Origin of the sequence: Aliiruegeria sabulilitoris (assembly GCF_001558155.1) — a bacterium.
GTDB classification, from domain to species: Bacteria; Pseudomonadota; Alphaproteobacteria; order Rhodobacterales; family Rhodobacteraceae; genus Tropicimonas; species Tropicimonas sabulilitoris.
In genome coordinates this window covers 115,344-225,769 of record NZ_LOAS01000001.1, presented here as the reverse complement: position 1 = coordinate 225,769, position 110,426 = coordinate 115,344, and the positions used below count along the sequence as shown (strand labels likewise).

General features: G+C 63.0%; 114 protein-coding genes and 1 tRNA gene (2 of these 115 cut by a window edge). 57 read left to right on the top strand and 58 right to left on the bottom strand.

The window, feature by feature from the left end:
* The 4 genes from AX756_RS01060 to AX756_RS01045 all read left to right on the top strand — a co-directional run.
* Window positions 1-194: the 3' portion of an HU family DNA-binding protein gene (locus tag AX756_RS01060; protein ID WP_068307548.1), read on the top strand. The gene continues 97 nt to the left of window position 1, outside the view; 194 of the gene's 291 nt are visible here — the last part of the coding sequence; its start codon lies off the left edge, out of view; the stop codon is at window positions 192-194.
* A gap of 185 nt (window positions 195-379) precedes the next feature.
* The gene (locus AX756_RS01055) at window positions 380-1,267 is read left to right on the top strand and encodes a DMT family transporter (RefSeq protein ID WP_068308133.1); all 888 of its coding nucleotides are present in this window, start codon (window positions 380-382) and stop codon (window positions 1,265-1,267) included.
* A 57-nt stretch (window positions 1,268-1,324) separates the two neighbouring features.
* Window positions 1,325-2,038, top strand: a complete 714-nt coding sequence (locus AX756_RS01050; RefSeq protein WP_068308130.1) for a cytochrome c biogenesis CcdA family protein — start codon at window positions 1,325-1,327, stop codon at window positions 2,036-2,038.
* Window positions 2,039-2,054: 16 nt separating this feature from the next.
* Complete coding sequence (locus AX756_RS01045) at window positions 2,055-2,471, top strand: thioredoxin family protein (protein ID WP_068307546.1); 417 nt, start codon at window positions 2,055-2,057, stop codon at window positions 2,469-2,471.
* 2 nt (window positions 2,472-2,473) lie between these two features.
* Here the strand turns inward: AX756_RS01045 and AX756_RS01040 are convergent, their stop codons facing one another.
* On the bottom strand, window positions 2,474-3,418 hold the full coding sequence (locus AX756_RS01040) for an AEC family transporter (protein WP_068307545.1): 945 nt from the start codon (window positions 3,416-3,418) through the stop codon (window positions 2,474-2,476).
* A 4-nt stretch (window positions 3,419-3,422) separates the two neighbouring features.
* Window positions 3,423-4,526: a chorismate synthase gene (gene aroC / locus AX756_RS01035; protein WP_068307544.1), complete on the bottom strand. Its 1,104-nt coding sequence runs from the start codon at window positions 4,524-4,526 to the stop codon at window positions 3,423-3,425.
* Between the two features lie 159 nt (window positions 4,527-4,685).
* Between aroC and AX756_RS01030 the strand changes: the two genes are divergently transcribed.
* On the top strand, window positions 4,686-5,270 hold the full coding sequence (locus tag AX756_RS01030; RefSeq protein WP_068307542.1) for a DUF1349 domain-containing protein: 585 nt from the start codon (window positions 4,686-4,688) through the stop codon (window positions 5,268-5,270).
* Between the two features lie 20 nt (window positions 5,271-5,290).
* On the opposite strand, the gene AX756_RS01025 is transcribed toward AX756_RS01030, so the two are convergent.
* The 5 genes from AX756_RS01025 to petA all read right to left on the bottom strand — a co-directional run bounded on the left by AX756_RS01025 (window position 5,291) and on the right by petA (window position 9,959).
* A complete protein-coding gene (locus AX756_RS01025; protein ID WP_068307540.1) occupies window positions 5,291-6,217 on the bottom strand; it encodes a DMT family transporter in 927 nt (308 codons plus the stop codon).
* Window positions 6,218-6,290: 73 nt separating this feature from the next.
* Window positions 6,291-7,040, bottom strand: a complete 750-nt coding sequence (locus tag AX756_RS01020) for a hypothetical protein (RefSeq protein ID WP_068307537.1) — start codon at window positions 7,038-7,040, stop codon at window positions 6,291-6,293.
* Window positions 7,041-7,223: 183 nt separating this feature from the next.
* The gene (locus AX756_RS01015; RefSeq protein WP_068307535.1) at window positions 7,224-8,015 is read right to left on the bottom strand and encodes a cytochrome c1; all 792 of its coding nucleotides are present in this window, start codon (window positions 8,013-8,015) and stop codon (window positions 7,224-7,226) included.
* A 19-nt stretch (window positions 8,016-8,034) separates the two neighbouring features.
* The gene (locus tag AX756_RS01010; protein ID WP_068307533.1) at window positions 8,035-9,372 is read right to left on the bottom strand and encodes a cytochrome b; all 1,338 of its coding nucleotides are present in this window, start codon (window positions 9,370-9,372) and stop codon (window positions 8,035-8,037) included.
* An 11-nt stretch (window positions 9,373-9,383) separates the two neighbouring features.
* Window positions 9,384-9,959 carry a ubiquinol-cytochrome c reductase iron-sulfur subunit gene (gene petA, locus AX756_RS01005; protein WP_068307531.1) on the bottom strand — a complete coding sequence of 192 codons (576 nt, stop codon included), beginning with the start codon at window positions 9,957-9,959 and terminating at the stop codon, window positions 9,384-9,386.
* A 279-nt stretch (window positions 9,960-10,238) separates the two neighbouring features.
* On the opposite strand from petA, the gene AX756_RS01000 reads away from it, so the two are divergent.
* On the top strand, window positions 10,239-10,895 hold the full coding sequence (locus tag AX756_RS01000) for an outer membrane protein (RefSeq protein WP_068307529.1): 657 nt from the start codon (window positions 10,239-10,241) through the stop codon (window positions 10,893-10,895).
* 48 nt (window positions 10,896-10,943) lie between these two features.
* Here the strand turns inward: AX756_RS01000 and AX756_RS00995 are convergent, their stop codons facing one another.
* From AX756_RS00995 to dapF, 3 genes are all read right to left on the bottom strand, one after another.
* The gene (locus tag AX756_RS00995; RefSeq protein WP_068308128.1) at window positions 10,944-11,546 is read right to left on the bottom strand and encodes a glutathione S-transferase; all 603 of its coding nucleotides are present in this window, start codon (window positions 11,544-11,546) and stop codon (window positions 10,944-10,946) included.
* Window positions 11,547-11,612: 66 nt separating this feature from the next.
* On the bottom strand, window positions 11,613-12,869 hold the full coding sequence (gene mtaB, locus AX756_RS00990) for a tRNA (N(6)-L-threonylcarbamoyladenosine(37)-C(2))-methylthiotransferase MtaB (RefSeq protein ID WP_068307527.1): 1,257 nt from the start codon (window positions 12,867-12,869) through the stop codon (window positions 11,613-11,615).
* 1 nt (window position 12,870) lies between these two features.
* Window positions 12,871-13,671, bottom strand: a complete 801-nt coding sequence (gene dapF, locus AX756_RS00985; RefSeq protein ID WP_321186419.1) for a diaminopimelate epimerase — start codon at window positions 13,669-13,671, stop codon at window positions 12,871-12,873.
* Window positions 13,672-13,806: 135 nt separating this feature from the next.
* Here dapF and AX756_RS00980 point away from each other — a divergent pair.
* A tRNA-Lys gene (locus AX756_RS00980) sits at window positions 13,807-13,882 on the top strand.
* A gap of 211 nt (window positions 13,883-14,093) precedes the next feature.
* Here AX756_RS00980 and AX756_RS00975 read toward each other — a convergent pair.
* A complete protein-coding gene (locus AX756_RS00975) occupies window positions 14,094-15,413 on the bottom strand; it encodes an OmpP1/FadL family transporter (protein ID WP_163887081.1) in 1,320 nt (439 codons plus the stop codon).
* 752 nt (window positions 15,414-16,165) lie between these two features.
* On the opposite strand from AX756_RS00975, the gene AX756_RS00970 reads away from it, so the two are divergent.
* The 13 genes from AX756_RS00970 to AX756_RS00910 are packed head-to-tail and all read left to right on the top strand — an operon-like array spanning window position 16,166 to window position 27,280.
* Window positions 16,166-16,663 carry a Na+/H+ antiporter subunit E gene (locus AX756_RS00970; protein ID WP_068307517.1) on the top strand — a complete coding sequence of 166 codons (498 nt, stop codon included), beginning with the start codon at window positions 16,166-16,168 and terminating at the stop codon, window positions 16,661-16,663.
* Window positions 16,656-16,916 (top strand): MrpF/PhaF family protein, encoded by a 261-nt coding sequence (locus tag AX756_RS00965; RefSeq protein ID WP_068307515.1) that lies wholly within the window; start codon window positions 16,656-16,658, stop codon window positions 16,914-16,916. Before AX756_RS00970 ends, AX756_RS00965 begins: the two co-directional genes overlap by 8 nt.
* The gene (gene mnhG / locus AX756_RS00960; protein ID WP_068307513.1) at window positions 16,913-17,248 is read left to right on the top strand and encodes a monovalent cation/H(+) antiporter subunit G; all 336 of its coding nucleotides are present in this window, start codon (window positions 16,913-16,915) and stop codon (window positions 17,246-17,248) included. Before AX756_RS00965 ends, mnhG begins: the two co-directional genes overlap by 4 nt.
* Window positions 17,245-17,499 carry a hydrogenase subunit MbhD domain-containing protein gene (locus tag AX756_RS00955; protein WP_068307510.1) on the top strand — a complete coding sequence of 85 codons (255 nt, stop codon included), beginning with the start codon at window positions 17,245-17,247 and terminating at the stop codon, window positions 17,497-17,499. Before mnhG ends, AX756_RS00955 begins: the two co-directional genes overlap by 4 nt.
* Window positions 17,496-18,197 carry a hydrogen gas-evolving membrane-bound hydrogenase subunit E gene (gene mbhE / locus AX756_RS00950; protein ID WP_068307508.1) on the top strand — a complete coding sequence of 234 codons (702 nt, stop codon included), beginning with the start codon at window positions 17,496-17,498 and terminating at the stop codon, window positions 18,195-18,197. Before AX756_RS00955 ends, mbhE begins: the two co-directional genes overlap by 4 nt.
* A complete protein-coding gene (locus tag AX756_RS00945; RefSeq protein WP_082738857.1) occupies window positions 18,197-18,553 on the top strand; it encodes a sodium:proton antiporter in 357 nt (118 codons plus the stop codon). The genes mbhE and AX756_RS00945 overlap by 1 nt, the downstream gene beginning before the upstream one ends.
* Window positions 18,547-21,675: a proton-conducting transporter transmembrane domain-containing protein gene (locus AX756_RS00940; protein ID WP_068307504.1), complete on the top strand. Its 3,129-nt coding sequence runs from the start codon at window positions 18,547-18,549 to the stop codon at window positions 21,673-21,675. Before AX756_RS00945 ends, AX756_RS00940 begins: the two co-directional genes overlap by 7 nt.
* Window positions 21,672-22,577 carry a respiratory chain complex I subunit 1 family protein gene (locus tag AX756_RS00935; protein WP_068307503.1) on the top strand — a complete coding sequence of 302 codons (906 nt, stop codon included), beginning with the start codon at window positions 21,672-21,674 and terminating at the stop codon, window positions 22,575-22,577. The genes AX756_RS00940 and AX756_RS00935 overlap by 4 nt, the downstream gene beginning before the upstream one ends.
* A gap of 3 nt (window positions 22,578-22,580) precedes the next feature.
* On the top strand, window positions 22,581-23,273 hold the full coding sequence (locus AX756_RS00930) for an NADH-quinone oxidoreductase subunit B (RefSeq protein WP_197431040.1): 693 nt from the start codon (window positions 22,581-22,583) through the stop codon (window positions 23,271-23,273).
* 5 nt (window positions 23,274-23,278) lie between these two features.
* Complete coding sequence (locus AX756_RS00925; protein ID WP_068307502.1) at window positions 23,279-23,809, top strand: NADH-quinone oxidoreductase subunit C; 531 nt, start codon at window positions 23,279-23,281, stop codon at window positions 23,807-23,809.
* 1 nt (window position 23,810) lies between these two features.
* The gene (locus tag AX756_RS00920; RefSeq protein ID WP_068307501.1) at window positions 23,811-24,989 is read left to right on the top strand and encodes an NADH-quinone oxidoreductase subunit D; all 1,179 of its coding nucleotides are present in this window, start codon (window positions 23,811-23,813) and stop codon (window positions 24,987-24,989) included.
* A gap of 3 nt (window positions 24,990-24,992) precedes the next feature.
* A complete protein-coding gene (locus tag AX756_RS00915; RefSeq protein ID WP_068307499.1) occupies window positions 24,993-26,789 on the top strand; it encodes an FAD-dependent oxidoreductase in 1,797 nt (598 codons plus the stop codon).
* Complete coding sequence (locus AX756_RS00910; protein ID WP_068307497.1) at window positions 26,786-27,280, top strand: ferritin family protein; 495 nt, start codon at window positions 26,786-26,788, stop codon at window positions 27,278-27,280. Before AX756_RS00915 ends, AX756_RS00910 begins: the two co-directional genes overlap by 4 nt.
* Before the next feature lie 256 nt (window positions 27,281-27,536).
* On the opposite strand, the gene AX756_RS00905 is transcribed toward AX756_RS00910, so the two are convergent.
* The 7 genes from AX756_RS00905 to AX756_RS00875 form a co-directional block, all read right to left on the bottom strand.
* A complete protein-coding gene (locus AX756_RS00905) occupies window positions 27,537-28,439 on the bottom strand; it encodes an N-carbamoyl-D-amino-acid hydrolase (protein ID WP_068307495.1) in 903 nt (300 codons plus the stop codon).
* Window positions 28,436-29,656: a diaminopropionate ammonia-lyase gene (locus AX756_RS00900; RefSeq protein WP_068307493.1), complete on the bottom strand. Its 1,221-nt coding sequence runs from the start codon at window positions 29,654-29,656 to the stop codon at window positions 28,436-28,438. Before AX756_RS00900 ends, AX756_RS00905 begins: the two co-directional genes overlap by 4 nt.
* A gap of 53 nt (window positions 29,657-29,709) precedes the next feature.
* The gene (locus AX756_RS00895; RefSeq protein ID WP_068307491.1) at window positions 29,710-30,747 is read right to left on the bottom strand and encodes a TRAP transporter substrate-binding protein; all 1,038 of its coding nucleotides are present in this window, start codon (window positions 30,745-30,747) and stop codon (window positions 29,710-29,712) included.
* A gap of 38 nt (window positions 30,748-30,785) precedes the next feature.
* The gene (locus AX756_RS00890; protein WP_231700949.1) at window positions 30,786-32,072 is read right to left on the bottom strand and encodes a TRAP transporter large permease; all 1,287 of its coding nucleotides are present in this window, start codon (window positions 32,070-32,072) and stop codon (window positions 30,786-30,788) included.
* Window positions 32,069-32,599, bottom strand: a complete 531-nt coding sequence (locus AX756_RS00885) for a TRAP transporter small permease (RefSeq protein WP_068307489.1) — start codon at window positions 32,597-32,599, stop codon at window positions 32,069-32,071. The genes AX756_RS00890 and AX756_RS00885 overlap by 4 nt, the downstream gene beginning before the upstream one ends.
* 256 nt (window positions 32,600-32,855) lie before the next feature.
* Window positions 32,856-33,683 (bottom strand): GNAT family N-acetyltransferase, encoded by an 828-nt coding sequence (locus AX756_RS00880; RefSeq protein ID WP_068307487.1) that lies wholly within the window; start codon window positions 33,681-33,683, stop codon window positions 32,856-32,858.
* Window positions 33,680-34,372: a GntR family transcriptional regulator gene (locus AX756_RS00875; RefSeq protein ID WP_068307486.1), complete on the bottom strand. Its 693-nt coding sequence runs from the start codon at window positions 34,370-34,372 to the stop codon at window positions 33,680-33,682. The genes AX756_RS00880 and AX756_RS00875 overlap by 4 nt, the downstream gene beginning before the upstream one ends.
* 242 nt (window positions 34,373-34,614) lie before the next feature.
* Between AX756_RS00875 and AX756_RS00870 the strand changes: the two genes are divergently transcribed.
* The 8 genes from AX756_RS00870 to AX756_RS00830 all read left to right on the top strand — a co-directional run bounded on the left by AX756_RS00870 (window position 34,615) and on the right by AX756_RS00830 (window position 42,741).
* Window positions 34,615-35,598 (top strand): ABC transporter ATP-binding protein, encoded by a 984-nt coding sequence (locus AX756_RS00870; RefSeq protein WP_068307484.1) that lies wholly within the window; start codon window positions 34,615-34,617, stop codon window positions 35,596-35,598.
* Window positions 35,599-35,637: 39 nt separating this feature from the next.
* Window positions 35,638-36,921 (top strand): ABC transporter substrate-binding protein, encoded by a 1,284-nt coding sequence (locus tag AX756_RS00865; RefSeq protein ID WP_068307482.1) that lies wholly within the window; start codon window positions 35,638-35,640, stop codon window positions 36,919-36,921.
* A 113-nt stretch (window positions 36,922-37,034) separates the two neighbouring features.
* A complete protein-coding gene (locus AX756_RS00860) occupies window positions 37,035-37,898 on the top strand; it encodes an ABC transporter permease (RefSeq protein WP_068307480.1) in 864 nt (287 codons plus the stop codon).
* 1 nt (window position 37,899) lies between these two features.
* Window positions 37,900-38,742, top strand: coding sequence for an ABC transporter permease (locus tag AX756_RS00855; RefSeq protein WP_068307478.1), 843 nt, complete (start codon window positions 37,900-37,902; stop codon window positions 38,740-38,742).
* Between the two features lie 3 nt (window positions 38,743-38,745).
* Window positions 38,746-39,390 carry an aspartate/glutamate racemase family protein gene (locus AX756_RS00850; protein WP_068307476.1) on the top strand — a complete coding sequence of 215 codons (645 nt, stop codon included), beginning with the start codon at window positions 38,746-38,748 and terminating at the stop codon, window positions 39,388-39,390.
* A gap of 332 nt (window positions 39,391-39,722) precedes the next feature.
* Window positions 39,723-40,748, top strand: a complete 1,026-nt coding sequence (locus AX756_RS00840) for a sugar ABC transporter substrate-binding protein (RefSeq protein WP_082738856.1) — start codon at window positions 39,723-39,725, stop codon at window positions 40,746-40,748.
* Window positions 40,749-40,948: 200 nt separating this feature from the next.
* On the top strand, window positions 40,949-41,962 hold the full coding sequence (locus tag AX756_RS00835; protein WP_197431043.1) for an ABC transporter permease: 1,014 nt from the start codon (window positions 40,949-40,951) through the stop codon (window positions 41,960-41,962).
* Window positions 41,959-42,741 (top strand): ATP-binding cassette domain-containing protein, encoded by a 783-nt coding sequence (locus tag AX756_RS00830; RefSeq protein ID WP_068307467.1) that lies wholly within the window; start codon window positions 41,959-41,961, stop codon window positions 42,739-42,741. The genes AX756_RS00835 and AX756_RS00830 overlap by 4 nt, the downstream gene beginning before the upstream one ends.
* A gap of 126 nt (window positions 42,742-42,867) precedes the next feature.
* Here AX756_RS00830 and AX756_RS00825 read toward each other — a convergent pair whose 3' ends face one another.
* Window positions 42,868-43,458: a hypothetical protein gene (locus tag AX756_RS00825; protein WP_068307465.1), complete on the bottom strand. Its 591-nt coding sequence runs from the start codon at window positions 43,456-43,458 to the stop codon at window positions 42,868-42,870.
* 503 nt (window positions 43,459-43,961) lie between these two features.
* Between AX756_RS00825 and AX756_RS00820 the strand changes: the two genes are divergently transcribed.
* The gene (locus tag AX756_RS00820) at window positions 43,962-44,930 is read left to right on the top strand and encodes a 2-hydroxyacid dehydrogenase (RefSeq protein ID WP_068307463.1); all 969 of its coding nucleotides are present in this window, start codon (window positions 43,962-43,964) and stop codon (window positions 44,928-44,930) included.
* A 49-nt stretch (window positions 44,931-44,979) separates the two neighbouring features.
* On the opposite strand, the gene AX756_RS00815 is transcribed toward AX756_RS00820, so the two are convergent.
* The 4 genes from AX756_RS00815 to rpsU form a co-directional block, all read right to left on the bottom strand.
* Window positions 44,980-45,723 carry a sulfite exporter TauE/SafE family protein gene (locus tag AX756_RS00815; protein WP_068307459.1) on the bottom strand — a complete coding sequence of 248 codons (744 nt, stop codon included), beginning with the start codon at window positions 45,721-45,723 and terminating at the stop codon, window positions 44,980-44,982.
* Between the two features lie 222 nt (window positions 45,724-45,945).
* Window positions 45,946-47,121 (bottom strand): matrixin family metalloprotease, encoded by a 1,176-nt coding sequence (locus tag AX756_RS00810; RefSeq protein WP_068307457.1) that lies wholly within the window; start codon window positions 47,119-47,121, stop codon window positions 45,946-45,948.
* A gap of 352 nt (window positions 47,122-47,473) precedes the next feature.
* Window positions 47,474-48,580, bottom strand: coding sequence for a matrixin family metalloprotease (locus tag AX756_RS00805; RefSeq protein WP_068307453.1), 1,107 nt, complete (start codon window positions 48,578-48,580; stop codon window positions 47,474-47,476).
* Window positions 48,581-48,884: 304 nt separating this feature from the next.
* Window positions 48,885-49,091 (bottom strand): 30S ribosomal protein S21, encoded by a 207-nt coding sequence (rpsU, locus tag AX756_RS00800; protein ID WP_005614280.1) that lies wholly within the window; start codon window positions 49,089-49,091, stop codon window positions 48,885-48,887.
* Between the two features lie 117 nt (window positions 49,092-49,208).
* Between rpsU and AX756_RS00795 the strand changes: the two genes are divergently transcribed.
* The 3 genes from AX756_RS00795 to aqpZ all read left to right on the top strand — a co-directional run bounded on the left by AX756_RS00795 (window position 49,209) and on the right by aqpZ (window position 51,786).
* Window positions 49,209-49,919, top strand: coding sequence for a COQ9 family protein (locus AX756_RS00795; protein ID WP_068307452.1), 711 nt, complete (start codon window positions 49,209-49,211; stop codon window positions 49,917-49,919).
* A gap of 63 nt (window positions 49,920-49,982) precedes the next feature.
* Entirely contained in the window at window positions 49,983-50,972 is a 990-nt protein-coding gene (locus tag AX756_RS00790) for an NAD(P)H-quinone oxidoreductase (RefSeq protein WP_068308116.1), read from the top strand.
* Window positions 50,973-51,081: 109 nt separating this feature from the next.
* The gene (gene aqpZ, locus AX756_RS00785; RefSeq protein WP_068307451.1) at window positions 51,082-51,786 is read left to right on the top strand and encodes an aquaporin Z; all 705 of its coding nucleotides are present in this window, start codon (window positions 51,082-51,084) and stop codon (window positions 51,784-51,786) included.
* Between the two features lie 96 nt (window positions 51,787-51,882).
* Here the strand turns inward: aqpZ and AX756_RS00780 are convergent, their stop codons facing one another.
* The gene (locus tag AX756_RS00780; protein WP_068307450.1) at window positions 51,883-52,512 is read right to left on the bottom strand and encodes a ribonuclease T2 family protein; all 630 of its coding nucleotides are present in this window, start codon (window positions 52,510-52,512) and stop codon (window positions 51,883-51,885) included.
* Between the two features lie 122 nt (window positions 52,513-52,634).
* Between AX756_RS00780 and AX756_RS00775 the strand changes: the two genes are divergently transcribed.
* Window positions 52,635-53,402, top strand: a complete 768-nt coding sequence (locus AX756_RS00775) for a DUF1013 domain-containing protein (RefSeq protein WP_068307448.1) — start codon at window positions 52,635-52,637, stop codon at window positions 53,400-53,402.
* 92 nt (window positions 53,403-53,494) lie between these two features.
* Window positions 53,495-54,985, top strand: a complete 1,491-nt coding sequence (locus AX756_RS00770) for a DUF6798 domain-containing protein (protein ID WP_068307445.1) — start codon at window positions 53,495-53,497, stop codon at window positions 54,983-54,985.
* Between the two features lie 8 nt (window positions 54,986-54,993).
* Here the strand turns inward: AX756_RS00770 and recR are convergent, their stop codons facing one another.
* The 4 genes from recR to pheT form a co-directional block, all read right to left on the bottom strand.
* Window positions 54,994-55,593, bottom strand: coding sequence for a recombination mediator RecR (gene recR, locus AX756_RS00765; RefSeq protein WP_068307443.1), 600 nt, complete (start codon window positions 55,591-55,593; stop codon window positions 54,994-54,996).
* On the bottom strand, window positions 55,593-55,940 hold the full coding sequence (locus AX756_RS00760) for a YbaB/EbfC family nucleoid-associated protein (protein ID WP_068307441.1): 348 nt from the start codon (window positions 55,938-55,940) through the stop codon (window positions 55,593-55,595). The genes recR and AX756_RS00760 overlap by 1 nt, the downstream gene beginning before the upstream one ends.
* 135 nt (window positions 55,941-56,075) lie before the next feature.
* Window positions 56,076-56,675 (bottom strand): protein-methionine-sulfoxide reductase heme-binding subunit MsrQ, encoded by a 600-nt coding sequence (locus AX756_RS00755; RefSeq protein WP_068308113.1) that lies wholly within the window; start codon window positions 56,673-56,675, stop codon window positions 56,076-56,078.
* A 204-nt stretch (window positions 56,676-56,879) separates the two neighbouring features.
* Window positions 56,880-59,288, bottom strand: a complete 2,409-nt coding sequence (pheT, locus tag AX756_RS00750) for a phenylalanine--tRNA ligase subunit beta (RefSeq protein ID WP_068307439.1) — start codon at window positions 59,286-59,288, stop codon at window positions 56,880-56,882.
* Between the two features lie 265 nt (window positions 59,289-59,553).
* On the opposite strand from pheT, the gene AX756_RS00745 reads away from it, so the two are divergent.
* Both AX756_RS00745 and AX756_RS00740 read left to right on the top strand, forming a co-directional pair.
* Complete coding sequence (locus AX756_RS00745; RefSeq protein ID WP_068307435.1) at window positions 59,554-59,823, top strand: hypothetical protein; 270 nt, start codon at window positions 59,554-59,556, stop codon at window positions 59,821-59,823.
* A gap of 236 nt (window positions 59,824-60,059) precedes the next feature.
* On the top strand, window positions 60,060-60,332 hold the full coding sequence (locus tag AX756_RS00740) for a hypothetical protein (RefSeq protein ID WP_197431039.1): 273 nt from the start codon (window positions 60,060-60,062) through the stop codon (window positions 60,330-60,332).
* Here AX756_RS00740 and pheS read toward each other — a convergent pair whose 3' ends face one another.
* The gene (gene pheS / locus AX756_RS00735; RefSeq protein ID WP_068307431.1) at window positions 60,333-61,406 is read right to left on the bottom strand and encodes a phenylalanine--tRNA ligase subunit alpha; all 1,074 of its coding nucleotides are present in this window, start codon (window positions 61,404-61,406) and stop codon (window positions 60,333-60,335) included.
* 203 nt (window positions 61,407-61,609) lie between these two features.
* Between pheS and AX756_RS00730 the strand changes: the two genes are divergently transcribed.
* Window positions 61,610-62,242, top strand: coding sequence for a hypothetical protein (locus AX756_RS00730; protein ID WP_068307429.1), 633 nt, complete (start codon window positions 61,610-61,612; stop codon window positions 62,240-62,242).
* Window positions 62,243-62,323: 81 nt separating this feature from the next.
* On the opposite strand, the gene rplT is transcribed toward AX756_RS00730, so the two are convergent.
* Both rplT and rpmI read right to left on the bottom strand, forming a co-directional pair.
* Window positions 62,324-62,686, bottom strand: a complete 363-nt coding sequence (rplT, locus tag AX756_RS00725) for a 50S ribosomal protein L20 (RefSeq protein WP_068307427.1) — start codon at window positions 62,684-62,686, stop codon at window positions 62,324-62,326.
* A gap of 12 nt (window positions 62,687-62,698) precedes the next feature.
* The gene (rpmI, locus tag AX756_RS00720; protein ID WP_068307425.1) at window positions 62,699-62,899 is read right to left on the bottom strand and encodes a 50S ribosomal protein L35; all 201 of its coding nucleotides are present in this window, start codon (window positions 62,897-62,899) and stop codon (window positions 62,699-62,701) included.
* Window positions 62,900-63,474: 575 nt separating this feature from the next.
* Here rpmI and AX756_RS24930 point away from each other — a divergent pair.
* Window positions 63,475-64,020: a GNAT family N-acetyltransferase gene (locus AX756_RS24930; RefSeq protein ID WP_163887087.1), complete on the top strand. Its 546-nt coding sequence runs from the start codon at window positions 63,475-63,477 to the stop codon at window positions 64,018-64,020.
* A 45-nt stretch (window positions 64,021-64,065) separates the two neighbouring features.
* Here the strand turns inward: AX756_RS24930 and AX756_RS00710 are convergent, their stop codons facing one another.
* Together AX756_RS00710 and pyk are read right to left on the bottom strand one after the other, a co-directional pair.
* Window positions 64,066-64,299: a hypothetical protein gene (locus AX756_RS00710; protein ID WP_231700947.1), complete on the bottom strand. Its 234-nt coding sequence runs from the start codon at window positions 64,297-64,299 to the stop codon at window positions 64,066-64,068.
* Window positions 64,300-64,351: 52 nt separating this feature from the next.
* Window positions 64,352-65,800, bottom strand: coding sequence for a pyruvate kinase (gene pyk, locus AX756_RS00705; protein WP_068307421.1), 1,449 nt, complete (start codon window positions 65,798-65,800; stop codon window positions 64,352-64,354).
* Between the two features lie 135 nt (window positions 65,801-65,935).
* Between pyk and AX756_RS00700 the strand changes: the two genes are divergently transcribed.
* The 3 genes from AX756_RS00700 (at window position 65,936) to AX756_RS00690 (ending at window position 67,594) form a co-directional block, all read left to right on the top strand.
* Entirely contained in the window at window positions 65,936-66,679 is a 744-nt protein-coding gene (locus tag AX756_RS00700) for an N-formylglutamate amidohydrolase (protein ID WP_068308107.1), read from the top strand.
* A 24-nt stretch (window positions 66,680-66,703) separates the two neighbouring features.
* The gene (locus tag AX756_RS00695; RefSeq protein WP_068307418.1) at window positions 66,704-67,024 is read left to right on the top strand and encodes a DUF1244 domain-containing protein; all 321 of its coding nucleotides are present in this window, start codon (window positions 66,704-66,706) and stop codon (window positions 67,022-67,024) included.
* Window positions 67,025-67,225: 201 nt separating this feature from the next.
* The gene (locus tag AX756_RS00690) at window positions 67,226-67,594 is read left to right on the top strand and encodes a hypothetical protein (RefSeq protein WP_068307416.1); all 369 of its coding nucleotides are present in this window, start codon (window positions 67,226-67,228) and stop codon (window positions 67,592-67,594) included.
* An 82-nt stretch (window positions 67,595-67,676) separates the two neighbouring features.
* Here AX756_RS00690 and AX756_RS00685 read toward each other — a convergent pair whose 3' ends face one another.
* The 6 genes from AX756_RS00685 to AX756_RS00660 form a co-directional block, all read right to left on the bottom strand.
* Entirely contained in the window at window positions 67,677-68,537 is an 861-nt protein-coding gene (locus tag AX756_RS00685; RefSeq protein ID WP_068307414.1) for a D-amino-acid transaminase, read from the bottom strand.
* An 82-nt stretch (window positions 68,538-68,619) separates the two neighbouring features.
* On the bottom strand, window positions 68,620-69,585 hold the full coding sequence (gene dgcA / locus AX756_RS00680; protein WP_068307412.1) for an N-acetyl-D-Glu racemase DgcA: 966 nt from the start codon (window positions 69,583-69,585) through the stop codon (window positions 68,620-68,622).
* A gap of 139 nt (window positions 69,586-69,724) precedes the next feature.
* Window positions 69,725-70,729, bottom strand: coding sequence for an N-acetyltransferase DgcN (gene dgcN, locus AX756_RS00675; protein ID WP_068307405.1), 1,005 nt, complete (start codon window positions 70,727-70,729; stop codon window positions 69,725-69,727).
* A 216-nt stretch (window positions 70,730-70,945) separates the two neighbouring features.
* Window positions 70,946-71,782, bottom strand: a complete 837-nt coding sequence (locus tag AX756_RS00670) for a 4-(cytidine 5'-diphospho)-2-C-methyl-D-erythritol kinase (RefSeq protein ID WP_068307404.1) — start codon at window positions 71,780-71,782, stop codon at window positions 70,946-70,948.
* A complete protein-coding gene (locus AX756_RS00665) occupies window positions 71,769-73,502 on the bottom strand; it encodes a tetratricopeptide repeat protein (protein WP_068307402.1) in 1,734 nt (577 codons plus the stop codon). The genes AX756_RS00670 and AX756_RS00665 overlap by 14 nt, the downstream gene beginning before the upstream one ends.
* A gap of 85 nt (window positions 73,503-73,587) precedes the next feature.
* Entirely contained in the window at window positions 73,588-75,240 is a 1,653-nt protein-coding gene (locus AX756_RS00660) for an electron transfer flavoprotein-ubiquinone oxidoreductase (RefSeq protein WP_068307400.1), read from the bottom strand.
* Window positions 75,241-75,615: 375 nt separating this feature from the next.
* On the opposite strand from AX756_RS00660, the gene ilvD reads away from it, so the two are divergent.
* The 3 genes from ilvD to AX756_RS00645 all read left to right on the top strand — a co-directional run bounded on the left by ilvD (window position 75,616) and on the right by AX756_RS00645 (window position 79,202).
* On the top strand, window positions 75,616-77,454 hold the full coding sequence (ilvD, locus tag AX756_RS00655; protein ID WP_068307399.1) for a dihydroxy-acid dehydratase: 1,839 nt from the start codon (window positions 75,616-75,618) through the stop codon (window positions 77,452-77,454).
* A 215-nt stretch (window positions 77,455-77,669) separates the two neighbouring features.
* Window positions 77,670-78,140, top strand: a complete 471-nt coding sequence (gene greA / locus AX756_RS00650) for a transcription elongation factor GreA (protein ID WP_068307398.1) — start codon at window positions 77,670-77,672, stop codon at window positions 78,138-78,140.
* Between the two features lie 18 nt (window positions 78,141-78,158).
* The gene (locus AX756_RS00645; protein ID WP_068307396.1) at window positions 78,159-79,202 is read left to right on the top strand and encodes a hypothetical protein; all 1,044 of its coding nucleotides are present in this window, start codon (window positions 78,159-78,161) and stop codon (window positions 79,200-79,202) included.
* Between the two features lie 2 nt (window positions 79,203-79,204).
* Here AX756_RS00645 and AX756_RS00640 read toward each other — a convergent pair whose 3' ends face one another.
* From AX756_RS00640 to AX756_RS00620, 6 genes are all read right to left on the bottom strand, one after another.
* Window positions 79,205-79,786 (bottom strand): GNAT family N-acetyltransferase, encoded by a 582-nt coding sequence (locus AX756_RS00640; RefSeq protein ID WP_068307394.1) that lies wholly within the window; start codon window positions 79,784-79,786, stop codon window positions 79,205-79,207.
* A gap of 135 nt (window positions 79,787-79,921) precedes the next feature.
* Window positions 79,922-80,599 carry a hypothetical protein gene (locus tag AX756_RS00635; protein ID WP_194247535.1) on the bottom strand — a complete coding sequence of 226 codons (678 nt, stop codon included), beginning with the start codon at window positions 80,597-80,599 and terminating at the stop codon, window positions 79,922-79,924.
* A 40-nt stretch (window positions 80,600-80,639) separates the two neighbouring features.
* The gene (locus AX756_RS24925; protein ID WP_082738854.1) at window positions 80,640-80,780 is read right to left on the bottom strand and encodes an aa3-type cytochrome c oxidase subunit IV; all 141 of its coding nucleotides are present in this window, start codon (window positions 80,778-80,780) and stop codon (window positions 80,640-80,642) included.
* Between the two features lie 140 nt (window positions 80,781-80,920).
* Window positions 80,921-81,352 carry a DUF6173 family protein gene (locus AX756_RS00630; protein ID WP_068307392.1) on the bottom strand — a complete coding sequence of 144 codons (432 nt, stop codon included), beginning with the start codon at window positions 81,350-81,352 and terminating at the stop codon, window positions 80,921-80,923.
* A gap of 27 nt (window positions 81,353-81,379) precedes the next feature.
* The gene (locus AX756_RS00625; protein ID WP_068307387.1) at window positions 81,380-82,423 is read right to left on the bottom strand and encodes an MBL fold metallo-hydrolase; all 1,044 of its coding nucleotides are present in this window, start codon (window positions 82,421-82,423) and stop codon (window positions 81,380-81,382) included.
* 3 nt (window positions 82,424-82,426) lie between these two features.
* Window positions 82,427-84,136 (bottom strand): acyl-CoA dehydrogenase, encoded by a 1,710-nt coding sequence (locus AX756_RS00620; RefSeq protein WP_068307385.1) that lies wholly within the window; start codon window positions 84,134-84,136, stop codon window positions 82,427-82,429.
* Between the two features lie 127 nt (window positions 84,137-84,263).
* Here AX756_RS00620 and AX756_RS00615 point away from each other — a divergent pair, with 127 nt between their 5' ends.
* Window positions 84,264-85,208, top strand: a complete 945-nt coding sequence (locus tag AX756_RS00615) for an L-threonylcarbamoyladenylate synthase (protein ID WP_438938392.1) — start codon at window positions 84,264-84,266, stop codon at window positions 85,206-85,208.
* A gap of 142 nt (window positions 85,209-85,350) precedes the next feature.
* Here AX756_RS00615 and AX756_RS00610 read toward each other — a convergent pair whose 3' ends face one another.
* Window positions 85,351-85,707 (bottom strand): hypothetical protein, encoded by a 357-nt coding sequence (locus tag AX756_RS00610; RefSeq protein ID WP_156461347.1) that lies wholly within the window; start codon window positions 85,705-85,707, stop codon window positions 85,351-85,353.
* 275 nt (window positions 85,708-85,982) lie between these two features.
* Complete coding sequence (locus tag AX756_RS00605; RefSeq protein ID WP_068307379.1) at window positions 85,983-86,543, bottom strand: TlpA disulfide reductase family protein; 561 nt, start codon at window positions 86,541-86,543, stop codon at window positions 85,983-85,985.
* A gap of 25 nt (window positions 86,544-86,568) precedes the next feature.
* On the opposite strand from AX756_RS00605, the gene argH reads away from it, so the two are divergent.
* Both argH and AX756_RS00595 read left to right on the top strand, forming a co-directional pair.
* Window positions 86,569-87,969, top strand: a complete 1,401-nt coding sequence (gene argH / locus AX756_RS00600; protein WP_068307377.1) for an argininosuccinate lyase — start codon at window positions 86,569-86,571, stop codon at window positions 87,967-87,969.
* Complete coding sequence (locus AX756_RS00595) at window positions 87,966-88,274, top strand: hypothetical protein (RefSeq protein WP_068307375.1); 309 nt, start codon at window positions 87,966-87,968, stop codon at window positions 88,272-88,274. The genes argH and AX756_RS00595 overlap by 4 nt, the downstream gene beginning before the upstream one ends.
* A 204-nt stretch (window positions 88,275-88,478) precedes the next feature.
* On the opposite strand, the gene AX756_RS00590 is transcribed toward AX756_RS00595, so the two are convergent.
* Complete coding sequence (locus AX756_RS00590) at window positions 88,479-89,198, bottom strand: lysophospholipid acyltransferase family protein (protein WP_068307374.1); 720 nt, start codon at window positions 89,196-89,198, stop codon at window positions 88,479-88,481.
* A 234-nt stretch (window positions 89,199-89,432) separates the two neighbouring features.
* Here AX756_RS00590 and lysA point away from each other — a divergent pair, with 234 nt between their 5' ends.
* The 3 genes from lysA to AX756_RS00575 all read left to right on the top strand — a co-directional run bounded on the left by lysA (window position 89,433) and on the right by AX756_RS00575 (window position 94,740).
* Window positions 89,433-90,701, top strand: coding sequence for a diaminopimelate decarboxylase (gene lysA, locus AX756_RS00585; protein ID WP_068307372.1), 1,269 nt, complete (start codon window positions 89,433-89,435; stop codon window positions 90,699-90,701).
* 48 nt (window positions 90,702-90,749) lie between these two features.
* On the top strand, window positions 90,750-93,353 hold the full coding sequence (locus AX756_RS00580; protein WP_068307367.1) for a TIGR02302 family protein: 2,604 nt from the start codon (window positions 90,750-90,752) through the stop codon (window positions 93,351-93,353).
* 352 nt (window positions 93,354-93,705) lie between these two features.
* Entirely contained in the window at window positions 93,706-94,740 is a 1,035-nt protein-coding gene (locus AX756_RS00575; RefSeq protein WP_068307365.1) for a fatty acid desaturase, read from the top strand.
* Window positions 94,741-94,945: 205 nt separating this feature from the next.
* Here AX756_RS00575 and AX756_RS00570 read toward each other — a convergent pair whose 3' ends face one another.
* On the bottom strand, window positions 94,946-95,947 hold the full coding sequence (locus AX756_RS00570) for a polyprenyl synthetase family protein (RefSeq protein WP_068308104.1): 1,002 nt from the start codon (window positions 95,945-95,947) through the stop codon (window positions 94,946-94,948).
* A 55-nt stretch (window positions 95,948-96,002) separates the two neighbouring features.
* Here AX756_RS00570 and AX756_RS00565 point away from each other — a divergent pair, with 55 nt between their 5' ends.
* The 3 genes from AX756_RS00565 to AX756_RS24920 all read left to right on the top strand — a co-directional run bounded on the left by AX756_RS00565 (window position 96,003) and on the right by AX756_RS24920 (window position 97,284).
* Window positions 96,003-96,224 carry a putative signal transducing protein gene (locus tag AX756_RS00565; protein ID WP_068307363.1) on the top strand — a complete coding sequence of 74 codons (222 nt, stop codon included), beginning with the start codon at window positions 96,003-96,005 and terminating at the stop codon, window positions 96,222-96,224.
* A gap of 1 nt (window position 96,225) precedes the next feature.
* Window positions 96,226-96,990, top strand: coding sequence for a tRNA1(Val) (adenine(37)-N6)-methyltransferase (locus AX756_RS00560; RefSeq protein WP_321186420.1), 765 nt, complete (start codon window positions 96,226-96,228; stop codon window positions 96,988-96,990).
* Between the two features lie 126 nt (window positions 96,991-97,116).
* On the top strand, window positions 97,117-97,284 hold the full coding sequence (locus AX756_RS24920) for a YdcH family protein (protein ID WP_082738852.1): 168 nt from the start codon (window positions 97,117-97,119) through the stop codon (window positions 97,282-97,284).
* Here AX756_RS24920 and yddG read toward each other — a convergent pair.
* On the bottom strand, window positions 97,262-98,152 hold the full coding sequence (yddG, locus tag AX756_RS00555) for an aromatic amino acid exporter YddG (protein ID WP_068307356.1): 891 nt from the start codon (window positions 98,150-98,152) through the stop codon (window positions 97,262-97,264). The genes AX756_RS24920 and yddG overlap by 23 nt on opposite strands.
* Window positions 98,153-98,299: 147 nt before the next feature.
* Between yddG and AX756_RS00550 the strand changes: the two genes are divergently transcribed.
* From AX756_RS00550 to fcl, 3 genes are all read left to right on the top strand, one after another.
* A complete protein-coding gene (locus tag AX756_RS00550; protein WP_068307354.1) occupies window positions 98,300-99,070 on the top strand; it encodes a hypothetical protein in 771 nt (256 codons plus the stop codon).
* Between the two features lie 199 nt (window positions 99,071-99,269).
* A complete protein-coding gene (gene gmd, locus AX756_RS00545; protein WP_068307352.1) occupies window positions 99,270-100,391 on the top strand; it encodes a GDP-mannose 4,6-dehydratase in 1,122 nt (373 codons plus the stop codon).
* Between the two features lies 1 nt (window position 100,392).
* Window positions 100,393-101,364: a GDP-L-fucose synthase gene (fcl, locus tag AX756_RS00540; RefSeq protein ID WP_068307351.1), complete on the top strand. Its 972-nt coding sequence runs from the start codon at window positions 100,393-100,395 to the stop codon at window positions 101,362-101,364.
* Window positions 101,365-101,387: 23 nt separating this feature from the next.
* Here fcl and AX756_RS00535 read toward each other — a convergent pair whose 3' ends face one another.
* The 8 genes from AX756_RS00535 to AX756_RS00505 all read right to left on the bottom strand — a co-directional run bounded on the left by AX756_RS00535 (window position 101,388) and on the right by AX756_RS00505 (window position 108,862).
* On the bottom strand, window positions 101,388-101,867 hold the full coding sequence (locus AX756_RS00535; protein WP_068308101.1) for an RNA pyrophosphohydrolase: 480 nt from the start codon (window positions 101,865-101,867) through the stop codon (window positions 101,388-101,390).
* Between the two features lie 166 nt (window positions 101,868-102,033).
* Complete coding sequence (locus tag AX756_RS00530; RefSeq protein ID WP_068307350.1) at window positions 102,034-103,374, bottom strand: S41 family peptidase; 1,341 nt, start codon at window positions 103,372-103,374, stop codon at window positions 102,034-102,036.
* Window positions 103,375-103,381: 7 nt separating this feature from the next.
* On the bottom strand, window positions 103,382-104,503 hold the full coding sequence (locus AX756_RS00525; RefSeq protein ID WP_068307346.1) for a murein hydrolase activator EnvC family protein: 1,122 nt from the start codon (window positions 104,501-104,503) through the stop codon (window positions 103,382-103,384).
* Window positions 104,500-106,029 (bottom strand): 2,3-bisphosphoglycerate-independent phosphoglycerate mutase, encoded by a 1,530-nt coding sequence (gpmI, locus tag AX756_RS00520; RefSeq protein WP_068307344.1) that lies wholly within the window; start codon window positions 106,027-106,029, stop codon window positions 104,500-104,502. The genes AX756_RS00525 and gpmI overlap by 4 nt, the downstream gene beginning before the upstream one ends.
* Before the next feature lie 209 nt (window positions 106,030-106,238).
* A complete protein-coding gene (rlmH, locus tag AX756_RS00515) occupies window positions 106,239-106,709 on the bottom strand; it encodes a 23S rRNA (pseudouridine(1915)-N(3))-methyltransferase RlmH (RefSeq protein ID WP_068307340.1) in 471 nt (156 codons plus the stop codon).
* Window positions 106,709-107,086: a ribosome silencing factor gene (gene rsfS, locus AX756_RS00510; RefSeq protein WP_231700946.1), complete on the bottom strand. Its 378-nt coding sequence runs from the start codon at window positions 107,084-107,086 to the stop codon at window positions 106,709-106,711. Before rsfS ends, rlmH begins: the two co-directional genes overlap by 1 nt.
* A gap of 199 nt (window positions 107,087-107,285) precedes the next feature.
* Window positions 107,286-107,540 (bottom strand): hypothetical protein, encoded by a 255-nt coding sequence (locus AX756_RS25975; protein WP_163887091.1) that lies wholly within the window; start codon window positions 107,538-107,540, stop codon window positions 107,286-107,288.
* On the bottom strand, window positions 107,537-108,862 hold the full coding sequence (locus AX756_RS00505; protein ID WP_068308095.1) for a mechanosensitive ion channel family protein: 1,326 nt from the start codon (window positions 108,860-108,862) through the stop codon (window positions 107,537-107,539). The genes AX756_RS25975 and AX756_RS00505 overlap by 4 nt, the downstream gene beginning before the upstream one ends.
* A 245-nt stretch (window positions 108,863-109,107) precedes the next feature.
* Between AX756_RS00505 and leuC the strand changes: the two genes are divergently transcribed.
* Window positions 109,108-110,426: the 5' portion of a 3-isopropylmalate dehydratase large subunit gene (gene leuC / locus AX756_RS00500; protein WP_068307338.1), read on the top strand. 85 nt of this gene lie beyond the right edge of the window; only the first 1,319 of its 1,404 coding nucleotides appear in the window; the start codon lies at window positions 109,108-109,110; the stop codon falls past the right edge of the window.

Sequence of the window (110,426 nt, the reverse complement as noted above, 5' to 3'; positions counted from 1 at the left end):
TGACCGGCATCATCACCAGCGAAGTTTCCGGCGGTGGTGCCGTGACTCTTCCGGGGATCGGCAAGATTTATTGCCGGGAGCGTCCGGCACGCCAGGTTCGCAATCCGGCCACCGGCGACATGATCGACAAGGAAGCCGACAAGGTCGTTAAAATGACGATCGCGAAGGCGCTGAAGGATTCGGTCAACGCCTGAGGCGAGAGCAATTCACGCCTGAGTTGAGGGGGTCGCCATCTTGGCGACCTCTTTCATTTAGGGGGCGGTGTTTGGGGCTGTCTGCTCCCCCCGCGCTCTGACGAGCGCTCCCGCCCGAGGGTTTCTTCGGAAAGAGGATGAACGGTACGGCTGGCCGTCATCCAGGCTTGGTTCAGGGGCTGGCGATGGATTTTCGAGCATTGGCGATGGGGCTGGCTTTCGCCCTGATGTGGTCCTCGGCCTTCAGTTCGGCGCGGATCATCGTGGCCCATGCGCCGCCCCTGGGGATCTCGGCGCTGCGTTTCCTGATCGCGGGGCTGATCGCCGTGGGGATCGCGCGGGCGTTAGGGCAATCCTGGCGGCTGAGCACGAGCCAGGCGCGGGCGACGCTGATCTTCGGTATCTGCCAGAACGCGCTCTATCTGGGGCTGTTCTTCGTTGCCATGCAGACAATCGAGGCCTCGCTGGCGGCGATCATTGCTTCGACCATGCCTCTGCTGGTGGCGCTGGCGGGGCTGATGATCTTTGGCGAGCGGGTGCGGCCGCTGGGGATTGCCGGGCTTGTGATCGGCTTTGTCGGGGTTGCCATTGTCATGGGCAGCCGGTTGCAGGGGGGCGGGGTCGACCCCTGGGGCGTGATTTACTGTGTGATCGGGGTGACGGCGCTGACCTTTGCCACGCTGGCGGTGCGCGGCGCGGCATCGGGTGGCAATGTGCTGATGATCGTGGGTTTGCAGATGCTGGTTGGTTGTGTCGTCCTGTTTCCGGCCTCGCTGGCGCTGGAGACATGGCAGATCGACTGGACCATGCAGTTCCTCGTGGCCTTTGCCTATACGATCATCGTGCCGGGGCTGGTTGCGACCCTCACCTGGTTTCTGCTGGTGCGCCGCATCGGGGCGGTGAAGGCGGCGACCTTTCACTTTCTGAACCCGTTTTTCGGGGTGGCGATTGCGTCGGTTCTGCTTGGGGAAAGCCTCGGGGCGGGCGATGTTCTGGGCGTCGGGGTGATCATGCTGGGCATCCTTGCGGTGCAGCTCTCAAAGCAGCCTGTAACAGATCCCACGCGGAAGTGAGACCGCGATAGAGGCTCGTGTGATGACAGTTTGCGCGCGATGCGGCATCTCTCGGGCATGGAGATTTTGCTTGGATATGGCGCGGGCCTGCTGACACTGATCAATCCCTGCGTGTTGCCGATCTTGCCGATCGTTCTGGCTACGGCCTTGCAGGCCAGCCGCTGGGGGCCGGTCGCGCTGGCCGCCGGCATGTCGCTTTCCTTCGTTCTGCTGGGCATCGGGGTGGCCAGTTTCGGCCAGGCCATCGGGCTGACCGAGGATATCGTCGGGCAGGCGGCAGCGGTTCTGATGATTGCATTCGGGCTGGTGCTTTTGGTGCCACGTTTCTCGGCTGGCTTTGCCACCGCCACGGCCGGGATTGCCGGCAGCGCGGATGCGCAGTTCGATAATATCGACCGTTCTGGCCTGCCGGGTCAGTTCCTTGGCGGGATGTTGCTCGGCGCGGTCTGGAGCCCTTGTGTCGGCCCGACCCTGGGGGCGGCGATTTCGCTGGCCAGCCAGGGCGAGAGTCTTGGGCGGGCGGGGCTGATCATGCTGTCCTTTGCGGGGGGCGTCTCCACGGTCATCCTCGCGCTCGGCTATGGCGCACGTTCGGTCATTCAGAAGCGGCAGGCCTGGATGCGGGCCGTTGCGACGAAGGGCCGGCCGATCCTTGGCGTGGTTTTCGTCGCCGTCGGTGTCGGGCTGCTGCTCAATGTTCATCACATGCTTGAGGCCTGGGCGCTGGATGTGCTGCCGATCTGGCTTCAGGACCTTTCCGTTTCGATCTGATCAAGGGAGTTTCATCATGGATCGTCGTTCTTTCCTTTCCGCGGCCGGTGCGTTGGCTATCGTGCCGCTTGCGGGCCGCGCCATGGCTGCGCCGATGGAGTACAAGCCGGGGCTCGTCACCGAGAAGCTGAAGGCGGGCGAGACGGTCTTCCTCGATTTCAAGGCGAGCTGGTGCACGACTTGCAAGGCGCAGGAGCGGGTGCTGGATGCGTTGAAGTCGGAGAATCCGGCCTATGAGCAGGCTATCACCTTTATCAACGTGGATTGGGACGCGCATGGGAAGTCCGATCTCGCGAAATCGCTCAAGATCCCGCGTCGCTCGACGCTGGTGGTCCTGAAGGGCGACGCGGAGCTGGGCCGTATCGTGGCCGACACTTCCAAGGGATCGATCAAGGCGCTGATGGATACCGCGCTGACGGCGGCTACGGCCTGATCTCAGGTCAGTACGTAGAGAAGCGCGGACAGCGTGAACAGCGCGCCTATCGTGGCACCGAGCTGGGTGGCCGAGGCGAAACCCTGTTTGCCATGCACCTGCGCGATCACCGAGAAGACGCCGAGGGGCGGCATCGCGCAGCTCAGGATCAGGGCTGCGCGCATATCCGGTGTCATCTCCGCCAGCCCGAAAGCCGTGCTCAGCGCGATGAGGGACGCGATAACCAGCGGGTGCAGGATGAGTTTGCAGGCGACGATATAGCCTGCGAGCGCCCGCGTGCCCTTGGGTTTCAGGTGAGCCAGCGTTCCGCCGATCACCATGAGCGCGGTCGCGCTGGCACCCGCGGCCAGCATGTGAAGCGGCCGGTCGATCGCGGAGGGAAGCTTCAGGGCGAGAAGCGAGAAAGCACAGCCGAAGACGATGGAGAGGATCAGCGGTTCACTGCCAAGCCGCCGCAGGGTGCGCAAAGCGATTTGGGCGCGGTTCGCCCCGTCCTCGTGCCCAAGTTCGAGCATCGTGAACAGGATCGGCAGGAAGATGATGTTTTCGACCAGCAGGTTCTGGGCAAAGGCCTGGTTGGCGATCCCCGGCATTGCCAGAAGCAGGATCGGATAGCCGACATAGCCGTTATTCGAAACGGTCGAGCCCATGGTTGCCAGTGTCGCGGTGATGTGGTCGTAACGGCCCGCGCGGCGAAAGGCGGTATAGAGTACTACCATCAGCGCGACCGTGCCGAGCCCGTAGATCAGCACATAGGGGAGCTGGATCGCCGCGCCGATCGGCTGAGAGGCGATGGCGTTGAACATCAGTGCCGGCAGGGCGAGCTTGATGACGAAGCGGCCGAGCACGCGGATGTCATTGGCCGAGAAAATGCCCTGGCGACCGAGCACGAAGCCCGCCCCGATCAGCACGAAGATCGGCAGGATAATGTCCAGAACGGTGAGCATTGGTTCAGCCGATCCGGCCGGGCAGCTCTTCGCCGATCTGGCCGCGGTTCAGCAGCAGGTGATCCAGAAGCACGCAGGCCATCATCGCCTCGCCCACGGGCACGGCGCGGATGCCGACACAGGGGTCGTGGCGGCCCTTGGTGACGATCTCGGTATTCTCGCCCGACTTGGTGATCGTCTTGCGTGGGGTCAGGATCGAGGAGGTCGGCTTCACCGCGAAGCGGACGATCACGTCCTGCCCGGTCGAGATGCCGCCGAGAATGCCCCCCGAATGGTTCGAGCTGTAGCGCGGGCCGTCATTGCCCATGGAAATCTCGTCGGCATTGGCCTCGCCGGTGAGCATGGCGGCATTCATGCCCTCGCCGATCTCCACGCCCTTCACGGCATTGATCGACATCATCGCGGCTGCAAGATCGGTGTCGAGCTTGCCATAGATGGGCGCGCCCAGCCCGGCGGGTACGCCGGAGGCGCAAAGCTCGACCATCCCTCCAACCGAGGAGCCCGCCTTGCGCAGCCCGTCCAGATAGGCCGACCAGTCGTCGACAGCCGCGGCATCGGGGATCCAGAACGGGTTGTTCTCGATCTCGGCCAGGTCGAACCGGGCGCGGTCGATCACCTGCGTGCCCATCTGCACCATGTAGCCGGTGATCTTCAGGTCGGGCGCCAGAACCTTCAGCGCCGCGCGGGCAACGCCGCCCGCAGCCACACGCGCTGCGGTTTCCCGCGCCGAGGAGCGCCCGCCGCCGCGATAGTCGCGGATGCCGTATTTCTGCCAGTAGGTGATGTCGGCATGGCCGGGCCGGAATTTCTCGACGATCTCGCCGTAATCCTTGGAGCGCTGATCCGTGTTCCGGATCATCAACTGGATCGGTGTGCCGGTGGATTTGCCTTCGAACACACCGGACAGGATCTCGACCTGATCGGGTTCGCGCCGCTGCGTTGTGAACCGGTTCTGGCCCGGCTTGCGCTTGTCGAGCCAGACCTGCAACGCCTCGGACTCGATGGGCACACCCGGCGGGCAGCCGTCTATCGTGGCGCCGAGCGCGGGCCCGTGGCTTTCACCCCAGGTGGTGACGCGGAACAGATGTCCGAATGTATTCAGGCTCATGGGGCGGCTCCCTTTTGAGTCCCGTTTAGAGGGCGGAAGGGAAAGGCTCAAGGGCGCGCTCGGGCCTATCCCTCTGTCTTTGCGAGATGAGCCTTGCAGAAAATGCGTCTTGTTCTTGCATCTTTTGAGGCGCAGGGAAGGGCGAGGAGGAAGACAACCATGATGCAAACCGTTTCCTTTGATCGCGGAAGCTGGATGAACCCGCCGAAATCCTGGAGTGTTTCGGGCAATACCCTCGCCATTGAGACCGCCGCGAAAACCGATTTTTGGCAGAAGACGCATTATGGTTTCGAGCACACGAATGGGCATGCGCTGCTGTTCGACACCCCCGAGCATTACGCAGCCGAGGTGACTTTCACCGGTGAGTTCACGTCGAAATACGAGCAGGCGGGCCTGTTGCTCTGGGAGAGCGAAACCCGCTGGATCAAGGCGGGAATCGAGAATGCGGATGGGCGGGAGACCCTTGCCGTGGTGGTCACGGACGGCCGGTCGGACTGGTCCATGGCACCGGCAAATGGCGCGGTCTGCGACTGGACCATCCGCATGAGCGTGACCGACTCCGCGGTGATCGTGCATGCGCTTGGGTTGGGCAACTGGCAGATCCTGCGGGTGGCGAATTTCGTTGCCAAGGGGGCGCGGATCGGACCCATGACCTGTTCGCCGCTCGGCGAGGGGTTGAAGGTCGAGTTCAGCGATTTCCGGCTGGGCAACCTGCCGAAGGATCCGCTGTATATCTCTACCTGATCTGGCGCGCGTGGCCTGTCCTATTGCCCGCCGGGGGTCAGGGCGCGCCTTTGGCGTTCGCGTTTGATACCGAGGTGGCGTTCCCGCAAAATGATCGCGATGCCCGCAGAGACCACGATCGCGGCGCCGACAATCGTCGGAAGATTGGGGATCTCGTTGAAGATCATGTACCCGATGGCCACGGCGAGCAGCATCGAGGCATAGTCGAACGGCGCGATCAGCGAGGCGTCGCCGAAGCGGTAGGCCGAGGTCAGCATCCCCTGTCCGACACCGCCTGCCAGACCGGCCAGCACCAGGAACGCAGCCTCGCGGGGTGTTGGGACGACCCAACCAAAAGCCAGCGTCGACAGCGACAGGAGTGACGCCGTCAGACTGAAATAGAGCACGATTGTGCCGGCCTTTTCCGTCGCAACCAGCTTCCGCACCAAAGTCTGCGCCAGGGCGGCGAAAACGGCGGACATCAGGGCCAGAACGGCCCCGAGGGCCTCCGCATGGGCCAGATCCTGATCTGAGCCGGGGCTGAGACGGGGCGCGAGGATGATCAGGACGCCAGCCATGCCCGCGCCGACCGCGGACAGGCGGAAGATGCCGACTTTCTCGTTCAGGAACATCGCGGCGAATATGACAACCAGGATCGGACCCGCATAGAAGATCGCGGTGGCTTCCGGCAGCGGCAAGTAGCCGAGCGCGGCGAAGCTGAGCCCCATGCCGCTTGCCCCCAGAAGACCGCGCCACAGATGGCCGATCGGGTTCGACGTCCTGAAGCCATCGGCCAGCCCGCCATCGTGATGCAGCCAGAGCAGGATCACGGGAAGGGCAAAGAACGACCGGAAGAACACCGCTTCGCCGGGGGGGATATGCCCCGACGTTGCCTTGATCAGGCTCTGCATGGAGACGAAGACAGCGACGGAGCCCAGCTTCAGAAGGATGGCGCGAGACGGATTCATGGCGTCAGATGTGCAGCTTTCGTCAGGAATGTCACCTGTGCGGTTTTGGCGGGGGCTGGAGACAGTGACCGCTTCAAAACCCGACAAGCTCGGTCAGCACCGAGCGGCGCCTGGTAAAGGTCGGGCGGCGCTGGTTGCCACCGAGCTGTCGCGTCAGCCCGAGGGTGAGCTTCGTCACCGGGCCGCCCTCCGCGTCGAAACGGATCTGGCCGTATGAGGCCGTCAGCCGGGTATCGCCGGTGGCGCCAACCGGTATCTCGGCCCCAATCCCGTAGTCGTAATAGTCGCGATCCCGCCGCCCGGATTCGCTGGTCGTGTCCTTGTTGAAGAACAGGGTCGCATAGACCTCGTTGGCGAAGTTGTAGCCCAGCGTGGCGCCCTTGCTGGTTGCGTGGCCATCCGCCTCCAGTTCGTCACCCCATGTCTGGCCGAAATACATCTCCGCGGTGAAGCCGTTCCGAGCCTTCCAGGCCAGTTCAAGGCCCGTGGCCGTTGCCGGGTCCGATGCGACGCGCCCCTGGAGATAGGCACCGAAGGAGAGATCGTGTCCAAGACGCAGATACGGGTGCAGGCTCAACAGTACAGCGGCTTGGCTCTCGTCTTCGGTCCCAAGATAGTCCAGCCCGAGATCGCCTTGCAGTCCGAAACGCTGCGAGAAACTCACCTCGGCGGAGCCGAACGCCGCGAGACCGCCCTGGGATGTGTCGCTGTCCACGTAGGAGAGGTCGAGGCCAAGCCCGCGATATGCGAGCTCCTGGGCGGGGGAGACCGTGGGAAGGGTTGCGAGGCAGGCGAACAGGGAAACTGAGAAAGATCGGAACATGGGACACAAGCCGCCGTGAAATCCATTTGACGATGGAGCGTAGCAAACTGGGTGAGCAACGGACAGGAACCGGGATGGCCTCAGCTCACCTGTTTGCGAATACAGGCATTTCGGCAGATGCATAGCGAAAGGGGCGCTCCTTTCGGAACGCCCCTTGAAATGCTTTGAAACCCGAAGGCCCGATCAGGCCTCCTTGGCAGCCTTCTTGACCGGCTTCCAGATGCGCTTGTTGGTGGCATAGAGCAGCACCGTAAGTAGCGTGAGGAAGATCACCGCGATGAGGCCGGTTTTCTTGCGGTCCATCATCTTGGGTTCGGCGGCCCACATCAGGAAGGCCGAAACGTCCTCTGCCTCGTGGTGCAGCGAAGTGGAATGGCCATCGGCATATTCCACGTCTTCGCCATAGAGCGGCGGCGCCATCGAGATCCAGCCGCCGGGGAAGGCGGTGTTCTCATAGAAGATGGTGCCGGCCTCTTCCTTTTCCTTCCCGGTGTAGCCGGTGAGGATGGAGGTAATGTACTCCGGGCCGCCCATGCCGTTGAAGAGCTGGCTCAAGCCGGTGCCATAGGGGCCGTGGAAACCGGCGCGAGCCTTGGCCATCAGGCTGAGGTCCGGTGCGCCTGCCGCGGTGTTCTCCGGGAAGTGGTCCGTTGGAATCCGCGGGCGATCCTCGTCCTTTTCGACATCGTAGATTTCGAACTGGGCGGCGTAGGCGCGCACCTGGTCCTCAGGCAGTTCGGGGCCACCGGGATCGGCCAGGGTACGCAGCGGCACGTATTTCAGCCCGTGACAAGCAGCGCAGACCTCGGTGTAGACCTGCAGGCCGCGCTGGAGCTGCATCTGGTCGAACTTGCCGAACGGACCTTCGAAGGAGAATTGCACATCATGGATGTGACTCTCTCCACCGGCGGCCAGTGCCGCCCCGCCAGAGATGGCGAGGGCTGCGGCCGCGGTGAGTGCGATTTTCTTGATCATGTCAGAACGATCCTTCCTGTCACTCGGCCGGGGTGGCCGCGGCGTCGTCCTTGGACTTGCCGTAATGCGCGTTGAAGTCGGCTTCGATGGTCTCGGGCAGCTCTTCCGGCTTCTCGATGACACCCAGCAGGGGCAGGATCACGAGGAAGTAGGCGAACCAGTAGGTTGCACCGGCCAGCGCGATATAGGGATAGATCCCTTCGGCAGGCATGGCACCGACCCAGGTGAGAACCACGAAGTTGACTATGAAGATGGCGTACCACCAGCGGAACATAGGCCGGAACCGGCCGGAGCGGACACGGCTGGTGTCGAGCCACGGCACGAGCGCCAGAACGATAATCGCGCCGAACATGGCGATCACGCCGAAGAACTTCGCGTCCACGATGCCGAAGGTGATCCAGTCCGCAAACATCACGATCCAGACATCGGCGGTGAAGGCACGCAGGATCGCGTAGAAGGGCAGGAAGTACCATTCGGGAACTATATGCGCCGGCGTCACCAGCGGGTTGGCTTCGATATAGTTGTCCGGGTGGCCAAGATAGTTCGGCATCCAGCCAACAACGGCAAAGAACACGACCAGGATCAGCGCCAGGGCGAAGAAGTCCTTGATCACGAAGTAGGGCCAGAAGGGCAGCGTGTCCTTCTTGGCGACTTCCTTGTTCTCGCGGCGGACGTCAACACCGGTGGGGTTGTTGTTGCCCGTGGTATGGAAGGCCCAGATGTGGACGATCGTCAGGCCCGCGATGATGAAGGGCAGCAGGTAGTGCAGCGAGAAGAACCGGTTCAACGTGGCATTGTCTACCGCCGGTCCGCCCAGAAGCCAGGTCTGGATCGGCTCGCCGATCAACGGGATCGCACCGAACAGGCCGGTGATCACGGTCGCGCCCCAGAAAGACATCTGGCCCCAGGGGAGAACGTAGCCCATGAAGGCGGTGCCCATCATCAGCAGGTAGATCAGCATGCCGATGATCCAGGTGATCTCGCGCGGCGCCTTGTATGAGCCGTAGTAGAGACCGCGGAAAATGTGCAGGTAGACCGCAAGGAAGAAGAGCGAGGCGCCGTTCATGTGCAGGTAGCGCAGGAAGTGCCCGCCGTTCACGTTGCGCATGATGTGCTCGATGCTGGCAAAGGCCAGGTCGACATGCGGGGTGTAATGCATCACCAGGATGATGCCGGTAACAATCTGAAGACCCAGGCAGAATGCCAGGATGATGCCCCAGATCCACATCCAGTTCAGGTTCTTGGGCGTGGGGATCATCATGGTGTCGTAAATCAGGCCAATAATGCCGAGGCGGCTATTGACCCATTTCTCGGCACCGGTCTTCGGCTCATAATGGTCGTGGGGAATTCCAGCCATTGGTGTCTCCCTTAGCCGAGCTGAATGGTTGTTTCGTCGAAGAACGCGGCGGTCGGCACCGGCAGGTTCTCGGGAGCCGGGCCTTTGCGGATCCGGCCGGACGTATCGTAATGCGAACCGTGGCAGGGGCAGAACCAGCCGCCAATACCGGTCGGGCCGACATAGTCGCCCGCGTCATTGAGCGGCACGCAGCCCAGGTGGGTGCAAACACCCATCATCACCAGCCATTCGCCGGAATCATCCAGCGAGCGGTTCTCGTCGGCAGCGTCGGTGCCGTCCTTGTTCACGTTGCGCGACATCTGGTCGGGCAGTGCGGACAACTCGACGGAACGGGCATCCTCGATCTCCTCGGTGGAACGGCGGCGCACGAAAACCGGCTTGCCGCGCCATTTGACGGTGATCTGGGTACCCACCTCGATCGAGCTGACATCGACGAGAATGGAGCTGAGGGCCTGGACGTCCGCCGACGGGTTCATCTGATTGATCAGAGGCCAGACGGCGGCACCAGTGGCTACGGCACCGGCACCAGCGGTGGCGTAGTAGAGGAAGTCGCGACGGGTGCCGTCGTGGTCTTCTGCGTGGGACACGAGGAATCTCCCTTTCCTGGCTATGCGAATACCGTGCGGTGCCGAGGGCACAGCTGGTCTGCAAAGCTAATTAGAGGGCGAGATTTGACCCGTCCACCCGTCATTGACGTCAGCCTGCGGCGGGTCGTCGCAATTAACTTGAAAATATGTGGTTTTCGGCATGTGTGGAGCCGTTGTGGCAACACTTCACGCGCTAAAGGAAACGTGCCGGGCATGGGGCTGGACCCCTACGCATTCTGTGGTAGCCGCAAAATCCGACACTCTTTCAGGAGACCTGACATGAAGCGCATTCTGGCGTTGCTGTGCGCCATGACCGCCCTTGCCACGCCTGCGGCCGCCGAATTGGAGCTGAGCTTCTATTCCGGCGTACAGGAGGTTTTCGACAGTCATGTGCGTGGCGATGCCAATGGCCGCGATTTCGATTTCCTTGCCGATTGGGAGGGCCGTTCCTTTGGGATGCCGCCCCATTGGGGGCTGCGTGCCACGTGGTGGCGCAGCGAGAATCTCGGCTTCGGTGTCGAGTTCGAGCACACCAAGGCCTATGCTTCCGATGACACGCTGAAGGAATTCGGATTCGAGATACTGGAGTTTTCCGATGGCCTCAACAGCTTGACTGCAAACGTTTTTTATCGATGGCCGGGGCTATGGGCCAAGGGCCGTTTGACCCCATATGCGGGGGCTGGCCTCGGCCTGGCGATCCCGCATGTGGAAGTGCGGCGCACCGGGAGTGATGACGAAACCTTCGAATACCAGCTCGCTGGCCCCTCCGCGATGCTGGCCGCGGGCGCGCGCTATGCGCTCAACGAGAGCTGGGCGGTCTTCGGGGAATACAAGAGCACCTTCTCCATGCTGTCGACCGATCTCGAAGGCGGCGGCGAGTTGGAATCGAACATCTCCACCTGGGGCATCAATTTCGGCGTCAGTTACAGCTTCTGAGCGAGAGGACAGGAACCGGCAGGCCGATTCAGCGCGAATCGGCCCGGATCACTCCGGCTTGGTGGACTGCATTGATTCGCGTTCGGCGAATCGGGCTGCCCACTGCGCGAGTGAGTCGCGCCCCTGCCGCCAGTCGCGGTCTCCATGACGAAAATCGAGATAGCCGAGCGCACAGCCGCAGGCGATCTGTCCCATGTCGAGCGGTCCGGCAAGGTGGCTGATCCAGCGTGTTTCCAGCGCATCCAGCGCGCGCCCGATCTTGGCCCACTGCCCTTCGACCCAGAAATCGTGGATCTTCTCCTCCGGCCGGCAACGGGATTCGTAGACCATGAGCACCGCTGCCTCCATGATCCCGTCGGCCAGCGCTTCGAGCGTCAGCACCTCCCAGATCCGTTTCTCCGGATAGAGTCCGGCGCCCGCGCGGTCGTCGAGGAAACGGCAGATCACCCGGCTGTCGAACAGTGCAGGTCCGGACGGGCGCAGCAGCGTCGGGATCTTGCCCAGCGGGTTTTCCGTGCGCGAAACCTTGGACGTGTCGAGCGGGTTGCCCACGGTGGAGACCAACTCCACTTCGTCGAGCTGTCCGGTCTCGTGCAATGTCACCATGACCTTGCGCACGAAGGGGGAGGCGGGGGAGTGGTAGAGCTGCATGACGGTCTCCTTGCGAAGCTGCTGCGAGTCTAGCCGTTGCCGCCCGGTCTGCGAACCGTCAATCACTCAGGCCCGAAGCTGGCCTTTGCCATGGCCGGTGATCGTGGCGGAGACGATCTGCCCTTCGGGTTGGTCAGTGTCGAAGCTCACTTCGGTGAATTGCTCTGTGCGCCCCATCCGGGCGTTTTCCAGCAGGATACTGTGGCTCCGGCCTATCTGGGCTTCCAAATGGCGGGCCACCTGTTCGTCGCCCCGCGCCCGCAGGCGCGCCGCCCGTTCCCGGATCGCGCCGCCATGGACCTGCGGCATGCGCGCCGCCGGCGTGCCCTTGCGCGGGCTGTAGGGAAAGACATGCAGCCAGGTCAGGTCACATTCGCGCACGAGGTCGAGCGAGTGGGTGAACATCTCCTCGGTCTCGGTCGGAAAGCCCACGATGATATCGGCGCCAAAGGTCATCTCCGGGCGCAGGCGGCGAGCCTCCTCGCAGAAGCGAATCGCGTCCTCGCGGCCGTGGCGGCGCTTCATCCGCTTCAGGATCATGTTGTCGCCCGCCTGTAGTGACAGGTGCAAATGCGGCATCAGGCGCGGCTCGGTGGCAATCGCCTGCATCAGCATCTCGTCGGCCTCGATCGAGTCGATGGACGAGATCCGCAGGCGCGGCAGGTCCGGTACCATTTTCAGGATGCGCATTACCATGTCGCCCAGGCGCGGGGCGCCGGGGAGGTCCGCGCCCCAGCTTGTCAGGTCCACCCCGGTCAGCACGACCTCGTTGAACCCCTTGTCCACGAGCCGCTTGATCTGGTCCACGACCACGCCGGCGGGCACGGAGCGGGAATTGCCGCGCCCGAAGGGAATGATGCAGAAAGTGCAGCGGTGATCGCAGCCGTTCTGGATCTGGACATAGGCGCGGGAACGGGTGCCGAAACCGTCGATCAGGTGCCCGGCGGTCTCCTGCACCGACATGATGTCGTCGACCTGCACTTTCTCGGTCGCGCCAATGAAATCGGGGCCGGACATGGCGGCCCAAGTCTCGGGCTGCATCTTTTCCGAATTGCCGATGACCCGGTCGACCTCCTCCATGGCGGCAAAGGTCTCGGGCTCGGTTTGCGCGGCGCAGCCCGTGACGATCAATGTCGCCTCGGGGTTCTCCCGCCGCAACCGCCGGATCTCCTGCCGCGCCTTGCGCACCGCCTCGGCGGTGACGGCGCAGGTGTTGATCACCACCGCGTTGTCGATCCCGGCCTCGGCCGAGAGCTTTTTCATCGCTTCGGTCTCATAGGCATTGAGTCGGCAGCCAAGGGTGGAGAAGACGGGCGCGCTCATCTCACAGGCTCTCCAGGAAGGTTTGGGTCAGTATGCCGTCGAAGACATGGGCCGTGGGACCGGTCATATGCACGCCGTCCTCGCGCCAATCGATGAAGATCGTGCCGCCGTCGAGCTCGATACGAACGCTTCGCCCGGTCAGCCCGCGCCGCGCTGCCGCCACGGCGGTTGCACAGGAGGAAGAGCCGGAGGCCAACGTGATGCCCGTGCCGCGTTCCCAGACGCGCATCCTCAAGTGATCCGGCCCGATCACATGCGCGACCTGTACATTGGTGCGTTCGGGAAAGAGCGGATTATGCTCGTGCTCCTTGCCAAAAGCCACCAAATCGACGCTGTCGACATCGTCCACGAAAAAGGTGCAGTGCGGGTTGCCCATGCCGGTCGCCGTCGGGCGCCCCTCGATAGGCAACTCCAGCGTATCCATCGCTTCGGCCAGCGGAACCTCGGACCAATCGAGCATTGGCACGCCCATGTTGACCCTGGTCAGCCCGTCGCCCGCATCGGCGCAGGCGAGCAGTCCACGCTCCGTCCGCAGTGTCACCGTTTGCTGACCGGACTCCTCCATCAGGTGCCGGGCAACGCAGCGCGTTGCATTTCCGCAGGTCGCTGAAAGAGAGCCGTCTGCGTTATAGAAGACCAGCCTCGCGTCGGCCTCCGCGTCGTTCTCGATCACGGCAAGCTGATCGAAGCCCACCCCCCGGTGACGGTCGCCCAAGGCCTTCGCAACCGGGCCGATGGACGGAACGGCACCATGCCGGCCGTCGACAACGACAAAGTCGTTGCCCAGTCCGTGCATTTTCATGAATCGCAAATCGGGATGTTGATGAGAATCAGCCATGGTGCGGGGGATATACGCGGTGCTTAGGTGCTTTTGAAGAGAGAGTGAATTTTCTGCTTGACCCGCTGCGGCAGGTCTTTTAGTCAGCGGGCCTCGGATGGGCCGTTAGCTCAGTTGGTAGAGCAACTGACTTTTAATCAGTGGGTCACAGGTTCGAATCCTGTACGGCTCACCATTCGAATCAAGGGCTTAGGCAGAAATGCCTGAGCCCTTTGGTTTTTCTTGCTACCGCCGTTTTATACTTCGCGCCGTATCACCTTCAGACGGGCGCTGTGTGTGCCGCTTCAGACTCATTTGCCCGCGCTCAGAAGGCCGATCAGACTTGCCGGATGGCGATGCCCGGCCCCCTGAACCCGTGCGCGCCAGGTTTCCCTGGCGCGATCAATTCACCAGCTGTAGCTCGCGCCCAGGATGAATTCGTTCTGGGACATCTGCAGTTCGATGTCCTGCTCGTTGAACGGGATGGTCTCGTTGCGGCCGGAGACGGAGTTGCTGAAGGCGTGGGTATATGCGCCGTGTATCTTCCAGTTGTCGTTGACCGCGTAGGTGGCGCCCACGGAGGCGTGCCACTGGATCGTCGCCGGTGCGAGCGTGTTGAACAGGACTTCCTCGTCGTCAATGAACTGGGAGGCGTAGCTCACGCCACTGCGGAAGGTCCATTTTTCGTCGTGGCGATAGACGGCGCCAACTCGAAAGATGTTCATGTCCTTCCAGCCGAAGCCGGGGCCGTCATCGTCGCCAAGCAGCGCGTCGGTCGGGTCGATTACCGTGCCGCCATTGGCGATGGCCTTGATCTGGCTGTAGTAGATCCGCTGATATTCCGCGGTGAAGGTGAAACGCGGGTCTGCGGCAGGCGTGTAGCCGGCGCCGATCAGGAGCGTCGCGGGGATGTCGAAATCGCCCTGTTCCGCGAAGAGCCCCGAATACCTGTCGAACTCACTCATCCAGATGCGTGAGCGATAGGAGATGCCGATATCCCATTCCGCGTTGGGCTCGTAGAGCAGGCCGACATTGAAGCCCCAGCCGCGGGACCAGGAATCGTCGTTATTCGTCACGTTGGCGGGATCGCTGGACATGCTCTGGAAGAGTTCCAGCCCGGTGGCGGAGAAGCGCTGCACGGCATAGATCGGCGCGAAACCGAGCGAGAGTTGTTCATTCACCTGGTAGCTCACGTTCAGGCCGATGAAGACCTGTTCGAGGTTCACGCCAAGCGGCGAGGATGAGAACCCGGCGGGTGCACCACTGAATTGCAGCAGGCTGCTGTCGAAAATGTTGGTGTCATACTCGGTGTTCATGCCGCCGTTTCCGTACACGACGAAACCAAGGGACATGCGCTCGTTCAGGCGCCAGTTGGCACCACCGCAGGGAATGAAGAAGTAGTCGTTCTTGCTGGTCTCCTTGCCCGGCACCAACGCCTGGAAACCGCCGAAGCTGTCGGTCGAGTCGATGTCGATGCTCCGGCTGGGAGCGAAGGTCGTGAGGCAGAAGCCGGCCGAATTTCCGACCTTGTTGCCAAAGGCCGGGTTCTGGGCCAGGCTGAGAACGCCGGTCGGCACGGCGACACCCGCACCGGCCATCCCCTTGGATCCCGCGCCATATCCGTTGGCGAAATAGCCGTTAGTGGCCTGTGCAGAGCCCGCGGCTCCAAGCAGAATCAGCCCTGCCATGCCTGCGATCATGTGCTGATTCTGAACGTATTTCGTCATGGTGCGTTTCCTCCCGATCCGTGACTTGGTGGTGCTCGACTGCGGTTCCGTCGATTCGTGTCCGCAATCGTCCTGCTCCACCATTTCGTACATTCGAATGGGAGCATGTTTCTCCATCGCCGTCACAAAATTGTGATAGTGAAGCGATTTTCTTCGCGGGCTGGGACCAAACTGCGTCACTCGCCTCGATCCGGCGGTGATCGCAACGGATCGGATCCGCTGAGAGACCGTTCTTTTGGCCGCGCGACCATCAGAACCGCGGGCGCTCTGCTATCCTTGCGATGCGGCGTCCCGTGTGGACGCTTTTTGCAGGACGGTCACCCAACTCGATCCTTGACCCATTTATTGAGATATCCCCTTTCGGACCATGTTTTGGTGGCCCATATGACAGGTGCGCGCAGATAATCCACCCGCCGGAAAGCACGGTTTGTGCGGTTTTGCTGGCGATTGCCTGAGAGGCAAACCATCCCGCTCGATCAGACCGCGCCACGCGGGTTTCCAACGCTGTTTTTGTCTTGCGCGAGAGGGGACGCTTATCTTGGAAGTCCCCTTGCGACGTTTTTGCGCGAGTACACAGCCAAAAAAAAACTCTAGTTTGTCCGAGATCAAATAAAGACATTCGAATGTGTGATTGAAAGCGGTCACGGGACGCGCAATCCTGCCACGTTCGCCGAACACACGGAGCTTCCGCATACAAGCGAGCGCCGCAGGTGAAGGGTCGCCCCGCTCTCAACAGTGCCGCGGAGGCCTTCATGAGCGATACGTTCGCATCAGCCAAACTCTTCGCCATCACGTTCCTTTTCTGGATGCTGCTCAATGGCGCGTTCGCGCTAGACGTGATCCTTGTCGGTGCCCTCGTTGCGGGCGCCATCACGTTCTTTCTTGGCGGCAGCCTGCATTTCCTGTCGGGCTACCGGCTGACGGGGGAGTCCGCGCGCGCGACGGTCGGATATGTCGGTTACTTCCTTGGGGAACTGGTGAAAGCGAATATTTCTGTTGCCCGGGTCGTGCTCGATCCCGCCCTGCCGGTGGTGCCCGCAATCGTCAAGGTGCGCACGCGTCTGCGCAATCCTGTCGCGCGGCTGCTCCTGGCCAACTCCATCACCCTGACCCCCGGAACGCTGACCGTCGAGATGACCGACGAGTGGCTCTATGTCCACTGGGTGGTCGCCCGGACAACCGACCCGGAAGCCGCGACCGACGCCATCGTCGCCGGTTTCGAGAAGTACCTGGAGGTCATGTATGACTGATACACTCCTGTTCCCCGGCTTCATCGCCATGCTGGCCTTTGCCCTCGGGTTCTGGCGTTTCGTCGTCGGACCCCGCCCCGTGGACAGGATCGTCGCTTTCGACGGCCTTACCGTGATCGCCGTGACCGGGCTGGTGCTGGCCGCATTGGTGTCGGGCCGCGGCATCTACCTAGATGTTGCGCTGGTCTATGCACTCCTGTCTTTCCTCGGGGTCATCGTCGCGGCCCGTTACATTGAGGGAGGCGACCAATGATCGTCCTGACCACTCTTGGTGTCGCCGTAATGTCCATCGGCACGGTGTTCCTTGCGCTTGCCGGTCTCGGCCTGCTGCGGATGCCGGACACCTATACGCGTATTCAGGCCGGCACGAAGGCGACGACGCTCGGCACGATCCTGGTCCTCGTCGGGGCGGCGCTGATCATGCCTGAATGGACCGTGAAACTGGCGCTGATTGCGCTGTTCCTGATGTTCACCAACCCGCTGTCTTCGCAAGTGCTGGCGCGAGCGGCGCATCGTGCAGGCGTTCCTGCAACCCGCGAGACCAGAACCGACGCTCTGGCCGAGGACAAGGAGGGATTGGCATGAGTACGTTGATGCTTGGTCTGGGGCTGGTGATCGCGTTGGCGATGGTCGGCGCGGCTGTGGTGGCGCTTGTCACCCGCTCGACGGTCACGGCCGTGTTGGCGGCGGGGCTGGTCAGCCTTTTCGCCTCGGTTTTCTTCGTCGTCCTCGCTGCACCGGATGTGGCGATGACAGAGGCCGCCATCGGCTCGGGCCTCACCACGTTCCTCTTCTTCTTTGTCATGGGCCGGATCCGGCGGGAGGGTGAGAAATGATCCGCAAAGTTGTGATCGGACTCATGGTCGCGTTGCTTGGCGTTGCCTTCTGGACGCTTACCTCTGGCTACGTCCCGGATGCGGAACTGAACCGCACCGCTGCCTACTACGCAGCCAATGCCGAGAGCGAGGTCGGGGCCCCGAATATCGTGACCGGCATCATCGTCACCTGGCGCGGTCTCGACACGCTGGGCGAGGTTACGGTTCTCTTCCTGACCTCCGCGATCATAGCGCTCGTGTTGTCGCAGTCGAAAACGCCCAAAGGGGCGTCCGGAGCGGGCCTTCTGCCTTCGGGCGAACTGCTTGTCACCGGGGCGCGAATGCTGGCACCGCTGATCGCGCTCTTCGGTGCTTATGTCATTATGAATGGCCACCTGACGCCGGGTGGCGGCTTCCAGGGCGGTGCCATTCTCGCTTCGGGCGTGTTGCTGAGCTTGCTGGCAGAACCTTCCCGCCGTTTCGGTCACACGGTGATCGCGCGGATCGAAAGCTTCTCCGGAACCTTCTATGTTCTCGTCGGGCTTGCAGGCATGGCATACGCCGGAGGTTTTCTCGACAACGGGATACTGCCGCTCGGCCAGTTTGGCACCATGCTCTCGGCGGGAGCAATTCCGCTCATCTCGATCCTGATCGGGCTCAAGGTCGGTGCGGAATTCTCCTCGATCCTCGAATCCCTGCATGAAACGGAGGATGCATGATGGCCCAGATCGCCCTTGCAACAGGCTTTGTGCTGATCCTTGCCGGTCTCTACGGCGCGCTGACCAATCGTGACATCCTGCGCATGATCGTGGCCTTCACCATCGCCGATACCGGCGTGAATGTCGTGCTCGTCGCCGTGGGCTACATGCCGGGACGGACCGCGCCGATCCTCGACGCGGCGGTCCCCGTGGCCGAAGCGTCGCAGCGCATTATCGACCCGGTGCCGCAGGCGCTGGTCCTCACCGCCATCGTCATCGGCCTCGGCATCACAGCGCTGATGCTCGCCTATGCCTACCGGCTGTTCCGGCTGCGTCACAGCCTTGATATCTCGAACTTTACGGAGCTGAAATGGTAAGCCCGGTCCTTATAATTTCCATTGGCCTCGGCACGGCATTCGCCCTTGGGCTGCTGGGATCTACCCGCAAGACCCTCCTCTTCGGCGTAACGCTTGCTGCCCTGGCCGCCATGGCCGCGATCAGCGTCATGTGGCTCGTGGCCCTCGCCACCGGCGCCACGCAGACAGCAGAGATCCATACAGCCGGCGTGGCCCCGCCCTTTGCGATCAACCTTCGCGTGGGTATCGCCGAAGCCGCACTGCTTGCGACCGTCACCCTCACCGGGTTTCTCGCGGCGCTGTCGCTGCGTGCGCAGCTTCTCACCCTCGGACGCGGCGGCATGGCGGTACTGTTGGTGCTGGTCATGGCCATCTCGGGCCTCGTGATGACGCGCGACCTCTTCAACATCTTCGTCTTCATCGAACTGGTGGCCATTGCCACCGCCGGCCTCGTGCTGCTCTCCGAGGACACCCGCGCCGTTTGCGCCGGTTTCAAATTCCTCGTGGTCAGCCAGATCATCGCGATCCTGCTGCTGGTCGGTATCATCTTCACGTATCACGCGAACGGCTCGCTCAATATCGACGATATCGGCGCGACCCCTGTCGCCGCGCAGGGCGCGGCCCTGGCGATGTTCCTGCTGCTGATCGCGCTCGTGATCGAACTCAAGCCCTTCCCGGCGAATGGCTGGGCTCTCGACATATACACCAGCGCGCATCCCGGCTTCTCGGCGATCTTCTCGGCCGCCACCGGCAGCGCAGCGCTGTTCGTTGTCGACAAGGTCGTCGCACCTGCCGGTGCCGAGTGGCTGCCGCTTCTGACCGGTATCGGGTTGCTGAGCTTTGTCGGCTCCAATGTCGTGGCGCTTCGGCAAGACAATGACCGCCGCCTGCTCGGATATTCCTCGGTCGGTCAACTCGGTCTCGTGCTCGCCGTGATCGGCCAGCGCGATGTGCTGGGCGATGCCTATCTCTACGTCGCGGGCGGGCTTGTCCTGTCCCACGCCGTGGCCAAGGCTGGCCTGTTCTGGATGTCCGCCATCCTTCGCGGTCGCAAGCTTCAGGACTGGGCCGCCATCCGCGCCCGCGCGCCGATGGTGCTGGCCTTCGCCACGTTCATCGCAATGCTCGTCGGTCTTCCGCCCTTCCCGGGTTTCTACGCCAAGTGGGACCTTGCGCAGGCGCTCGTGGCCGCGGGGCGGCTGCCGATTCTCGGGCTGATCCTGCTCGGCGTGCTGATCGAAGCCGCCTATCTCTTTCGCTGGTTCGGCTTCGCCATCAAACGCGAAGCGCCGGAAAGCGGGCTCTCCGCCAACATGGTGGATTGTGGCATCACCTTCGCAGCCGTCGCCGGCGGATGGGCCCTTGGCTGGATCTGGGGCGCGATCCCGGGACAGCACAATGTTCTCGCAACACTTCCGGTGCTGGCTGTTGTGGCATTCATCGCCCTGGAGCCGCTCCCTGCGAAACTCAAGAACGTGCTCGCCATCGCGGCGCTGCTCGGCTGGTTCGCGCTGGTCTACGGTGACTATGACCCGATGCGCCTGATCTTCGCGGTCGTAATGATCCCCGGCGGGGCTGTCATTCTCCTCGCCTCCTTCTCGGAGACGGGACGGCGGATCGGTTTCTACCCGTCAGCCATGGCAATGTATGCCGGTCTCGCGCTGCTGCTCGAAGCGACCACCTTCTTCGAGTTCTTCGCAGCCTGGGAGGTCATGACCCTTGGGTCCTACTTCCTAATCCTGCGTGGTCGGATGTCGGAACCGCACGCGCTGAGCTACATGCTCTTCTCGCTCGGTGGCGCCTTTGCGTTGCTCGCGGGCTTCGCGCTTGCCTCCGGCGGGATCCAGCCCTTCGCGCTTGACCAACTCGGCACGGTCACGGCGGAACTGGCGCCTTGGGTCTTCGTCCTTCTGGCGATCGGCTTCATGACCAAGACCGCGGCCATGGGCCTCCATATCTGGCTTCCCGGCGCACATGCCGAGGCCGAAACGGATGTCTCGCCCATGGTCTCCGGCATCCTGCTGAAGGCGGGGCTCTTCGGCCTCTTCGTGATGCTGATGCAACTCGGCCGGCAGAGCCTTTGGGGTGTCGACCTGACGGTCGTGCTCGCCTGGATCGGTGCAATCTCCGCCTTCCTGGGCGCGGTGCTTTCGATCTTCCAGGAAGACGCCAAGCGGCTGCTGGCCTACAGCTCGATCAGCCAGATGGGCTATGCGCTCTTCGGCGTCGCGCTGATGAACCACCTCGGCTGGCTGCTGGCGATGATGTTCGTCATCAACCACTACGTCTACAAGTCGATGCTCTTCCTTGCCGTGGGCGGCGTCTACAAGCGCACCCATACCAAGCTCATGTACCAGATGGGCGGGCTGATCACGCTGATGCCCTTCACCTTCGTCTCGGTACTGGTGGGGATCATCGCCATGTCCGGCGTTCCACCGCTTTCGGGCTTCGGCGGCCGGTGGATCTTCTACAACGCGATCATGGATGCCAACCTGCGCCTGCCGCTGATCCTGATCTTCATGGCGGGTCCGATAGGCTTCCTCTACCTCTTCCGGCTGATCCACACGATCTTCCTGGGGCAACTGAAAGATCCGCATCGGCAGCTGAAGGAGGCACCGTTCTGGCTGGTGCTGCCGCAAATGATCTTCGCCGTGTTCCTCATCGCCTTTGCCGTGCTGCCCGGAATGGCGCTGCAAAAGGTTGATGGCTATATCGGCTCGATCTTCGGCGACCAACCGCTTGTCTGGCAAGGCCGCGCTATCACGTCCGAGTTCGGTTATTGGAACCCGGTCGCGATCATGGTGGTGATCGCGGTGGTCTTCGTCGCGGTCTTCCTGATCCTGATCGCCAAGAACCACGACGCCCAGAAGGTGAAGCAGTTCAACATCGTCTTCTCCGCCGAGCGGCCCTACCGCCCCGAGACGACGCATTTCGCGTGGAACTTCTTCGCCCCCTACCGCAAGGCTATGGGCATTCTTGAAACACCGGTCGTCACCTCCTTCTGGGGCGGCGTGACGGACGGCGTTAACGGCGCGGCGGAGTTCACCCGCCGCTTCTACACCGGCAACGGACAGACCTACGCGGCGCATGTGCTGCTCTTCGTGGTTGCCGTTTACCTGATCGCCATGGGAGGCGTCGCATGACCTTCGAGTGGATCCAAGTTCCCTACGCGCTCGCCACTTTGTTCATCATCCTGAACTACGGGCTGCTGATGACGGCGGTGGTGCAAAAGCTCGCCGCCCGGGTCGGCGGACGGCCGGGCATCCCGGTCTGGCAGAACTATATCGACCTGGTGAAGAACTTCGCGCTCCGCTCGAAGATCAGCCATGGCGTGATGTACTATCTCGGCCCGGTCTTCCGGCTTTCGGGCGGGATCGGCCTCATCCTCTTCGTGCCGACGATCTACGGAAGCGCCTGGGCGCAGAACTTCTCCTTCGCCGGAGACCTCATTCTGGCGCTCTACTTCATCTTCTTCGGCACCCTGGGGATGGCGCTTGGCGCCGGTGAAAGCGGACACCCGCATTCGGCCATCGGCGTCTCGCGCGGGCTCGCGCAGGTGACGGCGGCCGAATTGCCGATGGCGCTGGCGATCTACGCAATCGCCATCCAGTACCAGACGCTCTCGATCACCGAGATCGTGGCGGCGCAGCAGGGTGGGCTGTTCAACTGGACGCTCTTCACCAACCCGATCGCCGTCGCGGCCGCGATGTTCGCCTATGTCGGCACGACGATGCGCTCGCCCTTCGACGTGGTGATCGCGCCGCAGGAGATCCCGATCGGCCCGCCGACGGAATATCACTCGGCCTACCTGGCGCTGATGCAGACCAACCGCGTGATCTTCCCCATCGCCAAGACGATCATCTACATGAATATCTTCTTCGGCGGGGCGACGAACTGGGCGGAATTCGCGATCAAGGTCTTCCTGCTCTACATGATCCCGGCCGTGATCGGCGTGGTTCACCCGCGCTTCCGCGTCGAGCAATCCATCCGCTTCTTCCTGAAATGGGGCCTGCCCGTGGGCGTGCTCGCAATCCTGACGGTGTGAGATATGAAAGACGTTGACGACAAGTTCCTGAAGAACATCGAAAAGGAGTTCCCCCTGCGGGAGGAGCTGCGTCCCCGGACCGTAACGACACCCGATGGTCAGGAAATCGAGATCGAGCCGCTCAAGGACTATTTCTGCGAGGCGGCGCCGAAGGTGCATCCCAAGGCCTATATCCCGATCGTCGAGAATTTCTACAACTGGGCGCGGGCCAACTCGCTCTGGATTCTCGGCTTCGGTACCGGTTGCGGCGCCATCGAGATGCGTCCGCTGATGACCCCGCGGTTCGACGCGTACCGCTATGGCATCCAGTGGCGGCCGACCCCGCGTCAGTCCAACCTGCTGATGATCTCGGGTTATCTCTCGGTGAAAACGCTCAAGCGCGCGATCCGCGCCTACGAGCAGATGCAGGGGCCGAAATACGTGGTTGGCCTCGGCTCCTGCACCATCAATGGCGGCATGTACTGGGACAGCTACAACACGATCAAGAAGCTGGACCAGTACCTGCCTGTCGATCTCTACATCGCCGGTTGCATGCCGCGCCCCGAGGCGCTGCTCGCCGGCTTCATGGATCTCAAGAAACTGATCAAGGCCGGAAAATGCGAAGGGGCGAACGAGTACGCCGAAAACTTCGCGTTCTACAAAGAGAACCAGAAGTCCGTGATCAAGGACTGGGACATGCCGGATTACAACTGGTGACGGAAATGCGCGACATACATGCAAGACTGAAACAACGCCATCACCTGGGCCAGTTCGAAAGACAGCGCCCCGGCCTCGCCTTCTTCACAGTGCCGCGGGAATACCTGCGCGGCCTGCTGCTGGATTTACGCGACAAGGAGGGGTTCAGCCATCTTGTCCTGCTGACGGCCGTGGACTGGATGGAAGAGGGGCTGTTTCAGCTCACCTATATGCTCAACAACCGTGCCGAGGACGTGACCTTCGGCATCCGCGTGATGCTCGACAGGGAAGAGGCCGAGGGCGACAGCATCCACGATCTCTGGCCCACTGCGGAGACCTACCAGCGCGAGCTCAAGGAGATGTTCGGCATCAATTTCCCCGGATCGCCCCGGATCGACGACGAGTTCATCCTCGAAGGCTGGACCGACCTGCCGCCCTACCGGCGCGACTTCGACAGCCTCGCCTACTCGCAGCAGACCTATGCCGAGCGTCCGGGCCGTGTGACCCACGATCCGCGAGCGCACATGAAACAGAAACTCTATCCGGACGGGGTGTGACATGTTCAGCTTCAAACCCGACCGCAGCCAGTATCCCGCCGCAGGCGAAGACGGAAAGCTCGAGATCGACCTGGAGACGGGTAAATATCTCAAGCTCTGGCAGGGTCCGAACCACCCCGGCATCACGGGCAACATGTCGGTCGAACTGACCGTCTGCGGCGACGAGGTCGTGAAAGGTACGACCCATGTCGGCTACCTGCACCGCGGTTTCGAGAAGCTGATGGAACGGCGGACCTTTATCCAGGTCTTCCCCATCGTCTGCCGGGTCTGCGTGCCGGAGCCTGACTTCAACGAGTATTGCTACGCTGCGGCGGTCGAGGATCTCGCCGGCATCGAGGTGCCGGAATATGCCGACTGGATGCGGACGCTTATCCTCGAGATGGGCCGTTTCAACAGCTACATGATGTTCCTTGGCGGCATCGGCGGCGCGCTCGGTCTTGGCATCACCGGCCAGTGGATGACCTATCTGCGCGACATCATGCTCGACCGTTTCGAGGAACTGACCGGCGCTCGGATCTATCACATGTTCATCCTGCCGGGCGGCGTTCGCGGGCATCTGCCCGAGGGGTTCGAGGGGCGCATGGAGGAGGTACTCGACACCGCTGAGCGTTACTTGGCCGATATCGACAGGGTCATGTTCTCCAACTCTGTCTTCAAGACCCGGACGCAAGGCGTGGGCTATATCGACCCTGCGCTCTTCGAACCTTATGGCGTCACAGGTCCCAATGCCCGCGCCGGCGGCGTGGCCAAGGACCTGCGCAAGGACAGCCCGTATCTCGTCTACGATCAGCTCGATTTCGACGTGGTAACGCATACTGACAGCGACATCTGGGCCCGTGCCAACGTGCGCCGGCAGGATGTGCAGGTCTCCATCGATCTGATCCGTCAGATCCTGCGCAAGATGCCCAAAACGGGCCCTGCCATGGCAAAGATCCCCAATGTCCTGCATTGGAAGATCCCGCGCGGCGAGACCTACATCAGGGGCGAGTGCTCGCGCGGCGAGTACGGCTACTACCTCGTGTCGGACGGATCGGGCTACCCGCGCCGTATCAACGTGCGAGGGCCGAGCTACACCCACGCGATGGCGCTTCTGGAACATATGATTCCGGGAACGAACATCTCCGACGTCGCAGCGCTGATGGTGTCGCTGCACACCTATCCCCCCGAGATCGAGAGGTAAGCCATGGGCCTGCGCGAAGTCCTCACCCCGTTCACCGTCTGGAAACGCGTCTTCGACGAACCAGTCACGATCAAGAACCCTATCGGCCGTCCGGGCGCAGACCGCTATCGCGGTTTTCACCAGAACGACATGGACAAATGCATCGGCTGCGGCACCTGCGAGACGATCTGCCAGAATGCGGCAATCGACATGGTGCCGATTGAAGGAGTCGAGCCAGAAAAGGGCGATTCCGGTTTGCGCCCGCAGATCGACTATGGCCGCTGCTGCTGGTGCGCGCTCTGCGTCGATGTCTGCATGACCGGCTCGCTCACGATGTCGAACGAGTACACATGGGTGGATACCGACCCCGACAAGTTCCGCTTCATCCCCGGCATCGACGGCGACTGGAAGGACGACGTCGCGGGTTATGAGCGCGAGGGCCAGCGGGCGCTCTCGGGTGTCGAGCGGATTCACATGGAAGAGATGGAGCCGGAGGCGCGGATCTGCAATTTCGACGAGATCGTCGCCGGGTACACGCGGGAAGAAGCGGTGCTCGAGGCCGACCGTTGCGTCGAGTGCGGTCTTTGCGTCGCGACCTGCCCGGCGCATATGTCCATCCCCGATTACATCGCCGCCGTGCGCGACCAGGATTACGACCGCGGGTTGCAGCTTCTCTACGAGACCAACCCGTTCTCCGAGGTCTGCGGTCGTGTCTGCACCCACAAATGCGAGTCTTCCTGTGCCGCGCTGCACGAGGGCGACCCGATCGCCATTCGTTGGCTCAAGCGCCACATCATCGACGAGGTGCCCTTCGATCGCCGCATCGAGCTGATCGGCCAGCCGGCCGAGCCCAACGGTCGCAAGGTGGCGATCATCGGTGCAGGTCCGGCCGGCCTGACGGCTGCCTTTGATCTGGCACGCGCCGGAACCAGCGTCGTGGTCTACGAGACGCTGGAACATGCCGGCGGGATGATGCGCTATGGCATCCCCGAGTACCGGCTGCCCTACGACGCGCTCGACCGCGATATCGGCGTGATCCAGGCGATGGGCGTGGAGATAAAAACCAGCTGCCGCGTTGGCCGCGACGTCATGATGGAGGAACTCCAGCGCGAAAACGACGCCGTGATCCTTGCAATCGGGCTGCACATGGGCCGCTCGACCCGCGTTCCAGGCACCGATGGGCCGGGTGTCGAGAAGGCGGTAGACCTGCTGCGCCGTATCACCGATGGCGAAGAGGTGCCGGTCCCGGAGCAACTGGTGGTGATCGGTGGCGGCAACGTCGCGATGGACATCGCCCGCTCCATGGCCCGGCTGCAGAAGGCCAAGTACGGCGAGGTCGGGATCACCCTCACCGCACTCGAGGATATCGATCATTTCCTTGCCGATCCCGAGGAAGTCGTCGAGAGCCGGGAGGAAGGTGTCGAGATCTTCGATGCCCGAGGACCGCAAGAAGTGATGCGCGACGCGTCTGGCGCGGTGACGGGCCTGCGGACCTGGCACGTCAAGTCGATCTTCGACGCCGAAGGCCGGTTCGCGCCCGCCTATGACGAGAACGACGAGCGTGTTCATGCCGGTAGCATGGTGATCGAGGCCATCGGCCAGGCCGCCGACACGTCGCTGCTCGGCGATGCCCTGACCGAGGCGCTGGAATGGAACCGTGGCCGTATTCGCATCGATGATGCTTTCCGGACCTCGGAACCCTGGCTCTTCGCGGCCGGTGACGCGGTGAAAGGACCCGATGTGATAACGGCGGTGGCCGACGGCCATCGCGTCGCGCGGACGGTGATGGAAGAATTTGCAGCAAGGGAGGTGATGCAATGACCGAGGCGAACAAGGAGCGACTGTCAGGAAAGGCGACGGTGAGGGAAATCTTCGACGTTGCCACGGAGTTCGAAAAGGTCGCACACCGTTTCTACACCGAGTTGATCCCGAACGTGTCCAAGAACATCCGCTGGCTGGTGGAAGAACTGGCCGAGGAAGAGCTGGAACATGTGGAACTGTTCTCCAACCTGGGGAAGAATCCCGACGTCGAGGCGGTGATGGCGGCGGAAATTGTCCGCCCCGTGGCGGATGGCAAGTTTTCCGATTGTGTGCATACGCCGGATCTTGGCCCCAACCCGGACGATCAGGCCGTGCTGCAATACGCGCTGATGCGGGAAAGCGCGGCCATGGATCAATATACAGAACTTGCCGAAAGCGCTCCGGAAGGCCCGTTGAAGGACGCGTTTGTCTTCCTTGCGAACGAAGAGACCAAGCACAAGGCGGAACTGGAAAAGATCTACTACGAGATCGTCCATTCGGGTGGCGTTTGAAGCGGCTGAACCGCACCTCCGCTTTGACGCACGGTAAGGTTGCGATAGGGCGCGCGGACGCCGTTTTCTGAAACGGCCGCCCCGCGACAGCTCTGAAATCTCTGCCATGTTCCGGGCGGCGGCCCATTGCGGCCGCCGCCCGGAGCGCCTTTCGTTTCGTCTTGCAGCCTGCTGCAAGGGCAACCCGATCCGGATCCTGTCTAGACTCTGGCAGTGGTTGGCGAACGCGGTAGTAACCAGAAGGCCGGCGCCATTGCTATTCCACGAGGCGACCGTAATCGGCCGGCTGGCGGTGTTTCGCGAAATCGAAGACATTCCGGCGGATTTCGCCACAGCGATCGAGGTCTATCCGCGCCGTGATGACCTCGTCATCCGTGCCGGCAGCCCGCGCCAGGATCTCGCCTGTCGGCGCAACGATGACGCTGCCGCCGATCAGGTCGCAGCCCTCCTCACGCCCGGCCTTGGCCGTCGCAATCGCCCAGAGCCCGTTCTGATAGCATCCCGCCTGGATCGACAACTCGTTGTGGAAATATTGCAGGTGATCATGCTCCGGCGCGGGCGGATAATGCTGGGGCGTGTTGTAGCCCAGAACGACCAGTTCCGCACCGCCAAGGCCCAGCATCCGCCAGGTTTCCGGCCAGCGGCGGTCATTGCAGATGCACATGCCCAGTTTGCCGCCTATGGCGTCGAAAACCGGGAAACCCAGATCGCCCTTTTCGAAATACCGTTTTTCAAGGTGCTGGAAGGGGCGCCAGTCTTCGTGCTCCTGATGGCCCGGCAGGTGGATCTTGCGATACTTGCCGACGATGCTGCCCGTCGCGTCGACGAGGATCGCGGTGTTAAAACGCCGTCCCTGCGGGGTCAGTTCGGCATAACCGAGATGGAAGCCGATCCCGAGCTCCACCGCGAGATCGAAAAGCGGTTGCGTGCTCCTGGACGGCATCTCTGTCTCGAACCAGCCGACGATCTCGGCCTCGTCCTCGATATACCAGCGCGGGAAGAACGTGGTCAGCGCCAGCTCGGGAAAGACCACCAGTTCGGCACCACGCGCCTTGGCATCGCGCATCATCTGCATCATCCGGGCGACGGCCGAGCTGCGCGGCTCGTCGCGTGCGATGGGGCCCAACTGGGCAGCGGCGCCGATGAAAGACCGGCTCATGCAGCGCTTCCTTCCATGATCTCGCGATAGAGCGCGGGGTCCGTCGCGCCCTCCGTGCCGAAGACAAGGACACGGGAGTCCGGGCCAAGCCCGAGCGCCTCGGCCGCTTCCGGCACCAGGAGCGCGTTGGCAAGGCCCGCGAGCCCGGCAACGGCGCTTTCACCGGCGACGATGGCCGGGTCGCCGTCCAGCGGGGTGGCCAGCATGCGCATCTCCCGGATGGCCGATAAATCGGGCAGCGCCATGACGGCATCGGAATGCGTCTCCAGGATCTCCCAAGCAAGCGACGAGACCTCGCCACAGGCGAGGCCAGCCATCATCGTGTCCAGATCGCCCTCGATGGCGGTCGGCGCGCCGGTCCGGATGCTCTCCAGCCAGCAGGCCGAGAGGTCCGGATCGGCCAGAACGACGGTCGGGCGGTCCGCGCCCCAGCGACGCTTGGCTTGCGCGGCGACTGCTGCTGCCATGCCGCCAACGCCGGTTTGCAGGAAAATATGGGTGGGCGGTTGTTCCAGCGCGTCGAAGGCCTCGGCCGCCATCAGTTCATAGCCCTGCATCACGTCCTTGGGGACGTCCATATAGCCCGGGTAGGACGTGTCCGAGACAACGAACCAGCCTTCGCAGTCGGCGGTTTCCTGTGCTTCGCGCACGCTGTCATCGTAGTTTCCGGCGGTGCGGCGAACCTCGGCGCCATAGGCCTCGATCGCCGTCTTGCGGCCTTCGGAAACCGTGGCGTGGATGAAGATCACGCATTTGCAGCCGAAACTCTGCGCGCCCCAGGCGACGGAACGCCCGTGATTGCCGTCCGTTGCGCAGCAGACGGTGATGTCCTTGGTGATCTCCTCATGCGCGCCGCTGACGATCTCGGCCATCGGCACCGGGTGCCCGAGCGCGGTTTCGACCTGTTTCTGCAACAGGCGGATGACGGCATAGGCCCCGCCGAGCGCCTTGAAGCTGCCCAGCCCGAAACGCCCGCCTTCATCCTTGAAATGAAGCGCCGCGATACCGAGCGCGGCGGCGCGGGCGGGCAGGGCGCGGAGCGGCGTTTCGGCATAGCCGGGCCAGGAGGAAATGGTCTCGCGCGCGGTGGCAAACGCGGCGTCGCTCAGGATCTCGTCCTGGCGCGCGGTCCAGGGCGCGGCGCGGTCCGCGGCGGCGTTGATCGTGAGGGTGAAATCGTCCGCCGAACCCTCGGCGCGGGTGAGTTCTCGGGTCATGTGATGTCCATGGAAATGCCCGGGCGACAGGGCGCCGCCCGGGGACGCCGCGCTCAGTAGGCGGCTTTTTCTTCCTCGATGCTGGTCAGCAGGGCGTCAAGCATTCCGATACCTTCCGCGCCATATTGCTCTTCGATCAGGGCACGTACGGCGGGCTGGGCGACTTCGGCGAACTTGGCCTGCTCGGCGGGCGGAACAACGTTCACTTCCATCTTTTCGGCCAACAGCGGCAGGCCCTTCTCGGAGGCCTCGATCACCCGGCTCATGGCACGGCCCGATTCCGTGGCGACTTCGGCGGCCCAGTTGACCAACGTCTTGTGCTCGTCGGAGAGCCCTTCGTAGAAATCCGGGTTCATCGTCCAGATATAGGGCGTGATGACGTGGTTGGTGATCGAGAGGTATTTCTGCACCTCGTCGAACTTGGCGAAGGCGATGATCGGCACCGGGTTCATCTGGCCATCCGCCACGCCCGTTTGCAGCGCGGTATAGACCTCGGCCCAGGGCAGCGGCGTCGGCTGACCACCGAGCGAGGAGATGATCGCCTCATGCGTCGGCAGGGTCATGGTGCGGATGCGCATGCCCTCCATGTCCTCGACCGAGGCGATGGGCTTTTTCGAGTTGGTGAAGGCGAAGAAGCCGCCGGAGTCGATCAGGCCGAGCACCTTGAGGCCGGTCTTGGCCTCCAGATCGCCCACGAATTTCTCGCCGAAGGAGCTTTCCTTGGTCATCACCTGGGAGGCGACGCCGATATTGGGGAAGGCGAAGGGAATGTCGAACACGCCGACCAGCGGGTAGTGCTGCGCCATGCCGCCGGAAGAGGAGATGGTGCTCTCGACGAGGCCGGAACGGACCTGGTCGATCACCTCGTTGTCCTTGCCGAGCTGGCCATTGGGGAAGAGCTGCACCTCGATGGCGCCGTTGGAATTGCTCTCGACCAGCGATTTGAACACAGCGGCCATGGTGCCGGAATGGCTCTGGAACGGGTCCTCTGGGTTCAGATGCGCGAGCCGGATGGTGACATCGGCGGCGAAAGCCGTTGAGGCGGTCAGTGCAGCCGCAAGGCCGATCGCGGCCGTTTTCATAAAGCTCATTCTCGTTTCCTTTCCTGTTGGGGAGTTGATTGGGCCGCTCACAACCCGAGCAGCCGGGGAATGAAGAGTGTCAGGTCCGACCAGAAGGCGATGACGATCAGGATCGAGACTTCGGCCAGGATGAAGGGCCAGAGTTCCCTGGTGATCGCCTCGACCTTTTCGCCGGTGACGGAGGCGAGCACGAATAGGCAGGCGCCCACCGGTGGTGTCATCAGTGAGATGTTCAGCGCGAGGATGATCATGATGCCGGCATGCACCGGGTCCATGCCGATCTTGACCGTCAGCGGCGCGAGCACGGGGGCGAGGATGATCAGCGTGGCGTTGATATCCATCACAAGCCCGATCAGCAGCAGCAGGATCAGGATCAGTCCGATGATCACATTCGGGTTGTCGGAGAGCGACAGCATCCCCTCGGCCACCGCCTGCGGGATGCGGTTGAAGGTCATCCACCAGCCGAGGATGGAGGCGGAGGCGATGATTAGGAAGATCACCCCGGTGATCCGCGTGGTGCGCACGGCGATCTGGTAGAGATCGGACCAGCTCAGCGCGCGGTAGATCACCCCGCCGACAAAGAGCGCGTAAGCCACGGCGATGGCGGCGGCCTCGGTCGGCGTGGCGAAGCCGCCGAGGATCGAGCCGAGGATGAAGACCGGCAGGAGCGCGGCGAGGAAGCCTTCGCGCAGGGCGAGCAATACACCCTTGAAACTCGGCCGACCCTCGCCCTTGGGCAGGCCCTTTCGCCGGGCCGTGAGCGCGATGACCCCCATGCAGATGGCGCAGATCAGCAGGCCCGGCAGGATGCCGGCGGCGAAGAGCCCGGCGATGGAGACGCCCATGATCGAGCCGTAGATGATCGCAAGCGTCGAGGGCGGGATGGTCGGGCCGATGATCGAACCCGCGGCGGTGACAGCGCAGGCATAGGGGCGCGAATAGCCGGCCTTCTGCATCGCCGGCACCAGCGTATTGCCAAAGGCCGCGCTGTCGGCGGTGGCCGAGCCGGTCAGGCCCGCGAACATCACCGAGGCGACCATGTTCGAATGCGCCATGCCGCCCCGCATCCAGCCCACCAGCGCGTCGGCGAGCTTCACGAGGCCCAGCGTGATCCCGGAGCGGTTCATGATTTCACCGGCGAGGATGAAAAAGGGCATGGCGAGGAAGGGGAACAGGTCCAGCCCGGCAAAGAGCCGGTCCGGCGCCATGGTCATGAAACGCGGCCCCATGTCGAATATGCCGATCATCCCGGCGACGCCGATGGCGAAACCCACCGGCATGCCGAAGGCGAGGAAGCCGAAGAAAGCGAGCGGAACCAGCCAGAGACCCATCATTCCATTCCTCCGGCCAGGGTTTCGCCCGTTGATGTGGGCGGGGTGTCGTCAAACATGTCGTGGATGAAGACCAACGCCAGCTGAACACAGGCCAGCGCGGCCGCCAGTGGCACACCGATGAAAGGGTAGCCCTTGGGGATGGCGTAGATCATCGTCAGCCGGGAGAAGCCTTTCTCGACAAAGGCCAGCCCGTACCAGAAGAGCAGGAAGAAAAAGACGAAGGCGATGACGTCGAAAGTGATGGCAAGGGTGCGGCGCGCGCGGGCGGGCAAACGGGAGAAGACGAATTCCACGCCGATATGTTCGCGATGGGCAATGCCGGAGGAAACCGCGAGCAGTGCCATCCAGATCATCAGGTAGCGCGCGAGTTCCTCGGTAAAAGTCAACGGCAGCGGGATGACATAGCGGACCAGCACGCCGAGCCAGACATCGAGCACCAGCAACACCAGCAAAACCACGCAGGTGATTTCGACCACCTTGTTCAGTCGCAGGCTCCAAGAACGTGCCTGTGTTGCGATATCGGCCATGCGTGGCGCCCCCGGGTCCTGTCAGCCGCATCAAGGTGTCAGCACATAACGCGACGGCAAGAATCGCGAGGGCGCATCGCGGGCAAGAACAGAGCTTCGCTGCAAATTTGAGCAGGTATGGAGGTCTCGGGGCTGAAACCGTGCGAACATAACTCCATGCGTTAAATCGAGGAGTTAACTGTGTCGTGTTCACGTGTTGAGACCGGCCGCGCGGGCGGCCGGTTCAGGGCGGTGTGCCCCGGGTCAGATGTGATCGTCAGCCCAGTTCGAGCGTGGCGATCGTGTGAATGTCTCCACCTGCATCCGGCGGTGTGCCGCGATACATCCGAGCGGTGGAGAAAGAGCAACTCATCCCCGCGCCCCGGCAATGCGCCGCAAGTGCGGACATCTCGCGCGGGACATCGATGACGAATGTTTCATCGGGCGCCCTGGCGGCGATCCCATGCATCAGGGCCGTCGCGCTTTCCATTCGGTCTGCGACGAGCGGGCCAATCTTCACGCCCTGCCGGCACCGCCGCCAGGTGGCGAACCCGGCGATCCCGTGGCCTGCGTCGAGCACCAGGCTCTCGCGGTGCTCGGTCGGGCGGAACCAGGCAGACAGAAAGCGGTCCATGCTGTAGCCATTTGCGGCGGCGCAGCGCGCGATCATCCCGGGAATTTCTGCGGCGGTTGCTGGGCGAATCGCGTTGTTCTGTCGGGCGACGAGCGGTCCTTCAAATCGTGCGGTCTCGGATGCCGTGACGAAACCCGAACGCCGGTAGTTTTCTTGCTGATCGGGCACACCATCCAGCCCGACCGTCCGGCCACTGGCATGCTCCAGGGCGTGTTTCCATAGCGCGAGGCCGATGCCGCGACCGCGGAAATCCGGGTGGCAGATATAGAGGCCAAGAAAGGCGAAGCTGTCGGAGTGGTTGACCACCGAAATCGCCGCCGCCAATTGGCCGTCCACTTCCGCGACGAAGAACCCCTCCGGGTCGGCGGCAAGGAAGACTTCGGGATCGTCCCGCCCCGGGTTCCAGCCTTCCGTGGCCGCCCATTCGAGGACGGTTTCGAGTTCCGATAGCGACAGGTTTCGCAAGATCATGGGAGTCTGAAAGCCTCCTTGAGCGAAGCAGGTGCGTCCGTCGGCTCGGTAAGGTCGAGCAGCGAGAGCAAGTCCACCAGATGACTCGTCATCAACTCCTTGGCGCGGTCGGCCTCATGCGCTTCCAGCGCCTTGAGCAAGGCATGATGCGCATGGCTTTCGCAGGTGGCCTGCCGGCGCCGCCAATAAAGCGCGATGATGAGCGAAGAGCGCGCCACGAGTTGGCGGACGAAGGCCGCGATTGTCGCCTGGTTGGCGATACGCGCGATCTCGATATGGAAATCGCCCGACAGGCGTAAAGCGCGTCCGGTTTCACCGGCATCGAACGCCCAGTGCTCCTCGTCGATATGACGCTTCAGAAGCGCAATGTCTTCGGTCGTCGCGCGGGTCGCGGCGGAATGCGCGGTGCGTGTTTCGAGCAACGCGCGGGCCTCGAAAACCTCGCGGGCCTCGCGGATGCTCGGACGCGCGACGAAAGCGCCGCGATTGGGTTCGATCACCACGAGCTGCGCGTGGGACAGCGTCTGCAGGGCGCTGCGCACGATGGTGCGGCTGACCCCGAAAATCTCGCCGACCTCGTCCTCGTTGAGTTTCATGCCCGGCGACAGCCGGTGTTCGTGGATCGCCGTTGCGAGGCCCTCGGCAACATTCCGGCCACGTTGATTACTGGTTATGCCGATGCCGGTCACGAGATACTCCCTTCGTCTCCGTTCTTGTTAGGGCGACGATTCAGTTGAGTGCAAGATTCGCGATATGTGTGCGCAATCTATTCCCAGATTGTATACGATTTTCGCCTCAAAATTACACTTAGTGCCCGGAACCCCGCGTGGAACCCGGGCAGTTCCCGTTTGGCGCCGGCTCAGGGCCGAAACGCCTTTCCGCTTTTCGCGCGTGCCGGCGAAAGATCGGTTGACTGATAGCGGGAACAAATATGACCACCGGACAGGATCTCGAACTGGTTTCCCTGACCAAGCGTTACGGCGAAGCATTGGCGGTTGATGGCGTTGATCATCATTTCCGGAAAGGGAACTACGCGTGTTTGCTGGGGCCTTCGGGTTGCGGGAAGTCGACCACGCTGCGGATGATCGCGGGGCACGAGGATCCGAGCGAGGGCTCGATCGTGCTGGGCGGGGCGGATGTTTCGTGGTTGCCGCCGGCGAAGCGGGGCACGGCGATGATGTTCCAGAGCTATGCGCTTTTTCCGCATCTGAGCGTGTCCGACAACGTCTCCTTCAGCCTGAAGATGAAGGGTGTGGATGCCCCGGAGCGGCGCAAGAAGGCCGGCGAGATGCTGGAGCTTGTGCATATGGACCAATATGCCGACCGGCTGCCTGACCAGCTTTCGGGCGGCCAGCAGCAACGGGTGGCGCTGGCGCGTGCGCTGATCACCAATCCGCAGGTGCTGCTGCTGGACGAGCCGCTCTCGGCGCTCGACCCGTTCCTGCGCATCCGAATGCGGACCGAGCTGAAGCGGCTGCAGCAGGAGCTGGGCATCACCTTCATCCACGTCACTCACAGCCAGGACGAGGCGCTGGCGCTGGCCGACGAGATCGTGGTGATGAACAACGCCGTGATCGAGCAGGCCGGCCCCGCGCGCGAGGTGTTCAACGCGCCGAAGACGGAATTCGTCGCCCGTTTCATGGGTGGCCATAACGTGATCGCGCTGCCGCATGGCCATTTCGCGATCCGCAGCGACAAGGTCGCGCTGACTTCGACGGCCGAGGGGCGGCTCGATGGCCAGGTGACCGGGATCGAATACCAGGGCGCCTATGTGCTGCTGACGATCCGGGCGGCGGGAGACCAAGAGGTCGCGGCCATCGTCCCCGAGGAAACATATTTCGAGAATCCGATGCAGCAGGGCGTGGATGTGGGCCTGTCGTGGGACGACAGCGCGATGCACCCGGTCTCGGTCTGAAGTCGGGCATACAAGCCAAACCGCAACAGGAGACGGACCATGAAAGACTTCACCACTCCCAAACTCAGCCGCCGCAGCGTTCTGAAGGGCGCCGCCGCCACCGTGACGGCCGCGGGCGCCTCGACGCTCGGCGCGCCGATGATCTGGGCGCAGAACATCAAGGATGTGACGCTGCGCCAGTTCGGCACCGGCGTGTCCAACCTCAACGAGGTGGGGCAGAAGGTGAAGGAAGATCTCGGCTTCACGCTGGAGATGACCGCGCTCGATTCCGACGCCGTGACGCAGCGCGCCGCCACCCAGCCCGACAGCTTCGACATCGCCGATATCGAATACTGGATCTGCAAGAAGGTCTGGCCGACGGGCAACCTGCAGGCGATGGATGTCTCCAGGATCAAGAATTACGACAAGATCGTCGGCATCTTCCGCGATGGCAAGCTGACGCCCGAGAGCACCATCGCGCAGGGCACCGCGCCGCATAGCGTGGGCTTCACCACCGGGCCGGACGGCACCGAGTTCGTGGCCGAGGAATCCGGCTGGATGACGCTGATCCCGACCATCTACAACGCCGACACGCTGGGCATCCGACCTGACCTGATCGGCCGGGAGATCTCGACCTGGGCCGAACTGTTGAACCCCGAGTTCAAGGGTAAGGCCTCGATCCTCGACATCTCCTCGATCGGCATCATGGACGCGGCGATGGTCTGCGAGGCCATGGGCGAGATCGCCTATGGCGACAAGGGCAACATGACCAAGGAGGAGATCGACAAGACGATGGCGATCTTCATCGAGGCCAAGAAGGCCGGCCAGTTCCGCGCCTTCTGGAAGACCTTCGACGAGTCGGTGAACCTGATGGCTTCCGGCGAGGTGGTGATCCAGTCCATGTGGTCGCCCGCCATTACCGCGGTGCGCAGCCAGGGCATCCCTTGTGTCTACCAGCCGCTGAAGGAAGGCTACCGCAGCTGGGGCGGCGGTATCGGCCTGTCGAAGTCGCTTTCCGGGCTCGAGCTGGACGCGGCCTATGAATACATCAACTGGTATCTCGACGGCTGGGTCGGTGGCTTCCTGATGCGCCAGGGCTATTACTCGGCCGTTCCGGAGACCTCCAAGAACTTCATGACCGAAGACGAGTGGGGCTTCTGGTTCGAGGGCAAGCCTGCCCAGAGCGACATCACCAACCCCTTCGGCAAAGTCATGGAGAAGGCCGGCGCGGTGCGCGACGGCGGCTCCTTCTACGACCGCATGGGTGCGGTGGCCTGCTGGAACGCGGTGATGGACGAGAACCAGTACATGGTTCGCAAGTGGAACGAGTTCGTCGCGGCCTGACCGGGCCAAGCAAGACAACCGGGGCAGCGGGTTCTCTTCCCTTCCGCGCCGCCCCGCATTTCCCCCTTCCCGCCTCCCGGGAAGGGGGTTCCCCCGCCCAAGCCGGAGCTGCAATGCGCAACCTGCTGAAAAACCCCCATCTGACGGGATGGCTGCTGGCTTCGCCGCTCGCGCTGGTGCTGCTGGCCTTCCTCGTGCTCCCGATCGCGATGATCGTGGTGGTGAGTTTCTGGGGAGCAACCGAGTTCTCCATCTACCCGGCCTTCCTGTTCGACAATTACGAGTTCCTCTTCGGCTCGCCGGTGACCTATTCGGTCTTCTTCAACACCTTCAAATACGCCGCGATCACCTGGGCCTTCACCTTGGTCATCGGGTTCACGGTGGCCTATTTCCTGGCCTTCCATGTCCGCACGCTCACATGGCAGGTCGCGCTCTTCCTGCTGTGCACCATTCCCTTCTGGACCTCGAACATCATCCGAATGATCAGCTGGATCCCGTTCCTGGGGCGCAACGGGCTGGCCAATTCGACGCTGATTTCCTGGGGCGTGATCGACGAGCCTCTAGAATGGCTGCTCTTCTCCGATTTCTCGGTGATCCTGGCTTTCGTGCATCTCTATACGCTGTTCATGGTGGTGCCGATCTTCAACACGATGATGCGGATCGACCGCTCGCTGATCGAGGCGGCCTATGACAACGGCGCCTCCGGTTTCCAGACCCTGACCAACGTGATCATCCCGCTCACCAAGCCTGGCATCATGATCGGCTCGATCTTCGTCGTCACGCTGGTGATGGGCGATTTCACCACCGTGCGCTTCATGTCCGGCAGCCAGTCGGCCAATGTGGGCCGGCTGATCTCCAACGACATCGCATTGCTACAATACCCCTCGGCCGCCGCCACCGCGGTGGTGCTGCTGGCCACGGTGCTGTTGATCATCGCCGTGCTGCTGCGCTTCGTCGACATTCGCAAGGAGCTCTGAGATGTCCGGTAAACGCCCCCGCAGCTTCTACATCCTCGCCGGGTTCTTCACGCTCTTCCTGCTCTTCCTCTACGGGCCGACCATGACCATCGGCATCCTCTCCTTCCAGGGGCCGGAGGGTGGGCTGACCTTCCCAATGCGCGGCGTCTCCACCTACTGGTTCGCCGATCTTTTCCGCCAGCAGGCGGTGGGCGATATCTGGGGCAGCTTTTCGCGCTCGCTGGTGCTGGGGCTGATGGTCATGGTGACGACCGTTGTCGTCTCGATCATGGGCGGGCTTGCCTTCCGCAAGCGCTTCGCCGGCTCGGGCATGATCTTCTACCTCGTTATCACATCGCTGGTGATCCCCTCGATCCTGATCTCTCTCGGGGTTGGCCTGATCTTCTCGCAATCGGGGCTGAACGTGCATTGGTCCACCTCCGGCTACGGTTCCCAGCTGACATGGACGCTGCCCTTCGGCCTGCTGATCATGTTCGCCGTCTTCAACCGCTTCGATCCCAGCTACGAGGAAGCTGCCCGCGACCAGGGCGCCAATCCCTGGCAGACGATCCGCCACGTCGTGTTGCCGATCATCGCCCCCTCGCTCATCGGCGTCGCGCTCTTCGGCTTCACCCTCTCCTACGACGAGTTCGCCCGTACGCTGCTCACCTCCGGCAGCTACAACACGCTGCCGCTCGAGATCTACGGCATGACCACGAACGTCACCACGCCCGTCATCTTCGCGCTCGGAACCCTCACAACCGCCTTCTCCTTCGCAATCATCGCCATCTTCCTCGCCCTCGCATGGATCCAGGCAAAAAGGCGGAAGAAACAAGGCTCCGACGCCGGAAAAGGAATGCTCTGAGCCTTGCGTGTCCTGATCATCAATCCCAACAGCACGGCCTCTATGACACAGTCCATGGTCGACGCTGCGCGGGTCGCCGAACCGGATATCGATGTTCTCGGCTGGACATCCCATGATGGCCCGCCGGCGATCCAGGGGCCAGAAGACGGCGCGGCGGCCGTTCCGCCTCTTCTCGATCTGGTCGGGAGCGTAGGGCCCGAAATCGACTGTGTCATTATCGGGTGTTTCGACGATACCGGCCTTGACGAAGCGCGCCGCATCGCGTCCTGCCCGGTGATCGGCATCGGTCAGGCCGCCTTTCACATGTCTGCGCTGCGGGGGTTGCGTTTCTCGGTCGTGACCACGCTTTCGGTATCGATTCCCGTGATCGAGCAAAACATCGAGCGCTACGGGATGGGCGGGTTTCTCGGCAGGGTTCACGCAAGCGAGCTGCCTGTGCTCGAAACGGAAGATCAATCCGGCTCGGCCGCGGGACGGATTGTCGAGACGTCGCGGGCCGCGCTTGCACAGGGCAATTGCGATTGCATCATCCTCGGCTGCGGGGGGATGTCCCATCTGGCACCCGGTATCCAGCGGGAGCTGGCGCAACCGGTTATCGACGGTGTCACTGCGGCCGCCAGATTGGCGCGGGCAATCTCGCGCGACTGATGTCCTCCGCGGCGGGCAAGGCGTTTTCCAATTGGAGCGTCGGGGAAGGCAGCGCCATGGCGACTGAGTCGCTCCGTTCTCCGACCCTCGACAAAGCGACCAATATTTCAATTATTACAGCCCGGACCCCTCTCTCGGTAATATCCCGTTCATACGGCAAGTCTCTCATCTACCCGGCGCACCGGGAGGAACAAGGTGCGCTGGAGGAAAAAACCGCGACCGGAACGTGATGGATTGCTATCCTGACGAAACGGAAGCCTAATCGCTCCATTCAACCATAAGCACTCCTGGGAGGAGCCTGGGAGGGTCTGACCCAAACTGGAGGAAACCCTATGAAGTCCATCACCACGACGCTTCTCGGTGCAACGGCTCTCGGCCTGTTCGGCATGGTCGGTGCGGCACAGGCCGCCGATTTCGGCGCCTGCCTCATTACCAAGACCGACACCAACCCGTTCTTCGTCAAGATGAAAGAGGGTGCCACCGCCAAGGCCGAAGAGCTTGGCATCACCCTGAAATCCTACGCCGGCAAGATCGATGGCGACCATGAAGCCCAAGTCACGGCGATCGAAACCTGCATCGCCGATGGCGCCAAGGGCATCCTGATCACCCCCGCCGATACGTCTTCCATCGTCTCCTCGGTACAGAAGGCCCGCGATGCCGGCCTGCTGGTGATTGCGCTCGACACCCCGCTCGACCCGATCGACGCCGCCGACGCGACCTTCGCCACCGACAACTTCATTGCCGGCGAGCTGATCGGCAAATGGGCGGCTGCCTCGCTGGGCGACGAAGCCGCGAATGCCAAGATCGCCATGCTTGACCTCGCCGTCAGCCAGCCCACCGTCGGCGTGCTGCGCGACCAGGGCTTCATGCAGGGCTTCGGAATCGACCTCAAGGACCCGAAGAAATGGGGTGACGAGGACGATCCGCGTATCGTCGGCCATGACGTGACCGCCGGTAACGAGGAGGGTGGCCGCAAGGCGATGGAGAACCTGCTCGCCAAGGATCCGTTCATCAACGTCGTTTACACGATCAACGAGCCCGCCGCGGCGGGGGCCTACGAGGCGCTCAAGGCGCTTGGGCGTGAAAACGACGTGCTGATCGTTTCCGTCGACGGCGGTTGCCCCGGCGTGGCGAACGTGGCCGATGGGGTGATCGGCGCTACCTCGCAGCAATACCCGCTGCTGATGGCCTCCAAGGGCATCGAGGCGATCAAGGCCTGGGCCGACACCGGCGCCAAGCCGGAAGTGACCCCGGGCAAGGATTTCTTCGATACCGGTGTGAAACTGATCACCGATCGGCCGGTTGAGGGCGTCGAGTCCATCGACTCGAAGGCCGGCGCGGACCTCTGCTGGGGCTAACTCCCGGCCCGCAGGGATGATCATCCCGGCGAAGGGTGGCGCTATGCGTGCCACCCTTCGTCACAAGACAGAACCGAATTGCGAAGCCGGGCACGGTTGTCCGTTCGCGTCAATTCAGGGAGGTTCGGATGTCCGACACCGGCACCGCAAACCAGGATTCATCGAAACAGAGCTATGAAGACGTCCTCAAGGATGCAGCGATGGGCGTCGCGGAGTTCGAGGAAGACGAATCCTTTTCCAGAAAGCTCCAGAACTGGTTGCACTCGACGCCTTCGGCCGTGCCGATGTTCGTTCTGCTGGCGGCCATCCTGGTCTTTGGCCTGATTCTGGGCAGCAAGTTCTTTTCGCCCTTCGCGCTGACGCTGATCCTGCAACAGGTCATGATCGTCGGCATCACCGCTTCTGCCCAGACGCTGGTCATCCTGACGGCGGGGATCGACCTCTCGGTCGGGGCGATCATGGTGTTCTCCTCGGTCATCATGGGGCAGTTCACCTTCCGCTATGGCATCCCGGTGGAGATCTCCATCGCCATCGGGCTTGGGGCCGGCGCCCTCATGGGGTTCATCAATGGCGTGCTGGTGGCCTATGTGAAACTGCCGCCCTTCATCGTTACGCTGGGCACCTGGCAGATCTTTCTGGCCGCGAATTTCCTCTACTCGTCCAACGAGACCATCCGCGCGCAGGAAATCGAGGAGCAGGCGCCCGCGCTGCAACTGTTCGGCGAGAGTTTCCGGATTGGCGGCGCGGTCTTCACCTATGGCGCCATAGCGATGATTCTCATCGTCGTCTTGCTGGCCTATGTGCTGAGCAACACCGCCTGGGGGCGGCATGTCTATGCCGTGGGTGACGATCAGGAGGCTGCCGAGCTTTCCGGCGTCAAGGTCAAGACCACGCTGATCCAAGTCTACACGCTTTCGGGCCTGATCTGCGCCTTCGCCGGCTGGGCCCTGATCGGTCGTATCGGATCGGTTTCGCCCACCTCCGGCCAGAACGCCAATATCGAGGCCATCACGGCCGTTGTGATCGGTGGCGTCTCGCTCTTTGGCGGACGTGGCTCGATCCTGGGTGCGCTGGCGGGCGGTCTTATCGTTGGTGTGTTCTCGCTCGGGCTGCGCATGGTCGGGACAGATCCGCAATGGACCTACCTGCTGATCGGCGCGCTCATCATCTTCGCGGTCACCGTTGACCAGTGGATCAGAAAGGGAACGGCATGACACAGCAACCTGTCCTCCAGGGCCGTGGCCTGGTCAAGAAATTCGGCAAGGTCACCGCGCTGCAAGGCTGCGATTTCGAGCTCTACCCCGGCGAAGTGCTTGCCGTGATCGGCGATAACGGGGCTGGAAAGTCGGTGATGATCAAGACGCTTTCGGGCGCGCTCCAGCCCGATCATGGCGAGGTGTTGCTGGACGGCAAACCTGTCCATTTCAACACGCCGCTGGAAGCGCAATATGCCGGGATCGCGACTGTCTACCAGACGCTCGCCATGTCGCCCGCGCTCTCCATTGCCGACAACATGTTCATGGGGCGCGAGCTGCGCAAACCCGGCTGGCGTGGCAAGTTCCTGCGCCAGCTCGACAAGTCGGCGATGGAGAAATTCTCCCGCGAGAAGCTGACCGAACTGGGCCTGATGACGATCCAGAACATCAAGCAGGCGGTCGAGACCCTCTCGGGTGGGCAGCGTCAGGGCATCGCGGTGGCCCGGGCCGCCGCCTTCGGCTCCAAGGTCATCATCCTCGACGAGCCGACCGCCGCGCTCGGTGTGAAGGAAAGCCGCCGGGTTCTGGAGCTCATCAAGGATGTCCGCGCGCGCGGGATCCCGATCGTGCTGATCTCGCACAACATGCCCCATGTCTTCGAGGTCGCGGACCGCATCCACATTCACCGCCTTGGCCGGCGCCTCTGCGTGGTCAAGCCCGGCGAACACACGATGTCGGACGCCGTCGCAATGATGACCGGCGCGATGGAACCTCCGGGCAAAACCCAGGCCGCCTGAACGGCCGGGGCCGCAAGCAAAGACCTCTGTCAAAACTACAGGCCCGCTTTTTGCGGGCCTGTTGCCGTTCATGCGTTGTCTTCTCCGCCCGTGTGGAATGATGGAAGGGCGGCGGAGCCGCCGCGTCTAAGCCGTCGTTGCCGTCAGCAAGGGGCCTTGGGCGGCGAAGCCGAATGCCGGACCCAACACGAAGAGCGCGTCGGCGTCATCTCTGCGCGTGTCGAAATCGAAACTCCACGGCCCGTTTGCCTGGCCCTTGGTCGTGCATTCATGGGTGCGCCCGTTGATCACCAGCCATACATGGCCCACGCCGGCGCCCCCGCTTCCCGTGCCAGAGCGTTTCAACGCCGGATCGGTGGCGCGGTAGGCGATCCGCACGGTGTCGTCCTTCTTGGCGGCTTCGAAATTATAGACATCGCGCATATCGACGAATTCGTTTCCTTCGACTGAGCGATAGCCGTTTTCGTCCAGCCATTCCTGTTGCTTGTGGCTGCCCTGGGGCATCCGAACATTGTGAGAGGAGCCTTGGTAGACGACATATTGAACATAGCCCGAGCAATCGAGCTGGGCGCGGGATGCGTGCAGGCGGCTGACATCGGTGTCGAGATTGCCAACCTTGCCCTGCCCCTGAGCGCGGCCGCGGCTATAGGTAATACGAGCGGCTGCGAGGTTGCTTAAGGTGAGCCACAGCTGGGACGCATTGAAATGCATAATCATCTTAAGTCACTCCTGCTGGAAAGCGTCATGCATATCACGAAACGGACCACCGCGCGACAACGCCGGGCCTCCCCCTGCAATGCGGCGCAGATCCCGGTCGGATTCCCATCGTCAAAAGGCCAAGGGGCGCGACGATGGTGACCATCGTGTTCGGGTCCATCCCGCTTGGATCAAGGGCATCGATGGTGTAACCGGAAGCCGAAAAAATCCCCAGGAAGTCTCATGCCGTTCCCTTCCGAACAGGCTGCTTCTCAAGTTGCTGCCCGGCTCCGCCCGCTTCTCGCACTGCACGACCCCGACGACATTAAGACGCCGGAACGGGGCAGGGGTTTGCCGTGCGAGTATTGCCGGGGCGTGATCGGCAGGGCACGACTCTCATTCCGGAGGTTTTCGAACGCTCCGCTATCTTGGTCCTCCGGACATGCCTGGACGACCTTCAGAAACCGTGCCTCCGCCTGCAGGGATGGCAGGCGGCACAGGCATTTCACATCGGAGCCAGGAACATGAAGATCGTCTTCCACGGAAGCAACGCACTGACCTTTCGCGAGGGGCTGGAAGCCCTGCTGGAGAGCGAGCACGAGATAGTTGAACTGCCCGATATGCTGATATCGGACGAAGATTTCGCGGCCTTCGAGGATGCGGATGTCCTGGTTGGCGTTGCGCTCAACGCGTCCTTGCCCGCCCCCAGGCGCCTCAAACTCTACCAGGTGCCGGGCGCTGGCGTGGACGGAATCGACCGTTCGGCGCTGCCCTCCTCGGCCCTTCTGTGCAATTGCTTCGGCCATGAAACGGCTATCGCGGAATATGTGATGTCCGCGCTGCTCTCCTTCCACGTCCCGCTTGCCGACGCGGATCGTCGCCTGAGAACGGGCGACTGGAAATACTGGGCCGGCCGGCCGAAAGGCATGCGCACGGAGTTGGGCGATCAGAGCATCGGCATCGTCGGCTTTGGCCATATCGGCAAAGCCGTGGCCGCACGCGCCAAGGCCTTTTCCATGTCGGTCTCTGTCGCCAACCGCAGCCCGATCGAAGAGCACGCGCATGTCGATACGGCCTATGCGCTGGATGATCTGGCCGACTTCGCCGGTTCGGTGGACATCATCGTGAACACGCTGCCGCTCACCTCCGAGACCGAGGGGTTGATCGGTGCGGAGGCGTTTGCCCGGATGCGGCCGGGTGCCATTGTCGTCAATGTCGGGCGCGGAAAGGTGATCGACGAGGCCGCGCTATTCTCCGCGCTGCGGGAGAAACGCATCGGCGGGGCGGTGATCGATACCTGGTATGTCTATCCCGATGGGGGCAACTCGACCCCGATGCCGTCCCAATTCGCGTTCCAGGAACTCGATAACGTGGTGATGACGCCGCATATGTCGGGCTGGACGCATGGCACGATCTCCCGCCGACAAAAGGTGATCGCAGAGAATATCAACCGGATTGCATCCGATCAGGCGCCGGTCAACGTGGTCTCCTGAACGGGGCAACAGGGAGCCGGCAAGCACCGGCTTCCTGCATTTGCGGCACTCAGCCTGCGACGAGCACTTCGTAGAGCAGTTTGACGGACACGACGGCGAGCGCGACCTCGACCAGCAGGAAGAAGATCTTCTCCGGCAGCACGCGGGAGATCGAGGCCCCTGTCCACGCGCCGGTCAGTGCGAGTGGCGCCAGCCAGGCGGCCTGTTGAAAGCTGTCCCAGGTGATCTGCCCGGCGAGAATGAAGGGCGGCAATTTCAACAGGTTGACGATGGAGAAGAAGATCGTCGTCGTTCCGAGGAAAACCATCTTGTCCAGCTTCTGCGGCAGGACATAGGCCTGGAAGGGCGGGCCTCCGGCGTGGGAGACATAGCTGGTCAGTCCGGCCAGCGCGCCCCAGAACAGGCCGCGCGGCACATCGGCCGGTTTGAGCGGCACCTCCCGCCGGGAGAGGCGCTGGCGCAGGGCGTTGAAGAGATAGGACAGGCCGATCCCGGCCACGAGCAGCTTCACCAGATCGCCCGGCACATGCGCCACGGCGACATAGCCGGTAAGGACGCCGAAGATGGCACCGGGCAGAAGGATCTTCAGGTTGCGAACTGAAAAAGCCCGTCTGAACAGGTAGATGGCATACATATCTGCCACGATATAGATCGGCAGCAGCAACCCGGCGGCGTGGGCCGGATCCATGAACAGAGACATGAGCGGAACGGAAAGCATCGCTATCATCGGGACGCCGCCCTTGGACAGCCCCAACAGAAATGCCGCCAATCCGGCAACGATCCAGTATTCCATGCCTGCTCCCTAGACCCATTCCTGAAGGAATGCCACCACCCGGATGCAGCTTTTCTGCGACATTCTGGAAGGCGGTTCAGCCCGGAATTCGGGACGGCAATGACGCTCGTGTTGCGTCCACGAAAGCAGTCTGCCCGGCTCCTTTCCGCTCTGGGGAACGGAACAGGCGCGGCGGGCGCTTTCGCGCCGCAGACCGCTCGGAGCAACGCGGCAAATGTCGCGTCAGGTCAGGTGCCAGCCATAGACCCAGTTGGAATGCCAACCGTAATTCCAGGTGGCATCCCAGCCATAGTCCCAGACGTTGTACCAGCCATAGTTCCAGTCGTTGTGCCAACCGTAGCCCTGGTTGAGCCACCAACCATAGTCCCAGCCGTAGCTCCAGCCATAGTGCCAGTACTGATACCAACCGTAGTCGAGGGAGTTCCACCAGCCGTATTTCCACCCGGCATACCATCCATAGTCCCAACCGGTGTACCAGCCTGCGTTCCAGCTCGTATGCCAGCCGTACTCCTGGGCCCAGCCCCAGCCATAGTATTGGCGCCAGCCCCATAGAGTCTCGTCGACAAGAATGTTGGAGAAATAAGTGTAGAACCAGTCCTGTTTGTAGACCCAGTGCCAGCCTAGACCCTGCTCCATATACCAGCCGTAGTTCCAGCCGTAGTTCCAGCCCAATTGCCAGCCATAGTTCCAGCCGTAATACCAGTCATAGTGATTGCCATAGGCCCAATCGAGCGACCAGCCGTAATTCCATTCCGCGTGCCAGCCGAAGTACCAGGAGTAATACCAGCCGTAATCCGAGCTGGCATACCAGCCGTAATACCAGTCGAAATGGCCGCCATAGCTCCACTCGGCCCACCAGCCGTTGCCCTGGTCAAGGTACCAGCCATAGGACCATGACCCGCCGCTATCCGTTTCGGCGCCGTAGATCGCCTGTGCGGCGTAGATGTCCCAATAGGTCAGGTCGTCCGCGGTCCCGTCGGCATAGGCGTACATCAGCGTGTCGGGATTGCTCGGATGACCGAGGCCGATTGCGTGGCCGATCTCGTGGGCCATGACCTCGTAGAAACTCGTGCCGGTGCTGAGTCTGTGCTCGCCACCGGACCAGGTCCAGTCCTCTGCGGAGTCGATGACGATCTCTGCATCGACCATGACTCCGGTCGAGCCGTAATAGGTCGAATTTGTCTCTCCGAGAGTGGAGAAATCGCCGTCGATATAGTCGAAATAGACAACGATGTCGGCGCCTGATCCGTAGGAGACTTCGGTGAAGTCGAGCTCGATCTCGTCGTCCCAGGCGTCGAACGCAGCCTTGACCTCGTCATAATAGGCCATGTCGCCAGAGTAAGCCCAGGTAACCGTGTAGTCGGACCAATAGCGGTCGGAAATAACATAATCGGACATGATTTCTCCAAATTCGCGACGCGCTGAGAAAGCGCTAACTCTTCTGTCTTCCAAACCACCCGCAGGCGTGGCGATGCCGGGATCGAGACGTTTTAGAATTTCTACAGAACCAGAAAACCGAAGAACGGTTTGCTCTCAACGCCTAACCTTGCGTAAATTCAAGAAATTGGACGTTTTCTATGCAAATCGCAAAGCGATGTACCATCGGCTGGCGGAACTGACGACCGCGCGAGGGAGCCCGTTCGTCATGGATCGAGTTCGCAGAGTGGGTGAAACGCGGGCTGCCAGAAAGAAAAATCGCGGCAGGCCGAGGCCGCCGCGATGATTGCGATCCGTTCAGGGTGCCAGCAGGTCAGGCCAGGTGCCAGCCATAGGCCCAGTTGGAATACCAACCGTAATTCCAGGTGGCATCCCAGCCGTAATCCCAGACGGCGTGCCAGCCATAGCCCCAGCCGGTGTGCCAGCCATAGTCCCAGTAGCCTGTCCAGCCATAGACCCAGCTGACGCCCCAGCCATAATGCCAGAACTGGTACCAGCCGTAGTCCTCGTTGAGCCACCAGCCATAGTCCCAGCCGGTATGCCAGCCAACGTTCCAGCCCGTGTACCAGCCCTGGTTCCAGTACCAGTACCAGCCGATATCCATGCTCCAGCCGAGGTCGGGGCTCCAGTCCCAATGCTGTCCGTTTTCCAGCGCGGAGTACCAGCCATACGTCCAGCCGTAATTCCAGCCGTACTGCCAGCCGTAATTCCAACCGAAATTCCAGTCGTAATGCGAGCCATAGGCCCATTGCAGCGACCAGCCATAGCCCGAGTCCGTATGCCAGCCGTAATACCAGGCGAAGTCCCAGCCAACGTGCCAGCCATAATACCAGCCGTGGTACCAGTCATAATGCCCGCCATATGTCCAATCGGCCCACCAGCCATAGCCGTCATCCAAGTACCAGCCATATTGCCATGACCAGCCGTAATCCGATTCCGGGCCATAAATCTCCTGTGCGCCGTAGATGTCCCAATAGGTCAGGCCGTCGGCGTTGCCATCGGCATAGGCGTACATAAGCGTGTCAGGGTTGGTCGGGTGGCTCAGGCCGATTGCATGACCGAGTTCATGGGCGATCACCTCGAAAAAGGTCGTGCCGCTGCTCAAAGTGTGTTCGCCGCCGGTCCAGGTCCAGTCCTCGGCGCTGTCCATGACGATCTCGACCTCTACGATCTCTCCGGTGGACGGGTAATAGGAGGTAGTGGTCTCGCCCAGCGTGGAATAGGAGCCGTCGATATAGTCGAAATAGATGACGATGTCGGGGTCGGAACCATAAGAGACCTCGGTGAAATCGAGCTCGATCACCGCATCCCAGGCGTTAACCGCGGCCTGAATTTCGTCATAATAGGCCATGTCGCCGTAATAGGCCCAGGTTACGGTATAATCCGCCCAATGCCGGCCAGAGTTGATATAGTCGGACATCCTTGCTCCCGTCTCGGTCTCATCGCGGGAGACGCGCGGCGTCCCCCCATTCACACCATCAGTGGGCAGAGCCTCGGCCTGCCATGGCTTCCACAACAAGATATCGGAAAACCGTGATCAAAATGGGTCTGCAATAGGGCGCATAACGAAAAGTTTAGAAATGCTCCTATCGCACCCCCGGGAAGGGAGCGAAGCCACTACCCGAAAACGAAAAACCCCCGAGCAGTTGCCGGGGGCCTCGTGACTGGCGTCCGCCAAGTCGATCTCTCAAGCGCCTCAAGGCGACGCCGTGGGCCTCACAAACTTAGAGGAGCCCTTCGCGCTGCGCCTTCTTCCGCGCCAGCTTGCGTGCACGGCGAATCGCCTCGGCTTTCTCGCGCGCCTTCTTCTCGGAAGGCTTCTCGAAGTGCTGCTTGAGCTTCATCTCACGGAAAACGCCTTCCCGTTGCAGCTTTTTCTTCAGAGCGCGGAGCGCCTGGTCGACATTGTTGTCGCGAACACTGACCTGCATGTGGTTGTCACCACCTTTCTTGTAAGAGTTGCAATGATTGCAGGAGCGGCCCCTATAGCAAAGCATTGGTGGTCTGTCTACCTTGTCGGTAACGATTCGTCAGAGCGAGAGGCGTCCATGACCGAGACCGACACGCAGGCCGAGCTGAAATCGAAACTGCTTGATGCTGCACTGCCCCATGTCACCTTTGACGGCTGGAGCCAGGAGACGTTTCGCGCCGCCTGTCGCGATGCCGAGATCGAGCCATCCGTTGCTCGTGTCATCTGTCCCCGCGGGCCGATCGACCTCGCGCTGGCCTATCACGAGCGCGGGGATGCGGAGATGGAGCGACGCCTTGCGCTCGAAGACCTGCCGACCCTGCGTCTGCGCGACCGGATCGCCACCGCGATCCGGTATCGTATCGAGGCGATAGACGACAAGGAAGCGGTGCGCCGCGGCACGGCGCTCTTCGCGCTGCCCGGCAATGCCGGCGATGGCGCACGCGCAATCTGGGGAACGGCAGACAAGATCTGGAACGCGCTTGGCGACAATGCCGACGACGTGAACTGGTACACCAAGCGGGCCTCTCTCGCCGGCGTCTATTCGGCGACGATCCTCTACTGGCTGGGCGACGAGAGCGAGAATTGCGAACGCACCTGGGAGTTCCTCCATTCGCGCGTCGATGACGTGATGAATCTCGAACGTGTGCGTGCCCAGGTCACCGGAAATCCGCTGATGAAGCTGATCTTTGCCGGCCCCAACTGGCTTGCCAGCCAGATACGCCCCCCGCACAAGCAAGACGATGGTTTCCCGGGCACGTGGACGGACGAGACCGGCAAGCCGGAGTGATTGCACCCCGCTCGGCTAGGGTGCATTACCGGGACAAGCGATAAAGGAGTCCCCGTGATGAGCCTGCCTGAGACCATGCGTGCCGTCGAGATAACCCAACCCGGCGGGCCGGAGGTGCTCCAGCTTGTATCGCGGCCCGTTCCCAAACCTGGTCTCGGTCAAATTCTCATTCGGACGGAATGGGTTGGCGTCAACCGTCCGGACGCGCTGCAACGCGCCGGTCTCTACAACCCTCCGCCCAACGCAAGCGATCTGCCCGGGCTGGAAGCCTCGGGCGAAGTCGTCGCGGTTGGCCCCGAGGTCCATCAATGGGCCGTTGGCGACAAGGTCTGTGCGTTGCTGCCCGGTGGCGGCTACGCCGAATTTGTCGCGACCCCGGCCGCCCATGCGCTGCCCGTACCGGCGGGCATGGGGATGCGCGAGGCCGCCTGCCTGCCAGAGACGATGTATACCGTCTGGTCGAACGTCTTTGAACGTGGCGGGCTGAAGGCGGGCGAACGGTTTCTCGTGCATGGCGGCAGCTCGGGCATCGGCACAACAGCGATCCAGCTCGCCCGCGTCTTCGGGGCTCGTGTCTTCGCCACGGCGGGTTCCGCCGAGAAATGTGCCGCCTGCGAGAAGCTCGGCGCAGAGCGCGCCATCAACTACCGCGACGAGGATTTCGTCGAGATCCTGCGCGCTGAAGGCGGCGCGGATCTGGTGCTCGACATGGTCGGCGGCTCCTATATTCCGCGCAATATCAAGGCAATGGCCGATGATGCCCGGCTCGTCTTCATCGCCTTCCTGCAAGGGCCCAAGGTCGAACTCAACTTTGCCCAGATCATGATGCGCCGCCTGACCGTCACTGGCTCCACCCTGCGCCCGCAATCCGACCTCGCCAAGGCCCGCATTGCCGCGGCGCTGCGCGAAAAGGTCTGGCCGCTGCTGGAGGCGGGCACCGTCGCACCGATCATCGATTCCACATTCCCCCTGTCGGAGGCGGCCGCGGCACATGCGCGGATGGAATCCTCCGGCCATATCGGCAAAATCGTGCTCGACGTAACGGCAACTTAGCTGCTGCGTGACAAAAAGATCTTTGTGATCAAGCGATTCGGTACCACCCTCGCGCGCACCTCGGGGCGTGGTTTTCGTGTCCCGGCTCAACAGATTCGGGAAATTATCCATGAAAAAGAAACTTTTCGCCGAGTTTATCGGCACATTCTGGCTGATTCTGGGCGGTTGCGGCGCCGCCGTGCTTGCGACCGGAAATCTGGATGTCGGTATCGGATGGCTCGGCGTTTCGCTTGCCTTCGGTCTGACGGTCCTTACCATGGCCTATGCCGTGGGCGGTATCTCGGGCGGCCATTTCAACCCCGCCGTCTCGCTCGGCCTGATGGTGGCCGGCAAGTTCGAGCGCGCTGATCTCATCCCCTACTGGATCGCCCAGGTGCTGGGCGCCATCGCCGCCGGCTTCATCCTCTGGATCATCGCCAACGGCGCCGAAGGCTTCTCGTCTGCCGGCAATTTCGCCCTGAACGGCTATGGTGCGGCTTCGCCCGGCGGCTACGGCTTCTTCGCGGCGCTGATCTGCGAGATTGTGATGACGGCGATGTTCCTGATCATCATCCTTGGCGCCACCTCCAAGGGCGTGCCGCCCGGCTTCGCGCCCATCGCCATCGGCCTTGGCCTGACGCTGATCCACCTGATTTCGATCCCGGTCACCAACACCTCCGTAAACCCGGCCCGTTCCACCGGCGTGGCCCTCTTCGGCGGCGGCACGGCCATCCTTCAGCTCTGGCTTTTCTGGGTTGCCCCGCTCGCCGGCGGCGCGCTCGGCGCGATGATCTGGAAGATGATCGAACCCGACCAGCTTGACGACGCCGGGTGACAAAAGAGCGCGCCCGCCTGTCTTCCGGGCGCGCAACCTTTTCATCTTTCTGAAAATACCTCCGCCGGAGGCACGATCCGCAGGATCGTTCGAGCGCTAGCGAACCGGGTCGAGCAGGGCGTCGCTGAGCGTGCAGTCGCGTACCGCGCGCCCGCCGCAATAGCGCGGCACAAGCCCCTTGGTGAAACAGATCCGCGTCTCGGCGATCCGGCCGTCCTTGCAGGTGACGGTCACCATGTCTGGCTTGAGTTTCGGGTTCGCCTGCAGCCAGGCTTCCTCGATCACCGAGGCCGGCACCGCGACCGTCTTGTCGAGCTTGCGCAGCACCTCCGGCCGGGTGACGCTCTCATACGCCTCCCGTGACAGCGCAAAATACTCCTCCGACGGCAGGCCAGAACAGCGCCCGTGCTTCTTCCATTGATACCATGCGAGCCCGGAAGAACCCATGATATCGGCCATCTGCGCCGTTTCCTGCTTGGACGGGTTACGTGCGGAGCTTGGGCAATGGGCCGGCCAACCGTCCTCGTATTGCGGCCAGAGCCCATGCAACACCCAGCCATTGCCGGTACCATCGTCGCATTGCTCGTACCCTTTCGCATCACCCTCCAGCGCGCAGAAATTCGGTGTCCAGCTCAGTGCCATCACGTAGTAGTCGAAATCCCCGGGTTTCTCGCCATCCGCCAAAGCCGCGCCCGCAAGAGCGCACAACATAACCAACCAACGCATTTTGACTTCCCTTTCCGCCTCATGGAGCTTATATCCCCAGCAATTCCCGAAAACGAGGAAAAGCGGCCCGGACGGTCGCGGCCCTTTCCAGGCCACGGGAGAATTGTGCTAAGGAGGCAGACATGAACAAGCCGATCATGGCAAAGGCGACCGCCGTTTGGCTGGTCGACAATACGACGATCAGCTTCAGGCAGATCGCGGATTTCTGCGGCCTGCACGAACTTGAAGTGCAGGGTATCGCCGATGGCGACGTTGCTGCTGGCGTCAAGGGCTTCGATCCGGTCGCCAACAACCAGCTGGAGCAGATCGAGATCGAGCGGGCCGAGAAGAACCCGCTCCACAAGCTCAAGCTGAAATTCAACGCCGCCGCCGTTGGCGAAGAAAAACGCCGTGGTCCGCGTTACACGCCGCTCTCCAAGCGACAGGACCGCCCGAACTCGATCCTCTGGCTGGTCAAGTTCCACCCCGAGCTGACCGATGGCCAGATCTCCAAGCTGGTCGGCACGACCAAGCCGACGATTCAGTCGATCCGCGAGCGCACGCACTGGAACATCGCCAACATGCAGCCGATCGACCCGGTCGCGCTCGGCCTGTGCAAGCAGTCCGAGCTTGATGCCGTCGTTCAGAAAGCCGCCGCCAAGCGGGCCGCCGATGGCGAAGTCATGACCGATGACGAGCGCCGCAAGCTTGTCTCGACCGAGCAGTCGCTCGCCGCTGTTCCGGAACCGAAGATCCCGACCGCGATCTCCGGGCTTGAAACCTTCACTCTGGGCGGCGATCCGCGCGGCGAGGAGGAAGAGGACAATCAGGAACCGATCCTCGATGCGGACAGCTACTTCAACCTTCCCGACTCCAAAGAGGACGAGGACGAGGACGAAGACGACCGCTGAGCCATCGTGGCCGGGGCTGAAGCCCCGGCCCACCGCAGGCGTTTCGCTCTCCGCCCCGTCGCGGACGAAAACAGAACCCAAGGGCGCAGGCCATGACATCTTCGGATCGCAACGCTGGCCTCGCCACTGCCATTCAGGCGACGATGTGCGTGATGTTCGTCGCCTCCACCTGGATGGCGCCGCTCTATTACCAGAACCAGAACACGAAATTCCTGCACGGGCTGGCGACGGCCTTTCCCGAGCGGCTCGGCGCTGACTGGACGGCTGGCACCGTCGATGGTTTGCCCGTTTTCACCGGCCTCGTGCATGCGGTGGCCGCGTGGTCCTCGCCGGTGGTCTTTTACGGCCTCGAAATCGCGCTTCTGGCGGTCATGTTCCTGTCGCTACTGGCCCTTGCCCGGGTGACGGCGCCGCAACATGGCGCATCGCCGCTTTTCCTGGCCATCGTGGCCGGGGTGCTGGTGCTGCTGGTGCATCCCCCGCAGGAAGACAGCCTGCGCGGTGTGGCCGGGCAGAACATGATGCGCGGGTACCTGCAGCCCTCGGAATTCGGTATCCTCTACCTGCCCGCCCTGCTGTTGGCGCTCCGCCGCCATCCGGCCGCGCTCGTGCTGGCGGCGGTGCCGGCCGCGATCCACCCGGCCTATATCGCCTTCTCCGCCATCGCGGTGGCAATCATTGCCTGGGACCGCTGGCGTGCCGGCCTCGGCCTGCCGCTGCTGCCGCTTTCCGGCGCGCTGGCGCTGCTTGTGCTTCCGCCGCTCGACCTCGCCATCCGCTTTGCGCCGACCGATCCCGATGTAATGGCCAAGGCTAACGCCATTCTCGCCTTTGAACGAATCCCGTTCCATTCCGACCCGCGCGAATGGGCCGATTTCGTCGCGTTCCGGAAACTGGCGCTGGCCCTGCTGGGGCTGGCGGTGGCGCCGGCCGGGATTCTGCGCAACCTTCTTGCGGCGCTTCTTGTGCTCGCGGTCGGCGGTGCGGGTTTCGTGGCACTCACCGGCAATGCCGAGATCGCGCTGATGGCGCCGTGGCGCGCCTCCATCCTCATCGTGCCGCTGAGCACGGTGCTGCTGTTGGGCTGGCTGCTGGAGCGGCTGTTCGACCGGTTCCCTTCGGGCAAAGTGCCTGCCGTCCTGACGGCTGTTGCGCTGGCCGCTGCGGGCTGGGCTGCGCTGGAGGGGGCGGTGATCAAGCTGCGGCAGGTGTCGGGCTCGCTCCAGTCCGATCACGTCGCTTTCGCACGCGCAACCTACACGCCGGGCACACTCTACCTGACCGATCCGGCGCTGGAAGATTTCCGGCTGGACGCGATGGTGCCGCAATTCGTCTCGCGCAAGACCCATCCCTATTTCGATACCGAAGTGCTGGAGTGGGACCACCGGCTGCGGCTGGCCGAGGACGTTTTCTCCAACGATGAGGCTTTGGATTGCGCGGCGCTGGAACGTGTGCTGGCGCTTTATCCGGTCACCCATGTGCTGGTGGAAAATAACGAACTGCCGAGCCCGCCCTGCTCTGCGCTGACGCCCGTTTTCGAGGGCGAGACCCACGTCGTCCTTGCTGTAGACGCGGGGCGCTAAGCGCTCTCTCAGAGCGCCTTGCGCGCCCGTAGGGCGGCCGTGATCGTCCCGTCGTCGAGATAGTCCAGCTCACCACCCACCGGCACACCCTGCGCCAGCGAGGTCACGGCGATGCCGAGCGGCTCAAGCTGTTCGGCGATGTAATGCGCGGTTGTCTGGCCGTCGATCGTGGCGTTGAGCGCAAGGATCACCTCCGAGACGCTTTCCTCCGCGATCCGCTCGACGAGCCGCGGAATGCGCAGCTCCTCTGGCCCGATGGAATCCAGCGCCGAAAGCGTTCCGCCCAGCACGTGGTACCGGCCCCGGAAAACGCTGGCGCGTTCCATCGCCCAGAGATCCGCCACGTCTTCGACCACGCAGATCTCGCCCGTGGCACGTTTGGCCGAGGCGCAGATCTCGCAGATCTCGCTGGTGCCGACATTGCCGCAATTGACGCATTCGCGCGCCGTGACGGCCACGTTCTGCATCTTGTCGGCCAGCGGCATCAGCAACTGGCCGCGCTTCTTGATCAGGTGCAGCACCGCGCGCCGCGCCGAGCGTGGCCCCAACCCCGGAAGGCGGGCCATCAGCTCGATCAGGTCTTCGATGTCGCGCGGCGCTTGCGTCATCAGAGCCCCGGAATATCCATGCCCGCCGGCAGGCCAAGCTCGGAGGTGAGCTTTTCCATCTCTTCCTTGGATTTCTGGGCGGCCTTGCTCTGCGCGTCCTTGATCGCGGCAAGAATCAGGTCCTCGACGACTTCCTTCTCGTCGGGGTTGAAGATCGAGGGATCGATATCGAGCCCGGTCAGGTCGCCCTTGGCGGTCGCCCGTGCCTTGACGAGGCCCGCGCCGCTTTCACCGATCACGACGGTGTTTTCCAGCTCGCTCTGCAGGGCGGCCATCTTGCCCTGCATTTCCTGCGCCTTTTTCATCATCTTGGCCATGTCGCCAAGGTTGCCGAGCCCTTTGAGCATTGCCTTCTCCTGTCTGGTAGCTTTCTCGCTTGGTCACTGAATGCCCGCGAACGCGTCGGGAGGCAAGCATGGGAATGGCAAACGGGCGGCAGGTCTCCCCGCCGCCCGTATTCTTCGGGACGCGTTTTGCCGGTGTCAGGCCGGCACGGCCCGTGAGCGGTTCATATTCCACCAGATGCGATAGGCCTCCAGCAGCACCAGCGGCGCAAAATGCACGATGGCTGCGGCCGGGTGGTCCCAATGATGCAGGGCGGCCCAATGCAGCAGCGTCAGCACCGCAGCCGGATAGGTCCAGCGTTGCAGGCTTTTCCACGCCTTCGGACCCATCCGGCGGATGGCGCCGTTAAAGGAGGTCGCGGCGAGGGGGACGAAGATGAAGAAAGCGAGCCATCCGGTCCACATGTCGAAATCCGCGGCCTGGCTGAGGATGCGCTCCAATGTGCACTTGTCGATCACGTAGAAGATCGTGTGCAGCGCGGCATAGCCGAAGGCGGCAACGCCGAAATAGCGGCGGTTCTTTACCAGCCAGCGAGGTCCGCGCCAGCCGGGCAGCAGAAGCGTGAGCGGCGTGGCCATCATTGCGATGATCATGAAGCGGGCCGCGAATTCCCCGGTGGGGTGAAGGAGCCTGTGAACAATCTGCGGGTCTGTGGAGGAGCTCAGTTCGGACATGAGCCCAATGGCCGGCAGGGCGAGGATGGTCCAGAGAATGTAGGGGGAGAGGCGCTTGAGCATGTTTTCGGGGGTCCTAAGCAATCGGTTTATCGATTGAACGAAGAGGATGGCGGTTTCCGTCGCGCGTTTCTTCTTCTGGCAAAAGAACATCCGGCGCGAGCTCGAAAGAGCGCAGGGTCAGCTCTCCCGATTGGCGAGCGGAAAAAGAAAAAGCGCCGTGAGCCATTCGCTCGCGGCGCTTTCATGGAGCGTCTTTGGCAAGGCTCAGCCCCGCAGGGCGCCGCCCGTCGCCTTGGCGACCTTCTCGATGATCTTCTTGCTGACAGCCTCGATATCGGCCTCCTTCAGCGTGCGATCTTTCGGCTGCAGCCGCACGGTGATCGCCAGCGATTTCTTGCCCGCGCCCATCTGCGCCTCGGCTTTCTCTCCGTGGAATTCGTCGAAGACGCGGACTTCCTCGATCAGCGTCTTATCGGCACCGGCGGCAGCGTTGACGACCGTCAGCGCCTCGATCCCGGAATCCAGAACGAAGGCGAAGTCCCGTTCCACGGCCTGCAGGTCCGCAAGTTCCAGCGCGCCGCGTCCGGTCGCCTTCGCCTTGGGGAAGGGCGTTGCGGCCAGATCGACGGAGAAGACAACCGCCGGGCCCTTAACGTCCAGCGCGTCGAGCACCTTGGGGTGCAACTCGCCGAAATAACCCAGAACCTTCTTCGGCCCGAGACAGATCGCGCCCGAGCGGCCCGGATGCAGCCATTCCGGCACGTCGCGACGGATCTGCGCCTTCGCAGGGGCGCCGATGGCCGCAAGCACGGCTTCGATATCGGCCTTGGCGTCAAAGACATCGACGGGACGGCGAGCGCCGTGCACATCCTTCGGCCCCGAATGGCCGACGAGCACGCCGCAGGCCAGCTGTTGCTGTTCCTCCGGCTCCCCGCCGTGGAAGGCCGGGCCGACCTCGAACAGCGCCAGATCGGCAAAACCGCGTGCCTGGTTGCGCGCGGCGGCCTGAAGCAGGCCGGGCAGCGGTGTCGGCCGCATGTGGCTCATCTCCGAGGAGATCGGGTTTTCCAGCTTCGTGGCGTCAGTCCCGCCGCCGAACAGCCCGGCAGAGGCTTCGTCGACGAAGGAATAGGTCACGCACTCGTTGTAGCCGAGCGTGGCGATGGTGCGCCGCGCGGTTGCTTCCCGGCGCTGCATCGGCGTCAGAACGGCCTCGGGCACACCGGCAGAGGCGCGCCGCATCGGCTTGCCCACCAGTTTGGTCAGCGAAGCCATTCGGGCGACTTCCTCCACCAGATCCGCCTCGCCCATGACGTCGGGGCGCCAGCTTGGCACATGGGCCATGTCGCCCTCCAGCCGGAAGCCGAGTGCCTCCAGCGTGGCGCGCTGCTCTTCGGCCGGGATCTCCATGCCGACGAGGCTTTCCACGCGCGCGGTGTCCAGCTTGTAGGCGCGTTCCACATTCGGAATCTCGCCGGCGATGACCACGTCCGAGGCCTCTCCGCCACAGAGGTCGAGGATCATCCGGGTGGCATGCTCGATGCCGACGGGCGTCCAGCAGGGGTCGATCCCACGCTCGAAACGATAGCGCGCGTCGGAATTGATTTTCAGCGCGCGGCCGGTGTAGGCGGTGCGGATCGGGTCGAAATAGGCGGCTTCGAGGAAGACATTCGTGGTCTCTTCGGTGCAGCCCGTCGGCAGCCCGCCCATGACGCCGGCGATGCTCTCAACGCCCGAGTCATCCGAGATCAGCGTCATGTCCGCCTCGAAGGTGTATTCCTTCTCGTCGAGGCCGACGAGCGTCTCGCCACCCTTGGCGCGGTGCAGGCGCAGGTTGCCCTTCACCTTGTCGGCGTCGAACACGTGCAGCGGGCGGTTGCGGTCATAGGTGAAGAAATTCGTGATATCGACCAGCGTCGAGATCGGCCGCAGCCCGATGGCGCGCAGGTAGTCCTGCAGCCATTTCGGCGAGGGGCCATTCTTCACACCCTTGATCACGCGGCCGTAGAAGACGGGGGCCTGCGCCAGCGTATCCTCGTCGATGCTGACGCCGATCGGGCAGGGGAAGCTGCCGGGCACCGGGTCCGTCTCGCGCGGGATGAGCGTGCCCAGGCCACGCGCGGCCAGGTCGCGGGCCACACCCTCGACACCGAGCGCATCGGGCCGGTTGGGCGTGATGGCGATCTCGATCACCGGATCGACCCGCTCGGGCTGGTTCTGCGCCAGCCAGTCAGTGAAGCGCTGGCCGACCTCGCCCGAGGGCAGTTCGATGATGCCGTCATGCTCGTCCGACATCTCCATCTCGCGCTCCGAGCACATCATGCCGTAGCTCTCGATGCCGCGGATCTTGCCGACTCCAATGGTGGTGTCGATGCCCGGCACGTAGACGCCCGGCTTGGCGACCACGACTGTGATCCCCTCCCGCGCGTTCGGGGCGCCGCAGATGATCTGCAACTCGCCCTCGTCGGTCTCGACCTTGCACACCCGAAGCTTGTCCGCATCGGGATGCTTCTCGGCGTGCAGCACCTTGCCGATGGTAAACTCGGAGAGCCGTTCCATCGGGTTCTCGACGCCTTCGACCTCCAGCCCGAGATCGGTCAGGGCATAGAGGATCTCGTCCAGCGTGGCCTCGGTCTCAAGGTGGTGTTTGAGCCAGGAAAGGGTGAATTTCATCGGGTCGGCCCCTGCATCTTATAAAGTCGCGTGTCCTTAGCCCATTGCAGCGCAGGGGTGAAGGGCCGGCGTGGTCATTCCTGCGCGCGGGCCTGTACCCCGGGGAGAGTGTTGGGAAGTTCTTTCCCGCATTGCGGGGCGACAATTGGATCCATACGTGGAAATTGTCGCTGAAATCAGCCACCGAACGCCCACATTGGGCCACAATTTTGCCCTATCCTGACCATGTTGTTGGTGGGGGCCGCAACTTTTTTGGAGTTTGAGCATGGGGGCACTTGCACAAACACTCGGAGGACTGGGGCGACCCCTGGTTCTGGGCCTGGTCATCCTGCTGGGACTTGGGCTGGTGAGTGACAATTCCGGCAAGGGAACCACCGCGTCGGGTGGGCTTTCTTGTAAGGGCTGGACGAACGATCCCGAATTGAATCGGCTGATCTGCCGCTATCATCCGGCACGGATCTGGAACATGCCCGTCAGTGAGATGTTGCCGTTCCTAGCGCCAAAGGCTGAGGAAATGGCCGCAGCCGAGAAATGACGGCGTTCTTTCCCTAGACGTGGGATCCCGTCACATGCGGCGGGATTCTTCGTCGGCGGTGCGCCCCACGTGTCGCATTTTCCAATATAGAATATATTCCAAACTGCAGTGACGCGTGTCATGACACGGCGTTTTCTGTATGAAATTTCTTCATTACCAAGAAATTAGCCACATTTCTTCCAACTTTCTTCGAAATTGATCGGCATATTTTAGATATTGCAATTGTGGTGCTTTCCATGCCGTCGTTACAGGGTGATCAGGCCGGCTATATCGTCCTTACGCTCGCCATTGTGCTCGGCGCTGCGGCGGTTTCGGGATCATGGAGGGGCTATGAGCACGTAGAAGAAGAACAGAACCTTCCCCAGCGGGTTGTGACCCTTTCGCAGGCTTTGGGCGAATGCAGCCCCCACGAATTCCGCAGCGGACTCAAGGTGATCGGCTGCGATGACGATGCCAGGGGAGAAAAACGGGGCGGCGCCATCTTCATGATGCCGCCCGCAAGGTGCTGATCAGCGGCTGATGCCTGCGTGGATCGACGGCACGTCGAGTGCGGCAAAGCCATAGTGGCGCAGCCAGCGCAGGTCGCTGTCGAAGAAAGCGCGCAGGTCCGGGATGCCGTATTTCAGCATCGCGATTCGGTCGATACCGAGGCCGAAGGCGAAGCCCTGCCATTCGTTCGGGTCGATCCCGCCGGATTCAAGCACTTTCGGGTGCACCATGCCAGAACCGAGGATTTCGAGCCAGTCGTCGCCTTCGCCCAGCTTGAGCGTGCCGCCCTCCCAGGAGCAGCGGATATCGACCTCGGCCGAGGGCTCGGTGAAGGGGAAATGGCTGGCGCGGAAGCGCAGCTCGACCCCGTCCACCTCGAAGAAGGCGCGGCAGAACTCTTCCAGCACCCATTTCAGGTTCGCCATCGAGATGTCCTTGTCGATGGCGAGGCCCTCGACCTGGTGGAACATCGGCGTGTGGGTCTGGTCGTAATCGGCACGATAGACGCGGCCGGGCGCGATGATGCGGATCGGGGCGCCCTGCTGGAGCATGGAGCGGATCTGCACCGGCGAGGTGTGGGTACGCAGCACATGCGGCGGGCGATCGTCGCCTTCGGCGCGGGACATGTAGAACGTGTCCATCTCGGCGCGGGCCGGGTGGTGACCCGGAATGTTGAGCGCGTCGAAATTGTGCCAGTCATCCTCGACCTGCGGACCCTCGGCCACGGCAAAGCCCATATCGGCGAAGATCGCGGTGACCTCTTCGGTCACCTGGCTGATCGGGTGAATCGAGCCGCGGCGCTCAGAGCGTGCGGGCAGGGTAACGTCCAGCCATTCGGCCTTGAGGCGTTCTTCCAGCGCGGAATCGGCCAGTGCAGCCTTCTTGGCGGCGAGCGCCGAGTTGATCTCGTCCTTGAGCGCGTTGAGCGCGGGGCCGGCGACTTGCCGCTCCTCGGGCGACATCTTGCCCAGCTCGCGCATCTTCAGGCTCACTTCGCCCTTCTTGCCCACGGCCTGGACGCGCAGCGCCTCGAGCGCGCCTTCGTCGGCGGCCTCCGCGATAGCGGCGATGTATTTCTGCCTCAGCTCTTCCATGGCTGGCTCCCGTTCGTCTCGGCACACCGCCGGCCCTTGCAGGACTGGCGCGGAATTCTGGCGAGGGCCTATCACATGGGTGGATGAAGGCAAGCCCGCTGACGGACCGGGGGGACCGGTGGCGCGGGCGTTTTGGCGCGTGCCCGGATTGTGTTACCCTGCGTCAATTGCAGGAGTCTCATTAAGTTAAGGTGGAGGTTGCCATGCCGAAAAAGATTGGATTGCCCACAGACAGGTCGACTCATTGGCATATCGCCTGCGCAGGGGCCGTTGGAGGCGGCGCCGTTTTGACGGGTGGAGGCTGGGTTTTCGAAATCCAGAGCTGGGAGATCAACGTGCGTTCGCATGTTGTCTTCGCGGGGGCTGGCATTGGCTTCGGTGCCAAGGCGGGCGCCACCGGGCCGACCGATCTCACCGTCGATTACGATGATTTCACCCCGATCACCACCGTGGTGAACATGAGCCTTGCGGACCTGAACGCCTCCTGGGGCTGGATCAATTCGGCCGGCGTGGCCATCGGTTACGGAGCGGGGGTCATGTTGCTGACGGCTTGCTCCATGCGCGGCACGCTCTTTGGTATGCAACCGGTTGCCGGTTTCAGCGCCGGTTTGGAAGGCAGCCTGAATCTCTGTACCGCGGGAACATGGCGCACGCTGGGCGAGCCGAAGGAATGCCTGGCCAAGCCCCGGCGCAGCGGTCTTCCGCCCTGGAGCCAGATTCAGTGCCAGGTCGCGCGCGAACGCATCTCCGTGGGCCCGCGCGCTGTCGTGAACCGGCGATATGACCTGCCCCGCATGGCGCCCGGGGCGAACGTTATGACGCCGGGCGGGCAATAGGCACCCACCCGCTCAAAGAAAAACCCCACCGACCCGGATGGGACCGTGGGGTTCGATTCCGTGACGCAGCGATGCGTCGGATCAGACCAGCGCAGCTTTCGCCTTGTCGACGATCGCGGTGAACGCATCGGGCTCGTTCACGGCCAGATCGGCCAGAACCTTGCGGTCCACCTCGATACCGGCCAGTGCAAGGCCGTTAATGAAGCGCGAATAGGTCAGCGCCTCGTCATGTGCGCGCACAGCCGCGTTGATCCGCTGGATCCACAGCGCACGGAACTGGCGCTTGCGGGCCTTACGGTCGCGGGTTGCGTACTGGTTCGCCTTGTCGACAGCCTGGGTGGCAGTCTTGAAGTTGCGCGAACGCGATCCGTAATAGCCTTTCGCGGCCTTCAGGACCTTCTTGTGACGAGCGTGGGTGACGGTACCGCCTTTGACTCGGGACATCTCTCAAACTCCTCAGCGCGCGTAGGGCATGTATTTCTTCACGATCTTGGTATCCGCCTCTGAAAGAGTCGTTGTACCGCGAGCGTTCCGAATGAACTTTGTGGTGCGCTTGATCATTCCGTGCCGTTTGCCGGCCTGAGCGGATTTGATCTTGCCGGTGGCGGTCACCTTGAACCGTTTCTTGGCCCCGGACTTGGTCTTCATCTTGGGCATTTGCCAGCTCCTTATTGGATTTGGTCGTTTCGCCCGGCAGGCATGCCACTGTCGGCCCATCGAGCGAGTTGAATTCGCGCGTATAAGCGCGATGCGTCGTGCTGGCAAGAAAGAATCGCAAATCCCGGCGTTTCACGGTGGCAACGATGGCGCGATGCCCAGTTGGGGCTGTTGACCGGCAAGCACCACGTTCCTAACTCTACAATATACCCGCGCCAAAAGCGTGCCCGCTCCGAATCGGAGATTGAATGCAGGAGACCGTCGCAAGCCACTGAATGCACCCCTTTGGGGAGCCTTCGGGGATTCGTGCCGAGATACGCTTTCTGGCGTGTCCGCTGTGCCTGCATTATTCGGACGCCCCCCCTCATCCAGTCGGTTGGTCGACGCGGCCTGTTTTGTGCGGGCCAGGCTCGGCTTTCCGGCCTGCAGGCTCGACATCTTCAACAAGCGCAAGTGCAAGAAACTGGTGCAAGCGCGTTCCGGCAGGCCCTGTCGCGCTTTGTGGCTCGGCTGGGAACTCGTGTGGGCCCGGCCGGTCAATCGTTGAGATCAGACAGATGAAAAGGAATGGAATGATGACCGATATCCTCCTTTGTCCCGCATGCCCTGCGGATCTCCCGGCGATTCTCGATCTCAATCGGCTGGCCTTTGGTGGTGAGGCCGAGGCGGAGTTGGTCGAGGCCTTGCTTGCCGATCCGGCGGCGGCGCCTCTGGTCAATCTCGTCCTGTTCCAGGGCGATATCCTGCGCGCGCATGTGCTGCTCAGCCGTGGCTGGCTCGACGAGGTGGCGGATGGGCCGGCCCTTTCCTGGCTTGCGCCGCTTGCGGTGCATCCCGAACGGCAGGGGCGCGGACTCGGGCAGGCGCTGACACATGCCGCCTCCGCCATGGCCGCGGAGATGGGGCAGGCGCTGATCTTCCTGATGGGGCATCCGGGTTTCTATCCGAAATGCGGATATGTACCCGCCGGGGCGCATGGATTCACGACGCCGCATCCGCTGCCTGACGGGGCGCAGCCGGCGTGGATGGTGCGGGAGCTGCAGCGAGGTGCGCTGTCCCACTGGTCCGGACGCGTAAGGGCGTCGGAACCGCTCGAACGACCGGAATTGTGGGGAAGTTGAGCCGAGGACCTCGGGGGAACGGTACATGCCGCCCGTCCTGCGCAATTAACGCAGGATGTCTCCGACGACCCCTGTAAAGACTTCGGGAATCTTGCCGATCGAGTACGTTCGCGGCGGTCTTTGCATCACGGCCACGGCAATCAGCCCGGCACAGATCATGACCATGATGGCGCCGGCACGTGGCGAGCGGCCTTCGGAATAGGCGCCGAGCAGCGCCGGCACCGCGAGGATGCCGACGATCAGCCCGATGACGAAAACGAGATCTGGATCAAGGATCACCTTGGTCCTCCTGAAAACCTGGTACTGGGTACGCTACCCGTTATCCGGGTGATTATTCAGGATCTGTGTTGAAGATCAATCTTTCGTCGCAAGGCGCCACCCGCAGGATGTTGGTGGAGCCGGGGATGTTGAAGGGAACGCCGGCGACGACGACGATATTGTCCTCGGCATTGGCGAACTGGCCTGCGCGGGCGGCGCGGGCGGCCGAGACGACGGCCATCTTGAACCGGCTGACATCGCCATTGGTCATGAAGCAGTTCACGCCCCAGCTCAGGCACATCCGGCGGGCCGTCCCGGTGAAGGGTGTCAGCGCCAGAATCGGCACGCGGGGCCGCTCGCGGGCGGTCTTGAGCGCGGTGGTGCCGGAATGCGTGAAACAGCAAATCGCCTTTACGCCGGTATTCTCCGCAATCTCGCGCGCTGCGGAAACGATGCTGTCGGCGGTGGTGTTGCGTTCGACATGGCGCGCCGATTCGATGATCTCGCGATAGACTTGGCCGCTTTCGACCTCGACCGCGACCGCGTCCATCGTGCGCACCGCTTCGAAGGGATAGGCGCCAGCGGCCGATTCGGCCGAGAGCATCACCGCGTCGGCCCCCTCGTAGATCGCGTTGGCGACGTCGGAGACCTCGGCGCGGGTCGGCACGGGGCTCTCGATCATCGATTCGAGCATCTGGGTGGCCACGATTACCGGCTTGGCCGCCGAGCGCGCGCCGCGGATCAGGCGTTTCTGGATCGGCGGAACCGCCTGCACCGGCAGTTCGACCCCGAGGTCGCCCCGCGCCACCATGATTCCGTCGGAAACGGCGAGGATTTCGTCATAGGCATCGACTGCGGCGGGTTTCTCGATCTTGGCGAGCACGGCGGCGCGGCCCGCGACCAGTTCCTTGGTCTGGAGCACGTCCTCCGGGCGCTGCACGAAGGAGAGCGCCACCCAGTCCACGCCCAGCTCGCAGACGAATTCCAGGTCTTTCTTGTCCTTGTCCGACAGCGCGGCCACCGGCAGGACGACGTCGGGAACGTTCACGCCCTTGCGGTTGGAGATCGTTCCGCCCGTCACGACGACGCAATCGGCATAGTCGTCACCGCATTGCTCGACCCGCAGGCGAATCTTGCCGTCATTCACCAGCAGGGTCGCGCCCGGCATGAGTGCCTGGAAGATCTCCGGGTGCGGCAGCCGCACGCGGCTCGACGTGCCCTCGGCCTCGTCGAGATCCATGCGGAATTTCTCACCCTCGACCAGCACTTCCGAATCTCCGGCAAACACGCCGACGCGGAGTTTCGGGCCCTGAAGGTCGGCCAGGATGGCGATCGGGCGACCGATTTCCTGTTCGATCTGGCGGATGATCTTGTGGCGCTCGCGGATTTCCTCGTGGCTGCCATGGCTCATGTTGAGCCGGAAAACATCGGCGCCAAGCTCGAAGAGCCTCCTTATCGTGTCATAGTCGTCGGAGGCGGGACCAAGCGTGGCCACGATCTTCACATTGCGCATTCGCCGCATAATAGGGCAACCTTTCCGTTCATTCGGCTTCCGGGGGACAGTTAGCGATAAAGCCGTCGATTTGCCACCCCCGGATGGCTCTGGCACTTCGCTCGCTGACGCAATACACCCATGCGCATAAAAGATCACGTGCCCATGACATATCACGCATTCCACACACACGGCGAAAGCCGGAGCAGTCGCTGGCTCATAACCTGCGATCACGCAACGAACACAGTCCCGCCCATGGTCAATGGCGGCACGCTGGGCCTGCCCCAATCGGAGATGTCGCGGCATATCGCGTATGATCCAGGAGCCGCAGGGGTTGCCCATGCTATGGCGGACGCGTTGGACGCTCCGCTGATCACGTCGAATTTCTCGCGTCTGGTGATCGACCCCAATCGCGGCGAGGACGACCCGACGCTGCTGATGAAGCTCTATGACGGGACGATCATCCCGGGAAACCGCCACGCGGATGCCGCGGAACTGGAGCGGCGCATGGAGCTTTGCTACCGGCCTTACCATGCGGAACTCGGGCGGTTGGCGGCCTCGCGCCGGTCACCGGTGATCGTCGCTCTTCACAGCTTCACGCCGCAATTGCGGGGGCGCCCACCGCGGCCTTGGCATGTCGCGCTGCTGCATACGCCTCCACAAAACGCGCTCTCCCTGGCCATGGTCGCGCGCCTGCAGTCGGAGGACGATCTCTGCGTCGGCGACAACGAACCCTATGCCGGCCACCAGCCGGGCGATTCTATCCATCGTCACGCCTTGAGCCACGACCGGCCGCATGTTCTGATCGAGGTTCGGCAGGATCTGATCGCGACCGTCGAGCAGCAGCGGGCCTGGGGCCGTCGCCTCGCGCCGCACCTCGTTGCCGCGCTGGCCGATTGTAAAGAATGACTTGAAGGACAGGGAGAGACAGACATGGATGACCAGACGCGGATCGAACTCGAAGCCGCCGCCTTTCGCCGCCTGCGCAAACACCTGATGGAAGATCGGGCGGACGTGCAGAATATCGACATGATGAACCTCGCCGGTTTCTGCCGGAACTGCCTGTCCCGCTGGTACCAGGAAGCCGCCAATGAGCGCGGTATCGAGATGGACAAGGCCGCGGGGCGCGCGGCTTTCTACGGCATGCCCTACGAGCAGTGGAGAGACCAGAACCAGACCGGGGCCAGCCCGGAGAAGCAGGCCGCTTTTGAAACCGCCTTCCGCGAGAATGTCGGCAAGCCCGAACAGAACTGAACAGAAACCGGGCGGCGCCCGAGATGTGCCGCCCGATTGTGGCCTTGAGTCTTTCCGAAAGGTTAAGCTGGACGGCCCCGTATTGGAAACAGACGCTCCTCGTGGGGGCGGATTGTTTCGTTAAGGCATTGGAATAGATCTGAAAATTGACTGCCCCGCCCTTTTTCTGCTACATTTCATGTGGGGGCGAGAAGGTGTATTATGTTGAATGTTTTAGCTCTGGCGATTATCGCCGTTTCCATTGTCTTTGCCGCAATCACGCTAATCCGCGAGCAACGCGAGAGATCTCCCGTGGAGCGTGCCAGGGCGCGGTCCGGGCGTGCCGTGACCTTTGATCCCAAAGCAATGCGGCCGGCGATCCTGTCTGAATTCGATCCGGGCTGCGAGTCGCTCCTGGTGCAACTGCCCGCCGAACTGGTGGCGGCGCTCGACCCGGCGGATTTCGCAACGCGTCCGATCGCGGACGGCACCGGACAGGATATTCTTTACCGCAACAGGGTTCTGCTGAGGTTGCCGCATATATCGGCCAACCGCCACGTCGAATTGCATATCGAGGCTATCGCGGCCTGATTGGGATCCTGCGCAAACACAGAAAAGCCCGGCGCGATCGACATCGACGCCGGGCTTGTGATGTTCCAGATCGATGGTTGGCTCAGATCGCCGCCTTGCGCATCTCGTCGAGATAGATCTCGCGCAGCCGTGCCGCGATCGGACCGGGCGTGCCAGTGCCAATCGCCACGTCATCCACGTTCACCACGGGCATGACAAAGGTCGATGCCGAGGTGATGAAGGCCTCGTCGGCCGCTTTCGCCTCGTCGATGGAGAAGCCGCGCTCCTCGACTTCCATCTGGGCTTCCTTGGCGAAGCGCAGCACTGCGGCGCGGGTAATCCCGTGCAGGATCTCGGTGCCGAGATGGCGGGTGATGATCTTGTTGCCCTTGACGATATAGGCGTTGTTCGAGCTGCCCTCGGTGACCAGCCCGTCCTCGACCATCCAGGCATCGTCCGCGCCGGCCTTCTTGGCCATCATCTTGCCCATGGAGGGGTAAAGAAGCTGCACGGTCTTGATGTCCCGGCGGCCCCAGCGGATATCTTCGATGGAAATCACCTTGATGCCGACTTTCGCCTGCGGGCTTTCGGCCAGGCCGGGCTTGGATTGGGTAAAGAGCACCAGTGTCGGTTTCACATCCGCAGCGGGGAAGGCAAAATCCCGGTCGGCCGGAGCGCCGCGAGTGATCTGAAGGTAAATCAGCCCGTCGGTGATCTCGTTCTTTTCCACCAGCGCACGGTGAATTTCCAGCAGCTCGTCCATCGCATCCGGCACCGGCATGTCCAACTCGTCCAGCGAACGTTGCAGGCGTATCTTGTGGCCCTCGAAATCGATCAGCTTGCCGCCGAGCACCGATGTCACCTCGTAGACGCCATCGGCGAACAGGAAGCCCCGGTCGAAAATCGAGACCTTGGCCTCTTCCTCGGGGAGATAGTCCCCGTTCACGTAAACAATGCGGCTCACTGTCTTCTCCTTCGTGTTTCTGGTCAGCCTCTTGGGCGCTTGAGCCGTTCCGGTCAAGCGTCCCGGCACGCCAAAGGGCGGTTCAGCCCCAAAGTTCACGGCTCGGCGGATGGACCCCTGCCGCATCATAGTTCAGCGGCGTCGCGCGATCCTCGGCCAGCAGGAGCGGTCCATCGAGATCCACCACTGCCGCGCCCTGTGCCAACAGGACAGCCGGGGCCATTGCCAGCGACGAGCCAACCATGCAGCCCACCATGATTCCGAACCCGGCCGCCTCCGCCGCCTTTCGCAGTTCGAGCGCCTCGGTCAGCCCGCCGGTCTTGTCGAGCTTGATATTGATCAGGTCGTACTTGCCCTGCAGCTTCTCCAGCGTTGCCCGGTCATGCACGGATTCATCGGCGCAAAGCGGCACCGGTCGTTCCAGCCCCAGAAGCCCGTCGTCCGCGCCCGTGGGCAGCGGTTGCTCCACCATCGCCACGCCCAGCCGCAGCAGATGCGGCGCAAGCTCGGCATAGATCTCCGCCGTCCAACCCTCGTTGGCATCGAGAATGATCTTCGAAGCCGGCGCTCCGGCGCGCACCGCTTCCAGCCGCGGCATGTCATCCGGCGTGCCCAGCTTGATCTTCAGCAAGGGACGATAGGCATTCTCCGCCGCGCTGGCCTGCATCGCCTCCGGCGTGTCGAGCGACAGCGTATAGGCCGTGATCAACGGCCCCGGAGCCGAAAGCCCGGCCAGTTTCCAGACCGGCTTGCCGGCTGTCTTGGCCTCTAGATCCCAAAGCGCGCAATCCACGGCATTGCGCGCTGCACCTGGTTTTAGAAGCTCCTGCAAAGAGGCCCGGTCGAACGTGGCCGGCAGGCCCTCGATCTGCGCGGTCACGCTTTCCAGCGTCTCACCGTACCGCGCATAGGGCACGCATTCGCCCATTCCGGCGAATCCGTCCTTTTCGATCCGAACCGTCAGAACCTTGGCTTCTGTCCGCGACCCGCGCGAAATCGTGAAAACCTGCGCAAGGCGGAACACATCCGCCGTGACCTGAACCTGCATCACCGGCCTCTCCCTTTTCTTCAAACCCAGGGCCCCGCCCGTTCGGGGCTGAAATGGTCACCCGGACCATTTCCGAGACACCCTTACTCCCCGCCGGAGGCAGAAAGACTCAATCCTTCGGCCCCCGCAAGGACTTCGCTCAGTCTAGAGAGGCCAGCGCATCCACCAGCTTGCCGGCGCCATGGCGGAACGGATCCACCGCCGGCAGGCCGAACTCGGCCTCAAGATCGGCGAGATAGCTGTTTGCTTCGTCCTCGGACAAATGCTGCGTGTTCACCGAAATGCCGACCGCCTTCACATCCGGATTGACGCGTCTCGCCAGCGTCAGCGCCAGGTCGCGAAGCTCATCGAGCGAGGGCAGCGTGTAATCGGGCAGGCCGCGCATATGTTCCCGGGTCGGCTCGTGGCACAGGATCAGCGCATCCGGTTGCCCGCCATGCACCAGCGCCATCGTGACGCCGGAATAGGAGGCGTGGAAGAGCGAGCCCTGACCTTCGATCAGGTCCCAGTGATCCTCGTCATTGTCCGGCGTCAGCCACTCAACTGCGCCTGCCATGAAATCGGCGATCACAGCGTCGAGCGGAATCCCGTCGCCCGTGATCAGGATGCCCGTCTGGCCCGTCGCGCGGAAGGTCGACTTCATGCCGCGCTTCTGCATCTCCGCATCCATTGCGAGCGCGGTGTACATCTTGCCGACCGAACAATCGGTACCCACCGCAAGGCAACGCTTGCCAGTCCGCTTCTTGCCATTGGCGATCGGGTAATCGACCTCCGGCACGCGGACATCATGCATCTCGCGGCCCTCGGCCTTGGCGATCTCGACCAGCTCTGGCTCTTCCGAGAGCAGGTTGTGCAGGCCGGAGGCAAGATCGAACCCCTTCAGCAGAGCTTCGGCCAGAACGTGCCGCCATTCGGGCGAGATCACGCCGCCACGGTTGGCCACGCCGATCACCAGCGTCTTGGCGCCGGCTTCCAGTGCCTCGTCGAGCGTCATGTCGGTCAGGCGCATATCGGCCTTGCACCCTTCCATACGGAACTGGCCCACGGCGAATTCCGGGCGCCAGTCCTTGATGCCCTGCGCGACCTTGGCAGCGAGCTGGTCCGGGGCGTCTCCGAGAAACAGAAGGTAGGGCGTTTTGATCATCGTGCATCTCCTTGTTCCCGCCGACGCTAGCATGGGAGGCGCAAGGAATTTTTGTCAGACTTGCTGACCCAATAATGGTGAGGTGGCAACTTGTTCGATAAAATCGAAGGAAGATCGAATATGGTTCGATTGCCTGCAAATTATGCAGCTTGAAAACTCGCAATTCGGGTTTGATTCGCTGACATTCTCCGCAGCGCCAGAGCTTTGGGCCGGTTGTCAGGCAAGGAGTGTCGGCCGGGTCCACCATTCGGGGCGAAGGCTGCCGATTTCTGCCGCTGCGCGTTGCGCGGATGCCGCGCTCGGGTAAAGACCGAAACAGGTGGCGCCAGAGCCGGACATCCGCGCCAGAAGGCAATCGGGACGTGCGTCAAGCAAGTCGAGCGCCTCCCCAATTTCGGCTGCAATCTCGCGGGCCGGGCCTTCGAGGTCGTTGCGCTGGGTCTTCAGCCAGTCGGAGACGCACGCCGGATTGTCCATATCCTTGGGGATCGCGGCCATCTCCGGATTGTCCCGTCGGGACAATCTGCGGAACACCTCGGGCGTGGAGACCTCCACCCCCGGATTGACCAGAACAGCGGGAAGGGGCGGCAAGCTGGCGACGGGGTTCAGCCGCTCGCCAATGCCACGCATGCGAACGGCGCGGCCTTCGAGGCAGACCGGAATATCGGCGCCGAGCCGGGCCACGGCCTCGATGTCGGGCAGCGGGCGGTCGAGCAGCCTTGCCAGCGCGCGCAGGGTGGCCGCGGCATCCGCGGAGCCGCCGCCAATGCCGGAGGCCGCGGGCAAATGCTTGTCCAGCGTGATGGCGGCCCTGGGTGCGCCCATCAACGCCGCCGCTTTCAGCACCAGATTGCTGGCATCCGTTGGAATGCCGGCAGCCCTTGGGCCGGTGACGGTGAAGGAGCATTCCTCGGCATCCTCGACAAACACCCGGTCCCCGGTATCGGCAAAAACAACCAACGAGTCGAGCAGATGATAGCCGTCTTCGCGCCGCCCGGTGACATGCAGGGTCAGGTTGACCTTGGCCGGGGCGAATTCCTCAATGGACGCCATTGGCCACGGCAAGAGGTTCGGACCCTTCTTCTTCCAGAACCAGGTCGAGACCGACTTCCAGCTTGCGGCGGATGCGTTTGGCCTCTTCCGGTTCGGGGTCGAAGGAAAGCGCCCGGTGCCACTGGAACTCGGCCTCGATATGCCTTCCGACCGCCCAATAGGCATCGCCCAGGTGGTCGTTGACGATCGAGTCCACGGCCATCAGCTCGGCGGCGCGTTCAAGGTGCTCCACGGCCTCTTCGTAGCGGCCGAGCCGGTAGAAGACCCAGCCCAGCGAATCGATGATGTAACCGCTGCCGGGAGAGGCGGCGACCGCCTCCTCGATCATCGCCAGCGCCTCGTCGAGATTGGTCTGCATCTCCACGTAGGAATAGCCCAGATAGTTCAGCACCTGCGGCTGGCCGGGGTTGAGATCAAGCGCCTTGCGGAAATCGGGCTCGGCCAGTTCCCAGCGTTTCTCGCGTTCATGGCTGATGCCGCGCGCGTAATAGACGATCCACTGGCCACGTTCGTCTTTCTCGAACAGGTCGATCGCGGCGTCATAAGCCTTGGAGGCGTCGTCATAGCGTTCTTCGCCACGCAGGTTGTCGCCCAACGTGACCTGCACGATGGGAATGTCTCCATGGGTCTCGGCGAGCTGTTCGAGCACCTCAATCGCGGCCTCGTTCCGGCCGGAGGCGCGCAGGGCCGCGGCGCGGCCGATCTCTGCAATATGGAAGCCGGCATCGTCGCGGGGCACCGCGTTATAGGCTTCCGTGGCAAGCTCGTATTGCTCCTGCGCTTCCAGGAGATTGGCGCTGAGCAAGATGGCATCCACGTGATCGGGGCGCAGATATTCCGAAAGACGGGTGTAGAGCAGGGTGTAGCTATCCGAAGCCTCGCCCTCGAGCGCGCCCGCGACAGTATAGAAGACTTCCGACAGGCCATCCTGAACGTTGTTGATCTGCGTGAAGGGAACGGTATCGCCGGCTTCAAGCCGGGCCACCAATTCCGCCAGACCCGGGTCAAGATCCTGCTCCCAGCCAAGTCGTATCAACTGGATGGCGGCACTGTTGCGGCCGAGTTGGCTGAGCACCTGGGCATGGGCGATGGCGCCACGGCGGGTCAGCGGCAGCGGTTGCCCTTCGCGACCCCCGAACACGTTGTCGGCGGCTTCGAAATCGCCCGCCAGCGCCAGGGCCAGCGCCTTGTGATAAAGACCGAAGGCCGCGAGCCCGGTCGTCTCGGCGGCTTCGTCAAAGGCGGCAATCGCCTCGTCGACTTTGCCCAGACCCATCAGGCCCCAGCCTCGCACCAACCCGTCGACCAGCGGCCCGACGGTAAGAGGGCCGTCCAGGCCGGAGATGACGCCGTCGAAATTCCCGGCCTTCAGCTCGTAACCCATCAGCACCATGTTCGCCATCTGGCTTTCGAAGCCGAGGCTCTGCATGCGGCGTGCGACCGGCACGGCCTTGTCGATCTCTCCAAGGCCGGTGAAGGCGAGCAGCGCGTTTTCCTGCAGGCTGGGATTATCCCGGTCGCGGGCGAGGGCGCGGGTAAAATACTCCGCGGCCGCCTGGTAGTCGCTGTGAAAGCTCGCATGGCGCGCTGCAAGATAGGCGCCGGAGAAGCCACGTTCCGGCTCCTGGGCGGAGACGGGAAGGGCCATGCCAATGGACAGGGCCAGTACGAGCGGGAGGGTGCGGATCTGGGGCAAAGCTCGGCCTCGAATAAATCTCATGCCGGACAACCTAGCTTCGCAATCCAAATGAAACAATAAGGGGCGGCAGGTGCCGCCCCATTCTCCGCCTGTTATGACGGAAGTTTTACATGTTCGGGTAGTTCGGCCCGTCGCCACCCTGCGGGCATGTCCAGGTGATGTTCTGCGTCGGATCCTTGATGTCGCAGGTCTTGCAGTGGACGCAGTTGGAGAAGTTGATGACGAATTTCGGTTCCGCCCCCGCTTCCTCGACGAATTCGTAGACACCGGCCGGGCAGTAGCGCGCAGACGGGCCGCCGAACTTGGCAAGCTCCACCTTCACCGGCATTTCCGGATCTGCGAGCTTGAGGTGACAGGGCTGGCTTTCCTCGTGGCTGGTCATCGCGAAGGAGACGTTGGTCAGCCGGTCGAAGGAGAGCTTGCCATCGGGCTTGGGATAGTCGATCGGCTTGAACTTCGCCGCCTCGCCGGTGGCCTGCGCGTCGGTCTTGCCGTGCTTCATGGTGCCGAACGGGTTCCAGCCCACCGTCGAGCCAAGCCACATGTCGAGCCCGCCGAAGCTCAGCCCGCCCAGCAGGCCGAACTTGGACCAGAGCGGCTTCACGTTGCGCACCGGCTTGAGATCCTTGCCGACAGGTCCGGTCCGCAGGCCCTCGTTGTAATCGGTCAGCTCGTCGCCAGCACGACCCGCTGCAATCGCGGCATGGGCGGCTTCGGCGGCCTCCTTGCCCGAATACATCGCGTTATGGATGCCCTTGATCCGCGGGACGTTGATCAGGCCCGAGGAACAGCCCAGCAGCGCCCCGCCCGGGAAACAGCTCTTCGGGATCGACTGGTAGCCACCCTCGGAAATGGCGCGGGCGCCGTAGGCCACGCGCTTGCCGCCTTCCAGAAGCTCCTTGACCATCGGGTGATGCTTGAAGCGCTGAAATTCCATGTAGGGGAAGAGATGCGGGTTGGCGTAGTTCAGGTGCACCACGAAACCAACGCAGACCTGGTTGTTCTCCATGTGATAGATGAAGGAGCCACCGCCCGCGTTCTTGCCCAGCGGCCAGCCCATCGTGTGGGTAACCGTGCCCTCGCGGTGCTTGTCCGGGTCGATCTCCCAGATCTCCTTCATGCCGAGGCCGAACTTGGCCACGTCGCAATCGGCATCAAGCGCGTATTTAGCGATGATCTCCTTGGCCAGCGAGCCGCGCACGCCCTCGGAGATGAAGACGTATTTGCCGTTGAGCACCATGCCCGGCTCATAGGCCGGCCCCGGCGTGCCGTCGGTTTGCTTGCCGAACTCGCCGGCGACCACGCCCTTCACTTCGCCATTCTCGCCGTAAACCAACTCGGAGGCGGCCATGCCGGCGAAGATCTCGACGCCCAGCTCCTCGGCCTGCTCCGCCATCCAGCGGCAGACATTCCCGAGACTGACGATGTAGCAGTGATGGTTGTTCATCAGCGGCGGCATCATCATGTTGGGCAGCCGGATCTCTCCCGCCTCGCCCAGCATGTAGAACTCGTCTTTCTTGACCTTGGTCGTGATCGGCGCGTCCCGCTCCCGCCAATCCGGGATCAGCGCGTCGAGCCCGCCGGGGTCCATGACCGCACCCGAAACGATATGCGCACCGACCTCGGAGCCTTTCTCCAGCACAACCACTTCCAGGTCGGGATCGAGCTGCTTGAGCCGGATGGCCGCCGACAGGCCGGACGGACCTGCTCCGACGATGACGACGTCACAATCCATCTCTTCGCGTTCGATTTCGCTCATGGCTCTCCCCGATTCTTGCTCTTTTGCGGTGCAAAACTTGCTGTCGGCCTTGCCTAGCGGAGATAAATTATACGCGTCAATCCAAACAGGGCCGCGTGAATGACGCAGCGCGGCGCTACGCTGCGTATGAATGACGTCTGGCCTTTCGAATCGCACGAATCCCCGTCGCGGCCCACAGTGCTCCAAAGGGAGCGCAAATCGATCGATCCTCTGTCGAATCTCTTGTGAACGCGGCCGCGTCATGCCGTCCGGCGCATCAGGCTGCGGGCGCAAACTGCCCCTCGCCTGACGGAATTTTGGCTTCCTTGCTTGTTTCCCGGGCACTTTGGCGGCATTGGAGAAGGCAATTCGCCAAAACAGCAGAGTCGACCGATCATGCCTCATTATCGTTCCAGAAAATCCACCCATGGACGCAACATGGCCGGAGCACGTGGCCTTTGGCGCGCGACCGGCATGCAGGATGGTGATTTCGGCAAGCCGATCATTGCCGTGGTCAACAGCTTCACCCAGTTCGTTCCGGGCCATGTGCACCTGAAGGATCTCGGCCAGATGGTCGCGCGGGAAATCGAGGCCGCGGGCGGAGTCGCCAAGGAATTCAACACGATTGCCGTCGATGACGGCATCGCGATGGGCCATGACGGGATGCTCTACTCGCTTCCCTCGCGGGAGTTGATCGCGGATTCGGTCGAATACATGGTCAACGCGCATTGCGCCGATGCGATGGTCTGCATCTCCAATTGCGACAAGATCACCCCGGGCATGCTGATGGCGGCGATGCGGCTCAACATCCCGGCGATCTTTGTCTCGGGCGGTCCGATGGAGGCCGGCAAGATCGACATTGCCGATCTGGACATGACCAAGATCGACCTCGTGGACGCGATGGTCGCCGCGGCAGACGACAAGTTCACCGACGAGCAGGTCCAGCATATCGAGGAAAACGCCTGTCCGACCTGCGGTTCCTGCTCGGGCATGTTCACCGCTAACTCGATGAACTGCCTCGCCGAGGCGCTTGGCCTTGCCCTGCCGGGCAATGGCTCGACGCTGGCCACCCATGCCGACCGCAAGGGGCTGTTCCTCGAAGCGGGCCGCAAGATCGTCGACATCACCAAGCGCCATTACGAAGGCGAGGAGAAGGGCCTGCTGCCGCGCGAGATCGCGAGTTTCGACGCTTTTGAAAACGCCATGGCGCTCGATATCGCCATGGGCGGCTCGACCAACACGGTGCTGCACCTGCTGGCCATCGCCTATGAGGGCAAGGTCGATTTCACCATGGCCGACATGGATCGCCTGTCGCGCAAGGTGCCCTGCCTGTGCAAGGTCGCGCCCAATATAGCCAACGTCCACATGGAAGACGTGCACCGCGCCGGCGGCATCTTCTCGATCCTGGGCGAGCTGCATCGCGGCGGGCTTCTGCACACGGACGTGCCGACCGTGCATACCTCCACCATGGGCGAGGCCATCGCCAAATGGGACATCAAGATCGCCAACAACCCGGAGGCGGAGGAATTGTTCCGCGCGGCACCGGGGGGCGTGCGCACCACGGTCGCCTTCAGTCAGGCCAACCGCTACAAGGAACTGGACACCGACCGCGAGGGCGGCGTGATCCGCTCGGTCGAGCATGCCTTCACCAAGGAGGGCGGCTTGGCGGTGCTCTCCGGCAATATCGCCGAGAATGGCTGCATCGTGAAAACCGCGGGCGTGGATGCGAATATCCTGAAATTCTCCGGCCCGGCTCGCGTTTTCGAAAGCCAGGACGCGGCGGTCAACGGCATTCTCACCAAGCAGGTCCAGGCGGGAGAAGTCGTGGTCATCCGCTACGAAGGCCCGCAAGGCGGCCCGGGCATGCAGGAGATGCTCTACCCGACCTCCTACCTGAAATCGAAAGGGCTGGGCAAGAAATGCGCCCTGCTGACCGATGGCCGTTTCTCGGGTGGCACCTCGGGCTTGTCCATCGGGCATGTCTCGCCGGAGGCCGCCGAGGGCGGGCTGATCGGGCTGGTGGAAACCGGCGATATGATCGAGATCGATATCCCGAATCGTGGCATCAACCTCGCCGTTTCGGACGAGGTGCTGGAGAAGCGTCGCGCGGCCAAGGGCGCGCTGCCCTGGGCGCCGACCGAACCGCGCACGCGGGCGGTGTCCACCGCGCTCAAGGCCTATGCGATGCTGGCCAGTTCCGCCGCCAAGGGTGGGGTGCGAATCCTGCCGGAATGACCGGCGCGTTCTTGCTGACAGATCGGCGGCCGTCCTTCGGGGCGGCCGTTTTTCTTTCCGAAGATGTGGCCCGACCCTGAGCGATGACGTGGCAATCCCGGCAAGGCGTGGCCCGGAATTCCGCCTGATGTTGCCTTGCCCTTGACATTCGGTCGCACGCTTGGGTTAAGGGCCTTCAACCCAATCCCCACAATCCAGACCGTGCAGGGACCTCAATGGAAAAGATACCGATGACCCGCGCGGGGTTTACCGCGCTGGACGCAGAACTGAAATCGCTCAAGACGACCGATCGTCCGGCCATCATCAAGGCCATCGCCGAAGCGCGCGAACATGGGGATCTGTCCGAGAACGCCGAGTACCATTCCGCCCGCGAGAAACAGAGCTTCATCGAGGGACGGATCAAGGAACTCGAAGCGGTGATTTCGCGTGCCAATGTCATCGACCCGAAGACGCTGTCCGGTTCCATCAAGTTCGGTGCCACCGTCACCATCGTTGACGAAGATACCGACAAGGAAAAGACCTACCAGATCGTGGGCGAGCCCGAGGCCGACCTCGAAAAGGGCCTTCTGAACATCAAGTCGCCCATCGCGCGGGCGTTGATCGGAAAAGACGAGGGCGACAGTATCGAAGTTCGTACACCGGGCGGCGAAAAGAGCTATGAGGTTCTCAGCATCAAGTATGTCTGAGCAAGGGGCTGTGCCTTCATGAGTAACCCTCCGCGCAAGCCCAGTATTGGCGATGCCACGCGATTGCCCCCTCAAAAGGCCGGGCTTCAGGCTGCCGACTGGATCGCGCTGATTCTCAGCCTGATCTGGTTCGCCGGGGTCGCGGTGTTCTTTCTCGTGCTGCCCGAGCCGCAAGCGGATGGCGGGCTGGACCCGGCGCGCCTCATCATGACGGTGTTGGCAATTGTCATGCCGGTGGCGCTGATCTGGGTCGGGGCAATGGCGGTGCGTTCGGCCCGGCTGATGCGCGAGGAAAGCAACCGGCTGCAGGCGGCGATCGATGCGATGCGCCATGCCTATGTGAGCCAAGCGCCGCAGGGGGCAAGCGGCGTGCGCCTGCCGCTGGAGCAGAAGCTGGACGATATCGCCCGCGCCCAGAAAAAGACCGAGGCCGCGCTGGCTCATCTGACGTCGATGAACACGCGTGCAGCGGCGGTTTCCGCCAAGGAATCCGAACGTGCCGCGCTGCCCGGGCCGAAAGATCCGGAGCGGATCCAGGATAGCGCCCAGCCGGCGCTTGCGCTGGGAACGCCCGTCGAGGCGCTGGCCGAGCCGATCTCGTCGGAAGATTTCATCCGGGCGCTGAACTTCCCCGATGACGAACGCGACAAGGAAGGCTTTCGCGCGCTGCGTCTGGCGCTCAAGGATCGTTCTTCCTCGGGGCTGATCCGCTCGGCGCAGGATATCCTTACGCTTCTGGCCGAGGACGGGATCTACATGGACGACCTGACCCCCGACCGCGCCCGGCCAGAGATCTGGCGCCGTTTCGCCGAGGGCGAACGCGGGCGGACCATTGCCAGCCTTGGTGGCATCCGGGATCGTTCCAGCCTTGCCCTTACCGCGGGGCGGATGCGGCAGGACCCGGTGTTCCGGGACTGTGCGCACCATTTCCTGCGCAAGTTCGACACCACGTTCTCGTCTTTCGGCAAGGATGCCAGCGACGCGGAGATCGCGGCCTTCGCCGATACCCGCAGCGCGCGGGCCTTCATGCTCATTGGGCGGGTCTCGGGCACCTTCGACTGAGCCTAGCGCAGGGGCAGGCACATCGTCGTGGCGTGGTGAAAGCCGAAAATCCGCGAAAGCCATCCCAGCTCAAGCCTCTCGGTCGGAGAGAAGCCGTAACGTTCGTAGAGCGCACGGGCGCGGATATTGGCGTCGATCACGTCGAGGCGGATCTCGGCCATGTCGTTCCACCGCGCCTGCGCCACGACCGCGTCGATCAGGCTGCTTCCGACACCTTGTCCGCGCGCCTCGGCGGCGACGAAGAGCCCATCCAGCAGCATCTGCCTTTCGGAAATCGGGCGCTCCAGCATATCCAGCAGACTGCCGCGCCAGGCCGCACCGAGCATGCCATAGACCTTTGCCATGTCCCGGAACCCGGCGGTCAAAAGCCCGCCCCGGTGGGTCTTGAAGCCGGCAATACCGAGCAGTTCTCCCTGTTCGGACAGGGCGCTGAGCGCATGGCCGGGGTCCAGCGCGTCCTCAATAAAGGCAAGCGCCTTTCGTTCGGGAGCGAGCACGCGTCCGAGCTTGCCCGAGAAAGCCTCCCAGAAAAGGGAAGCGACCCGGTCTCTCTGGTCCTCGGGAAACCCGGCTTCAATCCGCATCAACAGCTCCGCTGACAGTCTCCGCAATCAGGGATCAGACTGACCCGCCAGCTTCTCAGGTGCAACCTCAGGAATGCGGGACGGCGCCTGCAGCCCGTCCCAGCGTCCGCCAAAGTGCAACCGCGTGATCCCGTTTCAGTTGCCGGCGCTACCGACGATATTGGCCGGATGGTTGGCATCGCGCGAATCGGGTCCGTACAGGACGACGATATCCTTTCGGGCTTCGGGCGAGTCCACGATGTCGGAGCGGTCATCCGCGCTGTCGTCGTAGTAGCGCCGGATGGTCACGCCGGGATATTCGTCAAAGTATCGCATGGTCGATTTTGGAAAGGGAGACCGCGGCGCATTCTCGAAGCCCGGAACATCGCGCAGTATCGTTCCGATCGACGTGGTGCAAAGCGCATTCGGAACGGCTCCGCGCGACTGTACACGGGCGAGGATCATCTCCGCCTGTTGAGGTGTCACCTGAATATCGTGGCGGATCACGCGGTAGGTCTCCCGCGCGTGGTAGTCGATGAAGAAATCCACCATGTTGTCCGTGATGCCGTAATGCACATCGGCACGCTGCGGCGCGTAGGGGTGGTGGAAGGTGCCGGCGGGGTTGAAGATCACCCGCTGCGAGGCGTTCACCATGAGGGCGCTATGGGCACCCTCGTTGGAGCGGTTGTTGACCATGGTGAACAGCGTCACCGTCGGCGGTTCGTCGGCACGATAGGCCGCTTTCGCGACCGCTTCGTCGCTGGCCCAGGGGCCGGGCTCGCCACAGGCGGCCAAGATCAAAGGCAGGCAGAGTGCCAGCAAAAGTCGCTTCATGGGGCGGCCCCCGGAATTTGTTGTGAGAATGTGCTCGGCGTCAGCCGTTGACCAGACCGATGAAGAGCAGCAGCAGAATGCTGATGATGGCGCCCTTGGTGGCCATGCTGATGAATCCGTTGAAGGTCTTTTCCTGCACGGAAATATCCATGCTGCCCGGCTTGTGCGTCTCTTCCGACATCGTTTTGTCTCCCTGTCACTGTCCTGTCGCCCGATCTGCATAACCCAGTTTCAAGAACGTGTTAAGGCCGTCCAAAACGATTGTGAAGAGGCAGGCGGCATGGCGTTGCTGCCCTGCCGCTTGCCCCTTGCGTGTTTGCGTCAGTCTTCCGTGTCGAGTTCCTGGGCCAGGCGGAAACCAATCCGGCGGGCCTCTACAACTTCCGGCTGCTTGCGGAGTGCCCGCAGGATCACGTTGAGCTGGCTGACATGCTGGATGAGCTGGGTGCGGGTGCCATCGGCATCGGCACCGTAGAAGGTGACGATATCGGGGTCGAAATAGCCGATCCCCTCGATGCGCAGCACCCCTGCGCTGGCACCGGTGAAGCCCATGGCGATCTCGTGGTCGCTGTCCAGGTGTTCCTCGAAATTCTTGATATAGAGGATCAGCCGCTCATAGGCCCACTTGGCCGAGCTTTTCTGTGCCACCGCCTTGCGGACATTCTCCGGGATCGGTTCGATCTCGACACTGCGGGTGTTCGGGTCCGCGTGCACTGCGCGGGCGCAGGGTGGGTCCTGCTCGTGTTCCGTCATCTCCGCTCCTCCTCTGCGGCGTTGCGCTCAGAGGCGTTGCCACAGCCACGCGCCATCCTCCCGGCGCTCGCGCGTGACCTGCCCCTCGTTCAGCAGATGATTGAGGTGCCCGACAGATTCGACAAGGGCCAGCCCGTATTCTCCTGCGCCGATCTCGCGTCTAAAGAGCGGTTTGAAGCAGTCATGCGCGGTACGCGGCTCCGAAAGATGTTCCAGCAGCCGTTCCAATGCGTGGTGATGATTCTGGATCAGCTGCACCATGCGGGCAGGCAGGCCCGTATAGGGCAGCTTGTGGCCGGGCAGCACGAGATGGTCCTCGCGCGCGAATGCCGAGAGCCGCTCGCAGCTTTCCAGCCAGTCTCCCACCGGGTCCGCCGCCGGCTCTGTGGGGTAGACCCCGAGATTGGGAGAGATCGACGGCAGGAGTTGGTCGCCGCACAGCACGAGGTTGTCGTCCCGGCTCCAGAAGGTGACATGCTCGGCCGCATGGCCATTGCCCATGTGGATGTCCCATGCGCGCCCACCGATGCGGATCGTTCCGCCTTCGACCAGCCGGGTGAATCCGAGCGGCATCGGGTAGACACAGTCGGAAAAATTGAAGGGCCGGTCGGCGGCACGCGCCTCGTAGATCGCCCGGTCCATCCCCGCCGCGCGGTAGAAGGCCAGAGTTTCCTCGGGCCAGCTTTCCTGCACATCCAGCGTCAGCATCCGGGCGTAGAGCCAGGCGGTGCGGCTCGTGACCAACTCGCTGCCATGCTCGGACTGGAACCACCCCGCCAGCCCCACATGGTCGGGGTGGTGATGGGTGACGATCACGCGGTGGACCGGTTTGCCGCCAAGCGGGCCGGCCATCATCTGTTGCCAGAGCGCGCGGGTTTTCTTGCTGGACCAGCCGGTATCGATCACCGTCCAGCCGTCGCCGTCATCGAGCGCGAAGATATTGACGTGATCGAGCGCCATCGGCAGCGGCAGGCGCATCCAGAGCACGCCCTCGGCGATCTCTATTGCCTCGCCCGGTCCCGGCGCGGTGTCGAACGGGTAGCGCAGGGGGGCGTGGCTTCGGTTCAGCATCCCTCAGACCGCTTCAAGTTCTTCGACGCTCATCGCATAGAGCCCTTCGGCACCGTCGCGCAGTTGGGCGATCAGCGATTCATGCTCCGGCAAAATGCGCTTGATGAAGAAACGGGCGAGTTTGGTGCGCGGACCCGCGCCGCCTTCGGCCATGGCCGCCATCAGGTGGTAATGCGCGCCAAGCACGCGGGCGAAGGCGCGCAGATAGGCAACACAGCCGGCAAAGCGGTCCTGCATCTCCTGCTCAACCAGCCATTCAGTCGCTTCGCGGAAATTCTCGGCGGCATTGAAGACCGGCTTGGCAAGCTCCGGCAGCGTGCCGCGCGCGGTTTCGGCGAAGGCCTCCACCTCGTCGAGCAGCGCATAGGCGGCGGCGCCGCCATCCATCATCTTGCGCGCAACGAGGTCCATCGCCTGGATGCCGTTCGTGCCTTCGTAGATCTGGGTGACGCGGACATCGCGGGCGAACTGGGCCGCGCCGGTCTCCTCGATGAAGCCCATGCCGCCATGCACCTGCACACCGATCTGCGCGACCTCGTGGCCGGTATCGGTGCCATGCGCCTTGGAAATCGGGGTGAGCAGGGCGGCGCGCGCCGTCCATTCCTCGTCGCCGGTCGCGTGGCTCATGTCGATGGCCACGGCATTGGCCAGCGCGATGGCGCGGGCGGCAAAGGTCTCGGCCTTCATGGTCATCAACATGCGGCGCACATCGGGATACTCGATGATCATGCCGGTGCCGCCGACCCGGCCCTGCTTGCGCTCCAGTGCGTATTCGATGGCTTTCTGGGTCGCGGCCTCCGCGATCCCGATACCCTGCGCGGCGACTCCGAGGCGCGCATTGTTCATCATCGTGAACATCGCCGCCATGCCGCCATGCTCCTCGCCCACGAGCCAGCCCTTCGCGCCGTCGAACTCCATGACACAGGTGGGCGAGCCGTGAATGCCGAGCTTGTGCTCGATGGAGACGACCTTGAGTGCGTTGGCCACACCCGGCGCGCCGTTCTCGTCCGGCAGGTCGCGCGGCACCATGAAGAGCGAGATGCCCTTGGTGCCCGGCTTGCCATTGGGCAGGCGGGCAAGCACGAGGTGGCAGACATTGCCGACGAAATCGCAATCGCCCCAGGTGATGTAGATCTTCTGCCCGGTGATCGCGTAGGTGCCATCCGCGTTGCGCTCGGCCTTGGTGGCCAGCGCCCCCACATCGGAGCCTGCCCCGCTTTCGGTCAGGTTCATCGTGCCCGACCATTCGCCGGAGATCAGTTTGGGCAGGTAGAGCGCCTTGAGTTCGTCGCTTGCATGGGCGGCGAGCGCCTCGATCTGGCCCTGGCTCAGCAGCGGGTTGAGCTGCAGCGAGAGATTGGCCGAGGACATCATGTCGTTGATGGCCGTCTGTAGCGCCACCGGCAGCCCCATGCCGCCATGCTCCACCGGCGCCGAAACGCAGACCCAGCCGCCTTCCGCGATCGCCCGGTAGGCTTCGGCAAAACCCGGCGCGGCGCGCACGCGCCCGTTTTCCAGCACCGAGTGGTGCTCGTCTCCGGCGCGGTTGCCCGGGGCGATAACCTCGGCGCAGAGCTTGCCGGCTTCCGACAGGATGGCCTCGGTCATGTCCCGGTCGGTCTCGGCGAAAAGCTCCGTCGCGCGGAGCTGGTCAAGGCCGACGATATTTTCGAGGAGGAACTGGAAGTCGGACAGGGGTGCTTTGAATGGCATTTGGGTCTCCTCACACTTGCAGCCTTGGCACGGCGCGGCCGAGGGCGTATCACCCGTGGCTCAGAATACAGACTACCTTGTGCTGCACTGCGGCACAAAGACGGACGCAGCGTCACGAGATAGCATGATCAAAGAAACCGAACGTCTCAAGCCCGATCCGGAGGGGATAGCACGTGCTTGCACGTTGCTGGAAGCCGGGGAGCTCGTCGCCTTCCCGACGGAAACGGTCTACGGGCTGGGCGCCGATGCACGACAGGGCGCTGCGGTGGCCCGGATTTTCGAGGCCAAGGGACGGCCGCGTTTCAACCCGTTGATCGTGCATGTGGCGGATCTGGAGATGGCGCGGCGATACGGTGCTTTCGGCACGGACGCGCTGGCGCTGGCCGACGCGTTCTGGCCCGGTCCGCTGACGCTGGTCGTTCCGATTCGACCAGAGGCGGGATTGTCGGAGCTGGTGTCGGCCGGTCTGGATACCGTCGGCATCCGGGTGCCGCGCGGCGAGGTGGCCCAGGCGCTGCTGCGCCGGTTCGACGGGCCGGTGGCTGCGCCTTCGGCGAATATCTCGGGCAAAATCAGCCCCACCCGCGCGGAGCATGTGCTGGACGGGCTGGACGGCCGGATCGCGGCGGTGCTCGATGGCGGACCCGCCGAAGTGGGCGTGGAATCGACGATCATCGGCTGTTTCGACCATCCGCGGATGCTGCGTCCGGGCGGGCTTCCGGCCGAAATCGCGGAACAGGCGCTTGGCCGCCCGCTGGCGCACGCTCCCGTGGGCGATACGCCGAATGCGCCGGGCCAGTTGAGCTCCCATTATGCGCCGGATGCGGCGGTACGTCTGGATGCGCGGGGCGCGCGGGCCGGGGAAACCTTTATCGGGTTCGGTCCGGGATGCGAGGGCGCCGCGTTGAACCTGTCGCGCTCCGCCGACCTCGTGGAAGCCGCCGCAAATCTGTTCGAATGCCTGCGGGAGGCTGACAAGTTCGACAAGCCGATCGCAATCGCCCCGATTCCGCATCACGGCCTGGGCGTGGCGATCAACGACCGGCTCAAACGCGCCGCGCATCCGAGATAGATCCGGGCCGGGGGGCTCCCGCCCACGGCCGGCGCGCTGCCGCGCTTGTCCGCGGTCGGGGGTGGCCGCGCCTGTGGCGCGGTGGACCGGTTGGCAACCGCGCAGGTTTGGCCGCCGCCGCTCCGCCTGTCTTGTTGCCGGCTTAGGGGACGCTTCGGCCATCCCTGTCCAGAACAGCGTTGCCGGTGTCCGATTCCTGCAGGAGGTCCGAGGCCAGCGAGGTTCCCTCTAGCCCAAGAAAGCCGAGCGCTTCCGAAAGCGATCCGAACAGACATACGTCCATTCTGTCGCTTTGAGAGCAGACGGTCTCGAAAATTCGGGCGATGCCGAAAGCCGTTTCATCATCGGCGTAAAGCGCGATTCTGAAGGGGTTGCCCTGCGTCGAGTGGCGTTCGGTCAGGCGGTCGCGCAGGGCCATGATATCTGCGAGCCCCATTCCCGTGCCGGTCATGCCACGAAAATCCAGCAGGGTAGCGATACCGGGATAGAATCCGCTCACCAGGGGACCCTTTGTATATTGCTCTCGGGCGTCATCCAGCGAGAGTTGTCCATAGAAACGGACATGCTGAAGGTCTGGAGAACGATAAATCACAGAAGAAGCTGTCATGGGCACCAGGGTGTAATGGGCGGTTTCTTGCCGACTACAACCGATATGGCGTGAAGAGGTAACTGCGTCATGAGCAGTTCTGCGCTGGTGTTGCCCGAAGGACAGCAATTCCCATTTAAAACGATTATTTGTTAAGCTTTATTAATAGTTTGGCGCCCGAGTTCCGGCTATGGGCTCTCCCCTGCGAGCATATTCAGGATGGCCAGGGCGCTGTCGCTGTCCCAATGCGCATCGCCGATGAGCCGGCCGATTTCCGCGCCCTCGGGAGACACAATCACCGTGACCGGCAGGCCCATCACGCCCATCTGACGGGCGAGCTGCTGCTGCGGGTCGCGGTAGAGCGGAAGATTGTCCACGTCGATCTCGTCAAAGAATTTCCGGATCGCGGGAACATGGTTGCGCCCCGTGGCAACGGTGACGACGTCGACCGGTTTGCCCTCCATCGCGGTCTGCAGGTTGGCGAGCGTCGGCATTTCCTTGCGGCAGGGGGCACACCAGGTGGCCCAGAAATTCATAACCAGCCATTTGCCCTGGTGATCGGCAAGACTGACAGGCGCATCTGTCAGATCGACGATCGGGACATCGGGCAACGGGCGTGCGTCTTCGTGCAGGACGAGTTTCTTCATGTCGCCTTCGCGCAGCGCGGCCACCGCAGACATGTCGGCCAGCGCCGGGTTTGCCAAGAGCGCGAGGCCCGTATAGACCATCGCGGCCAACAAGTTCTTCATCGACTATCCTTTCGGGGTCCAGATCATGACCGATGCCAAACAACAGGCCGCCAACCAGATGTGGGGCGGACGCTTTTCCACCGGGGTTGATGCGATCATGGAGGCGATCAACGCCTCGATCGATTTCGACCGCCGACTGGCCCGACAGGATGTCGAGGGCTCCCGCGCCCACGCCGCGATGCTGGCAACGCAGGGTATCATTTCGGATATAGACGCGGAGGCCATTCGGGAAGGCCTGCTCACGGTCTTGTCAGAAATCGAAAGTGGCGATTTCGAGTTTTCCAAGGCGCTGGAGGACATTCACATGAATGTCGAGGCGCGACTGAAGGCGCTGATCGGCGAACCCGCCGGGCGCTTGCACACGGCGCGCAGCCGCAACGACCAGGTTGCGACCGATTTCAAACTCTGGGTGCGGGACCAGTACGATGCCGCGATTTCCGGGGTGGAGGCGCTGCAAAAGGCGCTTCTGGGCCAGGCCGAAGCGGGGGCCGACTGGGTCATGCCCGGCTTCACGCATCTCCAGGTGGCGCAGCCGGTGACATGGGGCCACCACATGCTGGCCTATGTCGAGATGCTGGGCCGCGACGCGAGCCGCCTGCGCGATGCGCGCGCGCGGATGAACGAATGTCCCTTGGGGGCGGCTGCGCTGGCCGGAACGTCTTTCCCGATCGATCGGCACATGACGGCGGAAGCGCTCGGCTTCGACCGGCCGGCGGCGAATTCGCTCGACGCGGTGGCGGACCGGGATTTCGCGCTGGAATTCCTCTCCTGCGCCTCGATCTGTGCGATGCATCTGAGCCGGCTGGCCGAAGAACTGGTGATCTGGTCCTCGGCTCAGTTCCGTTTCGTGACGCTCTCGGACGCCTTCTCTACCGGCTCTTCGATCATGCCGCAGAAGAAGAACCCCGATGCCGCCGAGCTGATCCGGGCCAAGATCGGCCGGATCATGGGCGCAATGGTGGGTCTGTTTACGGTGATGAAGGGGCTGCCGCTGACCTATTCCAAGGACATGCAGGAGGACAAGGAACAGGTTTTCGACGCGGCTGACAGCCTGATGCTGGCGCTGGCGGCAATGACCGGGATGGTGACGGATATGTCCGCCAACCGGGCCGAGCTGGAAGTGGCGGCGGCGAGCGGTTTCTCAACCGCGACCGATCTGGCCGACTGGCTTGTTCGCGAGTTGGGCTTGCCGTTCCGCGATGCGCATCACGTGACCGGTTCGCTGGTTGCCATGGCCGAGGGGCAGGGCTGTGACCTGCCTGAGCTGACACTGGAGCAGATGAAATCGGTGCATGAGGGCATTACCGAGGGCGTTTTCTCCGTTCTCGGCGTGCAGAACTCGGTTGCCAGCCGCAAATCCTATGGCGGGACCTCGCCCAAGCGGGTGCGCGAGCAGGTTGCGCTTTGGCAGGAGCGTCTTGGATGAAGGCGGTCGCCGCGATTTTCCTGCTGGTGGTGCTGGCCGGTTGCGCGCCGCCGCGCGCGTATCCAACAGGTGGTGTCGCGGTGAACTCTGCCGGAAATACCTCGGCCGTTGCCGGCCTGAACACCGGTCGGGTGGCCGTCGGGGCGAATACGAATGGCGATGTCGGCGTTGCCGTCAACGTCGTGGACCGGCCGAATGTGGACGTGACGGTTGGAACCGGAGGGTCTTCGGTGGCGGTGGGCAATGGGCCGGTACGTGTCGGGGTCGGCACCGGTGGTAGAAGAGGATTGGCACTATGGTTCTGACGAGATTGGTTGTTGGGCTGGTCCTGCTGGCATTCGTGGCGGGTTGCGGCGCGGATGGAGCGCCTTTGCCGCCCGATGACCGGGAACGACCGCAGTCGGGGATAACGCTCTCTGGCAAGATGCAAGTCGGAGTGGCTAGCGGACCGGACGGCACGCGCACCGTGAGCCGAATCACCAACTGAGCATCGGGCGCGTGGTGGCGGCCTAGTTGATCAAACCGTCATGGCCCATCAGCTGGTCGGCTTCGAGCGTGAGCGCGTCGAGATCGGCCTGAAGCTTCAGGCGCATCGCCTCGCGGGTCTCGGGGTCGATCTTCTTGGGGATTTCGACATCCCATTTGCGATACATCATCACCCCGCGCCCGCCCGGTTTCGGCAGCATCAGGTCGTCCCAGCTGTTGACGGTGCGGTATTTCTCGACCGAGTTGGTATAGAGCCAGATCGGAGCGCCGGTGAGCCGGGCCCAGTCGATCGGCATCGCCTTGGCCACCCGCTTGGGGCCTTCGGGGCCGTCGATGGCAAAGCCGATGGTGGTGCCTGCGCGCATCATGCGCGCGACCTGCAGCGAGGCGGCTGTATTGTTCTTGCGGTCCTTCATCGGCATCGTGTCGAGGCCGAAGTTGCGCATGATCCGGCCGACGATGCGACCGGGAATGGCGGCCGAAGTAATGACGCAATAGGGCGACCAGGACGGGTTCCAGCCGCGAGCGGCCATGGCGAGCCGGCCGTGCCAGAGCGCGAAGATGATCGGCTTGCCGCCCGAGACGGCCTCGATCACGTCTTCGCGGCCGTGAAATTCCCAGTCCGTATGCTGATAGACCTTTTCGAGATGACGCGAGATCAGCCGTGCAGCCGTGCCGGAGACCGCGTCGCTCATGGCCGCCGTTTCGAGCTTCTTGCGGATTTTCTTTTCGATGGACGCCATCAGGCAGGTTCCCCGTTCTCTGTGGGATTTTCTGGCAGCGGCAGGCCATTGCGGCAAGTCTTCAGGGTGGGCGCGCCCAGACCTGTTACCAAAATGCGGCGCGTTCCGCACCACGGCTTCTGCCTCGCCCCTTGCGGGGGCTCGCGTGGTGCTGGTGGAGGGGGCTGGCGGATTGCCCTGCGCTGCGGCTGTGGTAAGAGCGTCGCTTGACGCAGCTGGCCGGGAGTGTGCCGCATGGATCATTTTCTGTATCGCGACGGCGCGCTTTTCGCCGAGGATGTGCCGGTCAACGAGATCGCGGCAAGCGTGGGTACGCCGTTTTACTGTTACTCGACCGCCACGCTGACGCGGCATTTCCGGCTGTTCGACGAGGCGCTGGAGCCGCTCGATCACCTTGTCTGTTTCGCGATGAAGTCCAATTCCAACCAGGCGATCCTGAAGACACTGGCCGAACTGGGTGCAGGCATGGACGTGGTCTCGGGCGGGGAATATGCGCGGGCGAAAGCGGCTGGCGTGCCGGGCGACAGGATTGTCTTTTCTGGCGTTGGCAAGACCGCGACGGAGATGCGCGCAGCGCTTTCGGGCGGAATCCGGCAGTTCAACGTCGAGAGCGAGCCGGAGATGGAGCTGCTCAACGCGGTGGCGCTCTCGATGGGCGTGGTCGCGCCGGTGGCGATCCGGATCAACCCGGATGTGGATGCGCGCACCCATGCCAAGATCGCAACCGGCAAGTCCGAGAACAAGTTCGGTATCCCGATCGCGCGTGCGAAGGAGGTTTACGCCCGTGCCGCCGCCCTTCCGGGGCTGGAGGTGACGGGGATCGATGTGCATATCGGCTCGCAGTTGACCGAGTTGGAGCCGTTCGAGCTGGCCTACAAGAAGGTGGCCGAGCTGACGCAAGCGCTCCGGGCCGATGGGCACGAGATCCGGCGGCTCGATCTGGGCGGCGGGCTTGGCATTCCCTATACGCGCAGCAACGAGGCGCCGCCCTTGCCGAGCGAATATGGCGATCTGATCAAGCGCACGCTCGGGCATCTGGGCTGCGAGGTGGAGATCGAGCCGGGGCGGCTTATCTCGGGCAATGCCGGGATCATGGTCAGTTCGGTGATTTATGTGAAAAACGGCGAAGGGCGGGATTTCCTGATCGTCGACGGGGCGATGAACGACCTCGTGCGCCCATCCATGTACGACGCCCATCACGACATCATCCCGGTCAGGGAACCCGCGCCGGGCACCGAACAGGCACCTATCGACATTGTCGGTCCGGTCTGTGAGAGTGGAGATACCTTTGCAAAACAACGGGATATGCCGCCACTTGCCTCGGGCGACCTCGTGGCCTTCCGCTCGGCGGGGGCCTATGGCGCGGTGATGTCCTCGGAGTACAATTCGCGGCCGTTGATTCCCGAGGTGCTGGTAAAGGGGGATCAATTCGCCGTCATCCGGCCACGTCCGACCTTTGACGAAATGATCTCGCGCGATAACATTCCCGAGTGGCTCTTGTAACAAAGCCACCCTTTGGCCTGCGGAGTGCGGGCTGTCGAAAGGAACGGGATGGCCCGGGAAACGGCCCGAAACCACGCTCTTGAGAGGCTGAGTCGCCCGCTGCGCCTGACCCGTCTGGGGATGGCAGCGGAGCGGTTTACCCGGTGTTTCTGGCCGGTCTGGTCGATCCTTTTCGCGGTTTTTGCCGTTCTCATGCTGGGCCTGCACGAAACAGCGCCGGTCGAAGCCGTCTGGATCGGGGCCCTTCTGTCGGGCAGCGCGCTGCTCGTTTTCCTGTTTCGCGGCTTGCGCTGGTTCCGCTGGCCGAGCCGTGCGGAAGCCTGGGAACGGCTTGATTCGACACTTCCCGGTCGCCCGCTTCATGCGCTGAGCGATGACCAGGCAATTGGCGCGGGCGATGCGGCCTCCGAAGCCGTGTGGGCCGCGCATCTGGAACGAATGGCGGCGCGGGCGGCCAAGGCGCGCCGGGTCGCGCCGGATCTGCGGATCTCCGGCCGCGACCCCTATGCGCTGCGCTACGTGGCGCTGACATCGCTGGTGACGGCGCTTCTGTTCGGATCGGTCTGGAAGATTTCCACCGTCGGGGAGGCCGTGGCGCCAGGTGCCGGCGGCAGTGTCGTGGCTGGCCCGTCCTGGGAAGGGTGGATCGAGCCGCCCGCTTATACTGGCAAGCCGAGCCTCTATCTCGCCGATATCGCGCCGGGGCCGCTGGACGTGCCGCGCGGTAGCCGGGTGTCGCTGCGCCTGTATGGCGAGGTTGGCGCGCTGGCGGTGGACGAGACGATCTCGGGCCGCGTGGGCGAGCAGATCGAGCCGGCGACGGCGGCGGCGCAGGGCTTTGACGTGATTCAGGCCGGGCGGCTGGCGATCAACGGGCCGGGCGGGCGCGAATGGGCGGTGTCCATCGCGCCGGACAGACCGCCGAGCGTGGAGCCTGATGGAGAGGTCGAACGCGAAGCCAGCGGGCGCATGAGCCAGAAATTCCGCGCTCGGGACGATTACGGCGTGACGGCCGGGCGCGGCGTGATTGCGCTCGACACGGCCGAGGTGGTGCGCCGCTTCGGCCTTGTGGTCGATCCCGATCCGCGCGACCCGATCGAGATCGATCTGCCGATGACGATCAGCGGCGACCGGGGCGATTTCACCGAGACGCTGGTGGAGGATTTCTCCAAGCATCCCTGGGTCGGGTTGCCTGTCACGCTGACGCTCACGGTTTCCGATGCCGCCGGTCAGGAGGGCAGCTCGGCTCCAATGCAGATGGCGCTTCCGGGCAAACGCTTTTTCGACCCGCTGGCGGCAGCGATCATCGAACAGCGGCGGGATCTTCTCTGGTCTCGCAGCAATGGCAAGCGGGTGGCGCAGGTGATCCGCGCCGTGACCCATCGACCTGACGAGATCATCCGGGACGGAAGCACCTATCTGCCCCTTCGCGTGGCGTTGCGGCGGTTGGAAGCCGGCGTTGCCGCGGCGTCGGGATTGTCGCCGGAGGTTCAGGAAGAGATTGCGGAGGCGCTCTGGGACATCGCGGTGAAGCTGGAGGATGGCAATCTCGCGGATGCCGCGGAACGGTTGCGGCGGGCACAGGATCGGCTGGCCGAGGCGATGCGGAACGGTGCTACGAACGAAGAGATTGCCGAGCTGATGGATGAGCTTCGTCAGGCCATGCAGGACTATATGCGCCAAATGGCCCAGCAGCAGGACCCGAACCAACAGCCGCAGATGTCGGAGAACACCCAGACGATCACCGGCGACCAGCTTCAGCAGCTTCTCAACCGGCTCCAGCAGTTGATGGAAGAGGGGCGCACCGCCGAGGCGATGCAGTTGCTCGAACAGTTGCGCCAGATGATGGAGAACATGCAGGTCACGCAGGGCCAGCAAGGCCAGCAGGGTCAGAACCCGGGCGATCAGGCGATGCAGGGCCTCGCCGACACGCTGCGCGACCAGCAGGGCCTGTCCGACGAGGCCTTCCGCGACCTGCAGGAACAGTTCAACCCCGGCCAGCAGCCTCAGACCGGCGAGAGCGGTCAGAACCGGGGCAGCCAGGGGAATATGGGCCAGGGCCGAGACCACGAGGGTCAGCAGGGCCAAGGTCAGGGGCAGGGACAACCGGATCAGCAAGGGCAGGGCGGCCAGCCCCGTCCCGGAGAGGGCGGCGAGCCAGATGCTCGTGCCCTTGCCCAGCGGCAGGCTGAATTGCAGCGGCGTTTGGACGAGTTGCGCCAGAACCTGCCCGGAGCCGGCACCGAGCCGGGCGATGCGGCGCGCGAGGCGCTCCGGCGCGGCAGCGAGGAAATGGGTCGCGCCGAGGAGTCGCTCGAAGATGGCGCGCTGGCCGATGCGCTCGACAGTCAGGCCCGCGCCATGGAAGCGATCCGCGACGGGATGCGTAGCTTGGGCGAGGCGATGGCCCAGCAACAACAGAACGGCCAGGGCCAGCAGACCGGGCAGGCCGATGGCAACAGCCAGCGCGACCCGCTCGGGCGCGAGGCCGGCACCTCTGGTAGCTTCGGCAGCGAAGACAGTCTGCTTCAGGGCGACGACATCTATCGCAAGGCCCGCGACCTTCTCGACGAAATCCGCCGCCGGTCCGGCGAGCGGGAGAGGCCGCAATTGGAGTTGGATTACCTTCGGCGGTTGCTGGACCGGTTTTGAAGTAAGGGGCTGGCCTCATGCCTGCCCGGCGTGACGCCCGGTTCGCGCGACACCCACGGAGGCGCGGCGGGAGTGGATCCAAAACTGAATAAAAGACAGGCCGGCACAGCGGATATTCGGGAAAATGGAAAGGATGCCCGCGACTTGCGCTGCACCGATCTGGCTCCCAATGGGTCAGGAACGGCTCGGATCATTGCAGCGTTTCGCGACGCGATTCTCTATTTGTCCGGCCCCATCGGATGGCAAGACCCATTTTCACGCTTCTTCGATCAATGCGACGTACAAGCGGAATTCACTTGTGTCGGGACGCTGATAGGGTATCGGCTTGCCCGGGTAACAACAAAGTAGACGCATGATCGAACTTTCTGGACGAATCGGGGCTCAGCCGAGCCAAAGACAAGCCAAAGACTGGGTCAAGGTTCTGGCCAGCTATCGCGAGCCGAGCAACCGCCGCAGCACATACGAACTGGCAATTACAGCCATTCCATTCGTGGTGCTCTGGGGCGTCGCCCTCTATGCGATGTCGATCAGCTATTGGCTGGCCCTGGGCGGCTCGCTTCTGATCGCGCCTTTCCTGCTGCGCCTTTTCGCGATCCAACATGATTGCGGGCATGGCTCGTTCTTCTCCAACCGGACGGTCAGCGATTGGGTGGGGCGGTGCATCGGCGTGCTCACGTTGACGCCTTACGATGTCTGGCGTCGGGCGCATTCGATCCATCATAGTTCGGCGGGCAACCTGAACAGGCGGGGCATGGGCGATATCCTGACCCTGACCGTCGAGGAGTTTTCAGACCTGACGCCGTTCGGCCGCCTCAAGTACCGTCTCTACCGTCATCCGGTTACCATGTTCGGGTTCGGTCCGGGCTATCTCTTCCTGCTGGAGAATCGCTTGCCATTGGGGCTCATGAACGGCGCGAGATATTGGGTCAGCTCAATGGGTACGAATATCGCCATTCTGCTGGCTGTCGCGCTGATCTGGTACCTCGGCGGAGCGATGCCGCTGCTTCTGATCTTTCTGCCATCGACCCTGATTGCCGCCACCGCGGGGGTTTGGCTCTTCTATGTGCAGCACCAATTCGAGCACACACAGTGGGAGTCAGAAGAGAACTGGCAACTGCACGAATCCGCGTTGCACGGAAGCTCGCACTACGTGCTGCCATCGGTTCTGCAATGGATCTCGGCAAATATCGGGATTCACCACGTGCACCATCTCTATAGCCGCATTCCGTTCTACCGCCTGCCTGAGGTCCTTCAGGATCACGCGGAACTGGCTCAGAGCAACCGGATGACGATTGGGCAGAGCCTGTCGACGGTCAAGCTGAAGCTGTGGGATACGGACAGCAAGCGGCTTGTGTCGTTCTCGGAGGCCCGTGCGCTCCACGGGTGATCGCCGGAGACCCCTTGGCAAGCGTTGCAAGCCTGAAGTGATTGGCGGTCCCACGCCTCAAGCCGAGAGCTTCCCAAATGACGAGCGCACGCCCGTATTCGGCGGCAGGGACGTCGCGCTGCAAGGCGTAACGGTGCCCTGCCGAACGAACGAGCAAAAGGACGGGCCGGGATTGCTGCTTTTTCCAACAAGCAGCACCTGAGGCTTACCGGACCCGCGCCACCACGTAATCGGCCAGATCCGTCAGCATCCCGCGAATATCGCTCTCCGGCAGCGTCGCCAGCGCGGATTTGGCGCGGTCGGCCCAGACAAGCGCTTGCTGTCGCGTGGCTTCCATCGTGCCGTGATGGGAAATGAGGGCGAGCGCGTGGTCCAGGTCACCGTCTTTCTGGTCGCCCTTCTCGATCACACGGCTCCAAAAGGCGCGCTGTTCGGTGTCGGCGGCTGCCACCGCCTTGATCACGGGCATGGTCAGCTTGCGTTCGCGGAAATCGTCGCCGACATTCTTGCCGGTCGCAGAGGAATCTCCACCGTAATCCAGCAGGTCGTCGACGATCTGGAAGCTGATGCCGAGCGCGTCGCCATAGTCGCGCAGCGCTGTCACTTGCGCTTCTTCGGCGCCGGCCACCACGCCGCCAACCTCGCAGGCGGCCGCAAACAGAGCGGCCGTCTTGCCGCGGATCACCTGCAGGTAAATCTCTTCGGTGGTCGCGAGGTCCTGCGCCGCCGTCATTTGCAACACTTCACCCTCGGCGATCACGGCGGAGGCATTGGCGAGGATGTCCATCACCCGCAGGCTGTCCGTCTCCACCATCAACTGGAAGGAACGGGCAAAGAGGTAATCGCCCACCAGCACCGAGGACTTGTTGTCCCAAAGCAGGTTCGCTGTGGGACGGCCACGGCGTTGTCCGCTTTCGTCCACGACGTCGTCATGCAGCAGCGTGGCCGTGTGGATGAACTCCACCGTGGCGGCCAGTTTGACGTGGTTGTCGCCCTCGTAGCCGCACATCCGCGCCGCCGCGAGCGTCAGCATCGGTCGCAGCCGCTTGCCGCCAGCCTCGACAAGATGCGCCGTCACCTCCGGAATGCGCGGCGCATGTTCGGACGCCATCCGCTTGCGGATTAGGTCGTTTACACGTCCCATATCTCCCGCCAGAACGGCGGCGAGGCGGTCATGCGGTTTCTGGCTGGCGTCGTCCAGGCTCATCACGGTCTCGTAACCCTGCTCGACAAGGCGGTGGGCCTTCTCGTAAGTCTGCTGCATGAAAGAGGTTCTGCGCACAAACGACCCCACCGTGATCGCCTTCGCGAAATCCCTCCTCGATGGCGAGGATATAGACTGCTTCGAAATGGACGTCCATATGAGCGTCCTCGAAGGTTCGATCGGTATTCTTCCCCGCCGCCTGATGGTGCGCGACGAGGACCTGTTTCTCGCCCGCGCAGCCCTGCGGGACAATGACATCCACGTTTCGGAGGACAGGTGACGTGACAGACCCGGCGCTCCGGCGCGACGAGTATCTCGGCGGGCGGCTGTCGATATGGCAACCGGCCAAGGGGTATCGTGCGGGAATCGATCCGGTTTTGCTGGCCTCGGCCTGTCCGGCAGAGCCGGGGCAGAGCGTGCTGGAGCTTGGCTGCGGTGTCGGCACGGCCGCGCTGTGCCTGGCCGCGCGGGTTCCGGATCTCGATCTGGTGGGGGTGGAGCGGCAGGCCGAGATGGCCGTTCTCGCCCGTCGAAACGCTGTGGATTGCGGCGCGCGCGTGGAGATCTTCGAGGCGGACCTGACGCAATTGCCACCGGAGCTCCGCCAGCGCAGCTTTGACCACGTCATCGTCAACCCGCCCTATTTCCTGCGCGACCGGTCGCACAGCTCGCCCCACAGCGCGCGCGAGGCGGCGATGGGCGAGGAGACCGCGTTGGCCGACTGGATCGCCGTGGCCGCCCGTCGGCTCGCGCCCAAGGGCTGGCTGACCATGATCCACCGACCGGAGCGGCTTGGCAACATTCTCGGCAATTTCGCGGGGCTCGGCTCGGTCCAGATCCAGCCGTTGCTGCCACGGGAAGGCCGGGACGCAAACCTGATTGTGCTGAGGGCGCGGAAGGGGGGCAGGGCGCCGCTGCGCCTGCATGCGCCGGTCATCCTCCACCAGGGGCGGATGCATGAATTTGACGGTGACGATTATCGGCCGGAGATTTCGCGTCTGTTGCGCGATGGTGCCCCATTCCCGGGCCTTGGCGCTGCTATATAGGTAATTTCAGGAATGATTTACAGGGCCGGTGTAAAATATTCATCAGCCGGGTCGGTTCGACGTGACAACACTGGAAAATCGTGGTGCACTTGAGTCGTACACAGACCTTGAGAGGAGAAGTAGGCCATGTCCGAGTCCGCCCGCGTTGAAGAGCTCCGCAAGAAGCACGCCTCGCTTTCGGCTAAAGTGGAAGAAATTCAATCTGCCCCCGGCTCCGACGACCTCGAAATTGTAGAACTCAAGAAGCAGAAACTTCGAATAAAAGAGGAAATCACGCGTCTGACGACCGCGTAACCTTTTGGGGGCGGGTGCTGGCCCGAGCGGCCAGCACAGCGCCCCCGGTGATAAGCGCCGCCGCCAGCAGCAGCTTGGGCGTCGGTGCCGCCAGACCGGCGAGAATGAGCGCCAGGGTCGACAGCAATGGCGCCGCGTAGCTTGCTACACCCAGAAGCTGGATATCCCCCTGCTTCACCCCGATATCCCAGACATAGAATGCGAGCCCGACCGGCCCCAATCCGAGCGCTACGACGCTTGCCCAGCCCAGTGCCGTTGTTGGCATCACGGTTTGTTCCATGGCGAAATGGGCGAGCGCGGAGAGGACCGCCGTGGCCAGGCAGAAGATCGCCACAGTTTCGGTCGGCGCATGCCCGAGACGGCGGGAAATGACCGAGTAGCCGGACCAGAAGAACGCACAGGCGAGCGCCAGGGCATAGCCGGTCCAGGCGTCGCCGCCGAAGCTTTGCCCGTCGCCCAGGATGATGAGCGCGGCGCCGGCAAACCCGAGAGCTCCTCCGGCGAGGTGGCCGGCTCTCAGCCGTTCTCCCGGCAGAAGTCCGGACATCAGCACGATCAGCAGCGGCCAGAGATAGGCAATGAGGCCGGCCTGTGCGGGGGGCGCGAGGCGCAGTGCCGAGAAATAGAAGAAATGGTAGCCGAACAGGCCGACCGTGCCGAAAGCATAGATTTTCCAACTAATTCCGCGCAGGCGATGGGCGCCCCCGCCGACGATTGTCCAGATGATCCCGATTGCGCCGCCAATGGCGAAGCTCATCGCAGTCAATTGCAATGGCGGCACCGGGACGCTGCCTACGGTGAACAGTGCCAGGAGAGCCCAGAGGAGGACGGCGACGAAGCCGATGGCGGTTGCGCGTGAACGTGTCATGGCGAGCGATGTGTTCGAAGCGCGCGATAGTGTCAATCTTAGACATTTCCTTCGGTTCTAATCCGGCCTTGGGGAGCCTTGGAAAGGAAATCTGAACCGGTATTGCCGAAATTACCGGCAATGCGGTGCTCTCAGAACGAGGCGTGAATGTTCCCTGTTGCCCTACTCCCCGCTTTGGCGCTTGTCCTTGCCATCTGTGTCCCGCAAGACCTGTTGGCCGAGGCGATGCCGAAACATCGCGCGGGATCGGTCTTCGGCGGAGCAGGAGCCATAGTTCCGGTCGTCCATCGCCAAGCTTCCGGCAATGCGGGCCAGAACGCCGCCTCCCTGTTCTCCGGGCGCGAGGGAGCCAGCTTGTTCGCGTTGGCGCCAAAATCCGCAGGGAGCCCCGCGGCGCGCAGGCTGGTCGTGCCTCTGGGCGGTTGGGACGCGCTGCGGAAATCATCGGCCGGCAAGGTTTTGCAACTCATTGCCCAAGCGGAGGCCGGCGCCGCCGGTTACGATGCAGTCCAACTTGCGGCCAAGATCCGCCCGCCGCGGCGTCCAACCCGGCTGACGATTGCAGAAATCTATGCGTGGATCGATCAGACCCCCGGCCAGCAACACGCAATCGGCCGCTACCAGTTCATTCCCAAGACGCTCCGCCGGCTCGTCCGCGAGTTGGGTGTCGGAGAGGACAAGCTGTTCTCGCCAAACCTGCAGGATGCACTTGCGATGAAGCTTCTGGAGGAAGCCGGTTTTGGTCAGTTCCAACAGGAGGAGATCTCCCGACACCAGTTCATGAACAATCTTGCGCGGATCTGGGCCGGGCTGCCGACCTCGTCGGGCAAGTCGCATTACCACGGGCTTTCTGGAAACCGGGCCACCATGAGCTGGGCACGTTTCGACGCGCAGATGGCGAAGATCTTTCCGGGCTGAGCTCTTGGCGGGGCCGGGACACTTACCGTCCGTCATCGCGACCAGCCAATCCCCCTCGTGGCAGCCTCTTCTTTCATACAGGGGCAAGGAATGCCTTGCCGAACGCAGATCGGTCAGGTTTGAAGGAGGCATTGCGAATGCTGCCAGGCCCGAACCTGCCAGCATCGCTTTGAAATGAATGTTGAGGACGATGGTTAACATGGCGAAAAGGGCTCTCATCACCGGTGTAACGGGGCAGGACGGGTCCTACCTGGCGGAATTTCTTCTGGAGAAAGGCTACGAGGTTCATGGCATCAAGCGGCGTGCCTCGCTGTTCAACACCCAGCGAGTGGATCACATCTACCAGGATCCGCATGTCAACAATGCGAATTTCATCCTGCATTACGGGGATCTGACCGACACCTCCAACCTCACCCGGATCCTGCAGGAAGTGCAGCCTGACGAGGTCTACAACCTCGGTGCGCAGAGCCATGTGGCGGTGAGCTTCGAGGCGCCCGAATACACCGCCGATGTCGACGCGATCGGCACGTTGCGCCTGCTGGAAGCGATCCGTTTCCTCGGGCTGGAGAAGAAGACCCGTTTCTACCAGGCCTCGACCTCGGAGCTCTACGGCCTCGTGCAGGAGACGCCGCAGCGCGAGACGACGCCCTTCTATCCGCGCTCGCCCTATGCCGTGGCCAAGATGTATGCCTACTGGATCACGGTGAATTACCGCGAGGCCTACGGGATGTATGCCTGCAACGGGATCCTGTTCAACCACGAGTCTCCGCGCCGCGGCGAGACCTTCGTGACCCGCAAGATTACCCGCGGGCTGGCCAATATCGCGCAAGGACTCGAGGATTGCCTCTACATGGGCAATATCGATGCGCTGCGCGACTGGGGTCATGCCAAGGACTACGTCCGTATGCAGTGGATGATGCTGCAGCAGGACGTGCCGGACGATTTCGTCATCGCCACCGGCGTGCAGTATTCGGTGCGCGAGTTCATCACCTGGAGCGCGCGGGAGCTGGGCATCGAGCTCGAATTCTCCGGCACGGGCGTGGAAGAGATCGCCACCGTCTCTGCGGTGACTTCGGACATGGCGCCGGCGGTGAAGCCGGGCGACGTGATCCTGCGCATCGATCCGCGCTATTTCCGCCCCGCCGAGGTGGAAACCCTGCTGGGCGACCCGGCCAAGGCCAAGGAAAAGCTCGGCTGGGTGCCCGAGATCACGACGCAGGAAATGTGCGCCGAGATGGTGGCCGAGGACCTCAAGACTGCCCGCCGGCACGCCCTGCTCAAGGAGCACGGCTACGAATTGCCGATGTCGCTGGAGGGCTGAGATGAAAATCTATGTGGCAGGCCATCGCGGCATGGTTGGCGGCGCGATCCTGCGCCGGCTGGAAGCGCGCCGGGCGGCGGGCGAGGACCTGGAGCTGGTCACGCGCCGCTCCTCGGAACTGGATCTGACGGACCAGGCGGCGGTGCGGGATTTCATGCAGGCCGAGCGCCCGGATCAGGTGATCCTGGCGGCGGCCCGTGTCGGCGGCATCCATGCCAACAATAGTTATCCGGCGAATTTCATCTACGAGAACCTGATGATCGAGTGCAACGTGATCCATCAGGCCTTTCAGGCGGGTGTGCGCAAGCTGCTGCAACTCGGGTCGAGCTGCATCTACCCGCGCGCCGTGCCGCAGCCGATGCGCGAGGATGCACTTCTGACCGGCACGCTGGAGCCGACCAACGAGCCCTATGCCATCGCCAAGATCGCCGGCATCAAGCTCTGCGAGAGCTACAACCGCCAGCACGGCACCGATTACCGCTCGGTCATGCCGACCAACCTCTACGGGCCGGGCGACAATTTCCACCCTGAGAACAGCCACGTGATGCCGGCGCTGATGCGGCGTTTTCACGAAGCCGCTCGACGTGGGGACAAGGAGGTCGTTGTCTGGGGCTCCGGCAAGCCTTGCCGTGAATTCCTGCATGTCGACGACATGGCCGAGGCCTCGCTCTTCGTGATGGGTCTCGACGCCGAAACCTACCAGCGCGAAACCGAACCGATGCTCAGCCATATCAATGTCGGCTCGGGAACGGATGTGACTATCAGGCAGCTGGCGGAGATGGTGGCGGAGGCGACAGGTTTTCAGGGCGAGCTGGTCTTTGATGCCAGCAAACCGGACGGAACCATGCGCAAGCTCATGGATGTCAGTCGCCTGGAACGTCTGGGCTGGAAGGCGTCCATCCCGCTCCAAGAAGGTATCCGCGAAACCTACACATGGTTCCTCGAACATCAGGACGATTTCCGCGCAAAGTAATCGGGCGGAGGCCTCCGCGCCGCTTAAAGATGTTCCGCGAAGGCTTCCACGACCAGCTCGTAGACAGCACGCTTGAACGGAACGATATTCGCCACCAGCTCCTCGGCCGGAAGCCAACGCCATTCGGAAAATTCCGGATGCGCGGTTTCAATCTGCACCTGGTCGTCGCTCCCAAGAAAACGCAGCAGCATCCATTTCTGCTGCTGCCCGCGATACTTGCCCTTCCAGATCTTGCCGATCAGGTGGTCGGGCAGATCGTAACGCACCCAGTCTTCGGTCTCGGCAACGACCTCGACCAGATCCTCGGTAACCCCGGTTTCCTCCCACAACTCGCGCAATGCCGCGTCGCGCCAGCTCTCACCCTTGTCGATGCCACCTTGCGGCATCTGCCAGGCAGGCACGTCGCTGTCGAGCCGCTGACCGACAAAGACATGACCCTGCGCATTGATCAGCATGACGCCGACACACGGACGATACGGGAGCTTGGCGGAATCCTTGGTCATGGGGGCTTTATCGAAGCGGAAGCGTCCGCAGGCAAGCAGAGACTTTTGCTGGATGATCGGGAAGCCGGTTGCGCTGTTGCCATTCTCGGGAAGCGCCAAATGAAAAGGACCCACGCGATGCGCGGGTCCCTGTCAGGTGCCGCCGGTGCGAAGCCGGTCGACGGTCTTATTGTGCGGGATCGAGCGCGGAGAGGCCCTTGAGGATGTCGATGGCATAGGCCAGCTGGTAGTCCTCCTCGCGAAGCGCCGCGGCGTCCTCGGCCTTCTGGCGCTCTTCCTCGATCTGGCGGCGCTCGTCCTCGGTCAGGCTGTCATTGTCGAGGCTGCCGCGCAGGTCTGCTTCGGAGCGGGAGAAGCGATCGTTTTCTTCCTCTTCGTCCTTCTCTGCATTGGGGTCGCGGCGCGGTTGCTCGACGATGATATCCGGCGAGACGCCGAGTGCCTGGATCGAACGGCCCGATGGCGTGTAGTAGCGCGCCGTGGTCAGGCGCATCGCGCCGTCGCCCTTGAGCGGCATGACCGTCTGCACCGAGCCCTTGCCGAAACTCTTGGTGCCGATGACGATGGCGCGGCGGTGGTCCTGAAGCGCGCCGGCCACGATCTCGGAAGCCGATGCGGAGCCACCATTGATCAGGATGACCATCGGTTTTCCCTCGGCCAGATCCCCTTCGGCGGCGTTGTAACGGTCGCCATCCTGAGGGTCACGGCCGCGGGTGGAAACGATCTCGCCCTTGTCGAGGAAGGCGTCGGAGACCTTGATCGCCTGTGTCAGCAGCCCGCCGGGGTTGTTGCGCAGGTCGAGCACGAAGCCGTTGACCTTGTCCATGCCACCGAGCTCCTCGACCGCCTCGTTCAGGCCGCTTTCGAGGTTCGGATAGGTCTGGTCATTGAAGGTGGTCACGCGCAGGACAACCGTTTCGCCCTGGGTGCGGGTGCGCACGGCAGTAAGCTTGATCGTGTCGCGCACGATCGTAACGTCGAAGGGTTCGTCCACGCCCTCGCGCACGACAGTGATGACGATTTCGGAGCCGACCGGGCCGCGCATCAGGTCCACGGCCTCGTCGAGCGTCAGGCCCAGCACGCTGTCGCCATCGACATGGGTGATGAAGTCGCCCGCTTCGATCCCCGCCTCGTCGGCGGGCGTGTCGTCGATGGGCGAGACGACCTTCACGAAACCCTCTTCCTGCGTCACCTCGATCCCGAGGCCGCCGAAGGAGCCGCGGGTCTGCACCCGCATGTCGTCGGCGTCGTCGGGCGAGAGGTAGCTCGAATGCGGATCGAGCGAGATCAGCATGCCGTTGATCGCGGCCTCAATCAGTTCCTTCTCGTCGACTTCCTCGACATATTGCGCACGGATACGCTCGAAGATGTCCCCGAACAGGTCCAGCTGTTCATAGATCGAACTGTTCTTCTCTGCTTCCTGGGCGAGTAGCGGGCCCGCGACCTGGGTGGTCAGCACCCCGCCGGCCACGATGCCGCCAATCGCGGCCATGACGAACTTCTTCATGCGGTCTTCAATCTCCCTTGGTCGGGGCAAACCATTCTGCCGGATCCACCGGAAGCTCACCCTGTCTCAATTCCATATAAAGCGTTTCGCTTCGCTCAGTGCCACCACCAACTTGGTTTCCGGCGAGAAACTCTTCATCTGCGGCACCGCCCATAAGGCCAAGGGCATCTCCGGCCTGAACGACTCCACCGGGCTTACCATAGACAATTCCCAAGCCGGCAAGCACCAGCAGAATGCCATCCGCAGGCTCAAGAATGATCACGTTTCCGTAGTCGAGCAGCGGACCGACATAGCGGATCGTGCCGTCCCACGGAGCGGTGACAAGCGCGCCGGGGCGCGTGGCAAGCAGCAGTCCGGGGCGCGCGACGCCGGCGGCATCGGCTTCATCGTAGCCGCGCAGAAGAACGGACTGCACCGGGAGGGGCAGGGTGCCTTTCTGGTCCTCGAAACCGGTGACATCGGCGATGCCGGGGCCGATCTGTTTCAGCCCGGTGGCGAAGTCATCCATCGACGCGGCGGTCTGGGTCAGTTGCCGCATCCGCTCCGGATCCGCGGTGAAGCGCATCGGCAGGTCGGTGCGGTCGGCCATGGCCTGGGACAGGGCGGTGCGGGCATCCTGTGCGCCGCGCATCCCGTCCAGAAGCGAGTCGCGGGCACTCTCCTGCAGGGCGCGCAACACGGCGAGTTTCTGCAGCTCCGTGCGCAACGCATCGGCTTCGGCCATGAGTTCCGGGGTGATCTCGCTCATCATCATCCCGGAACGCGCTGTGCCGAGCGGGCCGGAAGGGTGCAGCAGCAGAAGCGGCGCCGGGGAGCCTTCTATCGCGGTGAGCGCGCCCAGCAGGCGGGCGACGTCTTCCTCTCGGGCGGCGAGAACGGCAGTCTGCACGCGTTCCTCGCTTGCGGCCTGGCGCATGCCGGCCCTGAGCGCCGAAAGGCCCTCCTCGTAGGCCTGAACCGTTGCGGTGAGCGCACGGACCCTGTCGCGGGCGCCCTCGGCCGCTTCGAGCGAACGGGCGGCGTCCGCCAATTGGGACGCCGCCCGTTCGGCGAGGTCTGACAGATCTGTCTGGGCGCCTGCCGCACCGGCAAACAACAGCGATGCGGCGAGCAGACAGATCTTCCTCATTTGTCGATCAGGCTCACACCGGTCATCTCGGCGGGCTGCGCAAGACCCATCAGTTCGAGGATCGACGGCGCCACATCGGCCAGCCGGCCGTCATGCAGCTTCGCGCCTTCGGGGCCGTTGAACAGGATCACCGGGACGAGGTTCGTGGTATGGGCGGTGTGCGGGCCACCATCCTCGGCGAACATGGTCTCGCAGTTGCCGTGATCGGCGATCACGATCATCGCGCCGCCAACCTTTTCCAGCGCTTCCGTCACGGCGGCGAGGCCAGTATCGACGGCTTCGCAGGCGGCCTTGGCGGCTTCGAGCGAGCCGGTATGGCCGACCATGTCCGGGTTGGCGTAGTTGGTCACGATCAGGTCGTACCCCTTCTCGATCGCCTCGACGAATTTCGCCGTCACTTCGGGGGCCGACATTTCCGGCTGCAGATCATAGGTGGCGACCTTCGGCGATTTCGGCATGAAGCGATCTTCGCCCTCGTAGGGCGTCTCGACGCCACCGTTGAGGAAGAAGGTCACGTGGGGGTATTTCTCGGTCTCGGCGAGGCGGAACTGCGTCTTGCCCTGTTTGGAGACCCACTCACCCAGCGTGTTGAGGATCTCCTGCGAGGGGAAGATCACGTCCATGTATTCGTTGTGCCGGTCGGAATACTCCACGATGCCACAGATCGCGCCCCATGCGGGCCGGGCGGAGGCGTCGAATTCGGCAAAGTCCGGATCGGCCAGCGCGGCGAGGATCTCGCGGGCACGGTCGGCGCGGAAGTTCAGGAACAGCAGGCCGTCGCCATCCTTGGGCTGGACGTAACCCGCGATCTTGGTGGCGCCGATGAACTCGTCCGTTTCGCCGCGCTCATAGGCAGCTTCGCAGGCTGCTGCACCGGTTTCGGCTTCGAACTCGGCTTTCCCCGAGACGAAGAGATCGAAGCCCTTTTGCACCCGCTCCCAGCGGTTGTCGCGGTCCATGGCCCAGTAGCGGCCAACCACGCCACCGACCTTCGCGCCCTCGGGCAGGTCGGCTTCGAATTTCGCCACCTGTCCGGCGCCCGATTTCGGCGCCACGTCGCGGCCATCGGTCAGCGCGATGATCTGTACCGGAACGCCGGCCTCGGCGATCACGCGGGCGGCTTCCACGATATGGTCCTGGTGCGAGTGCACACCGCCTGGCGAGACGAGGCCGCTCAGATGCGCGGTGCCACCGGTTTGCTTGAGCTTGGCGATAAAGCCCTGCAGGGCTTCCTTCTTGGCGAAGGAGCCATCCTCGATGGAGAGGTCGATCTGGCCGAGATCCATGGCGACGACGCGGCCCGCGCCGATATTGGTGTGACCGACTTCAGAGTTGCCCATCTGGCCGGTCGGCAGGCCGACATCGTTGCCGAAGGTGATCAGCGTTGCAGTTGGGCAGCTCGACATCATCTTGTCGAAGGTGGGGGTGTTGGCGAGGACCGGCGAGTTGCCCTCTTCTTCCGGCGGCTTGGTGCCAATGCCCCAGCCATCGAGGATGCACAGAACGACAGGTTTGGGAATGCTCATCGGGAGGTCTCCTTGGTTGCCGCTTTCCTAGTGCTGTTAGCGCCTGAATGGAACAGATAGAGCGCCGCAGGGCGGGCAATTCGCTGTTTCGTGGCGTGCATGGCTGGGGGTGCGTTTCGCGTGCAAACGATCGTCCCGTGGGAAGATCGCGCCTCCGGCAGGCGTATTTCGGTCAACGAGAAGATGTTTCTCGTCATCGCTGTGGACCGTTACACCCGGTGATACGGCGCGCCGGCGAGGATCGAGACCGCGCGGTAGATCTGTTCCGACAGCATCACCCGGGCCAGCATATGCGGCCAGACCATCTTGCCGAAGGAGAGCGCCATGTCGGCGTGTCTGACAAAGGCGGGGTCGAGCCCGTCTGCGCCGCCGATCACGAAGGCGAGATCCTGGCTACCCGTGTCGCGCCAAGACGCGATGCGGCTTGCGAAGTCGGGAGAGGAGAGGAGCTTGCCGCGTTCGTCCAAGGCAACAATCGTTGCGCCCCTTGGCAGGGCCTTGTCCAGGAGGGCGGCCTCGCCGGCCTTCGATCCGCCCTTGCGCTCGTCGATCTCGATCACGGAGACCGACGAGATCCCGAGCGGACGGCCGCTGCGTTCCGCGCGCTGGCGGTAATCCGAAATCAGCTCCGCCTCGGGGCCTGACCGCAAGCGGCCGACGGCCACGATATGAAGGCGCATCAGGTTTGCGAGCCAGCCTTGCCGGTGCTGCCCACGGACTGCCACATCTTTTCGAGTTGGTAGAACTCGCGCACTTCGGGCCTGAAGACATGGACGATCACGTCGCCCGCGTCGATCAGCACCCAGTCGCCGGCATCCTTGCCCTCGACCTTGGAAATGACTCCGAAATCGGCCTTTAGCCGCTCGACGAGCTTGTCCGAGATCGCCGCGACCTGACGGGACGAGCGGCCCGAGCAGACGACCATGTGGTCGGCCATCTCCGACTTGCCGCGCAGGCCGATCGTGACCACGTCCTCGGCCTTGTCTTCGGCGAGAGAGGACAGAATGCGTTCCAGAAGCGCGGACGCGTCTGCAGATTCGAACTCGGATGGCATCATGGACGCCTCTTCTGCCGCCGTTTGCGTGGCGGCCTCCGCATGGTGAGACAGGACATTATCCTCCTTGCTATTCGCCGCCAAAGCCCCGGCGTCGGGCTCGTCTCCACGATAGCACTGCTTTGGTGACGTCTCAACGACGGCGCCAATTCTGTGCGAAATCGTGCTGGAAACGCCTCTCTGAGGCGCAAAAACACTCATTTCAGCGGATTTCCGAGGCGAAACTGACCTGAATCGCTTCTGTCGCCGGTTGCTCCCCATGGGCAGCACCCGCTTCAAAGGCGATGGCCGCCAGCAGCAGGGCGGAGATCAGACCGATATGAACATTACTATAGACCCGACGCATCGGATGCCTCTCATTCCTTAGTATTTCGGGAAGACAAAGGGGCATAAAGACGTTTGAGGCGAAGAAATCAAGGCCCGCGACAGCCTGACGCAGAAAAACCTGTGTGATCAATCGACCGGCTGGACCGGTTTTTCATCTGGAAGCATGCGCAGATCGCGGCGCGGGAAGGGAATGCTGATCCCGGCTTCCTTGAACGCATCCCAGAGCGCGAGGAAGACATCGCCGCGTACATTCGTCAGCCCCTTCGTCGGATCGGTGATCCAGAAACGGAGGACGTAATCGACCGAACTGTCGCCGAAACCGGTGATGTGGCAGACGGGGCTCTTGCTCGACAGCACGCGCGGAACGCTCCTGGCGGCCGCGATGGCGGTGCGGCGGACAAGGTAGGGATCGTCCGCGTAGTCGGTGCCGAAATGGATATCGAGCCGGACGAACTCGTCGGAATGGCTCCAGTTGACGACCTGACTGGTGATCAGGTCCTCGTTCGGGATCAGGTATTCGCGCCCGTCGCGGGTGACCACGGAGACGTAGCGGGCGCCGAGCGACTGGATCCAGCCGAAGGTGTCGCCGAGCGAGATGACGTCGCCCGGTTTCACCGATTGGTCCATCAGGATGATGGCACCGGAGACGATGTTGGAGACGATCTTCTGCAGGCCAAAGCCGATGCCGACGCCAATGGCCCCGGACAGCACGGTGAACCCGGACGGATCGAACCCGACCGCGCGCAACCCCAGGAAGACCGCCGAGACATAGAGAAAGGCCTGCAGCAGCTTGGAGAGCAACTCGCCCATGCTCGGGGAGATGTCTTCATTGCCCCGCAGGCTGCGGGCCCCGGCGCGTGACAGGACCCGGGCTATGAACAGAAGCGCACCAGTGATTGCGACCGCCTGGAGCACGTTCAGAAGCGAAAGCCGGAAATCCTGGATCTCGATGGAGAGCGAATCCAGCAGATTCGCGGTTTCCTCGAGCAACCCGGTGAAATGCAGGGTCGCGAAGATCCACGCTCCCCAGTTCACTATGCGCCGCATTAACGGGTTGGTGATGAAGCGGGTCGTGATCCCGATCACCAGCCAAGCGAAGGCGATCGTTCCGGCCACAACGATCATGTAGCTTCGGGATGGGAACAGCCCCATCACATCGCGCATGACGAAGACGGTCAGCCAGCACAAAAGGCAGAAGGTGATGAGCGCCACACGCCGCTGCAGCATGACGAACATGCGCAACTGCGTCTTGCTGCGTCCTTCCAGTTGTCGGATCCGGTCACGGATCCGGTCCGCGAGCAGGATCCGTACCAGTTGGGAGAGCAGAATCAGCCCGGCGATAATGCCCAGTTGCAGCAGCCGAGACGGCAGCAGCAGAAGGCGGCCCGACGTTTCGAGCTGCTGCGCGAAGGTCAGTAGTTCTTCCAGAAAGGCTCGGATATCCTGCTCCATATGGCAGGATTGCCCGCGAAACCGGGCGGAGGCAATGCCCAAGCTCTTGCGATAAGGAGCGAGTGGTTGTAGCGGAATGCGCATGGCAAGGAATTTCGACATGGATGACCACGCGCGCCTGCCATGGCGCTTCCACGGTCTGAAGGCCCGTGTAACCGGCCTCCTATGAGGCGCGCCCGGCGCCGCGTTTCGCGGTGCCCCTTCCCATGTCCAATTCACATACCCGAACCGGGAGAGACCCCCACATGACTGGCAAGACGATTTACGACAAGATCTGGGACGCGCATGTCGCCCACGAAGCCGAGGATGGCACCTGTCTGCTCTATATCGACCGTCACCTCGTGCATGAAGTGACCAGTCCCCAGGCCTTCGAAGGGCTGCGCATGGCCGGCCGCCCCGTCCGCGCGCCGGAGAAGACCATTGCCGTTCCGGACCATAATGTTCCCACGACGCTCGACCGCGAGGAGGGCATCAAGAACGAGGAGAGCCGCATCCAGGTGGACGCGCTCGACACGAACGCCAAGGAATTCGGCATCAATTATTACCCTGTGGACGACATCCGCCAGGGCATCGTCCACATCGTCGGCCCCGAGCAGGGCTGGACGCTGCCGGGCATGACCGTCGTCTGCGGCGATAGCCACACGGCCACCCACGGCGCCTTCGGCGCGCTGGCCCATGGCATCGGCACTTCCGAAGTGGAACACGTTCTGGCCACCCAGACGCTGATCCAGAAGAAGTCCAAGAACATGAAGGTCGAGATCACCGGCAAGCTGAGCCCCGGCGTGACCGCCAAGGACATCACGCTCGCCGTGATCGGCAAGACCGGCACCGCCGGCGGCACCGGCTACGTGATCGAGTATTGCGGCGAGGCGATCCGCGACCTTTCCATGGAAGGCCGCATGACCGTCTGCAACATGGCGATCGAGGGCGGCGCGCGTGCGGGCCTGATCGCGCCGGACGAGACCACCTTCGAATACGTCAAGGGCCGCCCCCATGCGCCGAAAGGTGCCCAGTGGGAAGCCGCGCTCAACTGGTGGAAAACGCTCTACACCGATGACGATGCCGTCTTCGACAAGGTCGTCACGCTCAAGGGCGAGGATATCGCGCCGGTCGTGACCTGGGGTACCTCGCCCGAGGATGTGCTGCCGATCACCAGCGTCGTGCCCAGCCCTGAGGATTTCACCGGTGGCAAGGTCGATGCCGCGCGCCGTTCGCTCGAATACATGGGTCTGAAGCCCGGCACGCCGCTGTCCGAGGTCGCCATTGACGCCGTGTTCATCGGCTCCTGCACCAATGGCCGGATCGAGGACCTGCGCGCTGCGGCCGAGATTGTGAAAGGCAAGAAGATCGCCGAGGGCGTTCGTGGCATGGTCGTTCCGGGCTCCGGTCTCGTGCGTGCGCAGGCCGAGGAAGAAGGCCTGGCCGAGATTTTCGAGGCGGCCGGTTTCGAGTGGCGTCTCGCGGGCTGCTCCATGTGCCTGGCCATGAACCCCGACCAGCTTGCGCCGGGCGAACGCTGCGCCTCGACCTCCAACCGGAACTTCGAAGGCCGCCAGGGCTTCAA

Excerpts from the sequence above, each read along its gene's own strand:
- mbhE (WP_068307508.1), top strand. The coding sequence starts at position 17,496 with ATGATCCGCAAAGTTGTGATCGGACTCATGGTCGCGTTGCTTGGCGTT.
- AX756_RS00590 (WP_068307374.1), bottom strand. The coding sequence starts at position 89,198 with ATGGCGTCCATCGAAAAGAAAATCCGCAAGAAGCTCGAAACGGCGGCC.
- AX756_RS00730 (WP_068307429.1), top strand. The coding sequence starts at position 61,610 with ATGCCGAAAAAGATTGGATTGCCCACAGACAGGTCGACTCATTGGCAT.
- AX756_RS01015 (WP_068307535.1), bottom strand. The coding sequence starts at position 8,015 with ATGATCAAGAAAATCGCACTCACCGCGGCCGCAGCCCTCGCCATCTCT.
- AX756_RS00965 (WP_068307515.1), top strand. The coding sequence starts at position 16,656 with ATGACTGATACACTCCTGTTCCCCGGCTTCATCGCCATGCTGGCCTTT.
- AX756_RS00835 (WP_197431043.1), top strand. The coding sequence starts at position 40,949 with ATGGGCGTCGCGGAGTTCGAGGAAGACGAATCCTTTTCCAGAAAGCTC.
- AX756_RS00760 (WP_068307441.1), bottom strand. The coding sequence starts at position 55,940 with ATGCTCAAAGGGCTCGGCAACCTTGGCGACATGGCCAAGATGATGAAA.
- AX756_RS00620 (WP_068307385.1), bottom strand. The coding sequence starts at position 84,136 with ATGCCATTCAAAGCACCCCTGTCCGACTTCCAGTTCCTCCTCGAAAAT.
- AX756_RS00795 (WP_068307452.1), top strand. The coding sequence starts at position 49,209 with ATGACCGAGACCGACACGCAGGCCGAGCTGAAATCGAAACTGCTTGAT.
- AX756_RS00695 (WP_068307418.1), top strand. The coding sequence starts at position 66,704 with ATGGATGACCAGACGCGGATCGAACTCGAAGCCGCCGCCTTTCGCCGC.
- ilvD (WP_068307399.1), top strand. The coding sequence starts at position 75,616 with ATGCCTCATTATCGTTCCAGAAAATCCACCCATGGACGCAACATGGCC.
- AX756_RS00755 (WP_068308113.1), bottom strand. The coding sequence starts at position 56,675 with ATGCTCAAGCGCCTCTCCCCCTACATTCTCTGGACCATCCTCGCCCTG.
- AX756_RS00915 (WP_068307499.1), top strand. The coding sequence starts at position 24,993 with ATGGGCCTGCGCGAAGTCCTCACCCCGTTCACCGTCTGGAAACGCGTC.
- AX756_RS00830 (WP_068307467.1), top strand. The coding sequence starts at position 41,959 with ATGACACAGCAACCTGTCCTCCAGGGCCGTGGCCTGGTCAAGAAATTC.
- rplT (WP_068307427.1), bottom strand. The coding sequence starts at position 62,686 with ATGTCCCGAGTCAAAGGCGGTACCGTCACCCACGCTCGTCACAAGAAG.
- AX756_RS00925 (WP_068307502.1), top strand. The coding sequence starts at position 23,279 with ATGCGCGACATACATGCAAGACTGAAACAACGCCATCACCTGGGCCAG.
- recR (WP_068307443.1), bottom strand. The coding sequence starts at position 55,593 with ATGACGCAAGCGCCGCGCGACATCGAAGACCTGATCGAGCTGATGGCC.
- greA (WP_068307398.1), top strand. The coding sequence starts at position 77,670 with ATGGAAAAGATACCGATGACCCGCGCGGGGTTTACCGCGCTGGACGCA.
- rpmI (WP_068307425.1), bottom strand. The coding sequence starts at position 62,899 with ATGCCCAAGATGAAGACCAAGTCCGGGGCCAAGAAACGGTTCAAGGTG.
- AX756_RS01045 (WP_068307546.1), top strand. The coding sequence starts at position 2,055 with ATGGATCGTCGTTCTTTCCTTTCCGCGGCCGGTGCGTTGGCTATCGTG.
- AX756_RS01040 (WP_068307545.1), bottom strand. The coding sequence starts at position 3,418 with ATGCTCACCGTTCTGGACATTATCCTGCCGATCTTCGTGCTGATCGGG.
- AX756_RS00575 (WP_068307365.1), top strand. The coding sequence starts at position 93,706 with ATGATCGAACTTTCTGGACGAATCGGGGCTCAGCCGAGCCAAAGACAA.
- AX756_RS01025 (WP_068307540.1), bottom strand. The coding sequence starts at position 6,217 with ATGAATCCGTCTCGCGCCATCCTTCTGAAGCTGGGCTCCGTCGCTGTC.
- AX756_RS01020 (WP_068307537.1), bottom strand. The coding sequence starts at position 7,040 with ATGTTCCGATCTTTCTCAGTTTCCCTGTTCGCCTGCCTCGCAACCCTT.
- AX756_RS00630 (WP_068307392.1), bottom strand. The coding sequence starts at position 81,352 with ATGACGGAACACGAGCAGGACCCACCCTGCGCCCGCGCAGTGCACGCG.
- AX756_RS00745 (WP_068307435.1), top strand. The coding sequence starts at position 59,554 with ATGGGGGCACTTGCACAAACACTCGGAGGACTGGGGCGACCCCTGGTT.
- AX756_RS00525 (WP_068307346.1), bottom strand. The coding sequence starts at position 104,503 with ATGAGGAAGATCTGTCTGCTCGCCGCATCGCTGTTGTTTGCCGGTGCG.
- AX756_RS01030 (WP_068307542.1), top strand. The coding sequence starts at position 4,686 with ATGATGCAAACCGTTTCCTTTGATCGCGGAAGCTGGATGAACCCGCCG.
- aroC (WP_068307544.1), bottom strand. The coding sequence starts at position 4,526 with ATGAGCCTGAATACATTCGGACATCTGTTCCGCGTCACCACCTGGGGT.
- mnhG (WP_068307513.1), top strand. The coding sequence starts at position 16,913 with ATGATCGTCCTGACCACTCTTGGTGTCGCCGTAATGTCCATCGGCACG.
- AX756_RS00535 (WP_068308101.1), bottom strand. The coding sequence starts at position 101,867 with ATGACCAAGGATTCCGCCAAGCTCCCGTATCGTCCGTGTGTCGGCGTC.
- AX756_RS00665 (WP_068307402.1), bottom strand. The coding sequence starts at position 73,502 with ATGAGATTTATTCGAGGCCGAGCTTTGCCCCAGATCCGCACCCTCCCG.
- AX756_RS00805 (WP_068307453.1), bottom strand. The coding sequence starts at position 48,580 with ATGTCCGACTATATCAACTCTGGCCGGCATTGGGCGGATTATACCGTA.
- rpsU (WP_005614280.1), bottom strand. The coding sequence starts at position 49,091 with ATGCAGGTCAGTGTTCGCGACAACAATGTCGACCAGGCGCTCCGCGCT.
- AX756_RS00865 (WP_068307482.1), top strand. The coding sequence starts at position 35,638 with ATGAAAGACTTCACCACTCCCAAACTCAGCCGCCGCAGCGTTCTGAAG.
- rsfS (WP_231700946.1), bottom strand. The coding sequence starts at position 107,086 with ATGATGCCATCCGAGTTCGAATCTGCAGACGCGTCCGCGCTTCTGGAA.
- AX756_RS00895 (WP_068307491.1), bottom strand. The coding sequence starts at position 30,747 with ATGAGCTTTATGAAAACGGCCGCGATCGGCCTTGCGGCTGCACTGACC.
- lysA (WP_068307372.1), top strand. The coding sequence starts at position 89,433 with ATGGATCATTTTCTGTATCGCGACGGCGCGCTTTTCGCCGAGGATGTG.
- AX756_RS00670 (WP_068307404.1), bottom strand. The coding sequence starts at position 71,782 with ATGGCGTCCATTGAGGAATTCGCCCCGGCCAAGGTCAACCTGACCCTG.
- AX756_RS00645 (WP_068307396.1), top strand. The coding sequence starts at position 78,159 with ATGAGTAACCCTCCGCGCAAGCCCAGTATTGGCGATGCCACGCGATTG.
- AX756_RS00930 (WP_197431040.1), top strand. The coding sequence starts at position 22,581 with ATGAAAGACGTTGACGACAAGTTCCTGAAGAACATCGAAAAGGAGTTC.
- AX756_RS24925 (WP_082738854.1), bottom strand. The coding sequence starts at position 80,780 with ATGTCGGAAGAGACGCACAAGCCGGGCAGCATGGATATTTCCGTGCAG.
- AX756_RS00660 (WP_068307400.1), bottom strand. The coding sequence starts at position 75,240 with ATGAGCGAAATCGAACGCGAAGAGATGGATTGTGACGTCGTCATCGTC.
- AX756_RS00775 (WP_068307448.1), top strand. The coding sequence starts at position 52,635 with ATGAACAAGCCGATCATGGCAAAGGCGACCGCCGTTTGGCTGGTCGAC.
- AX756_RS00820 (WP_068307463.1), top strand. The coding sequence starts at position 43,962 with ATGAAGATCGTCTTCCACGGAAGCAACGCACTGACCTTTCGCGAGGGG.
- AX756_RS00570 (WP_068308104.1), bottom strand. The coding sequence starts at position 95,947 with ATGAGCCTGGACGACGCCAGCCAGAAACCGCATGACCGCCTCGCCGCC.
- AX756_RS00860 (WP_068307480.1), top strand. The coding sequence starts at position 37,035 with ATGCGCAACCTGCTGAAAAACCCCCATCTGACGGGATGGCTGCTGGCT.
- AX756_RS00780 (WP_068307450.1), bottom strand. The coding sequence starts at position 52,512 with ATGCGTTGGTTGGTTATGTTGTGCGCTCTTGCGGGCGCGGCTTTGGCG.
- AX756_RS00550 (WP_068307354.1), top strand. The coding sequence starts at position 98,300 with ATGTTCCCTGTTGCCCTACTCCCCGCTTTGGCGCTTGTCCTTGCCATC.
- dapF (WP_321186419.1), bottom strand. The coding sequence starts at position 13,671 with ATGAAAATGCACGGACTGGGCAACGACTTTGTCGTTGTCGACGGCCGG.
- AX756_RS00970 (WP_068307517.1), top strand. The coding sequence starts at position 16,166 with ATGAGCGATACGTTCGCATCAGCCAAACTCTTCGCCATCACGTTCCTT.
- AX756_RS00530 (WP_068307350.1), bottom strand. The coding sequence starts at position 103,374 with ATGAAGAAGTTCGTCATGGCCGCGATTGGCGGCATCGTGGCCGGCGGG.
- AX756_RS01010 (WP_068307533.1), bottom strand. The coding sequence starts at position 9,372 with ATGGCTGGAATTCCCCACGACCATTATGAGCCGAAGACCGGTGCCGAG.
- pyk (WP_068307421.1), bottom strand. The coding sequence starts at position 65,800 with ATGCGGCGAATGCGCAATGTGAAGATCGTGGCCACGCTTGGTCCCGCC.
- AX756_RS00595 (WP_068307375.1), top strand. The coding sequence starts at position 87,966 with ATGAAGGCGGTCGCCGCGATTTTCCTGCTGGTGGTGCTGGCCGGTTGC.
- gmd (WP_068307352.1), top strand. The coding sequence starts at position 99,270 with ATGGCGAAAAGGGCTCTCATCACCGGTGTAACGGGGCAGGACGGGTCC.
- mtaB (WP_068307527.1), bottom strand. The coding sequence starts at position 12,869 with ATGAGCGCGCCCGTCTTCTCCACCCTTGGCTGCCGACTCAATGCCTAT.
- AX756_RS00945 (WP_082738857.1), top strand. The coding sequence starts at position 18,197 with ATGGCCCAGATCGCCCTTGCAACAGGCTTTGTGCTGATCCTTGCCGGT.
- AX756_RS00995 (WP_068308128.1), bottom strand. The coding sequence starts at position 11,546 with ATGCAGCTCTACCACTCCCCCGCCTCCCCCTTCGTGCGCAAGGTCATG.
- AX756_RS00885 (WP_068307489.1), bottom strand. The coding sequence starts at position 32,599 with ATGGCCGATATCGCAACACAGGCACGTTCTTGGAGCCTGCGACTGAAC.
- AX756_RS00605 (WP_068307379.1), bottom strand. The coding sequence starts at position 86,543 with ATGAAGAACTTGTTGGCCGCGATGGTCTATACGGGCCTCGCGCTCTTG.
- AX756_RS00840 (WP_082738856.1), top strand. The coding sequence starts at position 39,723 with ATGAAGTCCATCACCACGACGCTTCTCGGTGCAACGGCTCTCGGCCTG.
- argH (WP_068307377.1), top strand. The coding sequence starts at position 86,569 with ATGACCGATGCCAAACAACAGGCCGCCAACCAGATGTGGGGCGGACGC.
- AX756_RS24930 (WP_163887087.1), top strand. The coding sequence starts at position 63,475 with ATGACCGATATCCTCCTTTGTCCCGCATGCCCTGCGGATCTCCCGGCG.
- rlmH (WP_068307340.1), bottom strand. The coding sequence starts at position 106,709 with ATGCGCCTTCATATCGTGGCCGTCGGCCGCTTGCGGTCAGGCCCCGAG.
- AX756_RS00825 (WP_068307465.1), bottom strand. The coding sequence starts at position 43,458 with ATGATTATGCATTTCAATGCGTCCCAGCTGTGGCTCACCTTAAGCAAC.
- AX756_RS00690 (WP_068307416.1), top strand. The coding sequence starts at position 67,226 with ATGTTGAATGTTTTAGCTCTGGCGATTATCGCCGTTTCCATTGTCTTT.
- AX756_RS00940 (WP_068307504.1), top strand. The coding sequence starts at position 18,547 with ATGGTAAGCCCGGTCCTTATAATTTCCATTGGCCTCGGCACGGCATTC.
- AX756_RS00640 (WP_068307394.1), bottom strand. The coding sequence starts at position 79,786 with ATGCGGATTGAAGCCGGGTTTCCCGAGGACCAGAGAGACCGGGTCGCT.
- AX756_RS00890 (WP_231700949.1), bottom strand. The coding sequence starts at position 32,072 with ATGATGGGTCTCTGGCTGGTTCCGCTCGCTTTCTTCGGCTTCCTCGCC.
- AX756_RS00870 (WP_068307484.1), top strand. The coding sequence starts at position 34,615 with ATGACCACCGGACAGGATCTCGAACTGGTTTCCCTGACCAAGCGTTAC.
- AX756_RS00855 (WP_068307478.1), top strand. The coding sequence starts at position 37,900 with ATGTCCGGTAAACGCCCCCGCAGCTTCTACATCCTCGCCGGGTTCTTC.
- dgcA (WP_068307412.1), bottom strand. The coding sequence starts at position 69,585 with ATGCAGGTTCAGGTCACGGCGGATGTGTTCCGCCTTGCGCAGGTTTTC.
- AX756_RS00880 (WP_068307487.1), bottom strand. The coding sequence starts at position 33,683 with ATGATCTTGCGAAACCTGTCGCTATCGGAACTCGAAACCGTCCTCGAA.
- AX756_RS00910 (WP_068307497.1), top strand. The coding sequence starts at position 26,786 with ATGACCGAGGCGAACAAGGAGCGACTGTCAGGAAAGGCGACGGTGAGG.
- AX756_RS00955 (WP_068307510.1), top strand. The coding sequence starts at position 17,245 with ATGAGTACGTTGATGCTTGGTCTGGGGCTGGTGATCGCGTTGGCGATG.
- AX756_RS00900 (WP_068307493.1), bottom strand. The coding sequence starts at position 29,656 with ATGACCCGAGAACTCACCCGCGCCGAGGGTTCGGCGGACGATTTCACC.
- gpmI (WP_068307344.1), bottom strand. The coding sequence starts at position 106,029 with ATGAGCATTCCCAAACCTGTCGTTCTGTGCATCCTCGATGGCTGGGGC.
- AX756_RS00580 (WP_068307367.1), top strand. The coding sequence starts at position 90,750 with ATGGCCCGGGAAACGGCCCGAAACCACGCTCTTGAGAGGCTGAGTCGC.
- AX756_RS24920 (WP_082738852.1), top strand. The coding sequence starts at position 97,117 with ATGTCCGAGTCCGCCCGCGTTGAAGAGCTCCGCAAGAAGCACGCCTCG.
- AX756_RS00920 (WP_068307501.1), top strand. The coding sequence starts at position 23,811 with ATGTTCAGCTTCAAACCCGACCGCAGCCAGTATCCCGCCGCAGGCGAA.
- AX756_RS00815 (WP_068307459.1), bottom strand. The coding sequence starts at position 45,723 with ATGGAATACTGGATCGTTGCCGGATTGGCGGCATTTCTGTTGGGGCTG.
- AX756_RS00975 (WP_163887081.1), bottom strand. The coding sequence starts at position 15,413 with ATGACGAAATACGTTCAGAATCAGCACATGATCGCAGGCATGGCAGGG.
- fcl (WP_068307351.1), top strand. The coding sequence starts at position 100,393 with ATGAAAATCTATGTGGCAGGCCATCGCGGCATGGTTGGCGGCGCGATC.
- AX756_RS00505 (WP_068308095.1), bottom strand. The coding sequence starts at position 108,862 with ATGGAGCAGGATATCCGAGCCTTTCTGGAAGAACTACTGACCTTCGCG.
- AX756_RS00635 (WP_194247535.1), bottom strand. The coding sequence starts at position 80,599 with ATGAAGCGACTTTTGCTGGCACTCTGCCTGCCTTTGATCTTGGCCGCC.
- pheS (WP_068307431.1), bottom strand. The coding sequence starts at position 61,406 with ATGGAAGAGCTGAGGCAGAAATACATCGCCGCTATCGCGGAGGCCGCC.
- AX756_RS00810 (WP_068307457.1), bottom strand. The coding sequence starts at position 47,121 with ATGTCCGATTATGTTATTTCCGACCGCTATTGGTCCGACTACACGGTT.
- AX756_RS00935 (WP_068307503.1), top strand. The coding sequence starts at position 21,672 with ATGACCTTCGAGTGGATCCAAGTTCCCTACGCGCTCGCCACTTTGTTC.
- dgcN (WP_068307405.1), bottom strand. The coding sequence starts at position 70,729 with ATGATCAAAACGCCCTACCTTCTGTTTCTCGGAGACGCCCCGGACCAG.
- AX756_RS00905 (WP_068307495.1), bottom strand. The coding sequence starts at position 28,439 with ATGAGCCGGTCTTTCATCGGCGCCGCTGCCCAGTTGGGCCCCATCGCA.
- AX756_RS00770 (WP_068307445.1), top strand. The coding sequence starts at position 53,495 with ATGACATCTTCGGATCGCAACGCTGGCCTCGCCACTGCCATTCAGGCG.
- AX756_RS00740 (WP_197431039.1), top strand. The coding sequence starts at position 60,060 with ATGCCGTCGTTACAGGGTGATCAGGCCGGCTATATCGTCCTTACGCTC.
- AX756_RS01000 (WP_068307529.1), top strand. The coding sequence starts at position 10,239 with ATGAAGCGCATTCTGGCGTTGCTGTGCGCCATGACCGCCCTTGCCACG.
- AX756_RS01050 (WP_068308130.1), top strand. The coding sequence starts at position 1,325 with ATGGAGATTTTGCTTGGATATGGCGCGGGCCTGCTGACACTGATCAAT.
- pheT (WP_068307439.1), bottom strand. The coding sequence starts at position 59,288 with ATGAAATTCACCCTTTCCTGGCTCAAACACCACCTTGAGACCGAGGCC.
- AX756_RS00700 (WP_068308107.1), top strand. The coding sequence starts at position 65,936 with ATGACATATCACGCATTCCACACACACGGCGAAAGCCGGAGCAGTCGC.
- AX756_RS01055 (WP_068308133.1), top strand. The coding sequence starts at position 380 with ATGGATTTTCGAGCATTGGCGATGGGGCTGGCTTTCGCCCTGATGTGG.
- aqpZ (WP_068307451.1), top strand. The coding sequence starts at position 51,082 with ATGAAAAAGAAACTTTTCGCCGAGTTTATCGGCACATTCTGGCTGATT.
- AX756_RS00625 (WP_068307387.1), bottom strand. The coding sequence starts at position 82,423 with ATGCTGAACCGAAGCCACGCCCCCCTGCGCTACCCGTTCGACACCGCG.
- AX756_RS00565 (WP_068307363.1), top strand. The coding sequence starts at position 96,003 with ATGAAAGAGGTTCTGCGCACAAACGACCCCACCGTGATCGCCTTCGCG.
- yddG (WP_068307356.1), bottom strand. The coding sequence starts at position 98,152 with ATGACACGTTCACGCGCAACCGCCATCGGCTTCGTCGCCGTCCTCCTC.